We start from the raw sequence: 115,343 nt of genomic DNA, 5'->3' as shown, positions 1-115,343 counted from the left end.
TGCGCTAACGCAGATTAGTTTAAGCTGAGTCAGTTGACTAATCGTGTCGCGATTTAAAACTGCTTTATTAGTGATTAATACATTAGCATCTTGGCAATGTTCAATAACTTGCTCTGGGCTAGTAAGTTCATAAGTCGTTAATTTACCAAGTTGTTCAATACAAGTAAGAGATGTTTTAGCTAATGTAGCGTTATCAAGAATAGTAATGTTCATTATGAGCCCTAAAATAAGTGGATCTGAAAGAGTTAAAATCGTAAAAAAGAGGCTTACGATCCATCAAAAATCTAAAATATGGGCTTAAGGTACTACGAAAGAAAGGCTTTGTTAATGGTATTACTACCAAATGATTAGAGGGCTATGTAGTAGTGGTCAGCCCACTAACAGTCTAAGAATATGGTATTTTACTGGATTGGTTAGCTAAATTTGTTGCACTAATACTAGGTTTCATGGTCGAACTTTATGTAAAGTAAAGAGCATGATCCACTTAAGTAATAAAAGCCGTTTATTGGTTATTTCGCATTTTAGATTGGCTGAGTTATAATCGAACATAGACATAAACGGTGCGCTTTGGCGTGCCGTTTTTTAACATTATAGATGTAGTAATGAGTGAATTAGAAGACAAATACACAGATATACGCCCATATAATGACGATGAAGTTGCGGCTTCGCTTACGCGTTTAATCAACGATAATGCGTTTATTGATGTAATAGCAAAATACAACTTACCGCGTTTTTTATCGTTTGTACCATTCATTACACGTCCACTGGTAAGAAGCCAGCTGCGTAAAAAATGGGGGCAGGTAAAAACTGTTGAAGACGTACAGAACGAGGTTGCACAATACCTTGATAAGCTAGTAAAACGCACCACGTCAAAAGTTACTTTTTCAGGTCTCGATGAATTAGACCCTAAACAAGCTTATTTATTTATCTCTAACCATCGCGACATAGTACTGGATCCAGCATTAGTCAATTGGGGTTTGTTTCAACACAAAATGAAAACAGTGCGTATTGCCATTGGCGATAATTTATTACAAATACCTTATATCACTGAACTTATGCGCTTAAATAAAAGCTTTATAGTTAAGCGCTCAGCTAAAGCACCTAAAGAAATGTTAAAAGCACTTACTCAACTTTCATCCTATATTTATGATTCGTTGATGAGTGGTAATTCAATTTGGATTGCACAAAAAGAGGGGCGTGCGAAAGATGGATTTGATCAAACGGATCCTGCGCTTCTAAAAATGCTGCAACTTAATGGGCGCAAGCAAAAGAAAGAATTTGGTGATTATATAAAAGAGTTAAAAATAGTCCCTGTTTCTATATCTTATCAATACGAGCCGTGTGCTATTTCTAAAGCTAAAGAGTTATATCATAAGCAACTCCACGGTGAATATATTAAGTCTGCTGGTGAAGATATTGCCAGTATCGTCGAAGGCTTTAGTACCGCCAAGGGACATGTTCATTTAGCGTTTGGACGGCCTATTGAATCCAATTGTGATAGCGCAGAAGCGTTGGCAAAAACGATTGATCAGCAAATAGTGGATTCATTTTATTTACACCCCGGAAATTATATTGCTGGTGGCTGTAAAAAAGCAGTAATTGACTCACCAGATACAGCCACCTTCGAACAGCGAATGGCTAATGTACCTGAAGAGCTTAAACCGCTTGTACTTGCAATGTACGCTAAGCCTTTTCATCGTAAGAGTGAGATTAATATTAAAAGTTGTGAGCACTAAGCGGGGTCTGCTTACCTTTTTAGATTAAACATACGCTGCCCTTTGAGCTCGCTCTTGGGCGACTTACTCTTTGTTGCTCTGTATTTACTTTGCCCATGAGGTTGCAGACCTCGCGCCGTGATTCAATTACGTCTAAATAGAACCTTTATACTGAAAGGTCACAGGTGAGTTTAATAACCTTTGAAAAGTGACTGTTTATTTGTCACTTTTTTTTGCTTAAAAAAACGCTATACTAAAAGTCTGACCTTCTTAAGTGGTATTAATACAATGCAACAAATTGAAATATTTGATATTCCAAGCCCTTGCAAAAGTATTTGTCTAGTGAATAATAGAGGGTATTGCAAGGGATGCTACCGCAGTCGCGATGAGCGTTTTACTTGGAACTCACTAAGTAATACCCAAAAAAGAAAGTGCTTAGTTTATGTCAACAACGCTACAAACGTTACCTGCAAAAAGATCAAAAAAATTCAGTGCTAAATAGTAAAACCAAACAGCAAGGATTTGATTTTTAATTCTTATCTGCCTTTTGGCACATATAATACCAGTACTGCATAGAATTCGAACAATTTAGCGCTGAAAATAGCTGTTTGGGATAGATTTATTATCCAAAGCTTCGATTAATTAGCCAGTCACTAAAGTACTATTTACGGCCACAAAGCTACTGTTACGACTATTAATCTATAATCGATACCATAACTAATTCCATCTAAAGCTTGCTTTTCTATGTGCCAATTGTGTTCTTGGAACACACAAAACGGTTGTTATACCAACCTGCATAAATCTTTGATCAATTTAACGAATTAAATTGCACTATAACGTCGTTAAAAATTTTTTATTTAGAACAACTAGATACAAAAACTTTTGCCTAGTTATAGCGTAATTTTCTTAACGTTAAATAGACCCCATACATAAGCAGATTGGTATTAAAATACGGCGGGATAAAAATAAATTAATCAACAATAATAAGATGCTAAAATGTTGTGGCTGCTATTTTAAATTACTACAGAAGTAAATAAAATACGCGGCGTATAATGCAATATGGCCACCTTATTGGTTGGTTTATAGCATTATTGCTATTTAAGCTGGTAATTTATTGGAATGAATTAGGAAATACTATGAGCTTTAACTTATGTCTGTTACCACGTGAAGAAAAATACCAAATTCAGCTCGATTATGAAGCGTCATTTTGGGCGTATCAAATTAAACGCAATAAAAAAACGCGTGAACAAGTGTATAACACTATTCATAGCCGTCCGATTGCTGAGCAAATGTTTTTAAAACAGCAATTTGAACAGTATTTGTCAATGATGCTAAGTTAGGTATGTATAAGGTTGAAATATTAGAACAAGTTAAAAGTCCACTTGTTAATAAATTTTATAAGCAATACAGCGTAAGGGGGCGTGCTAATAAGCAAGATCAACTTTGGGTTATTTATAATAAAACAGATATTGTTGCTGCGTGCCGCTTACAACATAAAGCCGAATTTTTATTTTTGTCGACCGTTTTTGTCGCTCCTCAGCATAGATCTAAAGGTTTAGCAAAGCTATTAATAACAACACTCCTAGAGAAGCAAAATAAAGTTGTTTATACCTTTGCCTACAAAACACTAGTTGATTTATACCGTACTATTGGTTTTAACCAAGTGTTAACATATACTCTTGCTTTACAAGTACTTTTCGATACTTACAAACACCGCAATGTAGTCGCCTTAAAATACCCATAGCATCAAATAATATGGAATAAGCATGAGCAGATGTGTTAACTGGATCATATGTAGTTTAATAGCTTTTACTGCTATTTTAAGCTCTCAAGTAGGCGCACAAGTGAAGCGTTTATCTCCAAACGAAGGTTTGTCACAGAGCTACGTTAACACTATGCTTATTGATAATAGCGGTTACTTATGGCTTTCGACAGAAGCGGGATTGAATCGCTATGATGGTTATCAGGTTATTCCTATTAATGGCCCTAATGGCGAATTAGAAGAAGCTATTATTGACCGTATTTACCAAGACCCTCAAGGCCATATTTGGATTGCATCATTGCTTGCGGGCTTGTTTAGGTACGACCCTGCAACTAACTCATACAAACAATTTCTAGAAAAACCCACTAGCGAAGAACAAATTATTAACGAGTCTGCTTTTAGCATGCTAGCGATTGATGAAAAAACACTGTGGATTGGACGAGGTAGAGACTTTGCAAAGTTAGACATTGAAAGTGGCATAGTAACTTCTATTTTTGAGCTTTCACATGAATATAAGAACACTTTAGTTAGGGAGCTTTTTCACTACAATGGCTATATTTTTATTGGCACTAGCCACGGTGCTTATGTACTTGATATCGCAACGGAACAAATACGTCCACTACAGCATTTAAAGGGCGAGCCTGAACATATTTACCAAAATAATGTGAAGGCGTTCGCTTTAGACGAAAGTAATCAACTTCTCGTTGGTGCTGTAAAGGGGTTGTATCAAGTAGATATCACTAATTTATCGGAGATGTTTGAGCGCCCCGACCTACCATTTAAAAATAAGGCTTTGTTGGCAGATTTAAATATTTGGCAAATTGTTAACGCCCATGGAAAAGTAGATTTAGCTACAGATAAAGGATTGTTTAAGTTTGACTTAACCAGTGGTGAATTGATTAAAAATACGCGTATAACGCAAAGTAAATATACGCTTGCTGATACTAGTATTATTGATATGGTAAAAGATAAATCAGGCGGCACATGGGTGGCGACCAAAACAGATGGCGCATTTTATTTATCAAACGATAATTATAATTTTAGTAATGTTGATGGCAGTTTATTAGGTGGTGATGGATTGTCGCATCATTCGGTGTGGGGCATTACCGAATACAATGATAAGTTATGGTTAGCCACGCACAATGGCATAACCGAGGTCGATTTAAAAGCCAATACAGGAAAGGTCTACTTAAAAGACTATAAAGTAGATTTACTAACAACCGAATTTACTGTTTATGAAATAATGCCTTATAAAAATAAATTGTGGCTTTACAGTAACCGAGGGCTGTTTGTTTTTGATCCAATTACACATGATGTTAGTAAACCAATAACAAAAAATCCTGCTAACCAAGATAAAATAAAAGGCTGGGTGCATGGTGTTACACTTATGCCAAATGGCGATTTATATTATGTGCACTCAGATCATGGCGTGTTTATTTATAACATTGATACGCAAATAGTGACTCGTTTAGGTGGTGAATTTGCACAATTTCAACCCTTCCTAGCCCATGGTTTTTTACCACCACTTTCTAGTAAACCCGATTCACCATTGTTTTTTAATGCGGGAATTTTATATCAAGTAACCCCTGAAAATTTTGCATTGAAAATGATTTATAAAGTACCCAAACAGCATGAAAATGTTGCTATTAGTGTGTTGTCGTATGTTATAGATAACAACAATATTTTATGGATATCATTGTCTAATTTTGGCCTAATAGGACTTGATGCTTTAACTTATCAGCTAGTACATACAATTGATTTGGAAAAAAATAAATTGGGCACTTTACTCTATGACATGGTGCTAGATGATGACGGCATGATTTGGATGAGTAGCCACAAAGGTATCTGGCGGTTAAACCCAAAAACATTACATTTTCAACAATTTACTGTATCTGAAGGGCTGCTTTCGGCTGAATTTAATAGCAACGCAATGGCACGCCTAAAAGATGGCCGTATTGCATATGGTGGCTTAAAAGGTCTCACCTATTTCCAGCCAATGGAAAATAAAAATACTCAGGTGCTAATTGATCATGTCAATATTACACGAGTCAATTTGATGTCGCGTGATTTATCGTTTGATTTAAAGCAGCCACTAAATGAAGTTATTCTGAACCATGATGACATAGGACTTGAAGTTGCTTTTTCTGCTATGGCATTTAGTAATCAAGAGCGTATTATTTATGAGTATCAATTAGGCAACGGCCAGAAAACGTATACTCGCAATAATAATCGCGTTTTATTCCCTAAACTTAATCCGGGTAACTACCAATTGAAAGTGTGGGCGAAAGATCCACTTACAGGCAAATACACAGCACCTGCAACTTTAAAAATAAGAGTAAAATACCCGCTTTGGCGAGCGCCTTATTTTATGGTGCTATATGCAATGTTACTCGTTGCATTTGTAACAATGTGGGTGATGCGACGCAATAAAATTCAACGGATTCTATTAGCAGCAAATAAAGAGAGCAAAGAAAGTGAAGCCCGCTTAAAAATAGCGTTAGAAGGCAGTGAATCTGGGGTATGGGATTGGCAGTCAAGTAACCCCTCCATTTATCAGCCTCGGTTAAAAAATGAACTTGGCTACGATAATGAAACAGTGAATTTGGATGATTATTTAGCTAAAATTCACCCGCAAGATAAACAATTATTTCGCTTAGAATGGTTAGAATTTTTATCTACTGATAAAGGTTACTTTAACTGTACCTACCGCCTGCGCCACGCAAAAGGCTATTGGCGGTGGTATAAAGATTTTGGCAAAGTTGTAGAGTGGGACGAAAAAAACCCGCAAAAAGTGGCGGGGACCTACACTAATATGACCCGTGAGATGGTATTTGAAGAGCATGCATTGCTGTTTACCGCAGCATTTGAGCAAACCCGTGATTGGGTGCTTATACTCGATAAAAACTTTAATATCCGTGCCTCAAATAAATCACTTCAAACAGCCTTTAACTTCTCTGCTGAGTCGCTTTCTAGTCGCTCTCTAAATTTAGGAATTTCACGCAGCAATCGTTTTGGCTATTTACGGATTATACAAAAACTATTAGTTGGCGAGCATTTCACTTGCGAAGATACTGTAGTGCTTGCAAATGGTGAGTCTCATTATGTATTAGTGAAAATAAGTGCGGTGGCCGATAACGAGCAACGATTAAATAGTTATGTTGTTATATTAACGGATATAAGCGCTCAAAAATCAGCTGAAAATGAACTTCATTTGCTCGCTAATTACGATGTATTAACGGGATTACCAAACCGTACGTTGTTTAACGATCGTGTTGGGCATGCGTTAGAACAAGCAAAAAAGCACAGCTGTAAAGTTGCACTGTTATACATAAATATTAAGCGCTTTAAGTACTTTAATGATTCCTTAGGGCACGAAGCGGGTGATGAATTAATTAAAAAAGTCGCAGAGAGATTAAAATGTGCATTACGCCCATCAGATAGTGTCGCACGTTTTAGTGGTGATGAATTTGTTGCGCTCGTAGAGGATGTTCATAAAATAGAAGAGGTTTTACTTATATGCGTAAAACTAATGGATTGCGTAAACCAAAATATTAGTGTTAGCGGACAGGTCGTTAATATTAATTTAAGTATTGGTGTTGCTATATCTCCTGATGATGCAAAAGAAAGCGCTACATTATTAAAAGCGGCTAACATTGCGCTTTACCATGCTAAAGATTCACTTGAAAGTAGCTATCAATTCTATAAACAAGAAATGAATCAGCATGTACAGAAAACACTTCACCTGGAGTCACAACTTACTAAAGCTTATCAAGAACATGAATTTTGTAATTATTACCAACCCATTGTTAACGCAAAAACTTATATTACAGAAGGGTTTGAAGTGTTATTACGTTGGCCTGAAAATAATCTTATCCAAACTCAAGAATTTTCTTTAGCGGCTGAAGGTATTGGTTTAATAACAAAGATAATGCTGCAAACATTGGCGCGTGCTTTAGAGGATTTGAAAGAATGGCGTAAGGTATCGCCGAAGCTTTATTTATCAATAAATTTATCGGCACTTGATTTTGAGTTTATAGAGTTGGTGCCAGAGATCAGAAAAGCGCTAAGTAATGCCAATATACCGTCAGACGCGATTGTATTTGAAATTACCGAGTCGATACTTATGCGTGATTCAAAACAAGCATTGCACAGTATGGAGAAGCTTAAAAGTTTGGGCTGCAAGCTTTATATGGATGATTTTGGTACTGGTTATGCTTCATTGACTTATCTAAAACGTTTTCCTATCGACGTACTAAAAATTGATAAGAGCTTTGTACAAGACATAGGAATTGACTCTGATGACGAAGCCATTATTCAATCAATACTTGCCCTTGCACACAGTTTAGGTAAAGAATGTGTAGCAGAGGGGTTGAAAGCTCACATCAGCTCGCCTTTTTAAATGAAAGGGGATGTAGCCATTTCCAAGGTTACTTATTTAGTAAGCCTGTACCAAATAACGAAGTACTACCGCTTATTAATCGCGATTGGAGTGATATGTTCAATTGATAATATTGCACTCATTTAAGGCCTTTTACCGCAGTGCCTGCAAAACAAATGGCTATTATGCTCATTTAACTGCGTTTTAATGGCCTTATTAGCTTCTAGTTTACTCAAGCCTAATTTATAGCGTAGTTCTTCTAGGTGTTCTTGTTGAGTATCATTAAGAGTGCCATCTTGAATTTGTTCATGTACGGCATCTTCAAAAAACTGGCGGCGTTTACGTATTTGTTCTGAAAAACTAGACGCCAGTAAACCTGTTGGTATCGCAACCATACCCATGCTCAGTAGTGTGATAACGCCGCCGAAAAACTTACCCAATGGCGTTATAGGTACTACATCACCATAACCAACGGTCGTTAGTGTGGCCATTGCCCACCACATAGCTGCAGGAATAGAGCCAAATTTATCGGGCTGTATGTCGTGCTCAATTAAATAAATTCCGCATGAGGCTAAAATAAGCACCACTGCCATAATAAAAAAAGCGGCCATTAATGAACTACCTTCATCGTTAAAGGCTTTTAAAAGTAGCTGCATGGCACGTGAGTAGCGTGTGAGTTTAAACACTCTTAATAGTCGAAGCACACGTAAAAAACGTAAATCGAGAGGAAATAAAAACATCATTAAGCTCGGCAAAATCGCGATTAAATCAACAATTGCCAAAGGGGAGAAAAAATAACTAAGCCGACGTTTGGTATTAGATCCTTTTATTGCAGCATATTGTGTTTTATCTACGCAAGCCCAAAGTCTGGCTAAGTACTCAATAGCAAAAATAGCGACTGAGACAATTTCTAAAACTAAGAATTCGTTGTAATACTGCTCTACCACACTTGGGATTGATTCAATAACGATGGCTACAACGTTGATCATTATTAAGCTAATGAGTGCAATATCAAGAATATGCCCTGCTCGGCGGTACTGGCCTGTGCATTCAAACAGGCAAGCCAGTTTTTGTCTTAAAGTCTGCGAATTATTCATTATGTAAATTTAAGTACCATGTTAATACAGCCTTCTTCAAAGTCGCGGCTAATTTTAAAACCTAGCTTACGGGCAAGCTCAATCATCCCTGTATTCTCAGGTAAGGTTATGCCTTCAATCGACTCCACACCTTGGCGTTTGCAGTGATTAATTGCAGCACTCATCAGTATGCGACCAAGCCCTAAGCCTTGGCAGTCTGAGCGTACTACAATAGCAAATTCAGCATGTAGGTTATCGGGATCCATAATGACGCGAGACACACCCAGAGTGCGGGTTTTACCTTCAAAGCGTTGGCAAACAATAAACGCCATTTCACGGTCGTAATCAATTTGGGTCATTTTAGCGAGTTGATCGTGGTTAAACTGTGGAAGCTCGCCAAAAAAGCGTTTATATCTGTCTTCTTTGTTAAGTGACTCGTCAAATACTTTATGAGCTTGTTCATCTTCTGGTTTTATCGGCCTGAGCGTAGCTTGGGTGTTGTTCTTAAGTGTTACCACTTCAACAAGTTCAATAGGGTAGGGACGAATAGATAACCGCTTACGATTGCTCTGAGCTTGATAGCGATTAAGTGTCATAGTGGCATCAAGCACTAAAAACTGCCCATTACTGGCAAGAATAGGATTTAGTTCCATTGAGCTAATGTCAGGTTGATCAATTACTAACTGAGAAATGCGTGTTAGCAGTGCACATAAACGATACTTATCAACCTTTTCTGGGAGTATGCGCTCCTTTAATACGCCTTTGTCGTGCGCTGCAGCAATTAAATACTTTGCCAAGTTCATATTTAGTGGAGGCAGTGCAACGGCGGCTTGTGCATATTCAAGGCCAGTGCCTGCTTCACCTAATAATATAACAGGGCCAAAATTAGGCTCTGTTTTGATCGCAATTCGCAGCTCATTTGCTCCTGCTCGTGGCGCCATTTTTTGTAATGAAAACCCTTCAATAACAGCATCCGGATACGTGTTTTTAATACGGATAAGCATTGCAAAAGCAGTTTGTTCAACCTCGTTGGCGTCGTTTAAGTTAAGTACCACACCACCGACTTCAGACTTCGAGGCAATACTTGGACTAATAAGTTTCAACGCGACCGGAAAGCCAAGCTCTATGGCTTGCTCTTTGGCTTCTGTTGGGGTGTAAGCGACCTCAGTTTGAATGCATTTAATACCATAGTGGTTTAATATTTGACTTGCCTGATGAGTAGGTAAGTAGCTTTGTCCGTCATCTAAAAACTCATTAATAAGCGCTTTAGCTGCCACTTTATTTATTTTAGCGTCATCAGTGTTCGACTCAGGTGTTTGCGTTAAATGCTTTTGGTTACGACGATACGTTACCAAGTGCATAAACGCGCCTACAGCACCCTCTGGTGTTCTATAAGTTGGTATTGCGTTGTTTGAGCACACTCTTCTGGCGGCGTAAGATGCGTCTTCACCCATAAAGTTAGTTATAACGTAAGGGCGCGCCATTTTGGGTAATGTTTGTAAGGTTTCTACAATAATGTTGGCGTAGTCTTCGCTGGGCGCAAGCGCTGAGGGAGTATGGATAATCAGTAAGTTTTTAACTTCTTTTGCGTGCAGTAAAATTTCTAATGCTTGCTTATAACGCGCAGGTGCTGAGTCGCCAAAAATATCCACAGGGTTTGAGGTGGTTTCTGATTGCGGAATGACTTTATTTAGCGCATTTCGGGTTTCAATGCTTAGTTCTGCTAATTTACCGGAGCTTTGAATAAGTTCATCAACGGCCATAACACCTGGGCCGCCACCATTAGTTAAAATTGTCAGTTGTTCTACTTTTAATAATTTTGGATGCATGGCGAGTGTTTGTGTCGCTGCAAATAGCTCTCGTAAATCATTTACACGCAGCATACCCGCTCGTTGGAATAACGCATCATAAACAGCATCAGAGCTTTGCTTTGCGCCGGTGTGAATTTCGGCTGCAAGTGCGCCCGCAGTTGTTTTACCTGTTTTAATCGCAATTACAGGCTTACTAAAGGCCGCTGCTCTTGCTGCTGATATAAAGCCACGAATATCTTCAATGTTATCTATGTAGAGTAAAATAGCTTTAGTTTTAGCATCACGACCTAAAAAATCGAGTAGTTCATTAAAGTTTATATCAAGGCAATCACCTACCGAGACAAAATATGAAAAGCCAATTTCTTTGTTTTTAGCCCAATCTAAAATGGTTGAGCATACTGCTGCTGATTGCGATACAAATGCAATTTTACCTGGGCTTGCCACAGTATGTGAAAAGCTCGCATTTAAACCAATATGAGGGATCAGCAAGCCTAAACAATTGGGTCCAAGCAAAGTCACTTGCTGGGTTTGAGCACATGCTTTAAGCGCGCTTTTTTGCTCTCCAGAAAGTCCATCTGCAATAACAATAGCCGTTTTACAGCCAAGCTCTCCAAGCTGCTCAATAACATCAATTAAGGTATTTTTATTAGTACAAATAACAGCAAGATCGGGGACTTTTGGTAAATCAGCAATAGAGGGGTAAGCAAGTACGCCATGTACTGCGCTATGGCTTGGAGTAACTGGCATTATCGGCCCTTTAAAGCCACCTTGGAGTAAGTTGCGCATAACTACAAAACCAGCACGAGTTGATGTATTAGAGGCGCCAATAACAGCCACTGAGCTTGGGTTAAAAAACTGGGTAATACGCTTAAGGCTCATGGCTTTTCCTAGGTTGATTAAATTTTGCGTTATTTATAGTCTCAATGTACCCTGTTTACTGTGTTATTTCGAGCGTCTCGATGCTTATTATTGATATCAATCAAGGAGATTATTGTGAATAAACAACCCGGTTTTTACATTGTTATAGCGGCTATTTGTTTAAGTATAGGCTTAATTAGCTTAGGGTTTATTTTAAAAAGTACCGCTCTGGGTGTGAAAGGAATGGAACGTACTGTGCAGGTTAAGGGATTGGCCGAGCGAGAAGTAATAGCTGATACGGTAATTTGGCCTCTGCAATTTAGTGATGCCGACAATGATCTTGAAGAATTAGTCAGCCGAGTTGAGAAAAAAATGATGCGGTAACTGCTTTTTTAAAACTCCATGGTTTTGACGACGATGAAATAACTATAGGTAGCCAGTCAGTTATTGATAAACAATCACGTGAATACAGTAATGAAAATCAAAAGTTTAGATACATAATACGCTCAAATATTATTGTTTATTCTGCTGCGCCAGATAAAGTACAAAACGCCCTGAGTAAAGTAAGCCAGCTTGCTAAACAAAATATCGCAATAGTGCAGGATAGTTACGAAACAAAAGTTGAATACATTTTTACAGGCCTCAATGATGTAAAACCTGCGATGGTGCAAGGAGCAACTGAAAAAGCGCGTGAAGTCGCTAATAAATTTGCTAAAGACTCTAATTCAAAATTAGGCAAAATAAAAACAGCTCGCCAAGGGCAATTTAGTATCAGTAATCGCGATTCAAACACTCCACAAATCAAAAAAATACGCGTTGTTACTAGTGTTGAATATTATTTAGATGACTAAATTGCTCTAATTAAATGCGCCACCTGTGCGGTTGAACGCTGCAAGTAAGCAGCACTAAGTAAAATGCTAGTTTCGTTAAGGCCTGCGCCTTTTAGTGTATTTGCCAGTTGCTGTTTAGCCATTGGGTTTTGTTTTTGCTCTATTTCCATGAGTGCTAATAACGCTGAAAACTCATGTTTAACCGGCGTGCTTGGCTTATTCGCATACGCAATGTAACAAGCTACGGGTGTTAGGCCGCGATCGTTTGGCTGGGCAAGCGCTTTTACTAAATCATCGTTAGATTCAAACAGCATTAAAGAGCGCACATAATTAAAAGGTAATTTTTGATCGTCGGCGTGTTTAAATACATTATGCAGCGCGTTATTGCCCCGCACGTCTTGCGCTAAAAAGCCTTTATTAACTTTAAGTGCTGGGGTAAAAAAGGTTAGCGTATCTGTTGTTGTCAATTGGTTTATAAACGCGGCTGGAGGTGCATTGGTAGTTAAAATACGCGTTGCCACATTTTGCATAAAGTCGTATTTAATGCTCATACGCTGAGTGCTTTCATATAAATGATTTAGCTGCAATGTCTGTTGGGCTGGGCTTAACTGTTTAAAGTCGTTATCAAGCTCATCTAGCTGATGCTTTGAAATACGTGCGTTAAGTAGTTGTATGCTTAAATCCATTATTATTTCCAAAGTCTTTTTTGCTACTATAAAACAAAAAAGGTCGCAAATGCGACCTTTCATCTTTAAAGCAATTGTTTAAATTGGTTTTAAGCTTTTTGCTTGCTACCCATTCATTAACAAAGTTTTCTAGTACATTAAGTGGTACAGGACCATTTTTAAGGACAACGTCGTGGAACTGGCGAATATCAAACTTATCACCCAGTTGCTTTTTAGCGTCTTCACGAAGTTCTAAAATCTTAAGCATACCTACTTTATAAGCCGTTGCTTGTGAAGGCATTACAATGTGACGCTCAACCATTTTAACACCGTCAGATGTTGCATTAGGCGTGTTATTTACGTAGTAATCAATACCTTCTTGGCGAGTCCACTTCATTGCGTGAATACCCGTATCAACCACTAGACGACATGCGCGCCACAGCTCCATTGAAAGGCGACCAAAATCTGAGTAAGGGTCTGAGTACATGCCCATTTCTTTAGGAATGAATTCTGAGTATAAACCCCAACCTTCAATATACGCAGTGTAGCCACCAAATTTACGAAACTTAGGCACGCCTTCTAGTTCTTGCGAAATAGCTATTTGCATGTGGTGACCCGGAATACCTTCGTGGTATGCCAGCGCTTCCATTTGATACGTTGGCATAGCTTCCATATCGTAAAGATTCGCGTAGTAAATACCTGGGCGTGAGCCATCAGGAGCTGGCTGTTGGTAAAATGCTTTGCCCGCTGCTTTTTCACGGAATGCTTCAACTGCTTTTACTTTTAAATCAGCTTTTGGTTTAACAATGAATAGCTCATCTAAACGTGTTTTCATTGTATCGATAAGCCCTGTTGCTTCATCAAGGTAGCGTTGTTTACCTTGTGCATCATTAGGGTAGTAAAATTGTTTGTCAGTTTTCATAAACTGCATAAAGGCTTTTAAGTCGCCTTTAAAGCCAACTTTATCTTTAATTTCACGCATTTCATCATGAATACGTGTTACTTCAGACAGGCCAATTGCATGAATTTCTTTAGCCGTTAAATCTGTAGTTGTAGTGCGCTTAAGTGCGTTGTTATAAAACGCTTCGCCATCAGGTAATTTCCATGCGCCATCACGGTTATCTGCACGTTTTTCTAACTGTGCTAGGTAGTTAATTAGCTTAGAGTAAGATGGTTTAACAGCCGATTTTAATGCATCTGATGCATCGCTGATTAACGAGTCTTTTTCGTTTTGGCTAATTTCAAGCACTGCTACTTTACGTTTAAAATCAGCAAGCAATGTAGAATCATCGCCTTTTTCGAATGGGGCACCGTGAATAATGTTTTTACTTGAATCAATAACATGCGGGAACACAAATTTAGGGGCGATAATGCCTTTTTCTGCACGTACATTTAAATCAGTAATAAGCTGATCAATAACCTCAGTAACACCATTTAAACGTGAAATGTAGTCTTTAGCTTCTTTTGCATTACTAATTGAGTGCTGATTAATTAAAAACGCAGGGATCATAGAATGCGTACCAAACATTTGGTTCACAGGGTAATTATGGTAACGCCATTTAAAGTCGGCAATTGAACTTTCAAGATCTTGTTTTTTTAAGTCGTAACTTACTTTTGTTGCATCATCTAATAAATCACGATTAATTGCTTTTAATGCAACTAGGTCAGCTTTTGTTTGTGCTAAATCTTTAAGCTTTCTTTCTTCGCTGCCATCGTCCCACTTATCGTAATCTTGCTTAATACCCATATATGTTTGATATACAGGACTGCTCATTACATCGCGATTAAATGTATCTTCAAAAAATGCATTCGCTTTGTCGATTTCACTTTGTTGTGATTGAACTGCTTGTGCAACAGAGGCTGGAGTTGATTGTTGTGTTGTTTGCTGGCAACCAGCAAGCAGTGCAACGCTTACAGCCGCTGCAATAAAAGTAAGTTTACGCATTGTTTTCCCTTTTGTTGTTAGAAACCCATTAGGGTGTTTTATATTTATTCGCTTTATATTGTCGTGTAGTGCCTTAGCGCTACACGAACAATTCTAGTAGGTCATTTAAAAAGCGATGACCTTTTAAGGTTACCTGCCAATGACTGTCTGTTTGAGTCAATAAACCTTTATTAAGTGCTTGGTTTAGTGCGCTTTGTTGACTTTGCAGTGGCAGTGTTGTTAGTTTATTAAAATCATTAATTGGGCAAGGCTCAACAAGGCGAAAGCGATTCATAAAAAATTCAAATGCTAAATCGTCTTGCTCTACATGCCAGCTTTTGTACATATACGGTTTAATTAAATCCATATAACCGCGCGGGTGCTTAACCTTTTCGGTGCGCGTTATAAGCCCTGTATTTTCATCAGTAACCTTACCATGTGCGCCGCAGCCAATACCAAGATAATCGCCAAAACGCCAATAATTCAAGTTATGTTGGCATTGATAGCCCGGTTTTGCATAACCCGATATTTCGTATTGTACGTAACCGGCTTGTTTGAGTAATTCTATTCCTTGTTCTTGAATGTCCCACAGTGTTTCGTCTTGTGGCAAGGTAGGGGGTTTTGAAGCAAACTGCGTATTGGGTTCAATAGTTAGTTGATACCAAGATATATGTGGTGGATCGAGCGCTATAATTTGCTTTAAATCACTCAGTGCATCGTCAAGAGTTTGCCCTGGTAAGCCGTGCATTAAATCAAGGTTAAAGCTATTTAAACCGGCTTCTTTAGCCTGCTGCGCAGCATAATTAGCCTCGTCGCTGCCATGAATCCGACCAAGTGCTTTTAACTTGTCGTTTTGCATGCTTTGTACACCAATAGAAATACGGTTAATGCCTGCTTTTACATAATCTTTAAAGCGACCTGTTTCTACTGTACCTGGGTTGGCTTCAAGGGTTATTTCGCAATTGTCTTCAAGCCCAATTAGGTTGTCGACTTCATTTAATAATCGGGTATAAGCTGCACCAGTTAATAAGCTTGGCGTGCCGCCACCAATAAAAATACTGTGAATTTTACGCCCTTGTACTAGGTGCAAATCCGCTTTTAAGTCATCAATTAAGTGTTGAACATATTCAGCTTCAGGTATTTCACCTTTTTGTCCGTGGCTATTAAAATCGCAGTACGGGCATTTTTGCACGCACCAAGGCACATGCACATATAAGCTCAGTGGTGGAAGGTTCACAGGCCGCCTTTTTGCTGTAGTTCTAGTAATAATTTTTGCAGCGCTTGTCCGCGATGACTCACTGCATTTTTTTGCTCTTTAGTTAGCTCAGCACTGGTGCAATTTTGTTCTGCTACAAAAAATACTGGATCGTAACCAAAACCACCATTGCCATTTTGAGTGAGCGTAATTTCGCCCTCCCAACTAGCACTACAAATAAGCGGAGTCGGGTCGTCTGCGTGGCGCATTAACACCAGTACACACCAAAAACGTGCACTACGGATAGGGTTATTACCCAAGTCTACGAGTAACTTATCAATGTTATCTTGATCGCTGGCACCTGGGCCTGCAAAGCGAGCAGAATACACACCGGGTGCACCATTTAGGCCATCAACTTCTAAACCTGAGTCATCGGCAATAGCAGGCATGCCAGTAATTTTAGCGGCATGACGCGCTTTAATAATGGCATTTTCAACAAAGGTAGTACCGGTTTCGGCAACTTCACTTACGTTAAAGTCGCTCTGTGGAACTACATTAATATTCAGAGAGCTTAGCATATTAGCTAGCTCTTTTACTTTGCCAGGGTTACCTGTAGCAAGTACTAAAGTTTTGGTCATGTTATTAATCTACGTAAAATTTTTGCTGAAACTGTAATTTTTGAAATTGATTACTTTGCTGTATTTCAATCTCAAAGCGTAAAATCTCTTCGTTGGTGTAATCAACTTGGGCAAGGTAATAAATTGAATCACCTTCTTTTACTTCTTTAAAAGTAAGCGTTTGTTTGTTGCCAAGTAGGTTTCTAGCTGTGCCAGTAAGCTTTGCTGTTTGGGCTGTATTTTCGGCATCATTTTTTAAAACAGAAATATTCACAATGCCTTTGTATCCGCTTCGCTCAAGGCCATACGCTTTTGCTATTTTTGGCTGAATAAAAGTAGAAGGAAAAGCAATGTAATGCACTTGCCATGGGCTAAGCTCTTTGTATTGTGCGCCTTGCATTTCTTCGCTTTGCGCGTTAAATGCAAATGCTAAACAAGCAATAAAACAAAACTTAATTAAACGGTTCATTATGTATTCCTCAAAACATATAAAAAAGAGGCCTTTGGGCCTCTAATTAAAAAATCCATATTAGACTAAAAAATCCATAAGCAGCATTTGCAAAAACTGAATACCAATAATAAGTACTAAAACTGATAAATCTAAGCCACCCATTGATGGCAATATTTTACGAATTGGTTTTAGCATTGGTTCAGTAAGCTGATGGAAAACCGCTTCTATAGGGTTATAACCTTGGCTAACCCAACTTAAAATAGCGCGAATAATAAGTACCCAAAATACTAAATTAAGGCCTTCTTTTAGTACCGTTATAAGTGCTTGAATAAGTACAGGCTGTATTGCCCACGCATTATATATAACAAGCATTAAAGTACTGATTTTGGCTACAGCGACTATAAATGCCAGCAACAGAGAAGCTAAATCAAGCCCACCAAATCCAGGAATGATTTTACGCAGTGGTTTTACTGCAAACGAAGTGGCTTTAACCACAAACTGGCTCATTGGGTTGTAAAAGTCGGCTTTTGCCCACTGCAGCCAAAAGCGCAGTAATACCACCATTAAAAACAAATCAAACAAGGTACTGATTAAAAATTGCATGGCATTCATAGTGTAACCTTCAATAAAAAGTAGTTTTAAAGTTCTTTTTCCATTTGCTCTGCACGCGCAATACACGCATCCATTGCATCGCCAACGGTTTTAGTTAAGCCTTCATCTTTTAAGTGCTCAACAGCTGCGTGAGTAGTACCGCCTTTAGATGTTACGTTCGAACGTAGTTGCGAAATACTAATATCAGGCTGGCTAAGTGCCATTTCGGCGGCGCCAAGAGCTGTTTGTTGCACTAAACGACGAGCGTCTTCGTCGTTAAAGCCCAGTGCTTTGGCTTTTTCTTCAATGGCTTCCATAAACAAGAAAAAGTAAGCAGGTGATGAGCCGGTCACAGCAATAATATCGTTTATTTGTGACTCTTCTTCAACCCATACCACAATGCCAGTGCATTCAAAAACTTGTTGTACAAATTCGTGTTCGCTTTGTGTTTCGCCCGCACCATATAAACCTGATACTCCGCGACCTAATAAAGACGGTGTATTTGGCATGCAACGTACCATTTTAACGTCTTTACCTAGCATTTCGCGCAAACGTTTTACGGTTAAGCCCGCAGCAACAGAAATAAACAGTTTATTGCTAAAGTCTATGCCTGACTCTTGAAACGATTTACATAAATCGCCCATCATTTGTGGTTTAACAGACAAAACAATTACATCAGCATCGCGCAGGGCTTCGTTATTGTCACTGGTGGTTTGCACCTTGAAATCAAATGCTACCTTTGCAAGCTTTTCTTGGTTGCGGTTAGTTGCAATAATATTACTTGCGTTAAAACCGTTTTTTACCATGCCACCAATAATGGCGTAACTCATATTACCTGTGCCTATAAATGCGATTTTTTTATCTGACATAAATCTGTTATCACCTTTTAAGTTCGTGTTCCAAAAATGTCTGTGCCGATCCTCACCATGGTTGAACCTGCACTAATGGCAGCTTCAACATCGTTACTCATACCCATCGACAAAGTATCTACTTGAGGATATTGGGTCTTTAGTTTATCAAAGCAAGTTTGCAATTGCTCAAAAGATTGAATTTGTGTATCCAGTTTGTCGCTTTTAGCAGGAATTGCCATTAAACCTCGAAGTGTTAGGTGCTCACATTGGTTTATATAATCGGCAAGTTCATCTATTTCATCGCGGTGGCAACCTGACTTTGCTTCCTCATTACTTATATTTACTTGAATAAGTACATTTAGAGGCGCTTTATCGCCTGGGCGCTGGGAGTTTAATCGTTTCGCTATTTTTAGGCGATCAACGCTTTGCACCCAGTCAAAATTGGCAGCCACTAAGGCACTTTTATTGGATTGAATAGGGCCAATGAAATGCCAAATGATGTCGCTATATGACTGTAGTTGAGCTATTTTATCTATAGCCTCTTGAACATAAGATTCACCAAATTCGCGCTGGCCGTGTTTGTAAGCTGCAATTATATCTTCGCTTGGTTTCGTTTTAGACACTGCCAGCAAGGTTATTTCGTTGTTATTTCGCTGTGCATTTTTTGCAGCCATTGCAATTCTAGCGTAGGCGGATGTGAGTCGTTCTGCTATTGTAACCATATATTTATCAGTTAGTTGTGGAGTCATAAATGGATATTACCGAATTATTAGCGTTTAGTGTGCAACATAAAGCATCCGATTTACACCTATCGTCGGGTGTTTCACCTATGATACGCGTAGACGGTGATGTTCGTCGCATTAATATACCTGCATTAGAAGATAAAGACGTAAACAGTCTGGTTTACGATATTATGAACGATAATCAACGCAAGGACTACGAACAAAACCTCGAAGTGGATTTTTCGTTTGAAGTACCTAATTTAGCACGCTTTCGTGTGAATGCGTTTAATTCTAATCGCGGACCAGCAGCAGTGTTTCGTACCATACCAAGTGAAGTGTTAACGCTTGATGATTTAGGTGCGCCAGAAATTTTTAAAAAAATATCTGATACTCCTCGAGGACTAGTTCTGGTTACAGGGCCTACGGGCTCGGGTAAATCAACGACACTTGCCGCGATGGTTGATTATATAAATCAAAATAAACATCATCATATTTTAACAATTGAAGATCCAATTGAATTTGTTCACGATAATAAATTAAGTCTGATTAACCAGCGAGAAGTGCATCGCGATACACATAGTTTCTCAAATGCGCTACGTAGTGCTCTGCGTGAAGACCCTGATGTGATATTAGTCGGTGAGCTACGTGATTTAGAAACAATTCGTCTTGCAATGACCGCAGCCGAAACCGGGCACTTGGTATTTGGTACGCTACATACCACTTCAGCACCAAAAACGATTGACCGTATTATCGATGTATTTCCTGGTGAAGAAAAAGCAATGATCCGTTCAATGTTGTCTGAATCATTACGCGCAGTAATTTCACAAACATTACTTAAAAAAGTGGGTGGTGGGCGAGTCGCTGCACATGAAATTATGATTGCAGTGCCTGCTATTCGTAACTTAATTCGTGAAGATAAAGTAGCGCAAATGTATTCATCTATCCAAACTGGCGCATCCGTGGGTATGCAAACAATGGATCAGTGTTTAACAAACTTAGTTAATCACGGTATTGTTAGTAACGTTGCAGCTAAAGAAAAAGCACAAGACAAAACACAATTTGGCGGTTAAGGAACTATTATGACGTTATCTTTAAATCATTTTTTACTGTTAATGATTGAGAAAAAAGGCTCTGATTTATTTGTATCAAGTAGGTTACCTGTAAGCGCTAAAATAAATGGCGAACTTATCCACTTAGGTGATGAAAAGTTAACTGATGAAGAAGCGCTCGAGCTTGTTGAGTCTGCTATGAGCGAAAAGCAAAAAGCGGAGTATCACGCAACTAAAGAATGCAACTTTGCGATTGCAACTGATGAAGGGCGTTTTCGTATTTCTGCCTTTTGGCAGCGTGATAGAGCCGGTATGGTTATTCGTCGAATAGTTACGCAAATACCTGATGTAGAAGAGTTAGGTCTGCCTTCTACGCTAACGGATGTAATTATGTCTAAGCGTGGGCTTGTGTTATTTGTGGGTGGTACAGGGACGGGTAAATCAACGTCTTTAGCGGCGCTTATTGGTTATAGAAATCGTCATCAACGTGGTCACATTTTAACAATTGAAGATCCTATTGAGTTTGTTCACGAACATCGTAAAAGTATTATTACTCAGCGCGAAGTAGGGCTTGATACAGAAAGTTTTGAATCAGCACTCAAAAGCTCATTGCGCCAAGCACCCGATGTAATTTTGATTGGTGAAATACGCTCACAAGAAACCATGGAATATGCACTTAGCTTTGCTGAAACAGGTCATTTATGTGTTGCTACACTACACGCTAATAATGCTAACCAAGCTATTGATCGAATAATGCATTTAGTACCTAAAGAAAAGCACGATAAGCTTAAATACGATTTAGCGCTAAATTTGCGCGCTATTATTGCTCAACAGTTATTACCTACTTCTGATGGTGAAGGTCGTGTTGCAGCAATCGAAATACTACTTAACTCGCCGATGATTGCAGAGCTCATTAAAAATGGTGATATTGGTGGTATTAAAGAGGCGATGGCAAAATCGAAAGAAATGGGCATGCAAACTTTTGATCAAGCATTATTTGAACTTTATAAACAACAATCAATTAACTATGCTGATGCGCTGCACCATGCTGACTCGCCGAATGATTTACGTTTGATGATTAAACTACGTAATAATGAACAACAAGGAGCTGGTTTTTTACAAGGTGTAACGATAGATGGTTTAGATGGAAAAGACAGTAATTACTAAATGCTAAATGCTAAATGAAAAATATAAAAGCGCCAAGTTGGCGCTTTTATATTTTATACGGCCTTATTATTCACCGTAACTAGATTCAAAAAAACTTTCTAAAATAATAACCGCAGACATATTATCTACATTACCTTTACCCAAGTTTTTATAGCCGCCTTGCTCGAATAAACGAGCTTTAGCATCGGCTGTTGTTAAGCGCTCGTCTTGCGTTTGCACAGGAATGCCGTAATGGTTATGCAGCCTGTTAGCAAACTTTTTAGCTTTAAAGGTTACTTCTTGTGAAGTCCCATCCATATTTAGCGGCAAACCAACAACCATTAAGTCGGGCTGCCACTGCGACACTTGTACTGCAATATGATCCCAATTTGGAATACCATCTTGCGCTTTTACAGCCTTTAGGCTCGATGCACTACCAGTGAGCTCTTGACCAATAGCAATGCCAATATTTTTGGTGCCAAAGTCAAAGCCCATTACGGTTCGCTCGCCTTGCGGTTTAAGCGTTTTTTTGTCATGTTTGTCTTGTTTAAGTTTTAAATAATTAAAATTACTATGCGTGACCGGCTTCAGGGCTTAGTTGGCTTATATCAAAGCCCAGCATTGAAACCGCTTTTTCCCATCGTTTTTCAACGGGCGTATTAAAAATGATCTTCGGATCAGCTTCTATAATTAACCAACTATTATCAAGCAGTTCTTGCTCTAGTTGACCTTGCTCCCAACCTGAATAACCTAAGGTAATGATAAACTGCTCGGGTGCTTGTGCGGTTGTTAAACTTGCGAGTACATCTTTAGATGTAGTGATCATAATGTCACTACTGAGCTTTTGACTTGAGGTGTAACCCAGTTTTGGAGAATGCAGTACAAAGCCTCGATCGGTTTTAACCGGGCCACCTGCATATACAGCAACTTGTGCAGCTTGCTGGGTTTTATCATTATCTATTTCTATTTTGTCCAGTAGTTCGCCAACGGTAACATTAATAGGTTGGTTGATCACCAAGCCCATAGCCCCATCTTCATTGTGCTCACAAATATAGGTAACGGCACGTTTAAAAAAGGGTCTTGCATCGACGGCATCGCGATTAAAAAATGATTTTCTAATGACTGCATAGATTTCACCCTTTTAAGTTAGTGGACTTTGAGTATGGCATATACCTATGTTTTTAAAACTAAATAAGCTTATGTATATCATTAAAAATTAATGCAGCAGTTACTGCATTAATTTTTAATGCGAAAAAGCTATAAGTAACGATTAGGTATGTGCTTATTTACCTAGTTTTTTCTCAATTGCGTCAAATAAAATACCCGTAATTGAAATATCATAAGCAGCTTCAATTTCGCGCACGCACGTTGGTGCAGTGACGTTAATTTCAGTTAATTTATCGCCAATAATATCTAAGCCTACAAATATTAAGCCTTTTTCTTTAAGCGTTGGTGCAACAGCTTGCGCTATTTTTAAATCTGATTCGCTAAGAGGACGCGCTTCGCCTCGACCGCCTACAGCTAAGTTACCGCGTGTTTCACCATTTTGTGGAATGCGCGCTAAACAATACGGAATGACTTCGCCATCAATAACCAATACGCGCTTGTCGCCTTGTTTGATCTCAGGAATATAATTTTGCACCATAGCAAAGCGACTGCCGTGTTCGGTTAACGTTTCACAAATTACACCTATATTAGCGTCGTCTTCTCTAATGCGGAAAATAGATGCGCCACCCATGCCATCAAGTGGTTTTAAAATAATGTCTTTATGCTCGGCTAAAAACTCACGAATTTGTTTTTGACTACGTGTAACCAGGGTATCTGGCGTATGTTCGCTAAACCATGCTGTAAATAGCTTTTCATTAGCATCGCGAAGGCTTTGTGGCTTGTTAATTATTAACGTACCTTCTTGTTCTGCACGCTCTAAAATATACGTCGCGTAAATGTATTCAGTATCAAAAGGAGGGTCTTTACGCATTAAAATTACATCAAGGTCGGCAAGTGCTATAGTGGCTTTTTCTTCAAGCTCGTACCATTTTTCTGCATTGTTGAATACTTGCGCTTTAGACGCCGTAGCGTAAGATTTACCTTTACGAAGAGATAAATCATCCATCTCCATATAATAAATTTCGTAGCCGCGTTCTTGCGCTTGCATAATCATTGCAAAACCGGTGTCTTTTTTGATGTTAAATCCACTAATAGGATCTGAAATAATACCTAACTTAATTGCCATGCGCTGTGCCTTACTATAAATGTTACTGTTTATATGAGGGTGCTTTTAGTTATTTCAATTAGCTAAATCGCCAAATTGAAGCTGTAATGCACTTAAGACCGTTAAAGCGGCCGTTTCCGTTCGTAAAACACGCGGGCCTAAACGAATATCTACAAAATCTAGTTGCTTAGTTAGTGCCATTTCATCATCGGTAAAACCACCTTCAGGACCGACTAAAAAGCGCACGCCATCTTTAGGTACTGTAATAGTTTTAATGCTGTGCTCAGCACGAGGGTGGAGTGTGAGCTTAATTGCATTGGTTTGTTGTGCAAGCCATTGTTTTAAATCAATCGGTGGATTAATGATTGGTATAAAGTTACGTCCTGACTGCTCAGCTGCTGCAATTGCGATTTTTTGCCATTGTTGGTGTTTTTTCTCAAGGCGATCACCCATTAGTTTTACGCCACAGCGCTGACTAAAAATAGGCGTAATTTCGGTAATCCCTAGTTCAACTGATTTTTGAATCGTAAAATCCATTTTATCGCCACGTGAAACACACTGACCTAAATGAATTTTTAAGGGGATTCAACATCATGAGCATTAAATTCATATGGCATTACTACAACTGTTTTTTTAGTTACTTCAATTATTTCACTAAGGTATTCGCCGCCTTCGCCATTAAAAATAGACACATTTTCGCCTACTTTCATACGAAGTACACGGCCAACGTGGCCTGCAGCGTCTTCATCTAACGAAACGGGGGTATTTAAGATAATGTTAGATTTTTGATAAATATGAGGAACTCGCATGTAATGTCACTTATAGGTTAGCGCATAAAAGTTATATACCGCTATGGTAAGTAAGCAGTGAGCTTGGTGCAATTATTTATTTTCTATTAAGTTGTTCTGTTAACTCAACTAGGTTCAAAGGAGTTTCCGCTATATCGGTGTGGCAAGATAGATGATTTGAGTGGCTTTGGTCTGTTAGTGGGCAAAAGTTAAAACCATTTTCATCTTGGCTAACTAAAATGCGATTTTTATGCAAAGAGTTATAGATAAATCGCTGTGCATCATCGGCCAGCAAGTAGTCGACTTTATTTAGTAAAATACCTTCGATACTGTGATGCTCATGCAAGTAGCTGGCAAGTTCAGAAACGCTTATTTCGTTTTCAAAATCGCAATAGCAATAGTCTTTTATAAGCTCATCAAACATCATTTTTACTAATTGGCGCATATTAGAACCCGCGATGACTAAGGGGCTCGATGTATTTCGTCGTTCACTATTAAAATAATGCTCAGCAAATGATCGGCTAAACTCTTTATCTATGTCTATTAATAAATAGTTAGTCACTTGGAATGGCATAAGTCCCCATCGTATTTAGGTCAGTGTATACAAACTTAATTAAAAGTAGATCGTTTATAGCTGTTTAATTTAAAGAACTCACTGAAAAATAACTTGAGCCAAAAATGGTCAATTTATCTTACACAGCTGAATTCAACATTAACGATGTTGAATTCACGTGCAGTAAGCCCACTATTGATGTGTAAATTCACCTTATTTTTCCAAGCGCTAAATAAATTTTAATATCATAGCAATCTAGTACGCTGGCCAACCTTTTCAGTCAAAGGGAGGCTAAATAGAAAACATGCTAATTAGCAAGTAGCCAATAGCACAAAAAACAGCAAATTCAATACAAGCAATCCCTATGTTATCTTGATGATCAACCTCAAGCGCTGTATCAATATTAGGTAATGATATAACTTTTATTACAAAAGTAAGCGCATACAGTAATATCCACATTACACCGCAGTGCATGACGAGAGTGAATAAATTTTCTACCATTTTACCATTTTGAAATTCAGCACTGGATAAACCAGCATACACAGCGAGTGCTAAACCAATCGATTTACCAGCATAGCGTATCCCTATCGAGGTGTTTTCTAAATTAAAGTTGCTCTGCAATGAAGCTCCTTGATTCGCTTTTGCAAAGCGGTACTCGCGGATTTTACTATCAAAAGCGAACATACCTTGCAGAACAAAAAACTAACAAAAGCAATTAGCAAGTTACTTAGACCTTGTGTATGGGTCCATGTATAAAGCCCTAAAGTCATAATGCAGTTAGCGATTAACATACCTGAATCGACTAATGCAGCACATACGTTTTGTTTTAATATAGCGGCTTCTTCATTAAAACGATGGAGAATCCATTTTCGATGAATTAAGTGTCCCGCTTTGATAAAAATAAACAGTAGAATAATTAATACAATCACTTTTAAAGGGTTGGATTGCGCAGTACTTACGCTAATTTCATCAAACAAAAAAGCCATAGTTGCAATAACAACTGATATTTCAGAGGCAAAACTAATCCCCATTGCAAAGTTATCATGCTGCGCAAGTTCATCTTTAAGCGCTTGTTTTGCTTTAATTTGAGTTACGACTCGTAGGCAAAATATAGTTATGCAAATAACCGCAAAACTAATAGCAATCGCAACAAAACTAGTGTTAGATAATGACAAATAAGACATGGTATTCCTAAGTAGAGTTAACCTTTCTAGGTTTTAATCATTCTAGTACGGTTACTGATGATATAAAAGAGAGTATTGATGAGTAACGTAAAGCAACTTCCTATTCAATTACAAAAACTTGGCTTAATGCGCTTTGAGCAGTTGTACCCAGAGCAAAATAAAGAGCCCATTATTGTAAAGTTACTCGGATTAAGTGACTTTGCGTGGCGTAGTTTAAGATCCCAGCCAGACTTAAAAGAGTGGCTAACATGCAAAGACGAAATACAAAGCCGAATTATTAATTCTCCTTTTGAAAATAGAAATTTAGCTGAGATAGATGAAAATGAATGTTATAAGATACTTCGTCAGTTTCGAGAGAAGTACTGGCTTAAGGTCGCATTTTTAGATCTATGCTGTAATCACCCAATTGCTGATAGCATAAAATACATTAGCCAGCTTGCTGATATGTTGATAGAAAGTGCGAATCAATGGGCGCATACGCACGTTGCTAAAATTAATGGCGAACCTTTAGATGAGGGTAACCGAGCAATGCCATTAATGGTACTTGGTATGGGTAAGCTAGGGGGCAAGAACTTAATTACTCATCAGACATAGATCTTATTTTTGCTTATCCCCGCAGTGTTAAAACACAAGGTGGACGTCGAAACTTAGAGGCGCAAATATTTTATACAAAGGTGGCACAAAAGCTAATTGCAGCGCTAAATCAAACGACCGGTGACGGGCAAGTATTTAGGGTTGATATGCGACTTCGCCCGTTTGGTGAAAGTGGCCCACTTGTTATGAGCTTTAACGCAATTGAAGACTATTACCAAGAGCAAGGACGAGATTGGGAACGTTATGCCATGTTAAAAGGGCGTTTAATTGGCACACCTAATCAGTATTGGGATGAATTTAATCAGCTTTTAAAGCCATTTGTATATCGTCGCTATATTGATTTCTCAGTGATTGAATCACTACGAAAAATGAAGTTAATGATTGCCCAAGAAGTGCGGCGAAAAGGTTTAACTAATAATATCAAACTAGGTGGTGGTGGTATTCGAGAGGTTGAGTTTATTGTTCAAGCGTTGCAAATGGTAAGAGGTGGACGAGAAGCTAACTTACAAACGCAATCATTACTTAAAGCGTTAAAGGAGTTAACGGTTAACCAAGTTATTAATGAGCTTGAAGCGCAAGGTCTTGAGAAAAATTATCTTTATTTACGTAAAGTTGAACAGTACTTGCAAATATTCGACGATCAGCAAACACAAACATTGCCGGATGATGAGTTAAACCAGCAACGCCTAAATACTTTATTAGAACAGGATGATTTTGGCGCAACATTGGTTGAAATAGATCACGTCATGCAGCAAATACATAACGAATTTACACAGGTGATTGGTGAAGAAACTGAGCCTTTAGATACAAGTGAAGGGGCATTTGTGAGTGCATGGGATCATGGTGATATTAGTTTTTTAAATGAGCCAAAAGATGATTGGCAATTACCATTAAAAGATTTTAAACAACGTATATCAAAGGCAAAAATAGGTAATCGGGGGCGCGATATTCTCGATAAATTAATGCCAGCTTTACTAAAACAGTTAAATAATTTTAACGCCAGTGGTGCAGCATTTTCTATGGTTTGCCAAATACTAAATAAAATTATTTCGCGTACTGCGTACTTGGAATTATTATACGAAAATCCAGGAACATTAAAGCAGCTGGTACTATTGTGTTGCCATAGCAAATGGATAGGAGAACATATATCTCGCTATCCTATCTTACTTGACGAGCTTATTGATCCTGCAGTTTTGTATAAGCCGACCCCTTTAACTGCTTATAAATATGAAATAAGGCAATATTTCTTACGCATTGAACATGATGATTTAGAACTACAAATGGAATCTCTAAGGCAGTTCAAACAAACACATCAATTACGTATCGCAGCAGCTGATGCTACTGGAGTAATTGATGTTATGAAAGTAAGCGATCACTTAACAGCACTGGCCGAAGCGATTGTTGATCAAGCTGTTAATATTGCATGGCATAATACGGTTAAGCGTTTTGGCATGCCGCCGGGCACTGACGATGAAAATAAAGGGTTTGCCGTAATTGCTTACGGTAAAACAGGGGGATTTGAAGTGGGTTACGATTCAGATCTTGATTTAGTTTTTGTACATAACCACGACGGTTCTAGTCAAACTGATGGCGATAAGCCAATTGATTCAAGGCAGTTTTATCTAAAACTCGCACAACGCCTAATGCATTTATTTAATACACGTACCGCATCGGGGATTTTATATGAGCTTGATACACGCTTACGACCTGAAGGTGCATCAGGGTTGCTAGCGATCAACCTTGAAAGCTTTAATCATTATCAGCAAACTCAAGCATGGACGTGGGAACATCAAGCACTTGTTCGTGCTCGCTTAATTTTAGGTCAAGATGAGCTAGTTGAACGCTTTCTAGAAATTAGAAAAAATATACTGAGTCAACAACGCGATGCTACAACACTAAAAGATGATGTTATAAAAATGCGTGAAAAAATGCGTGATCATCTAGCAAAAGGAAATACTGATCAATTTGACTTAAAGCAAGATATTGGTGGTATGGCTGATATTGAATTTATTACGCAATATATAGTGCTCAAACATGCTCATAAATTTGAAAAGCTAATAGTTTATTCTGACAACGTAAGAATTTTAACTGAGGCTGCTAAAATTGGTTGTATTACTGAAGAGCAAAAGCAGCAGTTGGTCAAAGCATATATTGATTATCGTTCTTGCTACCATGTACTGAGCTTAGATCAGCAAGGTAAATTAGTATCACGAGAAGCATTCCAGAATGATATTACTCATGTAACACATATTTGGAATAGCATTTTTGCGTTAAGTTAAATTTAAAAACCCAAGCTAAAGCTTGGGTTTTTATTTTAAGTGGTTAAATGTTTAATTTTAAGCAGTTAGCACGTACAAATTCAGACGGTTTTTCAGTAATTATTGCGGCACGTTGCTTGTGGCAAAAATAAGTGTAGACCTCATATTCAAAGTCATCATTAATAGCTCTGCCTACTTGATATAATGCAGAGGTGAAATTACTGTCGACTCTAAAATGATCTTTTACTACGTAGTCTTTACTTAAATACCAATAAAGCGCAAGACCCTCATTATCAGCATATTGAGAAAGTGCTTTTTTTAACGTTGTTCCACTTTCAAAACGTCTGGGCTCAATTCCGCCCGTCCAGCTAGTTGGCATAGGATCAACCGTTCGGCCTCGTTCCGCTAACACGCGATCAAGAGTCTGATCTGGCTTTTTTAGTTGGAGTACAAATTGATCTCGCTCTTTATTGCTTTTAACTTGATTACGGATGGATGAATAAAAGCGAGATAGCCCTTCAGCTGCCGCATTTTTAGAATCTCTAATATCAAATGTTGGCCCATCACTGAATAAAAAATAGATAGCCAGTATAATTAATACTGCAGCAAATGATAAATGTTTAACCCAAAACCACATAATCTCTACTCACTTTTTGTATTTAGTGTTATTCCACTGCTACTTCTTATAAAAAGAAGGGGTATTTTTGTCTGGTCTCGTTTTAAAACGGCGATGGAGCCACATATATTGCTCAGGCGCCGCGTTAATTGAACGCTCCATACGTTGATTTACACGTATTACATCCGCTTTATCGTCACCACTTGGGAAATCTTCAAGCTCAGGTAGTATTTCTAAGTGATACTTACCATTGTCGTCACGACGCGTGATTAAGCTCATTGTTTCGCAGTTTTTACTACCAGCAAACATCAGTGTGCCTGTTGTGGTTGCTGTATCGGGTACTGCATAAAAAGGAACAAACTCACAACGGTTACGACCGTAATCTTGATCAGGCAAGTAATAACAAACTTTTTTATTTTTTAATGCTTTTAATAGACCTTTTACGTCCTTACGACCAATTAAATATTCGTTAGAGCGGAGGCGTCCATTGGTTGTAAAGTATTCCATCAATGGGTTGTTATGAGGACGATAAAACCCAACTCCTTGGCACGCTAATCCCATTATGCGACTAGCCATTTCAAGATGCAAAACATGAGGAATAAGTAATAATACGCCTTTGCCAGAAGCTTGCACCCGCTCAAAGTGTTCAAGCCCTTTAAAAGACCCTAATGCTTTTTGAGCACGCCATTGCGGCCACCACCAAGCCATACCGGTCTCGACCATCGCAATTCCTGTATTTTCCATATTTTTGAGTACTAGGTCTTTTTGATCTGCTTCGCTCATATCAGGAAAGCATAGTTTAATGTTTACTTGTGCAATATGGCGACGGCGTTTCATGAATTTATAAACTAAACGCCCCAGCTGTTTACCCATGGCTAATTGTAGTTTTTGTGGCAACCAAGAGAGTAAATATAAGAATAAAACGCCAATCCACGTTAGCCAGTATCGAGGACCTAAAAAAGATGCTTTAAAAGGAGATGAGGTGACCACAAAAAACTCTCTATAAATAAAAATGCTAGTTTAACGCTAAGCGCTATAAAATACAAAAAGCCAGCAATGTCGCTGGCTTTTCTAGTTTTACATTACAAAAAGTGTAATTTAAGCGGCTTTTAACCCTTGGTTTATTGCCACTAAATCTTCACTTGTTAATGTTCCTGCTGCTTGTTTTAAGCGAAGGGTAGAGAGTACATACCTATAACGCACATCAGCAAGGTTACGCTTTGCATTGTATAAGTTTTGTGTACTAACCAGTACGTCAACAATAGTTCGTGTGCCTACTTCAAAACCTGCTTCAGTTGCTTTAAGCGCACTTTGGGCCGAAACAACCGCTTGCTCTAGTGCTTTGTAAGTTGCAATGTCCGAAACAACTTGGTTGTAAGATGTAATAACAGTGCGTGTTATAGCACGGTAATTTGTTTCATAATCTTGACTTGCAGCTACGTAAAATGCACGGGCTTGATTAGTTGCAGCAACCGTTGCGCCACCTGAATATAAAGGTACGCTAAAGTTAAGCCCTACAGAACTTGAATCTGAACGCGGTTGGTCATCAAAATTAACGCCATTTCTTTGAGTGTCTGTAAGAGAATCACCATAATTTGCACTTAGAGTTAGTTTTGGATAATGACCTGCTTTTGCTAATTCAATTTGATCTTTTGCAATATCAACGGTTACTTTGGATACTTGTAAACTAATATTTTTGTTTTCAGCGACTTTAATAAAATCGGAAGAAAGTTTAGCTGGCTTAGTTGTAGAGAAAGTATCGGTATTTAAAAAATCTAATTTTGCATGGTACTTACCCGTGATTTCACGAAGTTGCTCACGGGCTGTTTCTACTGCATTGCTTGCAATAATCTCTTGAGCTACTGAATTATCAAACTGTGCTTGTGCTTCGTGTACGTCTGTAATAGCTGTTAAGCCTACCGCATAGCGTTGTTTTGTTTGTTCAAGTTGGCGTTCAATAGCACGTTTTTCGGCTTCTATAAACTCAAGGTTGTCAACCGCACTTAATACGTTAAAATAACCTTCAGCAACGCGTACAATTAAGTTTTGCTTAGCTGCATCGTACTGACCGCTTGCTTGCAGAGCTTGTTTGTCAGCAATACCTAAAGAATTCCAAGCGCCTAAGTCGAATAATGTTTGGCTTAAGCTAACACCACGTGTGAATTGGTCAGTGTCACTTTCAACTTGTACTTGGCTAGCTAAATCACCAACACTTTGGTAAGACGTAACATCACTTTTGTCATACCCCATAGTTAAATTAATTTGAGGCAATAATACACTCATAGCACGATCACTTTCGTAAGATTGTGCATCTGCTTGGGCTTTTGCCTTTAAAACGGTAGGATCATTAGCTGTCGCTATTTCAAAAACGTTTAGTAAATCTTCAGCATTAGCTGCTGTTGAGCCTAGTGCACATGATAAACTAATCAGTGCCGCAAGAATGTTCTTTTTCATATGGGTTCAGTCCTTAGACAATTTTTATACTAAAAGCATGTTAACCTGTTTTACTTAATAAAAAAAATTTGTAAAACCGCATGTTCAAATGTAACAGAATATATTAACGCATTTTAATCGTTTAGATATACAGGAAGTCGATGCATGGTAAATAAAAGTTTGGTTAAATTTACACATAAAGATGTGAAAATAAAACCTGTAATAAATCTCTATAAAGGTTTTTTCCAGGTGAACTTATATCAGTTCGAACACGCATTATTTGCAGGTGGAAAATCAAAAACTATTCGTCGCGAAATATTAGAGCGCGGTGATGCTATTGCTGTATTGCCGTACGACCCAGTATCAGACACTATCCTTTTAATTGAGCAAATACGTATTGGCGCAATTAAAAGCAAGGACTCGCCATGGCTGCTAGAATGTATTGCTGGCATGACCGATGGTAGTGATGATTATGAAGCTGTCGTTAAAAAAGAAGCATTTGAAGAGGCTGGGCTTGAGTTAGATGAGTTGGAGTTTATGCTTTCATACTTATCAAGCCCCGGTGGCACAACTGAACGCCTACATTTGTATTTAGCACGCGCTGATTTAAGCCAAATAGAGTCGGGTGTTTATGGGCTGGAAACGGAAGGTGAAGACATAAAAACCCATATATTAACGGTTGATGATGCCTTAATTCGCCTCAATAACGGTGAAATGGATAATGCAGCAACGGTTATCTGTATGCAATGGCTTGCACTTAATCGCGAAAAGATGGCAAGTAAATGGGCATAAATTCTTACTAATATTATGGTGGTACTTTGACAGCACGATTAGCAACAAAACGATATATTCAAAGCCTCCCAAAGTATCTAACGCTTTGCGAGCATAATTATGTGCGACTATTAAAATTACTGCCTAGCGAGCGCAATATAGGAAGCATTCGTGAAGTAAAACTTGGCAACAGTGAGTTTGCTACAAAAATTGATGGTAGTGCAAAATACACCATGGATATTTCAATTAAGCAGTTAACAGGAATGGTTAAAGGCATAGCGCCGCTTTACTTAACGGTGAGATTGTATCATGACGCTAAAGTAGCTGAGATTATTCATCACGATTATCATCAAAGGATAAAGCCATCTTATGGGTATCCTAACCCTAAAATGCATCAAAAAGATGAAAAATACCAACTTAACGCTTTTTTATATGACTGGCTTGTTGCCTGTGTTGAACACGGACAAGCGACCCTTAATTGGGATGTAAATAATGGCTTGGTTTGATGATAAACATACATTTAATAAATCGGTGCTGCGCATAGCGCATGTAACCGATTGCCATTTATTTGCCGATAAAGACGGTGAGTACTTTGGAGTAAACACTGCATCGCATTTTGAACAAGCACTAGCACACATGGCTCAAAAACCACTTGATTGTGTGATATTTGGTGGTGATTTAACACAAGATCACAGCTTTGAGTCTTATCTATTGTTTAGTGAACTGATACATAAAAGTGCATTAACATGTCCCGTATTCTGGTTGCCAGGTAATCACGATGAGATAACAATGCTTAACCGTATAAGTGGTGGGCAAATAAATAGTGCCAAACACATAGCGGCAAGCGGCATTGAGTTACTACTTATTAATTCGAAAGGTCCTACACCTGCTGGGTGGGTGACTGGCGCGCATTTAGATGAAACAACGGAGTGTTTGGTTCAATCAAGCAGTAAAAAGATCATATTTTGTCATCATAATCCGTTACCAATAAATGGCTACCTTGATAAGCACATGCTCGAAAATGGGCCTCAATTATTAAATGTACTGGTAAATAGTGGTAATATTATTGGGGTTTTCCATGGTCACGTTCATAATGAATATGAGCAAAGTTATAGAGAGTTAAGCGTGTTTGCAACACCGGCGAGTTCTACGCAGTTTAAAAAATACAGTGCCCAGTGGCAACAGCAAAACTGCGGCCCAGCTTATAGAATGCTTTATATAGATACAGAAAAAGATAAAATAGGCATGAAAACGGAAGTAGTATGGCTAAACGTGTAATTTATGTTCATGGTTTTAATAGCTCACATAAGTCATATAAAGCTGTGCGCTTTGGCGAGCTTATGGCACACTATGACGTTGATTATTGTGTACCGTGCCTAAACCATGAGCCTATACAAGCTATCATTAAGCTTGAGCAATTACTAACACCTAATACAGTATTATTAGGGAGCTCGTTAGGTGGTTTTTTTGCCACATATTTATCGCAGCGTTATCAAATTCCTGCAGTGGTTATTAATCCAGCGGTAGCACCATACAATTTATTACAAGCGTTACTTGGGCCAAACTATAATCCTTACCAAGATTATCATTATGATTTAAATAGCAGTCATATAAATGCCTTAAAAATACTGTCTGTAGATAAGCTAAAATACCCTGAGTTGCTGTATTTATTACAGCAAACCGGCGATGAAGTGCTTAATTTTCAACACGCAGTAAACTATTATTCACAATGCAAACAACGGGTAGAGTTTGGTGGCGATCATAGCTATACAGGTTTTGATAACACCTTTACCAGTATTGTAGATTTTCTTAAAATCACGTAAAACTAGCTAAGCATAGCCTTAGCGCATATAAAGATAAAAACTATGAGTGATCAAAATTATAACGCCGAAGCCATTGAAGTACTTAATGGATTAGATCCGGTAAAAAGACGCCCAGGGATGTACACCGATACCGTACGCCCGAATCATTTAGGCCAAGAGGTTATCGATAACAGTGTCGATGAAGCTATGGCTGGTCATGCCACACGTATCGACGTAATACTCCACGAAGATAACTCACTTGAAGTGAGCGATGACGGTCGTGGTATGCCTATTGATATCCACCCTGAGGAAGGTATTCCTGGGGTTGAGTTAATTTTCACTAAATTACACGCAGGTGGTAAGTTTTCTAATAAAAACTACCAATTTTCGGGTGGTTTACATGGTGTGGGTATTTCTGTAGTGAATGCGCTATCTACGCGCGTAGAAGTAACTGTACGACGAGACGCCCAGCAATACAGAATGGCATTTGAAAATGGCGATAAAGTAGAAGACTTGAGTGTCATAGGCACCGTCGGTAAACGCAATACGGGTACTACAGTGCGTTTTTGGGCTGATGTTAGCTACTTTGATTCACCAAACTATTCAATTACCAAGCTTAATCATTTATTAAAAGCCAAAGCGGTTTTATGCCCAGGTCTGCGTATTAAGTTTGTTAATAAGCAAACGAAAGAAACTCAAGAATGGTTTTACGAAACGGGTTTAAAAGATTACCTAATTGAAGCCGTTAAAGGTTTTGAAACATTACCACAAGACCCGTTTGTAGGTGAGTTTAAAAGCTCTATTGAAGGCGCTGATTGGGCTGTTGTATGGCTACCTGAGGGTGGAGAATCAATAGCTGAAAGTTACGTAAATCTTATTCCTACCGCGCAAGGTGGTACACATGTAAATGGTCTGCGCCAAGGTTTACTTGAAGCAATGCGTGAATTTTGTGAGTTTAGAAACTTACTCCCGCGTGGTGTAAAGCTAACGCCTGACGACATTTGGGAACGTTGTAGTTATGTATTGTCAGTTAAAATGCAAGATCCACAATTTGCAGGGCAAACCAAAGAAAAACTTTCATCACGTTCATGTGCCGCATTTGTATCGGGTGTTGTAAAAGATTCGTTTAGTTTATGGCTAAATGAACATACCGATACTGCAGAATTATTAGCTGAACTATGTATTTCAAACGCGCAAAGCCGTTTGCGTGCAGCTAAAAAAGTGGTACGTAAACGAGTTACTGCAGGCCCTGCATTACCAGGTAAACTAACCGATTGTAGTGCTGCCGATAACGATCGTACCGAATTGTTTTTAGTGGAAGGTGATTCTGCTGGTGGTTCTGCTAAACAAGCGCGAGACCGTGAGTTTCAGGCAATTATGCCGCTACGTGGTAAAATTTTGAATACGTGGGAAGTCGAATCAGGCCAAATATTAGCATCACAAGAAGTACACGATATTTCAGTGGCACTGGGAATTGATCCAGAATCAACCGATATGTCGGGACTGCGCTACAATAAAATTTGTATATTGGCCGATGCAGACTCGGATGGACTACACATTGCAACACTATTGTGTGCATTGTTTGTTCGCCATTTTCCAGAGTTAGTAAAAACAGGGCATGTGTATGTTGCAATGCCGCCATTATTTAGAATAGATATTGGTAAAGAAGTTTATTACGCACTAGATGAAGGTGAAAAAACCGCTATTTTAGCGCGTATAGAAGCAGAGAAGAAACGCGGAAAAGTAAACGTGCAACGATTCAAAGGTCTGGGTGAAATGAACCCACTGCAATTGCGCGAAACAACCATGGATCCTAATACGCGACGCTTAGTACAGCTTACGCTTGATGAAGAAATAGAAACCATGGAAATGATGGATATGCTGCTTGCTAAAAAACGATCGCCGGATCGTCGTCAATGGTTAGAAGATCATGGTAACAAGGCGCAAGTTTGATCGCCTGTGTTTAATACTGGGAGATATGAATGAATAAACTACTAGGAAGTTTGCTATTACTTGGGCTAACTACAGCTCCTGCAATGGCTAAAAATATACTCGATAAGCTCACCGTAGCACCGGGATTTGAAATAAGTTTATTTGCAAATGATGTAGAAAATGCGCGTCAAATAGCTGTTTCAAAAAAAGGTATTGTGTATGTTGGCTCTCGTAAAGCGGGCAATGTATACGCGCTTATTGATCATAATAGCGATGGCGTAGCAGATAAAAAAATTGTTGTTGCTAAAGGCTTAAACATGCCCTCTGGCATAGCGATTAAAGATGGCGATTTATATGTAGGCGAAGTGCATCGTATAATTCGCTTTAAAAATATTGATACCCAATTAAAAGAGCCAAAGTTTGATGTGGTTTATGGCGCATTACCGAGTGAGCGTCATCATGGTTGGAAATTTTTACGTTTTGCACCAACGGGAGAATTAATCATTCCAGTGGGTGTGCCGTGTAATATTTGTGCTGAAGATGAGCGTTTTGGCCGTATTTTTGCGCTTAATGTAGAAACAAAACAAATAAAAACAATAGCCAAGGGCGTTAGAAACACAGTGGGTTTTGATTTTCATCCAGCGACTCAAGCCTTATGGTTTAGTGATAACGGTCGCGACATGATGGGCGATGATATTCCACCTGATGAATTAAACCGCGCAACGCAAGAAGGTGAGCATTTTGGTTTTCCGTATGTTCATGCCGGTGCGATTATTGACCCTGAGTTTGGTGAAGGTAAAAACATTGCCGATTACACGTCGCCAGCACTTGCGCTTCCTGCGCATGTAGCGCCACTAGGTATTCATTTTTATAACGCTAAGCAATTTCCAGCAAGTTATAAGCACCAATTATTTGTTGCTGAACATGGCTCATGGAACCGTTCTAAAAAGGCAGGTTATAAAGTAGGGCTAGCAACAATTGAAGTAGGTCGCGTAACTAAATATACGCCATTTATTACTGGCTTTATGAAAGACGAAACAACATTTGGACGCCCTGTTGCATTTGCAGAATTAGGTGACGGCAGTCTGTTAGTAAGCGATGATTACGCCAATGTAATCTACCGTGTAAGCTATAAGAAAAACTAGGTAAGCTTTAATGAGTGATACAGATACCTTGCTAATGCAAGGAATTGAGCAACAAACAATGGGGCGTTTTACCGAAGACGCCTATTTAAATTATTCCATGTACGTGATCATGGACCGCGCCTTACCGCATGTAGGTGATGGTTTAAAACCAGTACAGCGTCGTATTATTTATGCGATGAGCGAACTGGGTTTGTCGGCTAATGCCAAGTACAAAAAATCAGCTCGTACCGTGGGTGACGTACTCGGTAAGTACCATCCACACGGCGACAGTGCATGTTACGAAGCGATGGTATTAATGGCGCAGCCGTTTTCTTACCGCTACCCTTTGGTAGATGGACAAGGAAACTGGGGCGCGGCAGATGACCCTAAATCGTTTGCAGCAATGCGTTATACCGAAGCGCGTTTATCTAAGTTTTCAGAAGTACTATTAAAAGAGCTTGGCCAAGGCACCGTCGATTGGACACCAAACTTTGATGGCACAATGGATGAACCAGTAGTACTGCCTTCTCGCTTACCGCATATTTTACTCAACGGTATAACGGGTATTGCCGTAGGTATGGCAACCGATATTCCGCCACATAACGTACGTGAAGTGGCTAGTGCATGTTGTTTATTACTTGATAAACCAAAAACAGAGCTTGAAGAATTACTTGAGCTTGTACATGCACCAGATTACCCAACAGATGCTGAAATAATTACCCCAAAAGCCGATATTCATAAAATATATAAAACCGGTCGTGGGTCTATCAAAATGCGTGCGGTTTACACCGAAGAGCATGGCGATATCGTTATTACAGCGCTGCCGCATCAATGTTCTGGTGGTAAAGTACTTGAGCAAATTGCAGCGCAAATGAACGCTAAAAAATTACCAATGATTGCTGATTTACGTGACGAGTCAGATCATGAAAATCCAACACGCATTGTAATTATTCCACGCTCAAACCGCATTAAAGCTGAGCCATTGATGGCGCATTTATTTGCAACCACCGATCTTGAAAAAAATTACCGCGTAAACTTAAACATGCTAGGCCTAGATGGTCGCCCGCAAGTTAAAGACTTGCGCTGTATTTTAAGTGAGTGGCTAACATTTAGACGCGAAACAGTGCGCCGTCGTTTGCAGTATCGCTTAGATAAAGTATTAGCGCGTTTGCATATTTTAGAAGGTTTATTAGCCGCCTTTTTAAATATTGATGAAGTGATTGAAATCATCCGCAGTGAAGATAAACCAAAGCCTGTACTAATGGAGCGCTTTGATTTAACTGATACGCAAGCAGAAGCTATTTTAGAATTAAAACTTCGTCATTTAGCAAAACTTGAAGAGTTTAAAATTCGCGGTGAGCAAGATGAACTAGCCAAAGAGCGTGATAAATTAGCGCAAATACTTGGCTCAGAACGTCGTATGTCGACACTGCTGAAAAAAGAAATTCAAGAAGCCGCTGAAATGTACGGTGATGATCGTCGCTCGCCAGTGATTGAGCGTTCAGAAGCGAAAGCACTTAACGAAAAAGATTTAATTCCATCAGAGTCAGTTACTGTCGTGCTATCAGATAAAGGCTGGGCACGCGTTGGTAAAGGCCATGATTTAGATGTACAAGGCTTAAATTATCGTTCAGGTGATGGCTTTAGAGCCTCGGCTCGGGGTAAGAGCAATCAACCGGCTGTATTTTTAGATTCAGCAGGGCGGGCATTTGCAACCGATGCGCACAGTCTGCCTTCGGCGCGTAGCCAAGGCGAACCAATGACAGGTCGTTTTAACTTAACACCAGGTGCTAATTTTGAGCACGTGGTAATGAGTGAAGACGAGCAAGTCTTACTTATGGCGTCAGATGCAGGTTACGGCTTTATTACCGACTTTAAAGATTTAGTGAGTAAAAATAAAAATGGTAAAGCGCTGGTAAGTGTTCCTAAAGGTGGCATATTACTTTCTCCTATTAGGGTGAACGATGTTGCTAGCGATTACTGTATGGCTATTTCTAACGAAGGTCGAATGCTTTTATTCCCACTGCGAGACTTACCAAAATTAGGTAAGGGTAAAGGTAATAAAATCATTTCTATACCAGGTGCTAAAGTACAAGCCCGTGAAGAGTTTGTAAAAGTGCTAGCTGTTGTGCCATTAGGAAGCAGTGTTACGCTTCATGCTGGTAAGCGTAAACTAACACTTAAACCAAGTGATTTAGAGCATTATCATGGTGAGCGAGGTCGTCGTGGTAATAAGTTACCACGTGGCTTACAGCGTGTTGACGAAGCCGTTGTTGAGCTAACTCCTCAAGATGATGAGCCAATAGAAGCCATTAACGAAGAGTAATCAATTACTTTTTGTATAATTAGAAACGGTCTGCATTTGCAGGCCGTTTTTGTTTTAAAATAAAGCACTTAAAGTTTTTCAGCGTACACTTGTGCGCTATTGTCTCGTTTGTGTCACAAAATAACGCTATAATAGTTGTAACTGATTTTTGGAGAAGCCGATTTGCTCGCTGTTATACGTATTTTTATTATGCTGCTATTTATACTATTGAGTTGTTTTTTTGGCTTACTATTGTCGTTAGTAAGGCCATTTCATCCCAATAACGTACACATTATAGCGGGCTGGTTTGGCTCAATGGCTAAAATGATTGGTGTTAAATTAGTTTTAACACGTCATAAAGATGCTGTTGATATTGGTCCTGCCGTTTATGTTGCTAATCATCAAAATAGCTACGATTTATTTACAGTGCCAGCAATGGTGCCCAAAAACTGCGTAAGTTTAGGCAAAAAGAGCTTAAAGTGGATTCCATTTTTTGGTCAGCTTTATTGGCTTTCGGGTAATATTTTAATTGATCGGGCAAATCGTTCAAAAGCAGCAGGTACAATCTCGAAAGCTGCTGAAAAAATAAAGAAAGATGGGTTGTCTGTTTGGGTATTTGCCGAAGGCACACGCAGTTATGGAAGAGGGTTGCTACCGTTCAAAACAGGGGCTTTTCATACTGCTATGAGTGCTGAAGTACCAATAGTCCCAGTGTGTATGAATACAACACATAAAACCATTAAGCTAAATCGTTGGGATAATGGTACAATCTACATTGAAATGTTAGCGCCTATATCACTTGATGAAAGTATTAGCGCGCGCGAGCACGCCCAAAATGTACACAATATTATGGCTGCTAAAATAACTGAATTAGATGCTCAAGTGAGAGATAAATAATGGAAAACTGGCGTGAAATAAGTGAAGACATTGTATCTTCATTACTCGAAGACGGATCTGATCCTGAAATACTTTATGAAGTAGAGCACCACTTTGTGTGTGAAGATTTCCCTAAATTGGAACAAGCAGCCCTTGCTGCGTTCAAATTGGGTTACGATGTTGAAGAGCCTGCAGAGCTTGAGCTTGAAGATGGCAGTAAAATTTGGAGTTTTGACATCGTTGTTGAAGCCGAACTTGATGTAGACGTGATAATGGAAGACGTTGATAAATTAGCGCAATTAGCCGTCGAATGTGAAGTAGAATATGATGGTTGGGGCACTTACTTTCAAGAGTAGTTAGCTGCACAACCATAAATAAAAGGCGAGCATTATAGATGCTTGCCTTTTTTAATGTCTTTTGAAAGTGAGTATTATCGAGGTGTGTGATACCAATCCGCAATAGTGCTTAATCAATTTGAGGGATTAAATCTGACGCTAATTGTGTTAAAAATATCTGATATACGACTACATGGTTGCAGAAGGTAGAGTCATGTAAGAACAATTAGTTATAACAACTAAATAACTAACTTTTTGTTTTGTTATCGACACGGTTTTTACCTCAAAACAGGTCACTTAATTAAGTGAATTGGTATTAGTTCAATGCAGTTAGCGCTGAAAATAACTGCTTGAGATAGATTTATTATCCAGAGTTCAAGGTGACTTAGTAAAAGATCCAGCATTACCCTACTGTCTTACATCTACACAAAATGAGTAGAAGCCGAGCAAAGCTTCTGTGTCCAGAACATTCACCTTAACTATAGTCATATAGACAAAAAACAAAGAATCAATCGGCCTAGGGCGAACTCAAAGGGCTGATAATGTGTGGTATTTATGTTGTGTTATCGCCTATTTAGGGGAAATAACCACACACTATAGGCTCTGCCTAAAAAAATACATTGCTGTAAATTTAACCTCGAAAGATAAATAAGTTTTAATACCTCACTAAAATAGGTGAAATGTATGAAAGTGATAACTGAATTTTTTATTTTCTTAATAAACTTCATGTACAGGTTAAGGCTTGCTTAAGTGTATTAGTATCTATTTTTTAAAGCATTGACCGTTCGAGCCACATGAATAATTCACTTGCTGCGTTAACTCCCCATTTGAACCTGTATTTTTTACCTTGTTATTAAACCATTTACCCATTGCTTAATTTATTAATGCAACGGGTACGAAGTTTCATGTTTAGAGCATTCTCTATGTTGCCATTGTTAAGTGACTTTTTATCTTATATTTACTTTAAGTAAGTTTAATTGGTCAACCAGTGTTGGCGTGGTATTTATAAAAAAGACTAGACCAGTGTTTTTGTTTATGCAAATTTTTAAATTGTATTTTATTGGTATACCAATTTTTTGTGTTTTTGATACTTATTCATTATTTTAAAAAATTTAAATTCTATCATTTTTATATTTTAATTAATGTTAGTTATTGTTTTAAATCATTTTTAGTATGTATTTAATCAAAAATAGAAATGGTATTAATACTTATTACCTATTGAATTAATTATTGCAAATTTATTTCAAGAGATATAACTTGTGTCTCGCCACACTGGCAATATCAATTGGTAATTTATTTTTGTAAGTCCAATTATTGGTTTTTATCTAAAATTAAATTACCAGTTACACAAACACAAGTTGAAACCTGTTTACAGGCGGTGATCTAGGTTCGGTGGAAATGCCACTAAACTGGGCAGTTAGATTATTTTCATGTGCAGGTTCGGAGAAATGAAGATAATGATTAATCAAAAATCCCTATTTATTTTTGCAATAATGACTACAAGCTCAAGTTTTTTGCAAGCAGCAACGATTAATAATGCTGGTTTTGAAGACGGCTGGAGTAATTGGAATGAAGTCGAACCAGCAGCTATTTCGGGAAGTGCTTACAAAGGATCCAAATCCTTAAAAATTCAAGGTAGCCCTGGTCGTGTACATCAAGTTGTTGATATAGAAAGAAACACTCAATACACATTAAGTGCGTACGTACTAGGCAAAGGTGAAATTGGAGTCAATGATCTGAATGGTTTGTTTAAAAGCGAGAAGTTTGATGTTTCTTCGTGGACTAAAGTATCTAAAACCTTTACTTCTGCGAATACGGATTCATTACAAGTTTTTGCTAAACATAATAATAGTTCGAATGATGTACGTTTTGATGATTTTACGCTAAGCAGTGGCGGCTCTGGTGGGGGTGACACTGGCGGCGGTGATACTGGTGGCGGAAGTAATATTCCAAGCAGTATTACAAGTGGTAGTATTTTTGATTTAGAGGGGGATAATCCTAATCCATTGGTTAACGATAGCACATTAGTATTTGTGCCATTAGAAGCGCAACATATTACGCCTAATGGAAATGGTTGGCGTCATGAGTATAAAGTTAAATCTAATTTACGTGTTGCGATGACTGACACTTACGAAGTATTTGAAGCTAATGTTAAAGTTGAAATGTCCGATGGTGGAAAAACTATTGTTGCCCAACACCATGCAAGTGATACAGGCACTATTATGAAAGTGTATGTGTCTGATTCGTCAGAGTCAGGTTTTGATGATAGTACTGCAAATAATGGTGTTTTTGACGTGTATGTACGTTTGCGTAACACCAGTGGTAATGAAGAAAAGTTTGCACTAGGTACTATAACCAGTGGTGGTTCATTTAATTTAAAAGTTGTGAATAATTACGGTGATGTTGATGTAACCGCACTTGGCAGTACTTTTGGTATTCCGGTCGAAGATGATTCCGAATCTTACTTCAAATTTGGTAACTACCTACAATCGCAAGACCCATATACATTAGATAATTGTGGTGAATCGGGTAATTCAAACTCCTTTAAAGAGTGCTTTAAGGATTTAGGTATTACTAAATCTAAAATCACAATGACAAATGTTAGCTATACTCGAGTAACTAAATAATTAAGTATTATTTATAAAGCCACTTTAATTCAAAGTAGAGTGGCTTTTATACTCGTTGATAGTATATGAATTTAATTTATAACCATTTTTTGTTTTTAAAGTAAATGCCAATACTGCCCGTTAATACGATTAAAAAAACCACAAATAACGTAAATGCATATGGACTCTCTGTGCCAGGTATGCCCCCTACGTTCACACCTAATAAGCCAGTTAAAAACCCCAGAGGTAAGAATAAAGCAGCGACAACCGACATCACATACATTCGTTGGTTTAACTGCTCAGAGACTTGGTTGGTGATTGTTTGCTGAATGATTTGCGCCCGTTCAATGGAGCTGTCTAGTTCCTCAAGGTAGCGAATTAGTAAGTTTGTAGTCTCATTTAGTTTTGCTTTATCGTCATCTAACAGCCACGGGTAGTGATTATTGACCATTGAACTAAGGGCTTCTTTTTGCGGTTTTAAATAACGTTTCAAGGCAATTGCTTGACGACGTAATTGTGATAGGCCTTGGTTATCAAACTTTTTACTTGGCTCATCTATTTCTTCTTCAAACTCGTCGAGTGTCTCATCTAGTGAGTCGATAACGCTTTGCATGCGAGAGGTTAGTTTTTGTGTAATAGAACATACTAGCTCAGAAATATTACATGGGCCTGTATTAGTGTGAAATGTCGTGAGAATGTCTTGTATTGACAATAAGCGGCGTTTACGTGTGGTAATCACAATATCTTGGTTAATGAAAAGACGAATTGACACCATGTCTTCTGGGCTTTGTGCTGGGTTTAAATTAATGCCACGCAAAAATAGCATATGACCGTTAGTTGCAGATGTAATACGTGGGCGAGTCTCATCTGCGGTTAACGACTCTAGCTCGTAATCGGTTAAAAACTCACAATTTTTAAGCCATGTAACGACTTCTGTTTGACTGTAATCCATGTGTACCCAAAGCTTACCCTGTCCAGGTTTCCAATTATGTAGTTCATCAGTGTTTGAAATGGGGCGTGCACCACCTCGTTCGTCAAGAACTAGGGCGTGGAGTAAACCATTAATCATATTAGTTTCTCATAATAGTGTATTTTTAATACTGTTAACTATAGTGTATCTACTTAATCAAAATAGACTTATCTTTATTTTTAATAAGTTAGTTTTTAAATTAATAAAGCATAAATTTGGTGTGAATTAAATTGCTAGCAAACCAAGATAGTTAACTGTGCAGTAGAAAAATATAGTGAAGTTTGCGGTCGATATTTATCAATCAAATTCACTTGTCGACGGGATAAATTTATTTTGTTGGTGTTTTTTTACCTGTAGCGTATAAGTCACTTTTTTATTAAGGGCACATTTATGACGACAAAGATCACTATTGGTTGGCGTGAGTGGTTGAGCTTACCTGAACTGGGTATTGAGCGAATAAAAGCTAAAATTGATACAGGCGCTCGTACATCATGTATTCATGCTATTAACATTGAAGAGTACGAAGTTGATGGAGAAAAATGGGTTAAGTTTACAGCCCAGCCATTGCAAGATGATGAACAAACGAAAATCACTTGTAATGCAAAGGTTAAAAAAATAAAAAACGTAACAAGCTCAAGTGGACAAAAAGAATTACGTTATTTTATAGAAACAACATTGCATGCGGGTAAGCATAGCTGGCCTATAGAGATGACTTTAACCAGTCGAGCAACAATGAAGTTTAGAATGTTATTAGGGCGTACAGCCATGGAAAATCGTGTCATTGTTGACACGGCTTTATCTCATTTATTATAAAAGTATTGAATTTTATGTCTGAAAATCAGCCATAAATAATTAATGCATACAATTTAGTTAAGGTTTTAACTATGAAAATCGGTATTTTATCTCGTAACAAAAAATTATATTCAACACGTCGTTTAATCGAAGCGGCAGAAGCGCGTGGCCATGAAGTTAAAGTAATCGACGCACTACGCTGCTATATGAATATAAATTCAGAGCAACCAGAAATTCACTATCGCGGTGAAAATTTAAAAGAATTTGACGCAATCGTCCCGCGTATTGGTGCATCGGTTACATTTTATGGTTGCTCGGTACTTCGTCAGTTTGAAATGATGGGTGTCTACCCTGTAAACGAATCCGTGGCAATTTCTCGTTCGCGCGACAAATTGCGCTCGCTTCAGTTACTTTCGCGCAAAGGCGTTGGTATGCCAGTAACAGGTTTTGCTAGCAAACCAGATGATGTAAAAGACTTACTAGAAATGGTAGGCGGTGCACCTGTTGTAATTAAATTACTTGAAGGTACACAGGGCATTGGTGTTGTACTTGCTGAGACGCGTAAAGCGGCTGAAAGTGTTATTGAAGCATTTATGGGCTTAAAAGCTAATATTATGGTTCAGGAATATATTAAAGAGGCAGGTGGTGCAGATATTCGTTGTTTCGTATTGGGCGATAAAGTAATTGCAGCAATGAAGCGCCAAGCACAAGAAGGTGAGTTCCGTTCTAATCTTCACCGTGGTGGTAGCGCGACATTAGTACGTATTACTCCTGAGGAGCGTAAAACAGCAGTTGCAGCCGCTAAATCAATGGGCTTAAATGTGGCTGGTGTCGATTTACTTCGCTCATCTCGTGGGCCACTTGTGATGGAAGTAAACTCATCACCTGGTCTTGAGGGTATTGAGATCGCAACAGGTAAAGATATTGCAGGTATGGTGATTGACTTCATCGAAAAGAATGCTTCAAGTAAAGGAACAGCAACACGTGGCAAAGGTTAAAATTAACCGTCCTTTTACCTTATTAGGTGAACAGATTGGCGTAGGCGAGCGTAAAACGCTTGCCTTAGAAGCCGCAAAGCTTTACACCCATTCACCACTTAATATTCCTATAGAAGTGGTGAATGGTGTAATGGAAGGGCCGGTGCTAATGGTCTGTGCTGCTATTCATGGTGATGAATTAAATGGCGTTGAAGTTGTACGCCAGTTACTTGCTAAAATAGATCCTAGTCAGTTACGTGGCACGTTAATAGCTGTGCCTATTGTAAATGTGTTTGGCTTTATTCATAAATCGCGTTACTTACCAGATCGACGTGATATGAACCGCAGTTTTCCAGGTTCTGAACGTGGCTCGTTAGCAGGACGTATGGCTTATATGTTTTTTAATCAAGTAGCAGTACATTGTACGCATATCATTGATTTACATACGGGGGCTATTCACCGAACTAATTTGCCACAAATTCGTGCTAATTTAGCAGATGAAGCAACAGCTGAAATGGCTAAAGCATTTGGCACGCCAGCGGTTATAGATGCATCACTGCGTAATGGCTCTCTTCGCAGCGAAGCGGCTAACTTAGGCATACCTGTTATAACCTATGAAGCAGGTGAAGCACTACGATTTGATCCTATTGCAATTGCAGCCGGTGTGCAGGGCGTTGATTATGTTATGCGTCACTTAAAAATGATTCGTGGCAAACGCCCGAAAAAATTACCAGATCCGATTATTGCAGGTTCTACAAGTTGGATACGCGCAGAAGTTGATGGCATTGTTCGTGCTCAAGTATCATTGGGCGAACGTGTAATTAAGGGCCAAATACTTGCTTATATTAGTAGTCCGTTGGGTGACTCTGAACTTGAGCTTTTAGCACCTAAAGGTGGGATTGTTATTGGCCAACAAACGATGCCATTAGTAAATGAGGGCGATGCAGTCTTTCATCTAGCTTACTTTGCGAGTGACAATGGTTTAGTTGAGCAGCAGCTAGAGAGCTTTATAGACGAAATAAATGATTTAGATGACGAACTTAAAACTGCGGAACTAAATAATTAATCGTTAACCTAAGTTCTGTTTAGTTAAGCATTAAAAAGCCGCAGAAGGTAATTACCTTCTGCGGCTTTTTTGTGACTATTATTTTTTAAGTATGTTTTTTAGGGCCAATAATACGCTTTATAACAGGCGTTTTTGTTGGTTTTGGTTCTTTATTTAAAACCATGACAGGGCGCGTCACAAATAAATTGTTAGGATAAATAACACGATGGCCATCAATGTGTTCAAGTACTACATTCATCAAACCCATTTCGACAATGCGACCTTCAACATGATTCGCGCCATCAATAATTCGTACCCAATAACCAACGCGGCAGTCGTTTTGAATAAACATTAATAAGAATGCAGTTAAGTTACTTAATAACGACCATGCGGCAAAAAGTGCAACACCTAGCATGGCAAATAATGAGGAGCCAAGTACAAGTAAGCCACGTAATTCAATGCCCCAAAATACCAGTACTAAGCATATCATTACACAGGCAAGTATTATTTTAAGCAGTAGTTCTGCGCGCGATTTGTGATGTAAATCTACTTTACCCTTAATGGTTTTTTCGAGAAGCTTTTTAGTCAGCTTTAATAGCAACGGATAAAGTAGTAAGGCGATTAGGGTCACAATCAGTTTATATTGTGTACCAAAAAAATCTAAAATCTCTAACGGTTCCAAAATACATTCTCATATGGGGAGTAAGTAATTAATTAGTTTAACGTTTTAAGATGATGCGAAATAGTTATTTAAAAAGATTTTTTCACATTAACTAACCATTGTACTGAGTCTACATCGTCATAACTATCAAGCGGTGCGGCGATGTCAATGTGGATCATAGTACCTGCGTTAGCTCTGCTTGGGGCTAAGCGTAAACCTATGCCAACATTTTTAAGTACGTGATCGTTCTCGCCATTATCTTTGTCGTTAAACCACGCTCGGCCAACGTCAATAAACCCAGCGCCACCTACTTTAAATAGCTGAAGCAAATCGTACTCCCAATAATAGCGTTTTTCTAAACTAACTAAAAAACTGCGATCGCCGTGTTGATAATCCATAGGGTAGCCTCGTAAACCAGTTTCACCACCCAAAGTAAGTTGTTGGTCGGCAGTTAAGTTTTTAGCATATTGCAAACGCCCTTTTACATACCACGATTGATCAACACTGGTGTTTAAGTAGTATTGAATTTGACTAGTGGCCCTAAAGTTTTCTAATTGTTTGTGTTCTTTATTCCAATATCCTTCAATGTCAGTGTTAAAACGCCATAGAGTATTATCGCCAGAAAAATGTGCTTTTTTAAAATTTAATGAATAAATAGCACGACTATCATCATCACTCAAAGATTCATCAGAGTAACCAACAAGGGCTTTAACATTCCAGCCTAGGTTTAAATCTTCAGTGCGGTACATACTGTCGAAATTGCGTACTTTTATAAAGTTATCTTCAAACCAGTGGCCGCTTATAAATGGGTAACTTAAACTTCTGTCATCGGCAAGTGGTGCAAAGGTGGTGTCTATAGCTTCAAAGGTATGCTGCTCGTCGGTATAACCTAAGGTTAAGCGCTGGGTCCAGTTATTATTAAGCGCTTTAGAGTGCCCTATAAATGCACTGGTTAAATCGCTAGTTTGATCAAATTCGCTAAACTCTTCGCCGCGTTTATATAATGACTCTTCGCGCTGTTCTGAATAGCTTAAAATACCGTAACTAAGAGGGGTGTCAATTGCGTAAAATGGATAGGTTAACTCAAGTAAATGGCGCTTGCCATCGCTGTTATCGGCGTACTCTAGACGGCCGCGGTAGCGAGTAGATAAAATATTAGGATCGTCGTAAACAAATAAGTAACCACTGCGGTCGCTATCGGTAGTGCGTGAAAACGATAGGCGTTTACCCCAACCAAAGAGGTTTGATTCTCTAAAGCCAATGCTTGATTTATTTTCACCACCGCTGCGGCTAAAGTTTATTTCAGGTAGAAGCGTCCATAAATCACGAGTCACTACCTTTACATCAATGTCACCATCGCAGTTCTCAGTTGCACTAATTTGGGCGTCATATAAGTAACTTTCTTTGCGTAGGAGGCGTTCTGATTCAGCTAATTTTTTAGCATCATATTTATCGCCGGTGGCAAACAGTAGGAGGTTATTAATTACATCCGGTTCGGTTTGAATATGTGCGCGGTTGGCAAAGCGAAATAATGCATTATTTTCTTCTTCGAGTTCGGTATTAAATACATTGAGTTGCTTAAGTGAAATAGTGGCAATTTTAGCATTGGGTTTAGCGCTTACAATGGAGATATCGTCGTTGAGTTGGCGGCGTAAGTTTTTATTATTAGAGTGGTCTAACTTTTCAACTTGGCAACGAGTATTATCATGAGTTTGTGCTAATGCACTTTGCATGGATAAGGCTAAAATACTTAAGCTAATACAGTACTGTGTGATCCATTTCTTAGTTACCATTCAAACCCTTTACTGCTACGTAGCAAATTACTACCGTAATATCAGCTTACATCATAGTTACTAAAATGTAAGTTAAAAGTATTGAGTTTGAAAATTAAATATAACGACTTTGAACTAAAGCCGCTAACTTAAATAAAAGGTGAGTGCAGCAAGTAGATGATCGGCCTCAGTGCCTTCTCCATTTATCCAAATACTTTGGCTGTAGTGCTCATAGTTTAAATTAAAGGTTTGCTGCTGGTAGCTAAAGCGAACTCGATGACGGTCAGCACCAGCAGAATACTCGTTGAGCGTTATATCGTCTGAATGTAAAAATAATGTACTCCACAGCTCAAAGTCTTCATCATGCGGAGGCTCGATGGGCGTAATTACAATACATTTATGAGTATGGTCGTATTCTATTTTTGTCATAATGCTCTTAATTTGTAGCTAAGTAATTACGAATTGTAGTTAAAAAGGCGCCGCCATATTTATTTAATTTAGTGAAACCAACTCCCGACACTTTTAAAAACTCACTGTCATTTGTTGGCATAAGCTGCGCCATTTCAGCCAAGGTTTTATCATTAAATACTACATACGGTGGTACATCGTCGGCATCAGCAAGTTCTTTACGCAGTGCTCTTAAGCGGGCAAAGAGCTTTTTATCATAATTAAATTGCGCTAATTTATCTTGGTACACGTGCTTGGCTTGCAGGCGAGGTTCAGCCAATTGCAAAGCATATTCACTTTTTAAAATTGCACGCGCGGCTTCTGTTAATCTAAGAGACGCACCTTGTGTTATATCTTGGCTTAGTAAACCCTGATGAATAAGTTGACGTAAAATACTAAGCCAAAATTCACTGCTTTTATCTTTACCGATACCGTAAGTACTTAACTCATGATGGTTGTTATCGCGTATGCGGCTCGTGTTTGCACCGCGAAGTAATTCTACAATATAACCTAGGCCAAAACGTTGCTCAGCTCTATATACGCACGAAAGCGCTTGCTGTGCGACTAACGTACCATCAAAGCTTTTAGGTGGGTTTAAGCAGATATCACAGTTGCCACAAGGTTCGCGCTGGTATTCACTAAAGTAGTTTAGCAATATTTGGCGGCGACACGTTTGTGCTTCAGCAAAGCTAGCCATGGCGTTAAAGCGTTGTTCTTCTACACGGCGACGTTGTTCGTCATCAATGTCTTCAAAAAAGCGCCTTACACGGCCAATATCAGCCGGATCAAAATACATGATGGCTTCTGCGGCAAGGCCATCTCGCCCAGCTCGTCCTGTTTCTTGATAGTACGACTCTATACTTTTTGGAATATCGTAATGCAATACAAAGCGTACGTTAGGTTTATTAATCCCCATACCAAAAGCAACAGTTGCTACTACAATTTGAATGTCGTCGCGGGCAAACCCAGTTTGCACAAATTGTCGTTGTTCGTTACTCATACCCGCATGGTAAGCGGCAGCGTTTAGCCCTGCGTCTGCAAGTTTTTCAGCAATGTCGTCTACGCGCTTACGACTGGTGCAATAAATAATACCGCTTTGGTTTTTTTGCTCTTTTAAGTAGCGAAGCAGTTGCACCATAGGTTTAAATTTTTCTTCTATGGTGTAACGAATATTGGGACGATCGAAGCTACCAGTATGAATATAAGGCTGCTGTAGTTTGAGTTGCTCAACGATATCAAACCGGGTCGCTTTATCAGCCGTGGCGGTAAGCGCCATCATAGGAACATGTGCAAAACGTTGCTTTAATTCGTTTAAGCGAAAGTAATGAGGTCTAAAATCGTGACCCCAATGCGACACACAGTGCGCTTCGTCAATGGCAAATAAGCTCACATTTAAATGCGATAAACGCTCTAAAAAGTCACGCTGCAATACTTTTTCAGGCGCAACATATAATAGTTTAATTAAACCTTGGTGAAGTTGTTGATACACCAATTGCTGTTCTTCTCGCGCTAAGCTGTTATTAACGTAAGCGGCTTTTACGCCAAGTGCTTGGAGTTGCGTTACCTGATCTTGCATTAGCGATATAAGCGGAGATATAACAATGGTTACGCCTTCAAGCACTAAAGCGGGTATTTGATAACACACAGATTTTCCACCACCTGTGGGTAGCAATACAAGCGAGTCATGCCCATTTATAGCTGCATCAATAACTGCTTTTTGACCGTCGCGAAATTCGCTGTAGCCAAACACTTGTTTGAGGACAGTTTCTGGTTTACGCACAAGCGTACTAGAAGGTGGTGTTAATGTATTCATTGGCGGGTATTTTAGTGGTTTTTTAACGAGAAGTCTTTAGCTGAGTTACTTGATGAATTATTTAAGTGGAGTCTCGTAGTTTTACACTATGTATGTTTTACTCATCTTACCAGTTTTGGCATAGAGAATAATAATGAATAAAGAAATGTTAATTGAACAAGTTGGGGCGTTGTTTGTAAATGGCATGCCGTTTAATCAGTTTTTACAAATATCGGTAGAATCACTGAGTCCTGAACAAGCAAAAATTACCTTTCCTTGGCAGGATGTATTTATTGGTAATCCAGCGCAAAAAATATTACACGGAGGCGTTATTTCAGCCGTGCTTGATAATGTGGGAGGAATGCTTGCTGCAGCAAGTGTGATTGATAAATTAACAGACTTAGATATTGGTAGTGTGCAAGCGAGGCTAGCTACGCTTGGAACCATCGATTTACGCACCGATTATTTACGCCCAGGCAAAGGCGAAGTGTTCACCGCGAGTGCAACGCTTATTCGTTCAGGCAACAAAGTGTGTGTATGTCGAATGGAGTTACATAATGAAAAAGCTATTCAAATTGCGTTTGGTACTGGTACGTATTTAGTTGGATAAACAATCCATGGAGAGTAAACTAGCGACCTTTTAGTATCACTAAGTGTTTTTATTATGTCGATTGATACAGAGCAGCGTAAAGGCGCTGTTTTTGCTTGCCTAGCATTTGTGATGTGGGGGTTAGCACCTATATACTTTAAATTTATCCAGCATGTGTCAGCTTTTGAAATATTAATGCATCGCGTTGTTTGGTCTGTCGTTTTTTTAGTACTTGTGGTAAGTATTCTTAAATATTGGCACAAAATAAAGCGTATTATTGTTCAGCCCAAACTAGTGTTAATGCTTGTTATTACTTCAGCGTTACTGGGATTTAATTGGGGGCTTTTCATATGGGCGATAAATAATAACCATATGCTGGATGCAAGCTTGGGGTATTACATAAACCCATTGTTAAATGTATTGCTGGGTATGCTTTTTTAGGCGAGCGTTTACGTAAGTTTCAGGGCGTTGCCGTTGCACTCGCGTTTTCGGGAGTATTATTGCAACTCGTTAGCTTTGGCTCGTTTCCGGTAGTTGCTTTTTCATTGGCAATATCATTTGCACTTTATGGCTTATTACGTAAAAAACTCCCCGTTGAAGCTCTACCAGGGATATTGCTTGAGGCACTTATATTATTACCTGTAGCGCTTGTTTATTGGTGGTTAATGGCGCCTTCTGACACATCAAGCCTTCCCGCTAACGATTGGCATACTAATGCGTTACTAATTAGCGCGGGCATTATAACTACATTACCGTTATTGTGTTTTACTGGCGCAGCTAAACGTTTGCAATACACTACATTGGGCTTTTTTCAGTACATTGGGCCAAGCTTAATGTTTATGCTCGCAGTGGTGTTTTACGGTGAGGTATTTGATGCAGAAAGGTTAGTTACATTTGCATGTATTTGGAGTGCGCTTGCTATATTTAGTTGGGATTCTTACTATCAATCACGCAAACGAAAAAAAGCGGCAGTGGCGACAGCACAAGTGGCTAGTTAACTATTTTAGCTAATAATTTTGTTACGGCCAGTTTCTTTTGCATCATAAAGTTTTAAGTCGGCCTGTTTTAATAGTTCATCAATTTGATAAACAGGCCCTGACGAAAAACCAATAGAAATAGTGAATCTAATGTTGGCTTTACTAAATTGTTGGCTATTAGCTTCTATAAAATACCTAAATCCTTCAAGTTTTTTGAGCGCTTCTTGTTTATCGGTATCGGCAAAATAAACAGCAAACTCTTCGCCCCCAAGCGTGCTACTAAATACTTTTTAAAGTATTTGCTAAAACAAATAGATAAACCTTTTAATACTTCGTCGCCTGCATCGTGGCCATAGGTATCATTAATTGCTTTAAAGTGATCGATATCAAGCATAGCTAATGCGCCATTACCGTTATCAAGTTCAATTTTTTTAAGGGATTTTCTAGCCTCTTCAAAAAAGTAACGACGATTGGGGATTTTTGTGAGGTAGTCTGTATTAGCTTGGTTTTTTATGGTTGCTAAAAGCGTTAACATATCGACATTTTGGCTTAATCGACAATAAAACTCCTCACTATTGAAAGGTTTATGTAGGTAATCATTTGCCCCATTTTTTAAGAATAAGGTAGATAAATCTGAAGAGTCAGCGCCTGAAATGCCAATTATTGCTTTTTCATCGTTATCATATAAACGCCTGATTTCTGTGCATAGTTCATCGCCGTTCATATTAGGCATTTCATTATCAGTGATAATAACGGAGATATCAGGTGATGCTTCAAGCATAACAAGTGCTTGTTTACCATCTTCAGCTTGTAAAGTTTGATATTTATGACGGGTTAACAAGCTACATATATACTGTCGTGTGGATAAAGAGTCGTCAACAACGAGTACTTTTACATTTTCGTTTCGAGGTAGTCGTAATAGCTGTTTTTCGAGATACTGATACGCTTGTTTATTTTCTTTGATGATGTAGTCAATTATAGGGTATTTTTCTACTGTATCGCGTGTTTTTTTATCAATATTACCCGTCATTACAATCGTTGGAATTTCAGCAGCGATAGCACAAGGAATTGCTTCGCCATTAGGCGCATCAGGTAAAATAAAGTCAACTACAGCACAAAAGTAGCTATTTTTACTGATAAGCTCTTTTGTTTGAGTTAGAGATTCAGCTATATCTACTTCATAACCCGCTTTAAGCGCGATGTGTTTTTGCACCCGCGCTATTGTAGGCGTATCTTCAACTATTAGTATTCTTCGCGTCACGTCACAACCTTGTTTATATTTTTGCAAAAGTATTTGCTTATACAAGTTGTAACTGCTAAAACGCAAAAAGCAAATAAGTGAAGAGCTTATAGGTTATCTGCTTCAGAATAATACTCTTGGCTTATAGGAGCTGGCCCTGATATTTTTGAGCGCCCAAATAGGGTATGAAACTTACTCTTACATGTTGTAAGTTTAAGGTATTTAATCCAAGCACGCTCAATCGGATTTGTTGGCTCTAAAGTCCCCATTGCTACGGCTAAAAATTGTTCTTGGTGTTCGTTTTGTGGCTCAATAGTTTTATTGTGTAAGCCTTTTAAAACAACGCCATGTTGGTCTAATATGCTGGCTTCTAATAAGGTGAAGTTTCCACTACGGCTAAAACCGCGTGGGAAGTTGTGATCATCATAAAACTGACGTTGGCTAACAAATGCTTGACGAAGTAGTGAAATATCATTGCTCATAGCTTTATCCTCATGCCTTAGTAATTAGCTGGAGTATGATGCAAGTTTGGCAATTTATTAAACAAGTTATTTTTATCGTGAGGATAAAAAATTGGATATAGATTTATTAAAAACATTTGTTGAAGTTGTGCGTACACGTCACTTTGGTAAAGCGGCCGAAAACCTTTATATCACCCAATCTGCGGTGAGCTTTAGGATTCGTCAGCTAGAGCAGGGACTTGGGGTTAATTTATTTATACGCCAGCGTAATAATATTCAACTTACAGCGCCGGGTGAGCGTTTGTTGCCACATGCTCAAATGATTATTACGGGTATGCAACGCGCCAAAGTAGATGTTGCGCTTGCCGATAATATGCATAAGCAAATTAGCTTAGCAGGAACGCCTAATATTTGGGATGCTTTTTTACAGTTTGGTATAACAAATATTGTATCGGCGATGCCGGGCGTGTCATTAGTCGCAGAAGTTAAAGCACAACAAGAAAGCACTCGGTTGCTATTAGAGCGAACTCTCGATTTAGCCATTTTATTTGATCCGCCTAAAGTAGATGAATTAGTAGTAGAGCGAATTTGTGAACTGCCTATTATTCCAGTGAGTGGCTATGATACTGCAACTAACGAAAACTTTTTTGATAACCAATATGTATATGTTGATTGGGGAACAACTTTTTCACTTTGGCATGCGCGTCAGTTTACAGGTAAAACGCCGCCTTACTTCAGAACAAGTACTGGTCGTATAGCACTTGATTTAATATTACAGTGCGGCGGGAGTGCGTTTATTCCTCAAGTACTTGTAGAGCATCATTTAAATAAAGGTGATTTATTTCATGTTAAAGATGTAAAAAATACGTCACGAGATGTATTTATTGCCTATCATAGAGATAATGAACAGAAAGAATTAATAGAAACGTTGGTAAATTTGTTATCACAAATGACACCTAGCTTGACGCTGGAGCCTAATTTATAGGTACAAATGAGTTGCTGAGTATCGATGTTATTTTGATTTCATATTTAATGCACTTTTATTAATTTAAAATTACAGAAATATTTCGATTGTAATATTTCTGTAATTTTACAGTGACAAACTGCTGCTGTTTTAAAATTAGTCTTTTGTGATTATCCAAGGAAATAACATGAAATTTGTAAAATCGAGCTTATGTTTAGCGCTATTAAGTGGCTTATCTTTTAATGTTCTTGCTGATGTAGACGTTTATGGCAAAGCTAATGTAACTATTCAATCATCTGATGACGGTGAAGGGTCGTTCACTGAAATTAAAAGTAATAATTCTCGCTTTGGTCTTAAAGGTTCTGAAAAAATAACAGAGGGCTTAGAGGCTGTTTATAAATTTGAGTTTCAAGTTGACGTATCTGATGCGGACTCAAAGGGTGATAATGATGACAATATTTCTGCGCGTAACCAATATATAGGATTAAAAGGTGCATTTGGCCAAGTTGTTGTTGGTCGACACGATACTGCACTTAAGTTATCTCAAGGTAAAGTTGATTTATTTAGCGACCTTGAAGGCGATATTAAAAGTATATTTAAAGGCGAAAACCGTTTAGGTGATTCTGTTACTTATTCATCAAATACTTACGAAGATTTTAGAATACTTGCTACTTTTATTGCAGAAGATGATGAAGATGCAAAAAATGGCTATTCACTAGGACTTACTTATGGCGATTCTTCACTTAAAAAGAGTAAAGTATATGCATCAATTGGTGTTGATAGTGAAGTAAATGGCTACGATGTAGTTCGTGCAACTGTTCAAGGTAAAATTAATGATTTTAAAGTAGGCGCAATGTACCAAACACAAGAAAAAGTAGACGGCAGCGCAGAGGCTGACGGGTACTTATTAAGTGCAGCTTACATAATGGGAAACAATACATTTAAAGTGCAATACCAAACTATGGATTTTGACGACAGCGATGATAAGTCAGCAATCTCAGTAGGTGTTGATCACAAGTTAAATAAAAATATTAAAGTATTTGGTTTTTACTCGGGCTTCGACATGGACAACAACGTTGACCAAGATTACTTAGGCTTAGGTATGGAATACAAGTTTTAACTATTCGCTAAATTAGTTAAAACACTCCTTTTAACCGCACTCTTTTGAGTGCGGTTTTTTTTGCTTTAAATTATTTACTTAGCCGCCCATAATAGAGCTTAATTTGGAATGAGGTGCGAGTCCTCGACTGTTCCCGCAACTGTAATTAGCGCAAAGCTTTAAGTCAGATACAAATGGTATAGTACCAATTTTATTAAAAACATGATCTTTTTAGTGAATTAAATAACTTACTAACTTCGTTAAAAATTATTCATATAGAACAACTATATGTCATAATTTCCGCCTTGTTATTAAGCTGTTTATTTGTCGCTATAATAAATCACTAATTTAATGCAATTGGTATGAATTCTTTTAACGAGCGGGTTTACTCATTTTTCTTGTAGTGCATTAGTATTTTTATCGCATTTTTAGTGAGTTTAACCTAGGGTCTGTTGAACTTTGCGGATTAAAATTTGTTCAAACTAGGGGCTATTTAATCGCGGCGCGAGGTTTGTAACCTAGTGGGCTAAGTAAAAACCGAGCAACAAAGAGTAAATAGCCCCTAGGAAGAACCCTTTGGGCAGCGCCTGTTTGGCATTAATGCTACGTTATCGCCCATTTATGGGGAATAACCACACTACATAGGCTCTGCCTTGCCTAAATACCAAACAGACTGTTGCAAATTTAACCTTGAAAGATCAACAGACCCTAGCCTAGGACTGACTATTGCACACTCAAACGCCATTAAATACACCATTACTAAACGTTAAAAACGTATCGTGGGGTATTGGCAATAAAACGATTCTCAAAAAAATAGACCTTAAAATAACTACAGGTAAATTTGTTGGTTTGATTGGCCCCAATGGCGCTGGTAAATCGAGCTTATTGCGTTGTTTATATCGTTTTAGTAAACCCAGTGATGGCGTTGTAGAATTTAACAACACCGATATTTGGCAATTAAAAAGCGATGAGTACGCAAAAAAAGTAGCGGTTGTTTTACAAGAAACTCCGTCGCAATTTAACTTAAGTGTATTTGACGTTATTGCGCTTGGGCTAACGCCTCATAAATCGCTATTTAGCTCAGTAACTAACATTGATAAACAAAAAATCACCCAAGCTATCAACACTGTAGGGTTGGCAGATCATAGCGAACAAAGCTTTGAGTCACTTTCGGGTGGTGAAAAGCAACGTGCCTTGATAGCCCGTGCGATAGTCCAGCAACCTCAGCTGTTAATAATGGACGAACCAACTAGCCATTTAGATGTTAAATATCAAATACAGGTAATGGAGCTTGCTAAATCGTTGGGTGTAACGGTGTTTGCATCGTTTCATGATTTAAACTTAGCCTCTGCAATGTGCGATGAACTAGTGGTTATTAAAAACGGTGAAATTACGCATACAGGCGCGCCAAGTGAGGTATTAACCGAAAACATGCTAGGCAACGTTTTTGGTGTCTGCGCCCAAGTAAATAACCACCCGCAATTATCGAAGTCGGGAAATAGCATTCCTCATATTACTTACTTTTATGGCTACAAATAACATGAGCACTGTTAATACTCGCCAATCACTAGCGCTATTTATAATTGCTTCAGCTGCTTTATTTAGCTTATTTGCAGCACTTAGTTTTGGCGCAGCAGATACCTCACTTCAAGACGTACTTAATAGTTTTTTACTCTCAAATGAGGCGTCTTTTAATATGCGTATTATTTTTGAACTAAGAATGCCACGCACATTACTCGCCTTTTTAGCAGGCTCTGGCTTAGCAATTGCGGGGCTTATTTTACAAACGGTAACGCGCAACCCTTTAGCCGATCCTTACTTATTTGGTATATCGTCGGGTGCCTCATTTGGCGTGGTGTTACTTATGGCGCTAGCAGGTATTAGCGCAGGCTTTATGTTATCGGTAGCAGCATTGCTGGGCAGCTTACTCGCTATGAGTTTATTAATACTTATTGCAGGTAGGCAGCAAAGTGCACAGGTAGAATCAATGCTATTAGCTGGCGTTGCTCTGTCGTTTTTATTTAGTGCTTTTACTAGTTTGTTGCTTTATTGGAGCGATCCTCAGGCAGTAGCGGCTATTTTATTTTGGACGCTGGGCAGCTTTGCGCGTGCGCAGTGGGCTACGCTTTGGTTACCTTTATTGGTAATTACATTGTGTACGTTTGTAATGCTGAGCTTTAGAAGGCAACTCAATGCTATGTTACTTGGCGATGAAAGCGCAATTACATTAGGTGTGAGGGTTCAGCGCTTTAGAATACTTATGCTGGTTTTGAGCTCATTAATTACCGCTGTGCTGGTGGCTATGTGTGGCGGTATTGGGTTTGTAGGATTAATGATACCGCATATTGTGCGCTTTTTTATATCCCAAGGCACCATCGCTGGCTTACTGGTAACCAGCTTGGTGGGCGGTACATTTATGGTGTGGGTTGATGTACTTTCGCGCTCATTGCTTAAAAACCAAGAGCTGCCCGTAGGCGTTATTACTGCAGCTATTGGCAGCGTATTCTTTTTGAGTTTATTGTTTTTAGAAAGCGAAAGGTGTAATTCCATGAAAACCTTAATGGTGCAAGGCACTACATCAGATGCTGGTAAAAGCACTTTAGTTGCTGCCCTTTGCAGGGTGTTTGCTAAGCGAGGGGTAAAGGTTGCGCCTTTTAAACCACAAAATATGGCACTTAATAGCGCAGTAACAAAAGATGGCGGCGAAATAGGTCGTGCGCAAGCTTTGCAAGCAATAGCAGCTAAAGTAGAGCCCGAAATAGACTTTAATCCTATTTTGCTTAAACCTAATAGCGACACGGGCGCACAAGTGATTATTCACGGAAAAGCCATTAGTAATATGGAAGCGGGCAAATATCACGACTATAAAAAAGTGGCGATGGATGCGGTAATTACTTCACATAACCGCTTAGCTAAACGCTTTGAATTACTCCTTGTTGAAGGAGCAGGTAGCCCTGCTGAAATAAACCTGCGTGAAAATGACATTGCTAATATGGGGTACGCCGAAGAGGTAGATTGCCCTGTCATTATTATTGCCGATATAGATAAAGGCGGTGTGTTTGCCCATTTAGTGGGCACGCTTGCGTTGTTAAGCGAGTCAGAAAAAGCGCGTGTAAAAGGCTTTGTTATAAACCGCTTTAGAGGCGATATCAGTTTACTGCAAGGCGGGCTTGATTGGCTTGAAGAATACACAAACAAACCCGTACTTGGCGTATTACCTTATTTGCACGACCTCGCGCTTGATGCTGAGGACGCTGTCGCAATTGATAATAATGTAACCAACGCCACAATTAATATTGCAGTGCTGCTTGTGCCACACATTAGTAACCATACCGATTTTGATGCACTGCGTTTGCACCCAAACATTAATATAAATTATGTGCGCCATACGCAAACGCTCCCAGACGTTGATCTGATAATTCTCCCAGGCAGTAAAAATGTGCTGGGTGATTTAAGTTTTTTGAAAAATGAAGGCTGGGACACTCAAATTAAGCGCCACTTACGCTATGGTGGCAAAGTACTTGGTATTTGTGGCGGCATGCAAATGCTGGGCAATACAATCAACGATCCCGAGGGTATTGAATCGTCATTAAAGCAAGTAAATGGGCTTGCTCTGTGCGATTTTGAAACCACGCTGACAGCACAAAAAGTATTAACTAAAATAACCGCTACACTGCTTTTAAATAACCAATCAACACTCTGTAGTGGTTACGAAATACATGCAGGAATTAGCCAAGGTACAGCGCTTGACAAGCCATTTTTAACCTTTGATGAAAACCACCCAAATGGTTTTACGTTTGATGGCTTTATTAGCGATGATAACGCCATTGCGGGTACGTATTTACATGGCTTATTTGATGAAGCCGATGCGACATCGCAAATTTTAAAATGGGTAAAACCAAGCGCCTCAATTAACCCAATTAGTATTGCCACTCATCGCGAGCAGCAGTTAGAACGATTAGCAACCATGTGCGAAACGCATTTAAATATACAGCAAATTATCTCGATTTATGAAGGGCACAATAATGACTGAACAAAATAACGATAAGCACAAGCAGCGCCAACAAAAAGTAAAAGAACAAGTGGATGCGCGCGTTGCCGCCGCGCAAGATGTAAAAGGTATTTTTCAGGTAATTACCGGTAATGGTAAAGGTAAATCAACCTCAGGCTTTGGCGTTGTAGCACGTTGCGTAGGGCATGGAAAAAAGCAGCCGTTTGCCAATATATTAAAGGTACGTGGGAATGTGGCGAGCGTAATTTATTACAAGGTGCAGGCGTTGAGTTTGTTGTAATGAACACCGGTTTTACTTGGGATACGCAAAATAAAGAAGCCGATACCGCAGCTGCCCAAGCAACATGGCAAGAGTCAAAACGTATGCTTGCTGATAGCAGTATTGATTTAGTATTACTCGATGAGCTTACGTATATGGTGACATACGGCTACGTAGATTTAGATGAAGTAGTAACAGCGCTTAATAACCGCCCGCCAATGCAGTCAGTTATTATTACAGGGCGTGCAGCACACCGCACTTTAACCGACCTTGCCGATACAGTAAGTGAAGTGCGTAATGTAAAACATGCATTCGACTCAGGTATAAAAGCGCTAGAAGGGTTTGATTACTAATGCTTAAAGCGTTTTTTATTGGGCTACTGCTTTTTAGTGTATCGGGCAGTGCACTTGCAGAGCAGGCTAATGATTCTAAAAAGCTGAGAATAATCGCGCTTGCACCGCACATTGTCGAAAACCTATTTGCCATAGGAGCGGGCGATAATATTGTGGGCACGGTTGATTACGCCGACTACCCAGGTGAAGCCCAAAGTATTGAGCGCATAGGGGGTTATTACGGCATCTCGCTTGAAAAAGTATTGGCGCTTAAACCCGACTTAGTTATTGCGTGGAAAAGCGGAAATCAAAGCGAAGATTTAGCCCAAATAGAGCGTTTAGGTATAAAAGTATATTTGAGTAATCCCACCACAATCGCTGGTGTAGCCGACGAGTTACTTACTTTTGGTGAATTTACAGGGAATATTGAGCAAAGCCAGCAAGCGGCAAATGCATTTAAACAAAAGCTAAACGCGATTGTTAAAAGCCAGCAAGATAAAAAAATATTACCGGATTTTATCAGTTATGGGCTGAGCCCATGATGACAGTAAGTAAAAATACATGGATAAGCCAACTGATTGAAACATGCCATGTAAGTAATGTATTTGCACAGAGCGTTACAGATTACCCGCAAATTAGTATCGAAAATGTTATTGTTACTAAGCCACAAGTTATTATTATCCCTGATGAAAAATCAAAAACGCCACAGCCGGTTGTTAATTGGCAAAAGTGGCCAGAAGTACCTGCTGTTAAAAATGATCAATTTATTAGCGTAAATGCCGATTTATTACATCGTTTTACTGTGCGCATGCTAGATGGACTTGCGGATATGTGTGATAAAATAGACGCATCACGTAAACAGATTAAGAGTACACAATGAGCAATTGGGCTACATTTTTAGAAAGTGAATTACAACAACCTTACATGCAGCAAACGTTAGAGTATGTGGCTAATCGCCGCAATGAAGGTGTTGCTGTTTATCCGCCTGAAGCTCAAGTATTTAGTGCTTTTGATGCCACCGCACTTAATGACATCCGCGTTGTAATTTTAGGACAAGACCCATACCACGGAGAAGGGCAAGCGCATGGCTTGTGTTTTTCGGTATTGCCTGATGTAAAAAAGTTGCCACCGTCGCTTAAAAATATGTACAAAGAGTTAGCTGTCGATATCAGCGGATTTATTATTCCTGAGCATGGTGACCTGCAAAGCTGGGCAGATCAGGGCGTGTTTTTACTCAATACAGTATTGACCGTTGAGCAAGGGCAAGCGCATTCACATAAGCATTTAGGATGGGAGCTATTTACCGATAATGTAATTGCCCATATTAATAAGCACTGCGAAGGTGTGGTATTTATTTTATGGGGTGCACATGCACAAAAAAAGGTAAAGGCATAGATAGCACTCGCCATCATGTTTTAAAAGGGCCGCACCCATCGCCGCTTTCGGCGCATAGAGGCTTTTTTGGTTGTAGGCATTTCTCACAAACGAATGAGCTATTGCAAGCCCAAAGAGATAAGCCAATTAACTGGCAAATCTAATTTATTCCAAAGAACTCAAATTGTTTAAACCATTAAAAAAGGCTTCCAGATTCTGGAAGCCTTTTTGTTTAGTTGGGGCGTATTGAATTAAAAATCGAGCTCATCAATTGCAATACTGTCTGTAAAATAATCTAGTTCTTGTAGTTCTTTGCGTAGGCGCTGTTTGTCTTTTATTGCTTCTATTTCACGCCACTTCCTTTTTTTATTCTTTTGAGAGGTTTTTCTAGTTGTATCAGGACCTTCTAATATCTCTAATATATCGTTTAGGCTATCCATGAATTTCTCCTATTGATTTATGACCTCAAGAATACCTATACCACAGGCCTAGATAAAATAGAACAAAAAAGTGACATTTATGTTACGTAAGTGTGATTAATTGATGAAGGTTTATAATACCAATCTGCTTATGTATGGGGTCTATTTAACGTTAAGAAAATTACGCTAGAACTAGGCAAAAGTTTTTGTATCTAGTTGTTCTAAATAAAAAAATTTTAACGACGTTATAGTGCAATTTAATTCGTTAAATTGATCAAAGATTTATGCAGGTTGGTATAAGAAGAGTGTATAGAGAAATAGCGTATTTTAGGCATAAAAAAACGCCGCTATTGCGACGTTTTCTAAAACACGATTATAGCAAATTACATTGCTTTAAAGCGCGCCTCTAGTTGTTCTTGTGCATCAGCAAAAGAGCGAATACCTTCAGCTAGTTTTTCAGTAGCCATAGCATCTTGGTTATGTAACCAACGGAACTGCGCTTCTGTAAGTGGCTCTGGTTTTGGCTCTTGTGGAACATCGCTTTGCAGCAAGTATTCTTGTGCACCTTCAAGGTTACCTAAATCTTCTAAAAGATTAGGGCTAATAGTTAGCTTGTCACAACCAGTAAGAGCAATAATTTCGCCTGTATTACGGAAGCTTGCACCCATCACAACTGTTTTGTAGTCATGGCGTTTGTAAAATTCAAAAATACTGCGTACAGACTGAACACCTGGATCTTGTAGCGGATCGGTCGGTTTTTCCATACCGTTAGCAACGTGCCAATCTAAAATACGGCCAACAAATGGCGAAATTAGAAATACGTTTGCATCGGCACACGCACGGGCTTGGGCATCGCTAAATAATAAAGTAAGGTTACATTTAGTGCCTTCTTTTTCTAGCTGCTCAGCGGCTTTAATACCTTCCCATGTAGACGCTACTTTAATTAAAATTTTGTCTTTGCTTACACCTTCTTTTTCGTAAAGGCTAAGTAGGGTATGTGCTTTATCAATCGTAGCTTGCGTATTAAACGAAAGGCGTGCATCTACTTCTGTAGAAATATAACCAGGTACAATAGCGCTAATTTCTTTACCTAGTAATACGGCAAAGTAATCGCATGCTAGTTCAAGTTGTTTAGCAGGCTCTTGCTCGGTTTCTTTTGCGTAGCTCCAAGCTTTATCTAGGTAAGGCTTATATGCTTCAATCTCGCTCGCTTTTAATAAAAGCGACGGGTTTGTAGTTGCATCTTCTGGTTGATGCTTTTTAATAGCTTCAATATCACCAGTGTCGGCTACGATAGATGAATGTTGTTTTAGCCTTTGTAGAGCTGAAGTCATTTGCTTTCCTCATTCCAAGCAAGTTAAAAGAAAAATCTAATCACTCTTAATATATACAATCCATACTGCAACAGTGTGACAATGCTTGATAGGTCTTATGTCCTGATCAATAAAAAAACGGTAATGCATGGGTTATTAAGAGAGGATTTATTTAAACAAAACGTGCTTTTCGTTTCATTTAATGTTGAAATTGACACTAAATAAATTACAAGTCAATAGCTAACTATGATCACTGTTATTTCACCTGCAAAAAATCTTGATTACGAAACGCCACCCGCAACAGACAAGTTCACTCAGCCTGAATTACTAGAGCACAGCGAAGAGCTCATGAAAGTATGCCGTGAACTAACACCAGCGCAAATTGGCAGTTTAATGAAAATTAGCGATAAGCTATCTGGGCTTAACGCTGCACGCTTTAGCGAGTGGGCGCAGCCGTTTACGCAAAGTAATGCTAAACAAGCCGCACTTGCCTTTAATGGCGATGTATACGGCGGTTTAGATGCAAGCACGCTTAAAGCTAGCGAGCTTGATTACGCACAAAACCATTTACGTATCCTTTCTGGCTTATACGGCTTATTAAAACCACTTGATTTAATGCAAGCTTATCGCCTTGAAATGGGCACCAAGCTTGAAAACTCGCGTGGCAAAAACTTATACGAGTTTTGGGGCAGCGTAATAGCGAACAAACTAAACGAAGTATTAAAAGCACAAGACGCGCAATACTTAGTTAACCTTGCTTCAAACGAATACTTTAAAGCGGTAGATAAAAAAGCATTAAATGCACAAATTATTACCCCACACTTTAAAGACTGTAAAAACGGTCAATACAAGGTAATTAGCTTTTACGCTAAAAAAGCACGCGGCATGATGGCGCGCTACATTATCGAAAATAAAGTAACGCAATTAAGCCAACTTAAAGAGTTTACTGTAGCGGGTTATTACTTTAGCCCTGAGGCAACGGTTAAAGAGCTTGAGCCGGTATTTATGCGCGACGAACAAAATTAGGTCATAAGCTTAAATAAACAATTGAAAAGCCATGCATTGCATGGCTTTTTTGATGTTGGCGTTATATTTGCAACCTCATCTAATATTAATGAGAACACTAACTAAATAGGTGCAAATAAAATGATCAGCATTCCGTCAGTTGGCGAAGCCGAAAAACTAATAGAAGAAAAGCTCGGAGGGTGGTTTGATGTTGTAATAAGCCATATTCCTAATTTTATAGTGGCAATTGTTATTGCTATTGTTTTTTCAATTTTGGCGCGCTTTGCTGGCAAACTGGTGAAAAACGTACTGCGCCGCTCTCTCGACTCAACACAAATTGCCGATTTAATGGCATCAATTTTTAAAGTTATTGTGTTGTGTATAGGTTTATTTATAGCGCTTGATTTTGTTGGGCTAAAAGGTACTGTTACTTCGCTACTTGCTGGTGCAGGTATTGTGGGTTTAGCAATTGGTTTTGCGTTTCAAGACATGACCGAAAACCTAATTGCTGGTATAGCAATGGGTGTACGTAAGCCATTTAAAACAGGTGATGTAATAGAAACCGATGATGTGTTTGGTTCAATACATTCAATAAACCTACGTAACACGCTAATAGAGAGCTTTTACGGGCAACTAATACTTGTACCAAACAAAGTCTTATTTAGAAATGTACTAAAAAACTACACCACGCTAGGTATAAGACGTATAGAAGTACCCGTAGGTATTTCGTATGGCGACGACATAGAAAAAGCATCTCAAGTTATTACCGATAAAATAAATGAATTTGACTTCGTAATACGCAAAGACGAAACCGCAGTATACGCCGAAGGTTTTGGTGACAGCAGCATTAACTTACTGGTATGGTTTTGGATTAAATACCCAGGCGAGCCTGACTTTATGACGGTACGCCACAAAGGGGTTGTTGCCGTTAAGCAGGCACTCGACGAAGCTGATATTAGTATTCCATTCCCAATTCGTACTTTAGATTTTGGTATTAAAGGCGGCGAAAAACTCGATGCCATGATAAGCGATAAAATAAGCCAGCAGTCATCAACTAAAAATAGTAGCGGCGGTGCTAGCTCTGGCCAAAGTGAGTGATTTAGTTAAAGCGCATTAGGTAAAGCATTGGGAAATAGTTACTTACCAACAGCGCGTTTTTACAGAGTAAAACGCGCTTTTTAATGCCCTGTAGGCTGAATTAAGTCATTGTTATTGCTTGCTCTACATTAAGGGATTAATGTATCTTTATTAGCTAGATCGTCAGGGTTTAAATTATTAATATGGATATTTAAATGATAAAAGAAGTAACTAACTCTATCAAAGCCGCTCTTTACCAAAGAATAAGCAGCCCGCTTTATGGAACATATATATTTTCATGGATTATTTATAATTGGGAGCTAGTACTACAGTTACTTTTTGGTACAAAACAGTTTGACGAGCGACTAGCAACTTTTAAACTTGGTTTAACTGTTGATGATGGAGGGTTTAATTACTGTACTGTAATTATTCCTTTTATTATTACAGTGGTGATCTTGCTTATCCAACCTCTGGCTCAAAGGTTTATTTATATATATACAGAATGGAATAATAGCGAAGGGCTTAAAAAAAGAGATCAATATGCAAACGAGACTTTGCTTACACTAGAACAAAGCAACGAGTTAAGGTCATCTGTACAAAAAGTTCAGCAGTTCCATCAGGAAGTTTTAAAGAATAAAGATGATGAGATTAGTGAATATAAAAAGCAAGCTGAATTTAAAGATACTAGTTTAGGGAAAATTAATGAGGATAACCTTAGGCTTCAAACAAATTCTTCAGAGCTAGAAAGTGAAAAGTCCAAATTATCTACCGAAATCACCTCATTGAATGGTGAAATAACAAAAATAAAATCTAACTATGACCGTTTAGGTAAACTGTTTTTAAAATCCCGCAGAGCAAAACAGAGACTTGTTGAATTTACAAATCATAATAAATGGCTAATAAGCGAAGAGGCTTGTTTAGATATTTCAAAGGTAATAATTCTTGATACTGAATATAATTTATCCGAAAATGTAAGAATTTTTTCAGAAATGCTTTCTATATCGGACTCTGAGCGTTGGAAGCAATCTTGCCATGAATTAATGATTGCAGGTTTTTCAAAAAGCTGGAGTTACAATATGGCCGATCATTACTTTAGTGAAATAATAAAGCCTAATCTGATAGATTTTAATAATGATCACATCAGATTACTTATCAAAGTAATGGACTCGAATAACCAAATTAGTGAAAGAAATAAAGCTAACAGCGATATGCAGTTAGTACAAAAGTATTTGTAGTTATCTAACTGTTATGAAGTTAGAAGTTATATAAAAAAGCGCAGCTTGTGTTGGAGTAACAAGCCGCGCTTATGAATTAGTTATACAAATAAGTTTATGTGGTGCGTATTAAATAACGCTAATTTTATTACGAATGATTTTTACGCCATCCATATTTTCTAAAAACTTTTGAGCTAGTGCGCGCTGAAAACCAGTTTGTGCTTCACCATATAAATCTACTTCACCATTTTTTACCTGCACACGAATATCACTTAACGCTAGGTTAGGATTAGTTCGTAGGGTGTTAGTGATAGCTTGTTGTAAGTTAGGTTGAGTGGCTACACTGCTTACTACGGCCATGTTGGTTGCTGCACTTACTTTTGTAGCGCAAGCTAATAAAAATAAACAACAAAATGATACTAAAGCGATAGTTAACTTGAAGCGGTTCATAACTTAATCCTTACATTACGGTGAATAGTGCAGCCACAATATGGAAATTCCATCGGCTAGGTTATCTTTGTAGTTACAATTTCGGTGCCAATATTAACGCTATGAAATATAAGGGAATTTTATTAAGTGGGAATTCAGGTGGGCAAAAATTACATTTAAATGAGTATGAGTTACATGCTTGGGTTACATATGTAACAGGTACAAATAGCAGAGCCTGCAAGGCTTGCATTAAAAAGCCGACAAAAGTCGGCTTAGTATAAAAATGTTTTAGGTTACTTCTTCTTTTTAACCTTGGCCTTTTTCTTGGCTTTCATTTTTACTGGATCTTTACGCTTTTTAGCCGGTGGCTTAGCTTCTTTATGCTGTGGCTCAACACCTCTAATTACACGGCGTTTTAACTTTTGCTCAACGTAGCGCTCTACTTTATATAAAATACCAATATCGTGTGCTTCAACTAGTGATATTGCTATGCCTTTTTTACCAGCACGGCCAGTACGACCAATACGGTGTACATATACGTCGGCAGTGCGCGGCATATCAAAGTTAATAACGTGACTGATGTCAGATACGTCAATACCACGTGCAGCTACGTCGGTAGCAACTAATATGCTTGTTTTACCACTGTGGAAGTTTTCCATGGCTTTCATACGTTTGTCTTGTGGCATTTCGCCGCGTAACCACGCTGCTTTTACATCATTAGTTGTAAGTTCACCAATCAATGTTTCTAAGCGTTCGCGAGTTTTAACAAACACAATTGCTTTAGTCACGTCAGGATTTTTTAGCGTGTTAACTAACAATTCAAGCTTATGATGGTAATCGTCGGCTAAATGTACCCACTGATGAATTTTTGCTTTTTCTTTACGTGACGATTCGGCTTCTAATAGAGCTGGGTCGTTTAATGTTTTTTCAGCAAACCTTTCTACGCTGTCACCTTCAAGTGTTGCTGAGAATAAAAAACATTGGCGACGATTTTTAGCTTCGTCACAAATACGGCTCATTTCTTTTTTGAAACCCATATCTAACATGCGATCTGCTTCATCAATAATAAGCATTTCTACATGTTCAGCATGAAAGTTTTCGGTTTCTAGGTATTCCATTAATCGACCTGGTGTGGCGATTAAAATATCGTTATTTTTTTCGAAAATTTCTTTATGCGTGCCGTAGTTAATACCGCCTGTTACTACACCAATTTTTAGGTGTGTGCGTTTAGCTAGCAGTTCACATTGTTCATGAATTTGATAAGCCAACTCACGAGTCGGGGTCATAACGAGTACGCGCGCAAAACCAGGGTCACGACGTGGGAAATCCAGTAAGTACTGAATAGCCGGAATTAAAAATGCCGCTGTTTTACCTGTACCAGTAGGCGCAGATGCTAAAATATCGCGCCCCTGTAGTGCTTCAGGAATAGCTTGTTGTTGAATGCTGGTTGGCGTCTCGTAGCCCATTTTATTAATGGCATCGAGTAGCTTGTTATCAAGATCAAATTCAGAAAATTGCATAGAGTGTCTAAAATAAGGGACAATTACCCTGATTATACGCGCTATGCTGCGCTTGGTGAATGAAAAGGTGAAAAAATGTCTGGTTTTGTATTTAAACAATTTAAAGTTGAACACGACCACTGTGCAATGAAAGTTTCTACCGATGGCATTTTGCTTGGCGCATGGGCTAATTTAAGTGGTGCAAGGTCGCTACTTGATATAGGCACAGGTACCGGCTTATTAGCGTTAATGTGTAAGCAACGTGGTCATGAGCTTGATATAACTGCGGTAGAAATTGACGAAAGCGCCCATAACCAAGCATTAAAAAATATAGCTAATAGCCCGTGGCCAACAATAAGTATTAAGCACCAAACTATTCAAAGCTTTAGTAGTGAAATTAAATTTGACGTGGTTATCTCTAATCCGCCGTATTTTAATCACAGTTTAAAAGGCGAGAATGCTGCGCGTAATACCGCGCGCCATACCGACGGCTTAAGCTTTGAAGAGTTAATAAATGCGTTTAAACGTTTAAGCCATAGTCGCTCTCGCTTTAACTTAATACTCCCAAGCGTTGAAGGCGCATTATTTATTGAGCTTGCTACTCAAAATGGGCTTTATTTAAATACTCACTGCCAAGTAAAAGCGACTCCCAATAAAGATATTAGCCGCAGTTTAATGACATTTAGCTACGTAAAAAGCGATTTAGAATCATCAACCCTGTGTATTAGAAACTTAGATAATACCTACACTGCTGATTATATAGCTTTGTGCAAAACATTTTATTTAAAAATGTAAGTTACTTAGTAATGAAGGTTATTTAGTAATAAAGGATAGTTTACCCGTTATGCATACGTATTCAGTTTTTATTTCATCGACTATAAGCCTAGTGTTAACCACTTGTAAATAACATCGAGTAGTTGTTTTGCTCGCTCAACAATTGGATCACACACTATGAAACTCAATAAAATAATCACCACCGCAGGTTTAAGCCTAGGGTTGCTCTTACCGAGTATTGCCACAGCTACGCCCACCACATTTGTGCATTTGTTTGAATGGAATTGGCAAGATGTAGCGCAAGAATGTGAGCAATACTTAGGCCCAAAAGGCTATGCTGCAGTGCAGGTATCGCCACCTAATGAACACATTACAGGAGGCCAATGGTGGACACGCTATCAGCCTGTAAGTTATGAACTGCAAAGTCGTGGCGGTAACCGCGCACAGTTTATTGATATGGTAAATCGCTGTAGTGCAGCTGGGGTTGATATTTATGTTGATACGCTTATTAACCATATGGCAGCAGGAAGTGGCACAGGCACAGCGGGTAATAGTTTTGGTAATAAAAGCTTTCCTATTTATAGCCCACAAGATTTTCATGAAAGTTGTACCATTAATAGCTCTGATTATGGCAACGATCGCTACCGAGTACAAAATTGTGAACTCGTTGGACTTGCCGATTTAGATACCGCTTCAAACTATGTGCAAAATACCATTGCAGCATATATTAACGACTTACAAGCTATTGGCGTAAAAGGTTTTCGGTTTGATGCTTCTAAACATGTTGCCGCAAGCGATATCCAAAGTTTAATGGCCAAAGTAAATGGCTCGCCAGTGGTTTTTCAAGAAGTGATTGATCAAGGTGGAGAGGCTGTTGGCGCTTCTGAATATTTAAGCACTGGTTTAGTAACTGAATTTAAATATAGCACTGAGCTTGGTAATACTTTTAGAAACGGCTCGCTTGCATGGCTAAGTAATTTTGGCGAAGGGTGGGGCTTTATGCCTAGCTCTTCTGCGGTGGTTTTTGTAGATAATCACGATAATCAACGTGGTCATGGCGGCGCTGGTAATGTAATTACCTTTGAGGATGGCCGCTTATATGACTTAGCTAATGTATTTATGTTGGCTTATCCGTACGGTTATCCAAAAGTAATGTCGAGTTATGATTTTCATGGTGATACAGATGCTGGTGGGCCAAACGTACCGGTACATAATAATGGTAACTTAGAGTGTTTTGCTAGTAATTGGAAGTGTGAGCATCGCTGGTCATATATTTCAGGCGGGGTCGATTTTAGAAATAACACCGCCGACAATTGGGCAGTAACAAATTGGTGGGATAACACGAATAATCAAATATCATTTGGCCGAGGTAGCTCGGGTCATATGGCTATTAACAAAGAAGACTCAACACTCATTGCAACGGTGCAAACAGAAATGGCGCCTGGGCAATACTGTAATGTGCTAAAAGGCGAGTTGTCGGCTGATGCTAAAAGTTGCAGTGGCGAGGTTATAACGGTTAATTCCGACGGTACTATTAATCTCAATATTGGTGCTTGGGATGCAATGGCAATTCATAAAAATGCCAAGTTAAATACAAGCTCTGTGCCAAATACAGGGAGTGACTGGCAACGCACGGTTATTTTTATTAATGCACAAACGCAAAGTGGACAAGATATGTTTTTGCGCGGTGGTGTAGATCACGCTTATGCAAACGCAAATCTGGGTCGAAATTGCCAAACAAGTAATTTTGAGTGTGCAATGCCTATTCGTCATAATAATTTAAAAAACGTGACAACAAGCCCTTGGAAAGCAAATGATAACTACCTTGATTGGTATGGCATAGAAAATGGGCAAAGTAGCGAAGCAGAAGGTTCTGCGACCGACTGGACAACGAATGTTTGGCCAGCAGGTTGGGGCGCTGAAAAAACGGTAAACACAGATGGTTTTGGTGTGACATCTTTAAATATATGGGGCGAACACTATTGGATGCTTGATGTAGATATGGATTGCAGTAAAGCGGTTAATGGATGGTTTGAACTAAAAGCATTCATTAAAAACGGCCAAGGATGGGAGACTGCTATTGCTCAAAACAATACACCTTATACAAGCACTAATCATATGGCGCAATGCGGAAAAATTAATAAATTTGAGTTTAATAACTCAAGTGTAGCCATTCGTAGTTTTTAAAAAATAAATAAAAAGCCTATATTTGAACCTAAGCCTAAGCTAATGATTATTAGTTTAGGTTTTTTAGGTACTGTTCTTTCATAGTGTGTTTATAAATCACCTGTTATGATTCACTCATTAGTTACATTGAATTAAGACAACACAATGAAAAAATTAAATAAAATAATACTACTAAGTACATTCTCTGCGGTTGTTTTGGCAAGCCAAAGTGCACTGGCAGCCATGACCCCAGTTGGGCTTTGGAAAACGATTGACGAGGATACAAACCAAGCTAAGTCGTATGTACGTATTACCCAAAGCAACGGTACTTTAAGCGGTAAAGTTGAAACTATTTTAGACCCTACAAAACAAAATGATATATGCAATAAATGTGATGATGAGCTAAAAGATCAGCCTATTTTAGGAATGACTATTATTACTGATGTAAAAGCTGAGGATGATGACGTTTGGGGAGATGGCGAAATACTTGACCCAACAAATGGTAAAACCTACACCTTACAGCTCACAGTGCAAGATGAAGGTCAAAAACTTGAAGTACGTGGTTACATTGGCTTTTTTTTCCGTAACCAATATTGGCTAAGGGTTGAGTAATTACTTTGTAGCGTAGCAATAATGGCTACGCAATTTTAATTAAAGCGTTTCGCCGTATTCAGTCATTACTTGTTCAACCCAAGTCGCAATACGCTCATCACTTAGCTCGTATTGGCTGTCTTCGTCCAGTGCGAGCCCTACAAATTGTTTGCCATCGGGAGTTAGCGCTTTTGAAGCTTCAAACTCGTAACTACTGTCGTTGGACCAAAAACCAAGTTGGGTAAATGTTTGCGTATTTATTTCGTCGTGCAGCATCCCTAGCGCATCTTGAAACCACTGCCCGTAACCTTGCTGATCGCCCATGCCAAATAAAGCAATGGTTTTACCGCTTAGGTTTACGTCGGCTATGTCGTCCCATTTTGACTCCCAGTCTTCTTGTATTTCACCAAAATCCCATGTTGAAATACCAAAGATGATAAAGTCGTACTGCTGCGCATTTTTTAGTGGCTCGTCTTTAATATTGTGCAGGGTAACTATATCGGCACCAATAATGTCGCGAATCTTTTCTGCTGCCATTTCGGTGTAGCACGTAGTAGAACCAAAAAATAAACCAATTTGCATCGTATTTATCACTGTGTAATTGCCTGATATGATAGGCTCAAGTTTACCGTAAGGTATTTTTAATTGATACCTTAGCAAAGCATGAGAGCATAATGTGACAACGCTATCTGACGATTCTTTTGAAAATGACAGCAGTATGAGCAGTAATAGCGACTACCTAGAAACCTTTTTAGATAGCCTGTACTTAGAGCAAGGCGTAAGCGAAAACACATTAAGTGCTTATCGCAGCGATTTAGATAAGTTTTGCCTATTCTTAAAGGGCGAAAACTTAATGACGGTAACCGGGCTTGATATAGAGGGTTACTTAGCTCACAGAGTTGATTTAGGATTAAAACCACGTAGTACGGCACGCAGTATTAGTGCGCTAAAGCGTTTTTATCAGTACTTTGTGCGCGAAAAAATAATTAGTGATTCGCCCATGCTAAATATTGCTCAACCAAAAGCAGGGCAGTCGTTACCTAAAACACTCTCAGAAGCTGAAGTTGAGGCATTGTTAAATGCGCCCAATACAGAAGAAGCGATGGGACTGCGCGATAAAGCGATGCTTGAACTACTTTATGCAACGGGTTTGCGTGTAAGTGAGCTTGTTGGGTTGCGTATGGAGCAAATTAATTTGCGCCAAGCTGTGGTGTTTGTAAAAGGTAAAGGTAATAAAGAGCGCTTAGTGCCACTTGGCGAGGAAGCCATGTACTGGCTTGAGCAATTTTTAAAGGTCGGGCGTGCGCAAATGATAAAACACGCCACCGATTTTGTGTTTCCGTCTAAGCGCGGTGTTGGCATGACGCGACAAACCTTTTGGCATAGAATTAAACACTATGCTATTTTGGCAGCAGTTGAGTCTCCAATATCGCCCCATACAATGCGCCATGCTTTTGCTACGCATTTATTAAACCATGGGGCAGATTTACGTGTGGTACAAATGATGTTGGGCCACAGTGATTTATCAACCACACAAATTTATACCCATGTTGCTAATGAACGTTTAAAATCGGTGCATGCGCAGCATCACCCGCGTGCTTAATTTGAAATTAAATAGCACTAAGCCGGTCAATTTATAAGTACTTTTGGAATAGAGAAAATTATGAAAAAATTAATGTTAGCAGGTGCCATGTTGTGCACAAGTATTAGTGCATTTGCAAATAGCGTTGCTGTAGCTCCTGATGCTAATGATCCTATAGTTACTAAATTTGCGACTTTAGGCGTAACGGTTAAGCAAATTAACCCAAGTCCAGTTGCAGGGTTAAAAGAGCTCATTACCAACAAAGGCGTGCTTTACGCAAGTCCAGATGGTCAATTTTTAATGCAAGGTACGTTAATCGATTTGAATAATCGTAATAACCTAACTGAGCAAGCATTAAACGGCGTGCGCGTTGAAGGCATTAAAGAATACGAAGATTCGATGATTGTGTATAAAGCACCAAACGAAAAGCACAGCATTACCGTATTTACTGATATTAGCTGTGGCTACTGTCGTAAGTTGCACCGTGAGCTAGATGATTTACTCGATGAAGGTATTACCGTTAAGTATCTTGCATTTCCGCGTGGTGGGCTACAAGGTTCTGGTTATGCTGATTTAATGAATGTGTGGTGTGCTAAAGATCAGCAAGAAGCACTGACTGAGGCTAAATCGGGCGCAGACACTAAAGTAATTGCAGGGTGTAATGCACCGGTTGCTGAGCATTACCAGCTAGGTCAAAGCTTTGGTATTAGCGGCACGCCGGCTATTGTTTTAGAAGATGGTACGATGATCCCAGGTTACCAGCCCGCAGCAGCATTAAAAGCAGCATTAGATGCTAACAAAGCGTCGTAATACGTTTTATAGTTAATAAAAAGGCCTTAATGGCCTTTTTTTGTCTTTTTAGTACGACTCAATAAGTTAAAACTCTGCATGAAAAAACTAATCATTGCGCGTGAAAACGTTAACGACTCGCATTTACCGAGTAATTTACACCCTGTAATTAAACAAATTTATGCTAACCGCAATGTATTCAATGCCGAAGAGCTAAATAACAGCGTAGCTACGCTTCACGACTTTAAATTGTTCAAAGACATCGACAAAGCCAGCGATTTATTAATTGAAGCATTAAAAGCGCAAAGCCAAATATTAATAGTCGGCGATTTTGATGCTGATGGCGCAACGAGTACGGCCACTTTAATGCAAGGCCTTGAGATGTTTGGTTTTAAGCATTTAGATTACTTAATTCCGGACCGGTTTAGCTTAGGTTATGGCTTGAGCCCCGCACTTGCAGAGCAAATAGTACAAATTAAGCCTGATTTAGTGATCACCGTAGATAACGGCATATCGTGTATTGCCGGTATTAATATTTTAAAAGCGGTTGGCATAAAAGTGCTGGTAACAGATCACCATTTACAAGGTGAGCAGCTGCCAAATGCCGATGCAATAGTAAATCCAAATAGGCACGAATGTAACTTCCCGTCTAAATCTATAGCAGGCGTTGGCGTTGCTTTTTACTTACTGATAGCACTGAGAAGCGTAATGCGAGACCTTGGTTATTTTGAGCAGCAACCGCCGCCTAATTTAGCTAACTTGCTCGATATTGTAGCGCTTGGTACGGTTGCTGACGTGGTCGCACTTGATGCAAATAACCGCACCTTAGTACATCAAGGTTTAGCACGTATTCGCAGTGGTAAAACACGCCCTGGCATCACCGCGCTTATTGAAGTGGCTAACCGCAATGCAGCGCGCTTAAGCGCAAGCGACTTTGGCTTTTCACTTGCGCCGCGTTTAAATGCAGCAGGGCGATTAGACGACATGAGTTTGGGTATAGCGTGCTTGCTCAGCACCGACATAAACCAAGCGCGCAGTATAGCGAGCGAGCTCGATAGCTTAAACTTTGCAAGGCGCGAAATAGAACAAGGCATGCAAGTGGAGGCACAAGCTGTGCTTGATAGGCTCGCATTTAGCGACGATAGCATCCCTGATGCTATTTGTTTGTTTCAAGATGATTGGCATCAAGGTGTTATTGGTATTTTGGCTGGTCGCTTGAAAGAAAAATACCACCGTCCAACCGTTATTTTTGCTGGTGGCGAAAACGGTGAAATTAAAGGCTCGTGCCGCTCTATTGAAGGGCTACACATGCGCGATTTACTCGAAGGACTCAATACAGCCGACCCACACTTAATTAATAAATTTGGTGGCCACGCAATGGCCGCTGGTTTAAGTATTAACGAGCAGCACTTTAACGACTTTAAAAAAGCGTTTGATGCCGCAGTTAGCGCGCAACTGAGTGAAGAAAGTAAGCGCTGCATTGTATTTACTGACGGTGAGCTGCCAAACGACTGCTTTACTATGGAGTTTGCTCAACTATTAAAGCAATCGGGCCCGTGGGGGCAGCAATTTCCTGAGCCAGTGTTTGAGCACACCTTTGAAGTAATACAGCAGCGCATAGTCGGCGAAAAGCATTTAAAGCTCGTTTTAAAGCATCAATCAGGGAGATTAGTAGACGCCATTGCCTTTGGTATTGATGTAAAAGAATGGCCCGACACAGAAGCGAAGTTTGTAAAAGTAGCGTACCAACTCGATATAAATGAGTTTAGAGGTAAATTTACACTGCAATTAATAGCCAGAGAACTTGAAAAAGTGTACTAAAAAATATGCACAAAGCATGCATAAAAGGCTAATAAAGCGCGCGGTTTTTTGTTAAAATCGGGCGTTTTTATCATTTGACGATAATTTATTGCGAAAATCCCATGTAAAGGGGCGCAATTACCTAGCCATTTTGGAGTAATGACCATGTTTGAAGTGAATCCTGTGATTAACCAAATCAAGGAAATTCGCGAACGTACTGAATTGCTTCGGGGTACCTTTGACTACGCTCTTAAACAAGAACGCTTAGAAGAAGTTAACGCCGAACTTGAAGATTCAGCCGTATGGAATGAGCCTGAACGCGCACAAGCGCTTGGCCGTGAAAAATCAGCATTAGAAGCCGTTGTTGAAACAATCGACAACCTTGTAGCCGGTACTGATGACGTTGAAGGTTTACTTGAACTTGCAGTAGAAGCTGAAGATCAAGATACCTTTGATGAAGCACAAAGCGAGCTTGCCGATCTAAACGGACAGTTAGAAGGTTTAGAGTTTCGTCGTATGTTTTCAGGTCCTCATGACTCAAACGATGCTTACCTTGATTTACAATCAGGTTCTGGCGGTACTGAAGCACAAGACTGGTGTAATATTTTACTTCGTATGTATTTACGTTGGGGCGAGGCTAAAGGCTTTAAAGTTGAGCTAGTTGAAGCGACCGACGGTGATGTGGCCGGTATTAAAGGCGCAACTGTCCGCTTTGTTGGCGAATACGCTTACGGTTGGCTACGTACCGAAACTGGTGTGCACCGTTTAGTACGTAAAAGCCCATTTGACTCAAGTGGCCGTCGTCATACTTCATTTGCTTCTGCGTTTGTATACCCAGAAGTTGACGATAACATTGAAATTGATATGAATCCGTCAGACCTGCGTATAGACGTTTACCGCGCATCGGGCGCGGGTGGTCAGCACGTTAACACCACCGAATCGGCGGTTCGTATTACTCACGTACCAACAAATACCGTAGTGCAGTGTCAAAACGAGCGTTCACAGCATAAAAATAAAGCCCAAGCGATGAAGCAGTTAAAAGCTAAATTATTTGAGCTTGAGCTACAACAGCAAAATGCTGAAAAACAAACGCAAGAAGATGCTAAATCTGATATTGGTTGGGGTAGTCAAATTCGTTCATACGTACTTGATGACGCACGCATTAAAGATTTACGTACCGGCGTTGAAAACCGCAATACCCAATCGGTACTTGACGGTAACTTAGATAAATTTATTGAAGCCAGCCTTAAATCTGGCCTATAACCACCAAGCTAATAAAGAGCTAAAAAATGACTGATAAAATCCAAGACGAAAACAAGTTAATCGCTGAGCGTCGCGGCAAGTTAGACGCGATACGCGAAAATTGCCCAGCCAACGGTCATCCAAACCAATTCCGTCGTGAGCATTACACGGCTGATTTGCAAGCCCAGTTTGGTGATAAGAGCAAAGAAGAATTAGTAGAGATGCAAGAAGTTGTGTCTATCGCAGGCCGTATTTTAGCAAAGCGTGGACCGTTTTTTGTAATTCAAGACATGAAAGGTCGCGTACAAGCGTATGCATCTAAAGATGTTCAAAAAGATCTTAAAGAAAAATATGGTCAGCTAGACACTGGCGATATTATTGGCGTTAAAGGCGCGCTAAATAAATCAGGTAAAGGCGATTTATACGTAGAAATGACTGAGTACCAGTTATTAACTAAGTCACTTCGTCCGTTACCTGAAAAATTCCATGGCTTATCAGATCAAGAAACAAAGTACCGCCAACGTTACGTTGATTTAATTACTAACGAAGCAACGCGCGAAACATTCCGTATTCGTTCACAAGTGGTTGAAGGCATTCGTCGCTTTTTAGCAGACCGTGACTTTATGGAAGTAGAAACACCAATGCTACAGGTTATACCTGGTGGTGCATCTGCGCGTCCGTTTGTAACACACCATAACGCGCTTGATATCGACATGTACTTACGTATAGCGCCAGAGCTTTACTTAAAGCGCTTAGTGGTAGGTGGTTTTGACCGTGTATTCGAAATTAACCGTAACTTCCGTAACGAAGGGTTATCTACGCGTCACAATCCAGAATTCACAATGATTGAATTTTACCAAGCATACGCTGATTACATCGACCTGATGAACATCACCGAGGACATGCTACGTACAGTTGCAACTAACGTATTGGGTAGCCCAATTGTTATAAATACAACCAAAGACGAAAACGGCGAAGTAACTGACTCAGTTGAGTATGACTTTGGCCAACCGTTTACACGTTTAAGCATGAGCGATGCAATCTTAAAATATAACCCTGAGTTTGATGCTGCGGTATTTAATGACCCAGAAAACCACTTTGACGAATTAAAAGCGTACGCTAAACAAGTGCACGTTAAAATTCCTGAAAACTGTGTTTGGGGCCCAGGTAAGTTTTTGTGTGAAATATTTGAAGAAACAGCAGAGCACATGCTTATTCAACCTACGTTTATTACTGGCTACCCGTGGGAAGTATCACCACTTGCACGTCGTAACGACGAAAACTCATTTGTTACAGACCGTTTTGAGTTTTTTGTTGGCGGTCGTGAACTTGCAAATGGTTTCTCTGAGCTTAATGATGCACAAGACCAAGCTGAGCGCTTTACTCGCCAAGTTGAAGAGAAAGACGCAGGCGATGATGAAGCAATGCATTACGATGAAGACTACATACGCGCACTTGAGTACGGCTTACCGCCAACTGCAGGTGAAGGTATTGGTATTGACCGTTTAGTAATGTTATTTACTGACTCATCTACAATTAAAGACGTTATTTTGTTCCCGCATATGCGTCCACAAGCTGACTAAGCTTTGGGTAAAACAAAGTAAGTTAATAAACGCCGCCTAATCGCGGCGTTTTTGTGTTTAAAGCCTAGACAATAAAGGTATGCTTTTAATACCAACCAGCATAAATCTTTGATCAATTTAACGAATTAAATTGCACTATACGTCGTTAAAAATTTTTTATTTAGAACAACTAGATACAAAAATTTTGCCTAGTTCTAGCGTAATTTTCTTAACGTTAAATAGTCCTATATATAAGCAGATTGGTATAACAAGGTACTTCGTAAATAAAAAATGTAATTTGTTAATTGTTTTTGATTAGGGTGGCGCTATTTTTATAAACTTAAGTATTTGATATTGTTTGTTTTGATTCTTTTAAACAAATTTGGTTAGTATTATAACTTTTTATTATGACTATTTTTTAAACATTTCGTTGTATTTATGTAACTTTCTTAGCTACACTATGGCGAAAATTTAAGCGGCCTAGGTTGTACGCTTTAACTAAGAATAATCAAACGGACTTATAGAATAATAAAATGAAAAATAAACGCGTTGAAGAGTCGTCAGAACTCTGTACGACAGAGCAAGAACGACAAGCCTACTATAGAGCCTGTATTGCTGAGTTTCAGCAATTGGGGTATCAAGAGCAGTACCTTGCAAACCTAACAGATGAGTTAGTACCAGTTGAAGGTATTAATCCTCACTCTGAGGACTCATAAGTCGCTTAATTTTCAAACTAATTACACTTTAAAACCAAGCATATGTGCAATCTATAACCATATAGTCGTTTTTGGTAGAAAAGTGTTTGACATATTTTCTGAAATCTTTATTATACGCCCCACAAGACGGAGAGGTGTCCGAGTGGCCGAAGGAGCTCCCCTGCTAAGGGAGTATAGAGTTTGTAGCTCTATCGAGGGTTCGAATCCCTCCCTCTCCACCATTTCTTTTAATGGCGTGTTTTGTAAAATTTTAAAGTATGGGTGCATAGCTCAGCTGGATAGAGTACTCGGCTACGAACCGAGCGGTCGGAGGTTCGAATCCTCCTGCGCCCACCATACTTTAATAACTCTGCTTAGAGTCTAAATAAGTAAACTATAAAGTGGGTGCATAGCTCAGCTGGATAGAGTACTCGGCTACGAACCGAGCGGTCGGAGGTTCGAATCCTCCTGCGCCCACCACTTTATAGACTCTGCTTAGAGTATAAATAAGCTAAACTCTCACTTAGAGTCAAAATAAGTAATAGTAAAAATGAAAGTGGGTGCATAGCTCAGCTGGATAGAGTACTCGGCTACGAACCGAGCGGTCGGAGGTTCGAATCCTCCTGCGCCCACCACTTTCATGTTTTCATACACTTTTAAGTGTAAGAAAAATAAACCGATGGAAATCGGTTTTTTTATGCCTGAATTTATACGCTCTGCTTAGAGTTTAAATAAGCAATCTATGAAAGTGGGTGCATAGCTCAGCTGGATAGAGTACTCGGCTACGAACCGAGCGGTCGGAGGTTCGAATCCTCCTGCGCCCACCACTTTCATAACAAGCCGACATTAAGTCGGTTTTTTTGTGCCTAAAATAAAGTGAAGTGTAAACTACCTCTCCTGTAGCCGCAGAGCTTGCTCGCGTGAGAAGCGCCAGCTTCTAATCTATAAAATTCACAGAAAGTTTACGATCGTTGTTCGTCGCGTCAGCAAGCTGCACGCCGACAAGTAAAACCAACCCAATCTTTAAATCCAAACTCCGAGCTTATTCATCCGTTGTAGACGCAGAGCTTGCTCGCGTGAGAAGTGACAGCTTCTAATTGAATAAACTCACAGCAAAACATTTACGAGCTTCGCTCGTCGCGTCAGCAAGCTGCACGGCTACAAGCAAAGCCATCCCTAATCTTTAAATCTAGACTCCGAGTTTATTTATCCGCTTCGCTCGTCGCGTCAGCAAGCTGCACGCCGACAAGTAAAACCAACCTAATCTTTAAATCCAAACTCCGAGCTTATTTATCCGTTGTAGACGCTGAGCTTGCTCGCGTGAGAAGCGCCAGCTTCTAATCACTATATCTAAGCCCACTTAACCCCTTTCTAAAGCTGCTCTTTAATATTACCTATGTTATTTTAAACACCTTGTTTAAAAGGATATTGCAGTATGTTTAAAACCCTATTTATTACGTTATTTTTTATTTTTAGCGCCATTTTTATTGCAAGCGTGCAAGCCAACGAAGCTAACAACTCACTTGTAGTAGGTGCGCAGCAATATGCTAAATATTTACCGCAGTTAAAAAATAAACGTGTAGGGCTAGTAGTCAATCAAACATCAACAGTAGGGCAAACTCACTTAGTCGATGCGCTGCTGACTAAAAATATTAATATAACTAAAATTTTTGCACCTGAGCATGGCTTTCGCGGCGATCACGATGCGGGCGCCCATGTAAAAAATGCCGTTGATGGTAAAACTGGTATTCCGCTTATTTCTATTTATGGTAAAAATAAAAAACCAAGCCAAGCTGCTTTAGTCGATGTTGATGTGATTATTTTTGATATTCAAGATGTGGGAGTGCGTTTTTATACCTACATAAGCTCTATGCACTACATGATGGAAGCCGCTGCAGAGCAGGGGATAGAATTTTTAGTACTCGACAGACCCAACCCAAATATTGCCTACGTTGATGGGCCAATATTAGAGCCACAATTTAAATCGTTTGTAGGCATGCACCCAATTCCTGTGTTACACGGTATGACCGTTGGCGAACTTGCCAAAATGATCAAGGGTGAGGGCTGGATCAATAAAGCGCCCGCTTTAAAACTAACCGTGATCCCTGTTGATCATTACACTCGCAAAAGTACTTACAGCTTGCCTATAAAACCCAGCCCTAATTTACCTAACGATCAAGCCATTGCGCTTTATCCGTCGCTTTGCTTTTTTGAAGCAACGCCTATCAGCATTGGTAGAGGTACCGACTTTGCATTTCAAGTAATTGGCTATTCGCCAGTTGCATTAGGTGATTTTAATTTTACACCGCGCGCAATTAAAGGCGCTGCTTTAAACCCTAAATTTAAAAACCAAACCGTGCAGGGGCTCGATTTAAGACAAGCAAATATTTCAGGCCTAAATTTAACTTACTTAATAAATGCGTACACGGAACTTAGTAAAAACAACATCTCGTTTTTTGAGCGCGCTGACTTTATGGATAAGCTAGCGGGTACTAATAAATTGCGCTTAGCTATTGAAGCAGGGCAATCAGAAGCGCAAATAAAACAAAGCTGGCAGGCGGGGCTTGCGCAATTTAAAGCGCAAAGAGCGCCTTACTTGTTATATAAATAAGGGCTAAGCATGTTTATTGCTGTAAAAAATCAAAGGTGTGGTTATATCAAACAAGCTTTTATAGCGGCATTGAGCTTTATTATTGTGGGTTGTAGTACACCACCTGAGCCTATTAGCTCGGTGCTACCACTTACAAAGAGCCAACTTGTAGAGCTGCCTAATGCACAAGTGGTTGTAACGTTTCCTGAGGTAAATCCAAGTAGCCGGTTTTATGTAAATAACCGAGGAACGTTTAAAGCTTACAAAGGGCGGGGGCAATTATTAATACAAAACCACAACGCACAAAGCGCCGATATTTACATTAATAATAAAAAGCTCGACGTTAACCAACTAAGCGCCAACACCTTATACAATTACAGTTTGGCAAAAAATACTCACAACGGTGTTAATACCTTTAAAGTTGAAAATATTCTCCCTGCTGGCGCAAGTTTAACGCTGCGCTTTGCATTTCCTACTTTAAGCGACGATCCAATAAAACACGTAGATTTTAGCGAAGTGGATGCGTTAATAAATCGCGATGTAAAAGCGGGTTTTCCTGGGGCTGTGTTGGCCGTTGTTAAAAATGGTGAGCTAATAAAATTAACCGCTTATGGCGATGCAAAGCAATACCAGCAAAGTGATTTAATGTTACTACGCCCAGAGCCAATGCAGACTAATACCTTGTTTGATCTTGCCTCAAACACCAAAATATTCGCCACCAACTTTGCGCTTATGAAATTAGTAAGCGAAGGGTTGTTGAATATTAATAAACCCGTACAAAGCTACCTAAGCGAATATAAAGGCGAAGGGCGAGTACAACGTACAGTGAAAGATTTACTCACACACAGCGCCGGATACCCGCCAGTATTTGACTTTCATCGTAAAGATGGCAGCTATGGTGACGCGTTTTATTCGCAAAACAGTAAAACCACCAAACAGCTATTACTTACCAGCGTCCCTTTTAGCAGTGAATCATCTGGGCAGCATGTTTACTCTGATATTGATTACATGATTTTAGGTGTGCTCATTGAGCGTATTACAGGGCAGCCCCTTGACGAATATCTAGAGCAGCAAGTGTACGCGCCACTAAAATTAACTAACACGTTATTTAATCCACTTAAAAAAGGCTTTAAGCCGCAGCAATTTGCAGCCACTGAGCTTAGCGGCAACACACGAGACGGGCGCATTAAGTTTGATAATGTTCGCACCAGTGTTTTACAAGGCCAAGTGCACGACGAGCGCGCTTACTACTCACTTGATGGCGTAGCAGGGCATGCAGGATTATTTAGTAACGCTCACGACTTAGCGGTGCTTTGCCAGCTATTACTAAATAATGGTGGCTACGGCGACCAACAATTATTTAGTGCAAGCGCCTTAGCGCAATTTTTAACGCCGCAATCAAGCGATGAAACCTACGGGCTTGGCTTTAGGCTAGCTGGTAACAACCAAGCAAGGCGCTGGCACTTTGGCCCTTATGCAAGCGCGCAGGCTTATGGCCACACAGGTTGGACGGGGACAGTGACCGTAATTGACCCCGCTTACGACTTGGCTATTGTTTTACTTACCAATGCTCGCCATAGTGCCATTAAAGGCTCGCAAAAACGTTACGAATTTACAGGCAAACAATTTGAAACCGCACAGTACGGATCGGTAGTGTCGCTTATTTATGAAGCGCTACTAAATCAATAAGCTATCGTATAGGTTAAAACGTACTAACTGTGCCACCTTAAGTGATTTATTTACAGGTGACTTGAGTAAGCCAATCCATTAAGCTAAGCGGTCTATAAAACTAAGCCGGTTTATGTTGTTAGGCTTAACAAATAAGCGTTAAAACGCGTACAAAGCGAGGTTTACTCGCTAATAATTAAGGTTAACTTTTTATGCATTGGTATTCTATTTTACCGCCGCTAATTGCGATTGCTATCGTGTTTTGGCGAAAAGAAGTGATTATGGCGCTACTTGTTGCTGTTGCTTCTTCTGAGTTTTTACTCGCCTTTCAGGGCGAAGGTAATAGCTTGTTTGACACTTTTTTAAATACCATTGAACGTATTATTTCGGTTGCCAGTTCGCCAGGTAATACACGCATATTAATATTTAGTATTTTAATAGGTGCCTTGCTTGCCTACATTCGCGAATCTGGCGGCGTTGCAGCAACCGTTAATATGCTAATGAACAAAGGTATTGCAAAAAGTAAGCGCCAAGTGGGCTTTTTAACCATGTTTACCGGCATTGCGGTGTTTATAGAATCTAACCTGAGCGTACTTACCTCGGGTATTTTATCGCGTGGCTTATTCGACAAATTTAAAATGAGCCGAGCGCGTCTAGCGTACATTATTGACAGCACCAGTGCGCCAGTGTGTATTTTAATACTACTTAACGGCTGGGGCGCATTTGTACTTGGTTTGTTAGGTAACTATGAGCTAGGTGAGTCGGCTGTATCAGTGTTATGGGGCAGCGTAGGGTATAACTTTTACGCCATAATTACCCTTGCCATTGTTTTTTACACTATCGCGTTCGATAAAGTGCACGGCCCAATGAAAGAAGCCGAACAAAAACTAGAGCTTCAAACAACTGACTTAAAAGAAGAAGTAAAAGGCTCTAAAGCGCGTTACATGTTAATCCCGCTTATTACGCTTATTACCAGCATGGTTGGCTTTATGTATTACACCGGTAATGGTGTACTAGCCGAGGGCAGCGGTTCTAAATCAGTATTATATGCAACGGTTTTAGCCATTGTTGTCGCTTACTTTTTAATGATTGGCTCACGTAAATTTACGCATCATCAATTAGTTGATACCGGTTTTAAAGGTATGGGCGAATTAATGCCACTGGTCGCCATTGTACTGCTTTCGCTTACACTTGGCGCAAGCCTAAAAGAATTGGGTACTGGCGTATTTGTAGCATCGCTTGTTGGCGACTACCTACCTATTTATTTAATCGTACCTGTGCTTTTTTAACCGGCGCGGTAATGTCGTTTACTACGGGTACATCGTGGGGCACGTTTGCTATATTAATCCCAATTGGTGTGCCACTTATTCAAGCGCTTGGTTTACCGCCATCGCTTGTTGTAGGTGCTATTTTGGGTGGTGGTATATTTGGCGATCATTGCTCGCCTATATCCGACACCAGCGCTGTATCGGCTATTGCATCAGGGTGTGACTTACTCACCCACGTTAAAACGCAGCTACCGTACGCCTTATTTGGCGGCGCACTCACGTTTATAGCGTACTTAGTAACAAGCATACTTGTGTTATAAAAACGTGTTATAAAAGTGTGTTGTAAATACTGAGTTTTAATTATTTATAAAATGCCTTGAAAGCCTGCAAATATGCAGGCTTTTTTAGGGCACAAAACAAGGATTGTTTAAATGAAAAATAAAGCTTTTGTCCTTTTTAGTTTTTTATTGTTTTTGAACGCATGCTCTTACCTAGAAAGTGAAACGGAGCAAGCAGAACGATTGGCAAAAACATACCAGCTCGATATAAAGACAGATAATCCAAAGCAATCTTATCCGAAAGATTTTACCGAAGAAGAGGGGACTTTAGCTAATGTTGAAGTGACTATAACCTCTTTAGATAGTGCACCTGAAACTCTTGATGGGATTGAGTCTGCCTTGGGAGTTTACCCAGAAGGATTTATTTCTGAAGTAATTGATACTATTTATATTGTAGGCGCTATAACTATTGAAGGAGCTGCTGCTGGCGGAACTTATGGTTCTAGATGGATAGCTTTATCTAATGTTGCACAATGGAATGGAACAAAAGCTAACTATGAAAATGCGTATCGTGGAGTACATCATGAACTTAGTTCACTCATATTTAATAACTCACCATTTAGCGTAATGACATGGCAAAGTTTATTAAATAGAGATTGGAAGGCTGCGGCATCAAATTTTGAGGCACTTACAAAAGATGAGTTAGCGCCAGATTATAGCGCGGGCTTTTTATCTGATTATGGTAAAACATCTATGGGTAATGATTTTAATACTTACGCCGAATTTGCCTTTGTTGAACCTGAAAAATTGCGGGAACTTGCCGCAACCTACCCAATAATAGCTAAAAAACTGAGTTTGTTTATTACTGCGTATACGCAGTTTTCGGCTAAATATCAGCAAAACTTTGAAGAATATTTTACTAGAACAGGTTTAAGTGATGTTGCGGTAGAACCTGAAAATGTAGAAATGACGATTCATTTAGACGTGAGTAGCGTTAAGCCGAAAATTATCAGATAACGCTATTTGATTACGATCTTACGTTTTTAGCGTACTTAGTAACAAGTATGTTTGTATTAAAAAATACGATTTTTACATAGTTAAAAGCCTGCTTAACCGTAGGTTTTTTTGTTTAAAAAAAGCGTACATAGGTTGGGTTGAGTGACACGAAACCGAACTGTTCTACAATGCGGTTTGCACCTATAAAGCTAAGTATATGTATATCTTTTGTAGGCGCATAGCTTGCTAGCGCGTCGGGCGTTAGCCCGAAAAGTTAGATTTAGTATTTACGCACTAGGTTACGCATCAACTACTGATTTCAGAATCATAGTATTAAGCATGACATCTGTGTTTTAGTTTTGTATAAAACAAAATCCGCCCTATGCCTTCTTAAAAAGGACTATTCATTTTGATTTGAGGGACTTTAAGTCACAAGCAAACTAATAAAAAGTGTATTTTTGTTATTGTGAGCTTAAAAATTATTTTTAACAATTCTTTACTCTTTTAATTCATGCAGTAAGCAAGTAATGCTGAAACTGATATCGAGTTGTATTATGATTAATTTAAAAAATAATAAGGCTAATAATGAAAATGGATCTAGATTCTAAACAGAGTGCACTTCAAAAAATATCAAAACAAAATGCACTTTCAGCTGCTTTAGGTGCTGCATTCTGGAGTGTTCCTATTTTAGTTCTATGGGCATTTCTGTTTGAGTTAAAACCAGCTGCAGGTCCTGTGATGTTACTCATTAGTGGTGCGTTAGTTGGTGCAGCTGTACGGTTTCATGGTCGAGGATACGAGCGTTTATTTTCGCTAATAGGTTTAATTGCTCATGCTTGTATTGTATTTGTAGCGTGGGATTTGCAGATTATTCTTGTTGGTGGCGTTTTAGCGGTTATTTTAGTTGGGGTTTATATTTTTGGCGCATGGGGAGCTGCTTACATATCACGCATTAATGTATCAATGCACGACCATAAAGAATTTGATAAATTATTTGAATCTGGCGATTATCAAAAACAAAAAAAGCTAAAAAATAGATGGTTCATTGTACTTCCTGTCGTTAGTGTTTTAACGCTTGTTGCAGGTTTTATTACGGCAATAGGTATCGTTATTTTTCAGCAACAGCAGCATATTGATATTGAGGTACAACAACATCAGCAGCGTGCCGCTGAATTTCGCCGTAAGCATATTGAAACAAGTAATGAAAACCTCGCCTCTATGAGTACCAAAAAAGCATTAACATATGCTTATGCGTATCAGTCAGGAAGACACTTCGATGAGCGAGGATATTATAAAGGTGCCTACCCGCAAGATAGCTTCCAAGCTTTAGTAATATTACGTTACCTAGCTAATGAAAAGAAAAACCCGCGCGCACAATTTATTTTAGGAAAAATACTTAATAACGAAAAAGGCCAGGCTTTATTATTACAAGCCGAAAAAGCAGGTGATGAATTTGCTATGCTTTATAGTATTTATGAATTTGGCTGTCGAATTGATGCGAAGAGAGGCAAACAGCTTCTAATGAGCTTTGCTAAAAATATAGAAGAGCAATCGGTTATTATTGACATACAGAGTATGAACAGCGACGACTTTAATGATCATTGTACAGTATTAGATAGTACTGAATTTGATTATCGTTATATACGAGATTATTAGTGAGTATTGAATTGAGAAGTATTGAGTTTCAATTCAAATCACTGCTCTAAGGTTTAGTTTTTTACTTTGAGTATTTAAAAACTTTATTTTAGATTTTGTGACGTATAGAGCTGCAGCCAATAGGTGTTGCCATGGATCCCTTTTTGCGATCTCATCTATTAGCGGCGACGTGTTTTCTATTGCATCGGGAGGCCTTACTTACCGGTGTTAAAACACGGCTATCGCCAGCTTATTTGATGACGGCCTGATACTTTTAACATACGTAGATTGAGCAGCACGAAACCCAACGAATCTCCAATGCAATGAGCACACCTAAAGCTAGTTATATGTAGTGTTTATTGTAGGAGAACAGCTTGAGAGAGAAAGGTTGACTCCGAGGAATATGAAAATCGCAAAAACTTACTTCAGAAGCTAATCATAAGTATAAACTTTATGGTAGATTAGATTTTAGACAAGCAGATAGTTTAAAACTTCAATAGAGTACTGAGACAAGGAATTTAAATGCCAAATAATTATGGTAATAAGTCAACATCATTAATTTCGTATACGGGTAAAGACGGCGTAGATATGGGGGTACTTAATGATGGAACTCCATATTTAGGAACTCGTGGTTTAGCACTTTTATGCGGTACTACAGAAGCTGATATAACTAATTTAATCAAAAATTGGGATGAACAAAAACATACAACGAAGGGAAAATTTATTAGGGAGTTAATTGAATCCCAAGGTCAAAGCTCGGTGGGGTTATATATTCCAACTCCGATAAATGGAGTTATGTACGACGTCATAAATGATATTAACTGTATGGCTATACTTGAATATTACGCATTTGAGGCTCCTTCGCTAGTAGAGCAAGCTAAAGCTAATTATAGAAACTTAGCAAGGTTAAGTCTTCGCACTTATATTTATCAACGTACGGGTTACTCACAAAATGATGGGGTTCCTGATTACTGGCAAACATTTCACGAGCGCATAACTTTAAATGAATTACCTTCCGGTTATTTTAGTGTTTTTTCCGAAATCGCGAATATTCTAATAACAAGCATTAGGAAAGGTATGCCATTGGATTCCAAAACAATGCCAGACATTAGTGTCGGACAGGCTTGGAGTAAAGAATGGATTGCCCAAAGTTATGATGAAAAGTTTGATATAAGGATTAAGTTTCAGCATAAGTTTCCCGACGATTTCCCTCAAAAAAATCCAGATACTTGGATATATCCTGTTGACTCTTTGGGTGAATTTAGGAGGTGGTTGGATGATACCTATTTACGAACTAAATTCCTAAATATCTCGCGGGAAAAATCAAGAGAGGGCAACTTCCTAATTTAGATCTCAAAAGCTTAATTGAAGAAATTCAACCTATAAGAATAGAAACCAAAAGGTAAGATCTTGTTTATATTAAGTTGATTAACTAAATCATCATTATTTTAATGGAATAAATATGAAGCTAATAAATAAAATTAATAAATTGAGGCCTACAAGTGAACAACCTTCATTAGCTAGCAGTCTTGAGAGTGATCGTGGTCGAATTATTAATAGTGCCGCATTAAGAAGATTACAACAGAAAACTCAGGTTTTTCCACTTGAGCGTAATGCCGCAGTTCGCTCTCGTTTGACTCATTCACTCGAAGTGCAGCAAAATGGACGCTTTATTTCTAAAACAATCATCAAACTACTTAAAGAAAAGGGTTTGGGCGACATATTAAATTACGAAGAAAATAAAATTATAGAATCCTTAGCTGAGCCGCTTGTTACGTTAGTTGAAATGGCTTGCTTGATGCATGATATTGGTAACCCAGCGTTTGGTCACTTTGGTGAAGCTGCTATAAATGACTGGTTTACAAAGTATTTACTGAATCATAAAGACTATAAATATGTAACGAAAACCTTTTGTGAAAATGAAAAACTTACTTTAATTACATTAGAAGAAAAATTACTATTTGATTTGTGTAACTTTGAAGGGAATGCACAAGCAATTCGAATAATACATAATCTATCAGCTTTAAATTTAACTTACTGCCAAACCGCCAGTATTTTAAAATATACTCGGTGTGCGACAGAGGTGAGACCCGAAAGCACAGACTCAAGAAGTTATCTAAAAAAGAAAGTTGGTTATTATTACAGCGAACAAGCTTTTGTTATGGAATTATACGATAAGTTACAGATTCAAGTTGGAAACAGGCATATAGCTTCTTATATTATGGAAGCTGCTGATGATATTGCTTACTGTTTAGCTGACATGGAAGATGCTGTTGAGAAAGGTTTTATTAAAATTGAAGTACTTAAAGAGCTATTGGTTAAAGAATATTCGAGCATTATTGATGGGTATAAATTAACTAGCCAACAAGATGAAACTTTTATGGAAAAAAAGTGCGAATATGCGTACAAAAAGGCCAAAGAGAACCCCACTAATCTCGAAAGCGAATTTTTTATATGGCTTCGAGTTGGTTTAATACATCCTTTAGTTAATCACGCATCAACACGTTTTGTTGACAACCTTAATGAAATCTATAATGGTAGTTTTAATCAATCTCTTCTTGAAGATGGTGGATACCAACATGCTATAACGAAGTCACTGAAAAATGTTGCTTCTAAACATGTTTTTTGCCACCCCGAAGTAGAAAAGCTCGAGCTCCAAGGGTATAAAATTACATCAGGAATTCTAAATGAATATCAAAGATTACTAGATTTGAAAGCGGAAAGTTTTAGAAAAATTATTAATAAAGAAAAGATCCTACCTGTAGAGACACGGTTGCTAAATCGTATATCAGACAAGTTCATAGAAGTTTATAAGCATACCGTTGATAGCCTGAATGATGAAGAAAAAGCTCAGCCAATATACGAGTTTTATTTTAGATGCCGTTTATTGCAAGACTTTGTTAGTGGTATGACAGATCAATTTGCTTACGACACATATAAAATACTCACGGTCTCTGAATAATGATTAAATAGGCTATCTAAGATCACGCAAATTTAAAGGTGACTCTATTCGATAGTCTTCATTCATGAGTAACGCAATTAGTGGTGAAGTTTTTAACTCCTACATAATTTCACCCCTGCGCCCGCATGTTTAAGCGCAATAATCTGCCCTTTACCATTATGTGCCATAGCCAGCATATCACCCGTATTTAGACCACTTTCCACTGCATGCTTCCCTTTTAAATCACTGAGCAGCGAATGCTTAATTTGCACGAGTACTTCATCATTACAGCTGGCTATGTACCAGTCGTTATCTACCTTCACTAGAGTGCCGTATTCTATATGGCGCTGTTGGTGACGGCGTAAATCGTTAACTAATTGACTATCAAGCGCGTGTTTTTGCTCGTTTATAGAGCTTGCGTAGCTGCCTGCTTGATTTATTTCGTGTGTTTTTATAAATGAATAGTCGTGAATGTCTATGGTGTTAAATACGGTTTTAGGCGCGTGGTTAAAGCCATCGTTATTATCAAACACAATAAAGGCGAACACACCCAGTGCGCAGGCTAGGCTGGTTAGTTGTAGCGTAAAACTAAGCCTTGTGGGCTTTTTAGGCTTTGTGTGCGTGGCTTTATTAAGTAGCGCTTTTTGCTGGTCACTTGTAAGTGTAGTGCGCGCTTTTCGCTCTTTAAAGTGTTGTGTGAGCTTTTGATCGAACGGCTCATCAGGCTTGTTCATTGTTTGCTCCTAATAAACGTTTAAGGTTTTGCTTGGCATAGCGCAGCCTTGTTTTAATGGTCTCGAGGCTGCTTTGCGTTATAAGTTCTATGTCAGTGAGCGAAAAGCCTTCTTGTTGTAATGTTATGGCTTCACGCTGTACAAAGCTGAGTTGTTTTAGCGCGGCGTCAAACGCGTCATAGCTTATGTTTGAGCTGCCTATATGCGAGTCTCCACTAGTTAAGTCACCACCATCTAAGTCGCTTTCGCTTTTATCATTTTGTGCTGCTAAATGCGTGTTTTCGTCAAGCTCTACAAAGTGCTGTTGCCTGCGGTATTCGTCAATGAGTGTGTTGCGGGCAAGTTTAAATAACCACGCTTTAGGTGTGGTTTGTGCTTGGTAAAGGTGGCGTTTTTCGATTACTTTTAGCCATGTTTGTTGGCTTACGTCGTATGCTAAATGCGTATTAGATTGCGTAACAAGGTAGTGGTATAAGTCGTTACTGTAGAGGGCAATAAGCTGCTCTAAGTAACGATTGTCGCCACTTTTTGCATAACTTGCCATGCAGTCCTTGCTTGGCGTTTCAAATAACCATGACTTAATACTTAGTAGCATAGGCGTTTAGTCCATTAAATAGAGTTATCTAATTTAAAATCGAGCTGTACGGTTTGACCTGTTTGTAATTGTGCCACACCTTCAATCACTTTGGGGCGATATTTCCAGCGTTTAATGGCTCTTATTGCTTCGCGGTCAAAGGTACGTTTTGGCTCGGCGTTAATAACTACTGGGTCGATTACTTCCCCCGTTGGCGAAATACTAAAGCTTAGTTGCACCCAACCTTCAATACCATCGCGCGCGGCTGTGGTTGGGTATTTAGGGTTTATGCGCACTATGGGTGTTGCATCCCCTGTAGGGCGATTAATGGTGTTGTTAATGTCGTCACCAAAATCATCAATTGTAACTGGCGTAAAGTCGCTAATTGCCAACACAGGATCGGCTGATGTATCAAGCGGTGGTGCTTTTGGCGGCACTTTAGGCATTGGCGGTGGCGGCTGTATTTTTTGTATATGCCTGACTTTTGAATCCTCAGGTGCCTGAAAAATCTCTACTATAATATCGCCCCTTGGTTTAACCGGTGCGCGTTGCTCGCCACTTATTAAATATTGCATAAACGCAAAAGCTGCAAAGGTCATTGCGGCGCCGCCAATAACGGCGGTCGATGTTTTAATAAATACTGGGTTGTTAGGTACTTCAAGTGTGTGCATAAGCCGCTCCAAATTAATGCATTAGGGTATTTTCAAAGCTATAACGGATGGCAAATCAAAAAGGGGTGAAATAATTTTATAAAAAATGTGGGGTTTAGTTACAATAGCTATTCGCAAATATTAAAACTTAACTTTTTAGGCTGTTATGCAACTCATTGAAATAAATAAAGCGCGTTATCGTAAACATTTAAACCGTGTTATTGCAGGATGTGGTATTGGTTTGGCTGTAGGCAGCTTGGCTATATCGCAAACGCTGATTGCTTTATTTCCTGATGAAAGTGGTAGCCACTTTCATTGGAACTTAATAGGTGTTGCTATTACAAGCGTTGGGCTTGCGTGGTTACTTCATAAATACCGTACACATAGCTTTATGACTGAAGTTGTTTATGTGTGGGAACTTAAAAAAGCACTTAATAAAATAACCCGTAAAATGGCTAAGTTAAAAGCCGCTGGCCGTGAAGGCAATGCCGATGCGTTATTAGCGATTCATTATAGCTACGCGGGCTCTCGGTTATTGTGGCAGCTAGACGATAATCTAATCACCATGGACGATTTAGCCATTAAACAAGCTGAGCTTGAATCTGTTGCAGCGCAACATAACGTAACGCTAAATGCTGATGAGTATGATGCGAGCATTTTAAAACAGTTTTAGTTTTTAATGTTTAAAGGAGTGTCTAATGAAAAAAATATTAGTTGTTTGTTTAGGTAATATTTGCCGCTCGCCAACCGCAGAGGCGGTATTAAAAGCCCGCGCTAAAAAGCTAGGTGTTGATGTTAAAGTTGATTCGGCTGGCACTATTGGTTATCACGAAGGTAAAACGCCTGATAGCCGCTCAATGGCTGCAGGCGAAAAACGTGGTTATAGTTTTAAAGGTATTTATTCGCGTAAAGTACGCACAAGTGACTTTACTGAATTTGATTTAATTTTAGCGGCCGATACACAAAATTTAGCTGATTTAAAAGCCCAGTGCCCTGCGCATTTACAGTACAAATTAGCGTTGTTTTTAGAGTTTGGTGAACAGAGCGTTAGTGCGATTCCCGATCCTTATTACGGCGGTGATGATGGCTTTGAAAATGTGCTTGATTTAATTGAAGCCGCAAGCGACAAAATACTGTCAAAAATTTAAAAGGTATGGTTAAGTTATAGTTAATGAATGACTGTTAATATGCCATTGGTAATTTAGGTATGAATACTGGGCTTATTGCAATTCACTCTATTGTAATTGGTACACCTTTTTGGAGAACGATATGAATTCAGTTAAGAAAATAGCAATGACAATGTGTATAGCACTCCCTGTATTTGCTCATGCTGGGGAGTCTATTGTTAAATGGCATGACTTTAACGATTATCGTGATGTACGAGCGTCGAATCAAGCCAGAGGGTCGTATCATAAACACATTGCAAGTAGCTTTGAAAAACATATGGCTAAGCTTGCTGAGCAGCTACCAAAAGGTTATAAATTAAACGTAGAGTTCACTGATTTAGATTTAGCCGGTGATGTGCGATACGGCGGTATGGATGAAATACGTGTAGTAAAACCAATCTATTTTCCGCGCATTAAGCTCAATTATTCGTTAACAGATAAAGATGGCAACGTACTTAATAAAGGCAGTGATGTAGAGCTTAAAGATATGGGCTTTATGGATAAAATTAAAATGGGCCGCGAAGAATCATTTTATTACGAAAAACGCTTATTAACGCAGTGGTTTGGTGAACAAATATTACCAAGTTTAGATTAACTGAAAATAAAAATGCCGCTAAATAGCGGCATTTTTATTTTTAAGCTTTACTTAAAAGTAGCTAACAACGTGAGTATTTGTTGTAACTTAATAACGGTAGTTTTAAGTTTTTCTTCATCAAAACCATCGTTAGATAAGCTTTCAACGTCAGCGGCTACGTCGAGTACGTAAGGCTTAAAACGTTTAGCTTCAAAGCTAAATCCAGCATCTTGTGCAAATAAGGCTTTAAATTTGCCATGGCCCTGTTGCTGTAATTCATCGAGTTTTTTGTCGGCATCAAGCGCCTGACGATAAACAATTTTTAAATTAGTATTGAGTTGTTCAATAATTGAATCCATGGTTTTCCTAAAGCTTTATACTGCATGGCCGACATAATACTTGGATTACATTTAAAAGTCAGGTTTGTTATATGAATATATCAGGCACAAGTTTACCCGCTGTTTCTGGCTCAGGCCAAGGCAGTGAGCTTTATAGCGCTGCTTTATCTAAAAAGCAGCAACTAGCAGATGGCGCAGCAGCACTTGCACTTATTGAAGGTGCAGCACAATCAATAAGTGCACAAACACCGGCTAAGTCGGTAACTGCATCATTGGGTAATAACGTAAATATATACGTTTAAATTAGCTTAAGATCGATAGGTGTTTTGCTTTTTTGACCACCTATTTCTCTAACTAACTTAGGCACTAAAAATCCAGGCAGAGCTTTTAAAAGCTCTGCCATTATTTCAATTGCTTGCGCTTCATTAATATCAAAGTGGCTCGCCCCTTCAACTTTATCTAGCAAATACAAATAATACGGCAATACGTCTGCGTCAAATAACGCTTCACTTAAATTTATTTGCGCATCGAGCGTATCATTCACATCTTTTAAAATTACAGCTTGGTTTAAAAGCGTTACGTTTGCTTGTTTAAGCTTTTGCATAGCTGCTTTAAAATCGGAATCTATTTCGTTTGCGTGGTTTATGTGATTAATAAAAATGATTTTTAATGGCGATTTTGCTAATCGCTCACATAACTCATTGGTAACTCGCGCCGGTATAACTACTGGCAAGCGGCTATGAATTCGCATTCGTTTAATTTGTGGTAATTGCTCAAGCTCATCTAAAAACCAACTTATGGCATCGTCTTTGGCCATGAGCGGATCGCCACCACTTAAAATCACTTCGTTTATATCAGCATCTGATTTTATGTAGCTTAGTGTTTCAAGCAGACTTTTTTTATTAAGTTGGTTTTCTTGATACGGAAAATGCCTTCTAAAGCAATAACGACAATTGACTGCACAACCGGTTTTAAACATTACTAAAACACGCGATTTATACTTATGTAAAAGGCCGGGTTGTTCATTATCTTGCTCAAGTAGGGGATCTTTATTAAAACCCGACTTAGTTAAAAATTCTTGATGGCGTGGCATTACTTGTAGCAAAAGAGGATCGTTTGGATCGCCTTTGCGTATTTTTTTATAAAAGGGATAGGCACGCGTACCGCAAATAAACTGCGGGCTTTTAGGTCGTTTTCATGGACTTGGCTCGATAAACCGACCATTTCAAGCAAGGTTTTTGGGCAGGTAACTACATTTGCTAATTCTTTTTGCCAGTTTTTATGCAAATTTGCTTCATTTCTTTGTATCATTGGCATGTAGATTACTCGAAAAAATATAAATAGAGGAAACGATGGCGAATTATAGCACCAACGAGTTCAAGGGCGGCCTAAAAATTATGATGGACGGCGAGCCTTGCAGTATCTTAGAAAATGAAATGGTAAAACCTGGTAAAGGCCAGGCGTTCAACCGTGTTCGTATCCGTAAACTTATCTCTGGTAAGGTGCTTGAAAAAACCTTTAAATCGGGTGAATCAGTTGAAGGTGCTGATGTAATGGATACCGATTTAGCGTATCTATACACAGACGGCGAATTTTGGCATTTCATGAACAACGAAACATTTGAGCAAATTGCCGCTGACGAAAAAGCACTAGGCGATGCTGTTAAATGGTTAGTTGAAAATGATTTATGTACAATCACATTATGGAACGGCAGCCCTATTGCTGTTACACCACCTAACTTTGTTGAGCTTGAGATCACTGAAACAGATCCTGGCCTTAAGGGCGATACAGCGGGCACTGGTGGTAAACCAGCAACGCTTAGTACAGGCGCTGTAGTACGAGTTCCATTATTCGTACAAATTGGCGAAGTAATTAAAGTAGACACTCGTAACGGTGAATACGTAAGCCGTGTTAAGTAAGCTTTAACATTGTTTATAAAATCCCAGCTTAAGCTGGGATTTTTTTGGAGAAAATATGTCAGCAGATCTTTGGGCCCCAAGCGCAAGCATTGAAACACTAAAACAACGTGCAGCGATATTACGTAGCATTCGTGAGTTTTTTTATACGCGTGATGTAATGGAAGTCGAAACACCAAGTTTGAGTAGTGCCAGTGTAACCGATGTACACTTAGCCAGTTTTAATACTAAATTTGTAGGCCCAGGGCACGCAGGTGGGCTTCCTCTATTTTTACAAACATCTCCAGAGTTTGCTATGAAACGCTTGTTAGCGGCAGGCTCAGGCGCTATTTTTCAGCTTTGTAAAGCATTTAGAAATGAAGAAGCAGGTAGCCATCACAATCCTGAATTTACAATGCTTGAATGGTATCGCCCAGGCTTTGATGAATTTGCACTTATGGATGAAATGGATGAACTAATGCGGCTTGTTTTAGATGTTGAGCCGGCAACAAGGCTTACTTATCAGCAAGCGTTTGAACAAGCACTTGGGCTCGATCCGTTAACAGCGAACATAGAGCAATTAAAGCAACTAGCGTGTGAGCATGGATTTGCTGATATAGCTCAAAATGAAACGCATAAAGATACCTTACTGCAATTATTATTTTGTATGAAAGTAGAGCCCACAATAGGGCAAGATAAGCCATGTTTTGTGTATCACTTTCCAGCTTCTCAAGCGGCACTGGCACAAATTTGTGAACACGATACACGTGTAGCAGGGCGCTTTGAGCTTTATTATAAAAATATGGAATTGGCTAACGGCTTTAACGAACTCACAAATGCTAGTGAGCAAGCTAAACGTTTTAATGAAGATAACGCATACCGCGCTGTAAACGGTTTAAAACAAGTACCAATGGATACGCGTTTAATTAAAGCGCTGGAGCATGGATTACCACAGTGCGCAGGGGTGGCTTTGGGGATTGATAGATTGGTAATGCTCGCAACAAATAAAGAAAAAATTAAAGACGTAATCGCGTTTGATGTTCAAAGGGCGTAATGCTGGACTTGTAGGCGCACAGCTTGCTGGCGCGTTAAAGCGAAGCTTTAAGGTCTTTTTATTTGGTTAGTTTAAAGTAATAAGAAGCTTCGCTTCTCACGTGAGCAAGCTCTACGTCTACAACACATTTTATTATTACTTATTTGATATGCAAAGAGCGTGATGCTTGGCTTGTAGGCGTAGGTGGAATACCTGTAGGTGCGAATTTATTTTGCGCTCATGTAATTTAACTTTATAAATAAGCGAGGTATAAAACCTCACCTACAATAAACATCAAGCCTGTAGGTGTGAATTTATTTTGCGCTCATGTAATTTAATTTTATAAAAAGCGAGGTATAAAACCTCACTTACAATAAACATCAAATCCAACAACCTACGCCCAACCTGTAGGTGTGAATTTATTTCGCGCTCATGTAATTTAACTTTATAAATAAGCGAGGTATAAAACCTCACCTACAATAAACATCAACCCCAACAACCTACGCCAAACCTGTAGGTGCGAATTTATTTCGCGCTCATGTAATTTAACTTTATAAAAAAAGCGAGGTATGAAACCTCACCTACAATAAACATCAAACCCAACAACATACGCCAAACCTGTAGGTGCGAATTTATTTCGCGCTCATGTAATTTAACTTTATAAATAAGCGAGGTATAAAACCTCACCTACAATAAACATCAAACCCAACAACCTACGCCCAACCTTTAGGTGCGAATTTATTTCGCGCTCATGTAATTTAACTTTATAAAAAGCGAGGTATAAAACCTCACCTACAAATAAACATCAAGCCTGTAGGACCTCACCTACAAATAAACATTAAGCCTGTAGGTGCGAATTTATTTCGCGCTCATGTAATTTAACTTTATAAAAAGCGAGGTATAAAACCTCACCTACAAATAAAAACACCGCGTTTAATTTAAACGCGGTGTTTTTATTGCTTGCTGTAGCTTTCATTTGAAAGCCAACGGCTATGCTTTACAGATTAAGTGTAAACGTAACACCTGCTACGCGAGGCTCACCTAATTGTGTGTAGGTATGCGTTGCGTAACCATCTTGTGGGTCATTACCAAATTCAAAGCCACGTGTAGGGACGGTTTCGTCAAATACATTACGAGCCCATGCGCGTACTGCCCACATGTCAGTTTCGTAGCCAAAGCTTAAATTAACTAAGTTGCTGCTTGGTGCTTGTGAGTTGTGGCTATCAGAGAAGTAATAATTATCCTTACCTTCAATACCAACCATACCGTAAAGCTCATTAGTAAAGTTATAACGAGCAGTAAACGCATATTGGTATTTAGGTGACTGTGCCTGTTCACGACCGTCTTGATTTAAGCCTGATTGTGTTACAAAGTCGTCTATTTCAGTGTTTAAGTAACCAGCACTACCTGTTAAAAACAGATTATCAGTTAGTTGGTAACTACCTTCAACTTCTAGTCCGTAATTGCTGCCAGAACTTGCGTTATCAACATAACCGGTAAATTGCTGACCTTCTACTTGCCATGCTTTTAACTGAATATCATCGCGGTGCATGTAAAATGCAGCTAAGCGAAGTGTAAATTTGTCATCAAGTGATGAGCCTTTAACGCCGAATTCGCCACTCCATAAATATTCAGGGTCGAAACTGGTGTGCTGCTGGAAAAAATCAGCGCTTAGGTTTAAGCCTTCATCTTTCGCTTTAGCAAGCGCTTCTGAATTAATACCACCGGCTTTGTAGCCACGCGTAATACTTGTGTAGATCATAGTGCGGTCAATTACTTGATACTCTAGCGCAATTTTACCGCCAACCATTACATCGTCAGTATCTTCTATAAAGCCATTGCTATCGGTGTAGTCACCTTGGTATTGCTCTACGCGTAAACCAGTAATTAATGTGGTTTTAGAACCAATTGGAGTCGCTACTTGACCATATACTGCAACGTTACTGGTTTCGTAAGTTGAAGAAAACGGGCTTGCTAACCATGTGTATTGGCGCTCTAAATCAACATCACGGTTTTGGTAATAAATACCCACAACCCAGTTACCTGTTTTAGAATTAAATTGTAAATCTACAGATTGGTCATCGCGATCGCGGCTGTAAAGATCGGTTGAGCTGTATCCATCAGGATGTAAGCCAGCAGCACATAAATTTGGCTCACTTGTATCGTTACAACCCCAGTCTTCGTCAAAGCTGTAAAGTAATTCGGTATCAATAGCCGATAGGTTTAGATTTACATCAAAAGCGTCAAAGCCCGTGTAAGTATTATTAATACCTATTGCGTAGCTTTCTTGATTATCTTGCCCTGGTTCATCGGCTACACTATTGCGGCTGTTATCAAGCGTAAACGCATCGTAGCCATTGTTTATATCAATATAGTGAAGGTTTAGCTCAGTATTTAAATGCTTTGTAAGCTGGCTGTTTAATTTAAAACGCGCTACTTGCTCGTCTTGATTTTGTGTTTCGTCATTTAAGTACAGGTTATCTACGTAACCGTCTGACTTTCTGCGAAAGTAGCTAACGCGTGCGCTAGTGTCATCTGTTAAGCCTGTGCTTGCTGCAATGCCTGCTTCGCGTGTGTTGTATGTGCCAGCACCTACTTGTAATTTTAAACTTGGATCGCTTGTGGCTTTAGCTGAACCCATTTGGATCATGCCGGCCATACCGTCTGCGCCAAAGCGAGTGCCTTGTGGGCCGCGATAAATTTCTACTTGGTCTATATCAAATAATAATGAGCTGCCACCAAGGCCAGAATAGTTAATACCATCAATAACTAAACCAACTGATGGATTAATCGGGTCTACAAATTGTGAGCGAAGCCCCACGCCACGGATTTGGATATAGCGTCCGCGCGACGCGCCAGAAGTAAAGTTTACATTGGCGGTACTGCCTAATATTTCGTCTAAGTAACTTGCACCACGTAGATTAATTTCTTCTTCGCTGAATAAGCTTGCGCTTGCGCTTAAGGTTTGAATGCTTTCGCGTTGAAAATCGCCAGTTACAACAATTCTTTCTAGGTTGCTATCGTCAGCGTTAGCTGCAAGTGGTGCACCAAGCAGCGGTAAAAGTGCTGCGGTAATTAAAGACAAACGTAAGTTCATTAGGTTACTTAACTCCATTTTAGGGACTCGTATGGTAGCAATTATTTGAGCACATGTGCTATAAACTCGGCAATTATACGTTAAATAATCAGGATTACTAATATGACCTTTAAAGTTGACTTTAAAGTGCGTGATTACGAATGTGACTTACAAGGCATTGTAAATAACAGTGTGTATTTTAATTATTTGGAGCACGCTCGCCACGAATTTTTATACGCAAATGGTATTGATTTTGCTCAGTTAGCAAAAGATAAAATTAATCTAGTCGTGATGAGCAGCGAAATGGATTATAAGCATTCGCTCTTACCGGGTGATGAGTTTTATGTGGCTGTAGAGCCGCAGCGCATAAGCCGCCTTAAATTTGCTTTTAAGCAAACGGTTGTTCGTAAATACGATGAAAAAGTAATGCTCAATGCACTAATAATAGGAACGTCGGTTAATGAAAAAGGCCGCCCATTTTTGCCTGAGCAAATAGATAATGTATTCAAAACTACAACTTAGTGCGTAGTAGCGTAACTTTTGAACTATCATAGAACAAAAATTTACATTTTAAACATGCATTTTTAACGGATAAATCGCATAAATATTGTTATTATTACAGTAATTAGACAATTAGTTAGTAGTAGCATGAAATTAGCAGCAATACCGATGCTTATAGTCGGTTTATGTGTTGGTTGCGCATCAACAGGGACGGTTACCAGTGAGCAGCTTAAATACACCCAATGGCAATTATCACGTGTTGATGGTTTAGCAATTCCACCTTCGTTTAATGCATCAATGAGCTTTATTGAAGCACTGCAAGTAAACGGTTTTGCTGGCTGTAACAAATTTTTTGGTGAAGGCTCGCTTGAAGAAAGTAACCTTACCGTAAGTAGATTAGGAATGACGCGCAAGTCGTGCGGCGAAGACCTTGATGAGTTTGAGCAGCAGTTATTGCAAGCCTTAAAGCAAGGTGCCGAGCTTAAAATGCAAGACCAGCAATTAGTCATGCAAGGCGAGCAAACATTTGTGTTTATCCCTAAATAATTTTAAGTTTTTGAAAAACAGCCCCTTGCGGGCAGTTTTTAACTGACGTACACTCAGCGCAGATTTGTTGAATAATATCTTCGAATCGACGAACAAAATTTATATATCAATACTTGTCGGAGTGCCAAAGCTAAGTAATTAGTTTTTGGCTGAGATCGCGAAAGCGGGATCCGTGAACCTGATCAGGCTAATACCTGCGTAGGGAACAAGCTGCCTAAAATAGGACGCTTGTGCGTCTTTTTTTATGCGCACAATAAAGTGATTTTGTTTATTTTAGGCTGCAAAGTAGCATGTACGCTACTTTACGATCTTTCTCTATTCCTCGGAATATCTGACAAGACAACCCTTAAGCAATGAGGCAAGTCATGTCAAACACTACAAATAAATCGTCGCGCCGAGAAACTCGCGCTGCCGCGTCTGAATATATTTATAACTTAACGGGTCAACCGTTCCCAAATTCTCATAAAGTATACGTTGAAGGTACTCAACCAGGCGTGCGCGTTGGTATGCGTGAAATCACGTTAAGTGATACGTTTATTGGCGGTACAGATGAAAACCCTGTTTATGAGTCAAACGATCCGCTTCGCGTTTACGATACGTCGGGCCCGTATACCGATCCTAATTTTAAACTAGACGTGCGTAAGGGCTTACCAAAATTTCGTGAACAATGGATTGAAAACCGTGATGACACTGAAATTTTAGAATCAGTGACGTCGCAGTTTTCGCAGCAGCGCATGGCAGATGAAGGGCTGGATCATATTCGCTTTGATCACTTGCCAAAAATTCGCCGTGGTGTCGCTGGTAAAAACGTAACGCAAATGCACTACGCACGCCAAGGGATTATTACTCCTGAAATGGAATACGTAGCCGTTCGCGAAAATATGGGACGTGCAGAAATTCGTAAAGAATTACTAGCCGCGCAGCATAAAGGCGAGTCGTTTGGTGCGAGTATTCCTGAATTTATTACCCCAGAGTTTGTACGCGACGAAATAGCCCGTGGTCGCGCTATTTTACCAAATAATATAAACCATCCAGAAACAGAGCCTATGATTGTCGGTCGTAACTTTTTAGTTAAAGTTAACGCCAACATTGGTAACTCGTCGGTCAGCTCATCTATTGAAGAAGAAGTAGAAAAAATGGTGTGGTCTACCCGCTGGGGGGCAGACACCGTGATGGACTTATCAACGGGTCGTTACATTCACGAAACCCGCGAATGGGTTGTGCGTAATTCGCCTGTACCTATTGGCACAGTACCGATTTATCAAGCGCTTGAAAAAGTAAACGGTGTGGCTGAGGATTTAACGTGGGAAATTTTTCGCGATACGCTAATTGAGCAAGCCGAGCAGGGTGTTGATTACTTTACTATTCATGCGGGTGTATTACTGCGTTATGTACCAATGACGGCTAAACGTGTAACCGGTATTGTGTCACGCGGTGGCTCAATTATGGCTAAGTGGTGTTTAGCGCATCACAAAGAAAACTTTTTATACACGCACTTTGAAGACATTTGTGAAATTTTAAAACAATACGATGTGTGTTTTTCACTTGGTGATGGACTTCGCCCTGGTTCGATTGCTGATGCTAACGATGAAGCGCAGTTTAGTGAGCTACGCACATTAGGTGAACTGACTAAAATTGCGTGGAAGCACGATGTACAGGTATTTATTGAAGGCCCTGGTCATGTACCAATGCACATGATTAAAGCCAATATGGATGAGCAATTAAAGCATTGCGACGAAGCGCCATTTTATACTTTAGGTCCGTTAACCACCGATATTGCACCAGGGTATGACCATATTACCTCAGGTATTGGGGCGGCTCAAATAGCATGGTACGGCTGTGCAATGCTGTGTTATGTAACACCTAAAGAGCATTTAGGTCTGCCAAATAAAGAAGATGTTAAAGAAGGCTTAATTACCTACAAAATTGCAGCGCATGCCGCTGATTTAGCAAAAGGGCACCCAGGCGCGCAAGAGCGCGATAACGCCTTATCAAAAGCACGCTTTGAGTTTAGATGGCATGACCAATTTAATATTGGTTTAGACCCTGTCCGTGCTCGTGAATATCACGATGAAACCTTGCCGCAAGAATCAGGCAAAGTAGCTCACTTTTGCTCTATGTGTGGCCCTAAATTTTGCTCTATGAAAATTAGCCAAGAAGTACGCGATTACGCTAAAGATTTAGAAACACGCGGTATTGATCCAAATGACGCTGGCGACGCTATTGAAATAAAAATGATTGATGTAGAAGCCGAAATGAAAGCTAAATCTGCCCAGTTTAAGCAAACAGGCTCAGAAATTTACCACAAAGCGGTATAGCAAGAAGTTAGATACAGATGTAGGTGAGATTTTATACCTCGCTTCTTTAAAAATTAAAAAAGCGCGAAGTGAATTCGCACCTACTTGTGTACTACTAATAACTGCTTTTGGAGGCCTTTATGTTTTATAACATTGCGGTGGTAGGGTTTGGTTTAGCCGGTAGGTTAGCTGCACTTGAATTAAGTAAGCAGCACCAAGTCACTGTATTTGAAGCGGACGATGAGCATACACAAAATAGCGCCGGTAAAATAGCTGCGGCAATGCTTGCCCCGCTTGCAGAATCAGTGTTATGCGAGGCTGACTTAGCATTAATGGGCCTTGATTCAATGAAGCGCTGGCCCAGCATTATTGCTGAACTTGAAAGTGAGGTTTTTTTCAGCAGCAAGGTACGTTAGTAATTGCGCACCAGCAGGACAAAGGCGATTTGCAAAGCTTTGCACAACGTATAAAACCGCTAGCTGATCACACTGCTGAGTATGTGAACGCTCAGCAAATTATAATGCTTGAACCTGAACTTGCAGGGCGCTTTAATCAGGGCTTATTTTTACCCTGCAGAAGGGCAAATAGATAACCAAGCATTTTATAAAGCCAGCTTTACACAGCTCAACAAGCGCAAAGTAAAGTTTGTGTTTAACCAGCGAGTAACCATTAAAAACGGCGAAATAAACAATCGACCATTTGACTACATTATAGATTGCCGTGGGCTTGGTGCTAAAGGCGATAAACCGCTTAGAGGTGTGCGTGGCGAAGTAGCAAGGTTATACGCACCAGAGGTAAGTTTAACGCGACCCGTACGTTTAATGCACCCGCGTTACCCAATTTATATAGCGCCTAAACCTAACAGTGAATATGTAATTGGTGCGACTGAAATAGAGTCACAAGACAATGGCGCCGCAACAGTGCGATCAACCCTTGAGTTACTTTCAGCGGCTTATACCGTACACAGCGGTTTTGCCGAAGCACGACTACTTAATATTCAAGCCGGATTACGCCCCGCATTTAGCGATAACCGCCCAGAAGTATCACAAGTTGGCAATGTAATTAGCATTAACGGTTTATATCGACATGGCTATATGCTGGCACCGGCATTAGTGGCGCAAGCAGTTTCTCGAATAGAGTGAGAATAAAATGAACATTACAATTAATGGCGAGCTACTTAATGTTAATAGCAAAGCACTCGTTGAGGTACTTCAAAGTTTTGGTGCAGTTGCGCCTTTTGCTGTGGCTGTTAATGGCGAATTTATTGCGCAAAGTCAGCACGGTAACTATGTACTTAATGAAGGCGACAGTGTTGAGTTGCTATCACCCATTCAAGGCGGATAAAGCTCATGCAAACTAAAGACTGTTTAACTATTTATGGAGAGCAAATAAAGAGTCGTTTATTAATAGGCTCTGCGCTTTATCCGTCGCCCGACATTATGACCCAATCGATAGTCGCCTCTGGAGCTGAAATTGTAACCGTGTCGCTTAGGCGCCAACAAAGTGCAGCGGCAGGTGATGATTTTTGGCAGTTAATAAAAAATACCGGTTTAAAAATACTCCCTAATACTGCAGGGTGCCACAGTGTCAAAGAGGCAATTACACTTGCAAAAATGTGCCGAGAGGTATTTTCCACTGATTGGATAAAGTTAGAACTGATTGGCGATGATTACAATTTACAGCCTGACCCTTTTGCGCTACTTGAAGCCACAAAAATATTAATTAATGATGGCTTTAAAGTATTGCCTTATTGCACCGACGACTTAGTACTTTGTCAGCGCTTAAATGAGCTAGGGTGTGAGGTGCTTATGCCGTGGGGGCGCCAATAGGCACCGGTAAAGGCTTGTTAAATAGTTATAATTTAAAAACTATCCGAGAGCGTTTACCCGATACTACATTAATAGTAGATGCAGGTTTAGGTTTGCCATCGCATGCCTGCCAAGCACTCGAAATGGGGTATGATGCGGTATTATTAAATTCAGCCATTGCAGGGGCGGGTTGCCCAATTACTATGAGCCGCGCATTTAAAGGCGCAGTTGAAGCAGGGCGCTTTGCATATCAAGCAAAAGCAATGCCTGAAAAAGACGTTGCAGCCCCATCAACCCCAACAATGGGTATGCCATTTTGGCATCAGCAGTGAAGGAAAGAATATGAATAATGTAGTGTGGACAATTGCCGGTTCTGATTCGGGCGGCGGTGCAGGTATTCAAGCTGACATAAAAGCAATGCAAAGTTTTGGTGTACATGGTTGCACGGCAATTACGGCGCTTACTGCGCAAAATAGTTTAGGCGTAGAGGCTATTAATGCAGTGTCTACCGATATTATTGAATCGCAGTTACTAGCGCTTGAAAAAGACATGAAAGCCAAAGTGATAAAAATTGGCATGTTAGCCAATGTGCAGCAAATTCAGTTGATCAGCGAACATATAAGCCACTATAAAGCTAAGTGGCCTGCGCCTCCCGTTATTGTATATGACCCTGTTGCTATTGCCTCAAGCGGTGACTTACTAACAGAAGAAGACACGGTAAGTGCAATAAAAGAATGTTTACTGCCGCTGGTGGATGTAATAACCCCAAACACCCACGAAACACAGTTATTAACCGGTGTGTATTTAATTGGCCCGGCTGCAATAAAAGAAGCGGCTAATAAGCTATTAAGCTGGGGTGCAAAAGCCGTTGTTATTAAAGGCGGACATTGGGATTACCCAAGTGGCTACTGCATTGATTATTGTATTGATAGTAATACACAAAATGGCGAAGAATATTGGTTAGGTAATCAAAAAATACAAACCCCGCATAACCACGGCACCGGATGTAGCATGGCTTCGGTAATTGCAGCATGTTTAGCTAAAGACTACCCATTAAAAGATGCCTTTATTTTAGCTAAAGCATATATAAACCAAGGGCTAAAACAGTCTGTTCGATACGGCGAGGGGATTGGACCGGTTGCTCAGACCTCGTTCCCCACTAATTTAGCTGACTACCCACAAGTAATTGAGCCAGGCAGCTGGCTGGGTGATGAGCTTGATTTTGATGTGCCGCTTGATTTTAATATGGCGGCAGATTTTGCGCTTTGTGAAAGTAAATCGCTGGGCTTATATGCGGTTGTAGATAGCACAGATTGGTTAGAAAAATGCTTACAACAAGGCATTAAAACAGCGCAGTTACGCGTTAAAAATAAAACGCAAGATGAGCTTGATGGGCTCATTAAGCATGCTGTTGAGCTGGGCAAGCAATACAACGTACAGGTATTTATAAACGACTACTGGCAGCTAGCTATTAAATATGGTGCGTATGGTGTGCATTTAGGGCAAGAGGATTTAGACATTGCTAATTTAGCCGCTATTAAAGACGCTGGGCTAAGGCTTGGGCTTTCTACTCATGGTTTTTATGAAATGCTGCGTGCGCATAATTATCGCCCTAGTTATATGGCATTTGGTGCTATTTACCCAACCACCACCAAAGACATGACAGGGCAAATACAAGGCCTTGAAAAGCTGATTAAATTTGTGCCGCTTATGCAAAGCTACCCAACAGTAGCAATAGGTGGGATTGATTTAAGCCGTGCTGAGCAGGTAGCTAAAACAGGCGTAGGCAGTGTTGCCGTAGTGCGTGCGATTACCGAGGCTGATAATTACGTAGAGGCTATAAGCGCTCTGCAAGTGGCCATAAGCAGTGCCAATTAAAACTAACAAGGGTAATACTAATAAGGCTGATAAACGTGAGTGAGCTAAGCGATAAAGAAACCCTGCGTTACAGCCGCCATTTATTGCTTGAAGAAGTTGGGCTTGAAGGGCAGTTAGCACTTAAATCCTCAACGGTTGCAGTAGTTGGGGCTGGTGGTTTAGGTAGCCCAGCACTTTTATATTTGGCCGCTGCGGGTATTGGAACGCTTATTTTAATTGACGATGATGAGGTTGAGCTTTCAAACTTACAGCGCCAAGTGCTTTATAAAATAAACCACTTAGGGCAAAGCAAGGTCGCCGCAGCGGGTAAAGTATTAGCGAGTCTTAATAATCAAATAAACATAGTAACGCATTGCCAAAAGTTAGATGAGAAGAATGCAGCTAACATGCTAAAAGGTGCTGACATAGTACTTGATTGCTCTGATAACTTTAGCACTCGCTATTGCGTTAATCGTTATTGTATTGCTAATAAAACACCGTTAATTTCTGGTGCTGCATTGGCAACTAAAGGGCAGTTAATGGGCTTTGATTTTAGGCAAAGTGATAGCCCATGTTATGGCTGTGTTTTTCCACAAAGCGAAGCTACACCAGTTATAAATTGCAGTAACGCAGGAGTAATTAGCCCGTTACTTGGTGTAATAGGCTCTATGCAGGCGCAACTTACGCTCAATTTATTGCTGGGGCATGCAGAGGGATGTATGTTTATAACCTTTGATGCGCTTACTTTAAAGCAGCAGTATTTCAAAGTGATTAAAGATTCAGAGTGTAAAGAGTGTGGTAAATAGGTTTTTGAGGGGCTTGTGTCTGTTATTACATGTGGCGTTAAGAAACTAAAAGCTGCGCTTTTCACGTGAGCAAGCTCTACGTCTACAACACATCAAAACTTCTGCACCAAGCTTGTAGACGCACAGCTTGCTGGCGTGATGGGCGAAGCCCATAAAGATATAAACGCTATAAGCCTGCAATTACATATAAACCAAAAGCTGACGCTTTTAACGTGAGCAAGCTCTACGTCTACAACATATCAAAACTTCTGCGCCAGACTTGTAGACGCACAGCTTGCTGGCGTGATGGGCGAAGTCCATAAAGATATAAACGGTGCAGCCCGCAATTACATATAAACCAAAAGCTGACGCTTTTAACGTGAGCAAGCTCTACGTCTACAAAATAAAAAACCGCGTTTAATTAAACGCGGTTTTTTTAATTTCGAATTAACGATTGATTTTAGTCGTTAATTTTTGCAAACGCAGTACCTAAGCGAGTAACCACTTCTGGTAGTTGGTCATCCAGTATTTCAGCTTTATCAGCACCCCATGCAAGTACCACAGTAGAGCCTAATTTAAAGCGACCCATTTCTTCACCCTTTTTAAGCGTGATAGCGTTATCGCCAGTGGTTGGGTATTTCCAACTAAATACATCGCTACCAGCTGGTGGCGTGACAGTACCTGCCCAAATAGTTTCTATGCTGGCTACAATTGTTGCGCCAACAAGTACCATAGCAAGCGGACCAATCTCAGTTTCAAAAATTGCGACTACTCGTTCATTACGTGCAAACAAGTTAGGCACGTTTTGCGCTGTAAGTGGGTTTACTGAAAATAAATCACCTGGCACGTAAATCATTTTGCTTAGTGTGCCATCAATTGGCATATGAATACGGTGGTAATCTTTAGGTGCTAAATAAATGGTGGCAAACTTACCGCCTAAAAATGGTGTTGTATCATCTTGTGAGCCGCCTAGTAGCGCTTGTAAGCTGTAATCGTGACCTTTAGCTTGTATTAGCTGTCCGTCAACAATATCGCCTAGCTGGCTGATTGCGCCATCCACTGGATGAGTGATGATATTGCTATCTTCTACCATTGGGCGCATGCCGTCTTTTAGAGGGCGAGTAAAAAATTCATTAAAGCTTTTATAATGAGCCGGATCTGGGTATTGGGCTTCGCTCATATCTACTTTATATTGCTTAATAAATAGTTTAATTAAAGTCGTTGTTAAAGCACCTGCTTTAGCTGCGGCTAATTTTCCCACTACGCGTGAAATAAAATGTTTTGGCATTGCGTACTGCATTGCGATTTTAAATTTGTCTAAACTCACAGTATTTATCCTAAATTATACGCGAGGCGCACGGGCGCCTGCACGGCCATCGGCCATTGTTTCTAAAATTCGGTGGTAGCTGTCAAAGCGCAATTGAGAAATTCTTCCATCGGCTACAGCTTCTTTAACTATACAGCCAGGATCGTTTAAATGTTTACAGTCTCTAAAGCGGCACCCGCCTATAAATTCTCTAAACTCTTTAAAACACCACGTTACACGCTCAACATCTAAATGCCATAAACCAAATTCACGAATTCCTGGTGAATCGATTAGGTTACCGCCACTTGGTAAATGGTGAAGGCGTGAAACAGTTGTTGTATGCTGGCCTAGGCCGCTGTTTTCAGATACTTCTTTAGTTAATATTTCAGCGTTAGGCAATACAGTATTAACGAGGGTTGATTTACCTACACCACTTTGGCCAACAAAAATATTATTTTTATCAACAAGTACTTCTTTTAATTTATCAATACCATCGCCGGATATATTACTAACAAGGAGTACTTGATAATCAAGTTTACGATAGATATCGAGAACTTTTTGTATTTCACTAAGACCAGCATCATCAATTAAATCTATTTTATTGAGTACTAAAATTGGCTCAATACCCATATCTTCACAGGCTATTAAATAGCGGTCGATAATACTTGGGGTAAACTCAGGTAGTACCGCCGATACCATGAGTATTTGATCAATGTTAGCTGCAATAACTTTTACACCATCGTAAAAGTCAGGGCGGGTAAGTTGTGAGCGACGCTCTTGCGTGGCTTCAATTACTCCGGCTAAATCACCTTCACTTACTTTGGCACGGCGAAACAATACCTCATCACCACACACTAAATTTGACACGGTACGGCGTATATTACAACGCAGTACATCGCCGTTCTGTGTTTCGACATCGGCGTGTTGGCCAAAACGACTGATCACAATTGCGCTCTCGACCTGACCTAAATTATCGGTTTGCCATTCTTGCGCGCCTTTTTTAGCTGGTTTTGAGTCTGCGCTATTAATGCGCTTTTGGTGGTTGGCCTTGATCTGACGAGATTGGCCTTTACTTAATTTTTTCTGTTTTGCCACTGGAGGCCTATAACCTTAGTTAAATGTCGCTTTTCCTAAAAAAAGCTTTAGCTCGACGGTTGATGCTAATATGATATATCGAAATGCGTTGGATCTAAAGGAAAGCACCGCTTAGGTATTATGACTATTAATAAATCAAATTTAATTTGGCTCGATCTTGAAATGACCGGACTCGAACCAGAGACCGATAAAATACTCGAAATTGCGACGGTTGTCACTGACGCAGACCTGAATATATTAGCTGAAGGGCCAACCATAGCTATTCATCAAAGTGATGAATTACTAAATGGTATGGACGAGTGGTGTACTACGCAGCATGGTAAGTCGGGTTTAACAGCGCGCTGCAAAGCAAGTACATTCGATGAAGAGTATGCAGTGGCACAAACGTTAGATTTTTTAAAACAGTGGGTGCCTGCCGGTGTATCACCAATGTGTGGTAATTCAATTGGGCAAGACCGCCGCTTTATGAATAAATATATGCGTGAACTTGAAGATTTTTTTCATTACCGCAATCTCGACGTAAGTACTATTAAAGAATTAGCACGTCGCTGGAAACCTGAAGTGCTTGCTAAAGTGAACAAAAAAGGCTCACACCTTGCTTTGGACGATATTAAAGATTCGATTATGGAATTAAAAATCTATAGAGAAAATTTCTTTAATTTGTAAAAAACACTTGCAAACACATCGGATTATTGTAGAATCCTGCCCCGCTCAAGACGATAACCCACGCGGGGTTAGTGTGTTTGAGTTGTTTTTATTGTGGTCGTTTTACATCCACAATTAAAATGCAGTACTAGCTCAGTTGCTAGAATGTTGAATGCGACCTGTCGCGCTTAAGCGTAAAATAACTGAAGAAATAAAAAATGCGGTACTAGCTCAGTTGGTAGAGCGCGACCTTGCCAAGGTCGAGGTCACGAGTTCGAGCCTCGTGTACCGCTCCAATTTCTAACCAAAAGAAATTGTAGTGTTGAGTGAAAATATAATGCGGTACTAGCTCAGTTGGTAGAGCGCGACCTTGCCAAGGTCGAGGTCACGAGTTCGAGCCTCGTGTACCGCTCCAATTTCTAACCAAAAGAAATTGTAGTGATCAAAAGAAGTAAAATGCGGTACTAGCTCAGTTGGTAGAGCGCGACCTTGCCAAGGTCGAGGTCACGAGTTCGAGCCTCGTGTACCGCTCCAATCTTTTTATATCCTTTCAAAATTTCCTATATTAAAAATAATAAATAAAATTATAATTTAAAATCTCTCTTATCTACTTTATTCTTTGTGTAATATTCAGCATTGAAGTTTTGGTTGTTAAAAGCTATCGCTTCTCGGGCGAGCTCTGCGCCTACAATAAAGGTATTGTACTTTGAAGTTATGAGGTATGAGTGAGATAGGAGGAGTCAATAATTTAAAACCTGAAGCTTTTATTAAAGCCGCTCCCCCTGAATCGTTGCTATAATACGCCTAGCGCCACCAGAGTTGCGATGTTCACCTAAGTAAATACCTTGCCATGTACCTAGTGCTAAATACCCATTAGAAATAGGAATAGTTAACTCACAGCCCAATGTGCTGGTTTTAATATGTGCGGGCATGTCGTCATCGCCTTCATAATCATGGCGGTAATAAGGCTGGCATTCAGGAACGAATTTATTGAAATGGCTTTCCATATCCATACGCACCGTAGGATCGGCATTTTCGTTTATAGTAAGGCTAGCGGAGGTATGTTGGATGAATAGGTGTAACAAGCCTACTGTGTAAGTAGTAAGTTCAGGGAGTTGAGACAATATTTCGTCGTCA

Annotated in this window: 92 protein-coding genes, 8 tRNA genes, 17 pseudogenes and 2 riboswitches (2 of these 119 running past the window's edge); of the genes and pseudogenes, 75 read left to right on the top strand and 42 right to left on the bottom strand. The window is 39.4% G+C overall.

Annotated features, from left to right (window positions below; genetic code table 11):
* Positions 1–213: the 5' portion of a D-2-hydroxyacid dehydrogenase gene (locus tag P4S71_RS06020; protein WP_337150284.1), read on the bottom strand. 732 nt of this gene lie to the left of the window's left edge; the window shows 213 of its 945 coding nt (coding positions 1–213); its start codon is at positions 211–213; its stop codon lies beyond the left edge, outside the window.
* A gap of 389 nt (positions 214–602) precedes the next feature.
* On the opposite strand from P4S71_RS06020, the gene P4S71_RS06015 reads away from it, so the two are divergent.
* The 5 genes and pseudogenes from P4S71_RS06015 (at position 603) to P4S71_RS05995 (ending at position 7,983) form a co-directional block, all read left to right on the top strand.
* Positions 603–1,736: a 1-acyl-sn-glycerol-3-phosphate acyltransferase gene (locus tag P4S71_RS06015; protein ID WP_033028361.1), complete on the top strand. Its 1,134-nt coding sequence runs from the start codon at positions 603–605 to the stop codon at positions 1,734–1,736.
* 267 nt (positions 1,737–2,003) lie between these two features.
* Positions 2,004–2,248: pseudogene (locus P4S71_RS06010) on the top strand (DUF1289 domain-containing protein).
* 603 nt (positions 2,249–2,851) lie between these two features.
* The gene (locus P4S71_RS06005) at positions 2,852–3,055 is read left to right on the top strand and encodes a DUF3283 family protein (RefSeq protein ID WP_008136617.1); all 204 of its coding nucleotides are present in this window, start codon (positions 2,852–2,854) and stop codon (positions 3,053–3,055) included.
* A gap of 2 nt (positions 3,056–3,057) precedes the next feature.
* Positions 3,058–3,459, top strand: coding sequence for a GNAT family N-acetyltransferase (locus P4S71_RS06000; protein WP_007376535.1), 402 nt, complete (start codon positions 3,058–3,060; stop codon positions 3,457–3,459).
* 22 nt (positions 3,460–3,481) lie between these two features.
* Positions 3,482–7,983 (top strand): annotated as a pseudogene (locus P4S71_RS05995) (EAL domain-containing protein).
* 15 nt (positions 7,984–7,998) lie between these two features.
* Here the strand turns inward: P4S71_RS05995 and P4S71_RS05990 are convergent.
* Entirely contained in the window at positions 7,999–8,952 is a 954-nt protein-coding gene (locus tag P4S71_RS05990; RefSeq protein ID WP_096793781.1) for an ion transporter, read from the bottom strand.
* Complete coding sequence (locus P4S71_RS05985; protein WP_337150283.1) at positions 8,952–11,621, bottom strand: bifunctional acetate--CoA ligase family protein/GNAT family N-acetyltransferase; 2,670 nt, start codon at positions 11,619–11,621, stop codon at positions 8,952–8,954. Before P4S71_RS05985 ends, P4S71_RS05990 begins: the two co-directional genes overlap by 1 nt.
* A gap of 114 nt (positions 11,622–11,735) precedes the next feature.
* On the opposite strand from P4S71_RS05985, the pseudogene P4S71_RS05980 reads away from it, so the two are divergent.
* Positions 11,736–12,451: pseudogene (locus P4S71_RS05980) on the top strand (SIMPL domain-containing protein).
* Here the strand turns inward: P4S71_RS05980 and P4S71_RS05975 are convergent.
* The 8 genes and pseudogenes from P4S71_RS05975 to P4S71_RS05940 all read right to left on the bottom strand — a co-directional run bounded on the left by P4S71_RS05975 (position 12,448) and on the right by P4S71_RS05940 (position 19,473).
* On the bottom strand, positions 12,448–13,116 hold the full coding sequence (locus tag P4S71_RS05975; protein WP_007376530.1) for a hypothetical protein: 669 nt from the start codon (positions 13,114–13,116) through the stop codon (positions 12,448–12,450). The pseudogene P4S71_RS05980 and the gene P4S71_RS05975 overlap by 4 nt on opposite strands.
* Positions 13,117–13,210: 94 nt before the next feature.
* A pseudogene (locus P4S71_RS05970) lies at positions 13,211–15,040 on the bottom strand (DUF885 domain-containing protein); the annotation flags it as partial.
* A 79-nt stretch (positions 15,041–15,119) separates the two neighbouring features.
* Complete coding sequence (gene hemW, locus P4S71_RS05965; RefSeq protein ID WP_337150282.1) at positions 15,120–16,256, bottom strand: radical SAM family heme chaperone HemW; 1,137 nt, start codon at positions 16,254–16,256, stop codon at positions 15,120–15,122.
* Entirely contained in the window at positions 16,253–16,852 is a 600-nt protein-coding gene (locus P4S71_RS05960) for an XTP/dITP diphosphatase (protein WP_337150281.1), read from the bottom strand. Before P4S71_RS05960 ends, hemW begins: the two co-directional genes overlap by 4 nt.
* 4 nt (positions 16,853–16,856) lie before the next feature.
* Positions 16,857–17,300, bottom strand: a complete 444-nt coding sequence (locus tag P4S71_RS05955; protein ID WP_337150280.1) for a DUF4426 domain-containing protein — start codon at positions 17,298–17,300, stop codon at positions 16,857–16,859.
* 60 nt (positions 17,301–17,360) lie between these two features.
* Positions 17,361–17,894 carry a YggT family protein gene (locus tag P4S71_RS05950; protein WP_002962568.1) on the bottom strand — a complete coding sequence of 178 codons (534 nt, stop codon included), beginning with the start codon at positions 17,892–17,894 and terminating at the stop codon, positions 17,361–17,363.
* Positions 17,895–17,920: 26 nt separating this feature from the next.
* Positions 17,921–18,742 (bottom strand): pyrroline-5-carboxylate reductase, encoded by an 822-nt coding sequence (gene proC, locus P4S71_RS05945; protein ID WP_033040506.1) that lies wholly within the window; start codon positions 18,740–18,742, stop codon positions 17,921–17,923.
* A gap of 17 nt (positions 18,743–18,759) precedes the next feature.
* The gene (locus tag P4S71_RS05940) at positions 18,760–19,473 is read right to left on the bottom strand and encodes a YggS family pyridoxal phosphate-dependent enzyme (protein ID WP_149614638.1); all 714 of its coding nucleotides are present in this window, start codon (positions 19,471–19,473) and stop codon (positions 18,760–18,762) included.
* A 2-nt stretch (positions 19,474–19,475) separates the two neighbouring features.
* On the opposite strand from P4S71_RS05940, the gene P4S71_RS05935 reads away from it, so the two are divergent.
* Both P4S71_RS05935 and P4S71_RS05930 read left to right on the top strand, forming a co-directional pair.
* Positions 19,476–20,516 (top strand): type IV pilus twitching motility protein PilT, encoded by a 1,041-nt coding sequence (locus P4S71_RS05935; protein WP_008136622.1) that lies wholly within the window; start codon positions 19,476–19,478, stop codon positions 20,514–20,516.
* Positions 20,517–20,525: 9 nt separating this feature from the next.
* The gene (locus P4S71_RS05930; protein ID WP_033040501.1) at positions 20,526–21,662 is read left to right on the top strand and encodes a PilT/PilU family type 4a pilus ATPase; all 1,137 of its coding nucleotides are present in this window, start codon (positions 20,526–20,528) and stop codon (positions 21,660–21,662) included.
* Positions 21,663–21,728: 66 nt separating this feature from the next.
* On the opposite strand, the gene ruvX is transcribed toward P4S71_RS05930, so the two are convergent.
* The 6 genes and pseudogenes from ruvX to P4S71_RS05900 all read right to left on the bottom strand — a co-directional run bounded on the left by ruvX (position 21,729) and on the right by P4S71_RS05900 (position 26,378).
* On the bottom strand, positions 21,729–22,136 hold the full coding sequence (gene ruvX / locus P4S71_RS05925; RefSeq protein WP_337150279.1) for a Holliday junction resolvase RuvX: 408 nt from the start codon (positions 22,134–22,136) through the stop codon (positions 21,729–21,731).
* Between the two features lie 76 nt (positions 22,137–22,212).
* A pseudogene (locus P4S71_RS05920) lies at positions 22,213–22,769 on the bottom strand (YqgE/AlgH family protein).
* Between the two features lie 154 nt (positions 22,770–22,923).
* Positions 22,924–23,874 carry a glutathione synthase gene (gene gshB / locus P4S71_RS05915; RefSeq protein ID WP_337150278.1) on the bottom strand — a complete coding sequence of 317 codons (951 nt, stop codon included), beginning with the start codon at positions 23,872–23,874 and terminating at the stop codon, positions 22,924–22,926.
* A gap of 54 nt (positions 23,875–23,928) precedes the next feature.
* Positions 23,929–24,662: pseudogene (gene rsmE / locus P4S71_RS05910) on the bottom strand (16S rRNA (uracil(1498)-N(3))-methyltransferase).
* A gap of 76 nt (positions 24,663–24,738) precedes the next feature.
* Entirely contained in the window at positions 24,739–25,215 is a 477-nt protein-coding gene (locus tag P4S71_RS05905; RefSeq protein WP_007376517.1) for a hypothetical protein, read from the bottom strand.
* 270 nt (positions 25,216–25,485) lie between these two features.
* Positions 25,486–26,378 (bottom strand): annotated as a pseudogene (locus P4S71_RS05900) (DUF350 domain-containing protein).
* Between the two features lie 78 nt (positions 26,379–26,456).
* Here P4S71_RS05900 and glnE point away from each other — a divergent pair.
* Positions 26,457–29,251, top strand: a pseudogene (glnE, locus tag P4S71_RS05895) (bifunctional [glutamate--ammonia ligase]-adenylyl-L-tyrosine phosphorylase/[glutamate--ammonia-ligase] adenylyltransferase).
* A gap of 43 nt (positions 29,252–29,294) precedes the next feature.
* Here the strand turns inward: glnE and P4S71_RS05890 are convergent.
* From P4S71_RS05890 to tolC, 3 genes are all read right to left on the bottom strand, one after another.
* Complete coding sequence (locus P4S71_RS05890; RefSeq protein WP_337150277.1) at positions 29,295–29,867, bottom strand: toxin co-regulated pilus biosynthesis Q family protein; 573 nt, start codon at positions 29,865–29,867, stop codon at positions 29,295–29,297.
* Between the two features lie 39 nt (positions 29,868–29,906).
* Positions 29,907–30,836 (bottom strand): LpxL/LpxP family Kdo(2)-lipid IV(A) lauroyl/palmitoleoyl acyltransferase, encoded by a 930-nt coding sequence (lpxL, locus tag P4S71_RS05885; protein WP_007376513.1) that lies wholly within the window; start codon positions 30,834–30,836, stop codon positions 29,907–29,909.
* 108 nt (positions 30,837–30,944) lie between these two features.
* Complete coding sequence (gene tolC / locus P4S71_RS05880; protein WP_337150276.1) at positions 30,945–32,300, bottom strand: outer membrane channel protein TolC; 1,356 nt, start codon at positions 32,298–32,300, stop codon at positions 30,945–30,947.
* Between the two features lie 144 nt (positions 32,301–32,444).
* On the opposite strand from tolC, the gene P4S71_RS05875 reads away from it, so the two are divergent.
* The 10 genes from P4S71_RS05875 (at position 32,445) to P4S71_RS05830 (ending at position 44,051) form a co-directional block, all read left to right on the top strand.
* Positions 32,445–33,071 (top strand): NUDIX domain-containing protein, encoded by a 627-nt coding sequence (locus P4S71_RS05875; protein WP_033031393.1) that lies wholly within the window; start codon positions 32,445–32,447, stop codon positions 33,069–33,071.
* A 26-nt stretch (positions 33,072–33,097) separates the two neighbouring features.
* Positions 33,098–33,556, top strand: coding sequence for a DUF1249 domain-containing protein (locus P4S71_RS05870; RefSeq protein WP_007376510.1), 459 nt, complete (start codon positions 33,098–33,100; stop codon positions 33,554–33,556).
* Positions 33,543–34,328: a metallophosphoesterase gene (locus P4S71_RS05865; protein WP_096793765.1), complete on the top strand. Its 786-nt coding sequence runs from the start codon at positions 33,543–33,545 to the stop codon at positions 34,326–34,328. Before P4S71_RS05870 ends, P4S71_RS05865 begins: the two co-directional genes overlap by 14 nt.
* Entirely contained in the window at positions 34,313–34,873 is a 561-nt protein-coding gene (locus tag P4S71_RS05860) for a YqiA/YcfP family alpha/beta fold hydrolase (protein WP_096793764.1), read from the top strand. Before P4S71_RS05865 ends, P4S71_RS05860 begins: the two co-directional genes overlap by 16 nt.
* Before the next feature lie 42 nt (positions 34,874–34,915).
* On the top strand, positions 34,916–36,805 hold the full coding sequence (parE, locus tag P4S71_RS05855) for a DNA topoisomerase IV subunit B (protein WP_008136372.1): 1,890 nt from the start codon (positions 34,916–34,918) through the stop codon (positions 36,803–36,805).
* 29 nt (positions 36,806–36,834) lie between these two features.
* On the top strand, positions 36,835–37,929 hold the full coding sequence (locus P4S71_RS05850) for a PQQ-dependent sugar dehydrogenase (protein ID WP_008136373.1): 1,095 nt from the start codon (positions 36,835–36,837) through the stop codon (positions 37,927–37,929).
* 10 nt (positions 37,930–37,939) lie between these two features.
* Positions 37,940–40,234 carry a DNA topoisomerase IV subunit A gene (gene parC, locus P4S71_RS05845; RefSeq protein ID WP_007376505.1) on the top strand — a complete coding sequence of 765 codons (2,295 nt, stop codon included), beginning with the start codon at positions 37,940–37,942 and terminating at the stop codon, positions 40,232–40,234.
* Between the two features lie 162 nt (positions 40,235–40,396).
* On the top strand, positions 40,397–41,110 hold the full coding sequence (locus P4S71_RS05840; RefSeq protein WP_007376504.1) for a 1-acylglycerol-3-phosphate O-acyltransferase: 714 nt from the start codon (positions 40,397–40,399) through the stop codon (positions 41,108–41,110).
* Positions 41,110–41,445, top strand: a complete 336-nt coding sequence (rraB, locus tag P4S71_RS05835) for a ribonuclease E inhibitor RraB (protein ID WP_007376503.1) — start codon at positions 41,110–41,112, stop codon at positions 41,443–41,445. The genes P4S71_RS05840 and rraB overlap by 1 nt, the downstream gene beginning before the upstream one ends.
* 1,436 nt (positions 41,446–42,881) lie before the next feature.
* The gene (locus tag P4S71_RS05830; RefSeq protein WP_007376502.1) at positions 42,882–44,051 is read left to right on the top strand and encodes a polysaccharide lyase family 7 protein; all 1,170 of its coding nucleotides are present in this window, start codon (positions 42,882–42,884) and stop codon (positions 44,049–44,051) included.
* Positions 44,052–44,127: 76 nt separating this feature from the next.
* On the opposite strand, the gene P4S71_RS05825 is transcribed toward P4S71_RS05830, so the two are convergent.
* Positions 44,128–45,099 carry a zinc transporter ZntB gene (locus P4S71_RS05825; RefSeq protein ID WP_337150275.1) on the bottom strand — a complete coding sequence of 324 codons (972 nt, stop codon included), beginning with the start codon at positions 45,097–45,099 and terminating at the stop codon, positions 44,128–44,130.
* 291 nt (positions 45,100–45,390) lie between these two features.
* Between P4S71_RS05825 and P4S71_RS05820 the strand changes: the two genes are divergently transcribed.
* From P4S71_RS05820 to P4S71_RS05810, 3 genes are all read left to right on the top strand, one after another.
* Positions 45,391–45,813: an ATP-dependent zinc protease family protein gene (locus P4S71_RS05820; RefSeq protein WP_007376500.1), complete on the top strand. Its 423-nt coding sequence runs from the start codon at positions 45,391–45,393 to the stop codon at positions 45,811–45,813.
* 71 nt (positions 45,814–45,884) lie between these two features.
* The gene (gene rimK / locus P4S71_RS05815; RefSeq protein ID WP_007376499.1) at positions 45,885–46,790 is read left to right on the top strand and encodes a 30S ribosomal protein S6--L-glutamate ligase; all 906 of its coding nucleotides are present in this window, start codon (positions 45,885–45,887) and stop codon (positions 46,788–46,790) included.
* Positions 46,777–47,835 carry a succinylglutamate desuccinylase/aspartoacylase family protein gene (locus P4S71_RS05810; RefSeq protein WP_007376498.1) on the top strand — a complete coding sequence of 353 codons (1,059 nt, stop codon included), beginning with the start codon at positions 46,777–46,779 and terminating at the stop codon, positions 47,833–47,835. The genes rimK and P4S71_RS05810 overlap by 14 nt, the downstream gene beginning before the upstream one ends.
* Positions 47,836–47,920: 85 nt before the next feature.
* On the opposite strand, the gene P4S71_RS05805 is transcribed toward P4S71_RS05810, so the two are convergent.
* From P4S71_RS05805 to recQ, 4 genes are all read right to left on the bottom strand, one after another.
* Positions 47,921–48,496 (bottom strand): mechanosensitive ion channel domain-containing protein, encoded by a 576-nt coding sequence (locus P4S71_RS05805; protein ID WP_096793762.1) that lies wholly within the window; start codon positions 48,494–48,496, stop codon positions 47,921–47,923.
* 68 nt (positions 48,497–48,564) lie between these two features.
* The gene (locus P4S71_RS05800; protein WP_096793761.1) at positions 48,565–50,268 is read right to left on the bottom strand and encodes a BamA/TamA family outer membrane protein; all 1,704 of its coding nucleotides are present in this window, start codon (positions 50,266–50,268) and stop codon (positions 48,565–48,567) included.
* 123 nt (positions 50,269–50,391) lie between these two features.
* Positions 50,392–50,676: a DUF3630 family protein gene (locus P4S71_RS05795; protein ID WP_096793760.1), complete on the bottom strand. Its 285-nt coding sequence runs from the start codon at positions 50,674–50,676 to the stop codon at positions 50,392–50,394.
* Positions 50,677–50,683: 7 nt separating this feature from the next.
* On the bottom strand, positions 50,684–52,507 hold the full coding sequence (recQ, locus tag P4S71_RS05790) for a DNA helicase RecQ (RefSeq protein ID WP_337150274.1): 1,824 nt from the start codon (positions 52,505–52,507) through the stop codon (positions 50,684–50,686).
* 133 nt (positions 52,508–52,640) lie between these two features.
* Here recQ and P4S71_RS05785 point away from each other — a divergent pair, with 133 nt between their 5' ends.
* Both P4S71_RS05785 and rarD read left to right on the top strand, forming a co-directional pair.
* Positions 52,641–53,096, top strand: a complete 456-nt coding sequence (locus P4S71_RS05785) for a thioesterase family protein (protein WP_007376493.1) — start codon at positions 52,641–52,643, stop codon at positions 53,094–53,096.
* A gap of 54 nt (positions 53,097–53,150) precedes the next feature.
* Positions 53,151–54,073, top strand: a pseudogene (gene rarD / locus P4S71_RS05780) (EamA family transporter RarD).
* Positions 54,074–54,078: 5 nt separating this feature from the next.
* Here the strand turns inward: rarD and P4S71_RS05775 are convergent.
* A pseudogene (locus P4S71_RS05775) lies at positions 54,079–55,313 on the bottom strand (diguanylate cyclase).
* An 86-nt stretch (positions 55,314–55,399) separates the two neighbouring features.
* On the bottom strand, positions 55,400–55,774 hold the full coding sequence (locus P4S71_RS05770) for a DUF413 domain-containing protein (protein ID WP_008136380.1): 375 nt from the start codon (positions 55,772–55,774) through the stop codon (positions 55,400–55,402).
* 91 nt (positions 55,775–55,865) lie between these two features.
* Here P4S71_RS05770 and P4S71_RS05765 point away from each other — a divergent pair, with 91 nt between their 5' ends.
* The 8 genes and pseudogenes from P4S71_RS05765 (at position 55,866) to ung (ending at position 63,957) form a co-directional block, all read left to right on the top strand.
* A complete protein-coding gene (locus P4S71_RS05765; protein WP_033031370.1) occupies positions 55,866–56,738 on the top strand; it encodes a LysR family transcriptional regulator in 873 nt (290 codons plus the stop codon).
* Between the two features lie 166 nt (positions 56,739–56,904).
* Positions 56,905–57,837, top strand: coding sequence for a porin (locus P4S71_RS05760; protein WP_337150273.1), 933 nt, complete (start codon positions 56,905–56,907; stop codon positions 57,835–57,837).
* Positions 57,838–57,878: 41 nt separating this feature from the next.
* A riboswitch (cobalamin riboswitch) is annotated at positions 57,879–58,030 on the top strand.
* Positions 58,031–58,542: 512 nt separating this feature from the next.
* Positions 58,543–59,355 carry an ABC transporter ATP-binding protein gene (locus P4S71_RS05755; protein ID WP_337150272.1) on the top strand — a complete coding sequence of 271 codons (813 nt, stop codon included), beginning with the start codon at positions 58,543–58,545 and terminating at the stop codon, positions 59,353–59,355.
* A pseudogene (locus P4S71_RS05750) lies at positions 59,342–60,277 on the top strand (FecCD family ABC transporter permease); the annotation flags it as partial. The gene P4S71_RS05755 and the pseudogene P4S71_RS05750, both read left to right, overlap by 14 nt.
* A gap of 87 nt (positions 60,278–60,364) precedes the next feature.
* Positions 60,365–61,849 carry a cobyric acid synthase gene (locus tag P4S71_RS05745; protein ID WP_337151598.1) on the top strand — a complete coding sequence of 495 codons (1,485 nt, stop codon included), beginning with the start codon at positions 60,365–60,367 and terminating at the stop codon, positions 61,847–61,849.
* Positions 61,827–62,440: pseudogene (gene cobO / locus P4S71_RS05740) on the top strand (cob(I)yrinic acid a,c-diamide adenosyltransferase). The gene P4S71_RS05745 and the pseudogene cobO overlap by 23 nt, the downstream one beginning before the upstream one ends.
* Positions 62,440–63,299, top strand: a pseudogene (locus P4S71_RS05735) (cobalamin-binding protein). Before cobO ends, P4S71_RS05735 begins: the two co-directional pseudogenes overlap by 1 nt.
* A pseudogene (ung, locus tag P4S71_RS05730) lies at positions 63,296–63,957 on the top strand (uracil-DNA glycosylase). Before P4S71_RS05735 ends, ung begins: the two co-directional pseudogenes overlap by 4 nt.
* An 87-nt stretch (positions 63,958–64,044) precedes the next feature.
* Here ung and P4S71_RS05725 read toward each other — a convergent pair.
* Positions 64,045–64,233 (bottom strand): DUF3545 family protein, encoded by a 189-nt coding sequence (locus P4S71_RS05725; protein WP_002961395.1) that lies wholly within the window; start codon positions 64,231–64,233, stop codon positions 64,045–64,047.
* Between the two features lie 362 nt (positions 64,234–64,595).
* Entirely contained in the window at positions 64,596–65,546 is a 951-nt protein-coding gene (gene tal / locus P4S71_RS05720; RefSeq protein WP_008136388.1) for a transaldolase, read from the bottom strand.
* A 225-nt stretch (positions 65,547–65,771) separates the two neighbouring features.
* Here tal and yaaA point away from each other — a divergent pair, with 225 nt between their 5' ends.
* The 3 genes from yaaA (at position 65,772) to P4S71_RS05705 (ending at position 68,842) form a co-directional block, all read left to right on the top strand.
* A complete protein-coding gene (gene yaaA, locus P4S71_RS05715; RefSeq protein WP_007376480.1) occupies positions 65,772–66,551 on the top strand; it encodes a peroxide stress protein YaaA in 780 nt (259 codons plus the stop codon).
* Between the two features lie 120 nt (positions 66,552–66,671).
* A complete protein-coding gene (locus tag P4S71_RS05710) occupies positions 66,672–67,628 on the top strand; it encodes a mechanosensitive ion channel family protein (protein WP_337150271.1) in 957 nt (318 codons plus the stop codon).
* A 194-nt stretch (positions 67,629–67,822) separates the two neighbouring features.
* Positions 67,823–68,842, top strand: a complete 1,020-nt coding sequence (locus P4S71_RS05705; protein ID WP_337150270.1) for a hypothetical protein — start codon at positions 67,823–67,825, stop codon at positions 68,840–68,842.
* A 108-nt stretch (positions 68,843–68,950) separates the two neighbouring features.
* Here P4S71_RS05705 and P4S71_RS05700 read toward each other — a convergent pair whose 3' ends face one another.
* A complete protein-coding gene (locus P4S71_RS05700) occupies positions 68,951–69,271 on the bottom strand; it encodes a BON domain-containing protein (RefSeq protein ID WP_010553266.1) in 321 nt (106 codons plus the stop codon).
* 272 nt (positions 69,272–69,543) lie between these two features.
* Entirely contained in the window at positions 69,544–70,770 is a 1,227-nt protein-coding gene (gene srmB, locus P4S71_RS05695) for an ATP-dependent RNA helicase SrmB (protein WP_007376476.1), read from the bottom strand.
* Positions 70,771–70,845: 75 nt separating this feature from the next.
* Between srmB and P4S71_RS05690 the strand changes: the two genes are divergently transcribed.
* The 3 genes from P4S71_RS05690 to P4S71_RS05680 all read left to right on the top strand — a co-directional run bounded on the left by P4S71_RS05690 (position 70,846) and on the right by P4S71_RS05680 (position 74,301).
* A complete protein-coding gene (locus tag P4S71_RS05690; protein ID WP_008136393.1) occupies positions 70,846–71,544 on the top strand; it encodes a tRNA1(Val) (adenine(37)-N6)-methyltransferase in 699 nt (232 codons plus the stop codon).
* A gap of 156 nt (positions 71,545–71,700) precedes the next feature.
* Positions 71,701–73,710, top strand: coding sequence for an alpha-amylase (locus tag P4S71_RS05685; protein ID WP_337150269.1), 2,010 nt, complete (start codon positions 71,701–71,703; stop codon positions 73,708–73,710).
* A 144-nt stretch (positions 73,711–73,854) separates the two neighbouring features.
* Positions 73,855–74,301: a DUF2147 domain-containing protein gene (locus tag P4S71_RS05680; protein ID WP_337150268.1), complete on the top strand. Its 447-nt coding sequence runs from the start codon at positions 73,855–73,857 to the stop codon at positions 74,299–74,301.
* Positions 74,302–74,340: 39 nt separating this feature from the next.
* Here the strand turns inward: P4S71_RS05680 and fldB are convergent, their stop codons facing one another.
* Positions 74,341–74,862 carry a flavodoxin FldB gene (gene fldB, locus P4S71_RS05675; protein WP_337151597.1) on the bottom strand — a complete coding sequence of 174 codons (522 nt, stop codon included), beginning with the start codon at positions 74,860–74,862 and terminating at the stop codon, positions 74,341–74,343.
* A 94-nt stretch (positions 74,863–74,956) separates the two neighbouring features.
* On the opposite strand from fldB, the gene xerD reads away from it, so the two are divergent.
* The 18 genes and pseudogenes from xerD (at position 74,957) to dgt (ending at position 93,347) form a co-directional block, all read left to right on the top strand.
* The gene (gene xerD, locus P4S71_RS05670; protein ID WP_008136396.1) at positions 74,957–75,883 is read left to right on the top strand and encodes a site-specific tyrosine recombinase XerD; all 927 of its coding nucleotides are present in this window, start codon (positions 74,957–74,959) and stop codon (positions 75,881–75,883) included.
* Between the two features lie 60 nt (positions 75,884–75,943).
* Positions 75,944–76,672, top strand: a complete 729-nt coding sequence (gene dsbC, locus P4S71_RS05665) for a bifunctional protein-disulfide isomerase/oxidoreductase DsbC (RefSeq protein WP_008136397.1) — start codon at positions 75,944–75,946, stop codon at positions 76,670–76,672.
* Positions 76,673–76,750: 78 nt separating this feature from the next.
* Positions 76,751–78,472, top strand: a complete 1,722-nt coding sequence (gene recJ / locus P4S71_RS05660; RefSeq protein ID WP_337150267.1) for a single-stranded-DNA-specific exonuclease RecJ — start codon at positions 76,751–76,753, stop codon at positions 78,470–78,472.
* 144 nt (positions 78,473–78,616) lie between these two features.
* Positions 78,617–79,714, top strand: coding sequence for a peptide chain release factor 2 (prfB, locus tag P4S71_RS05655; protein ID WP_337150266.1), 1,098 nt, complete (start codon positions 78,617–78,619; stop codon positions 79,712–79,714).
* Between the two features lie 26 nt (positions 79,715–79,740).
* Positions 79,741–81,276 carry a lysine--tRNA ligase gene (gene lysS, locus P4S71_RS05650; RefSeq protein ID WP_337150265.1) on the top strand — a complete coding sequence of 512 codons (1,536 nt, stop codon included), beginning with the start codon at positions 79,741–79,743 and terminating at the stop codon, positions 81,274–81,276.
* A 512-nt stretch (positions 81,277–81,788) separates the two neighbouring features.
* Positions 81,789–81,971 carry a hypothetical protein gene (locus P4S71_RS05645; RefSeq protein WP_007376465.1) on the top strand — a complete coding sequence of 61 codons (183 nt, stop codon included), beginning with the start codon at positions 81,789–81,791 and terminating at the stop codon, positions 81,969–81,971.
* A 128-nt stretch (positions 81,972–82,099) separates the two neighbouring features.
* A tRNA-Ser gene (locus P4S71_RS05640) sits at positions 82,100–82,192 on the top strand.
* 38 nt (positions 82,193–82,230) lie between these two features.
* Positions 82,231–82,307: transfer RNA gene (locus tag P4S71_RS05635), tRNA-Arg, on the top strand.
* A 46-nt stretch (positions 82,308–82,353) separates the two neighbouring features.
* Positions 82,354–82,430, top strand: a tRNA-Arg gene (locus P4S71_RS05630).
* A gap of 78 nt (positions 82,431–82,508) precedes the next feature.
* Positions 82,509–82,585 (top strand) — tRNA-Arg (locus P4S71_RS05625).
* A 115-nt stretch (positions 82,586–82,700) separates the two neighbouring features.
* Positions 82,701–82,777 (top strand) — tRNA-Arg (locus P4S71_RS05620).
* Between the two features lie 608 nt (positions 82,778–83,385).
* Entirely contained in the window at positions 83,386–84,561 is a 1,176-nt protein-coding gene (locus tag P4S71_RS05615) for an exo-beta-N-acetylmuramidase NamZ family protein (RefSeq protein WP_337150264.1), read from the top strand.
* A 9-nt stretch (positions 84,562–84,570) separates the two neighbouring features.
* Positions 84,571–86,229 carry a penicillin binding protein PBP4B gene (gene pbp4b, locus P4S71_RS05610; protein WP_337150263.1) on the top strand — a complete coding sequence of 553 codons (1,659 nt, stop codon included), beginning with the start codon at positions 84,571–84,573 and terminating at the stop codon, positions 86,227–86,229.
* 191 nt (positions 86,230–86,420) lie between these two features.
* Positions 86,421–87,796, top strand: a pseudogene (locus P4S71_RS05605) (Na+/H+ antiporter NhaC family protein).
* Between the two features lie 111 nt (positions 87,797–87,907).
* Positions 87,908–88,771: a hypothetical protein gene (locus tag P4S71_RS05600; RefSeq protein WP_337150262.1), complete on the top strand. Its 864-nt coding sequence runs from the start codon at positions 87,908–87,910 to the stop codon at positions 88,769–88,771.
* A gap of 564 nt (positions 88,772–89,335) precedes the next feature.
* On the top strand, positions 89,336–90,406 hold the full coding sequence (locus P4S71_RS05595; protein ID WP_337150261.1) for a hypothetical protein: 1,071 nt from the start codon (positions 89,336–89,338) through the stop codon (positions 90,404–90,406).
* Between the two features lie 501 nt (positions 90,407–90,907).
* Positions 90,908–91,735, top strand: coding sequence for a hypothetical protein (locus P4S71_RS05590; protein WP_337150260.1), 828 nt, complete (start codon positions 90,908–90,910; stop codon positions 91,733–91,735).
* Between the two features lie 112 nt (positions 91,736–91,847).
* Positions 91,848–93,347 (top strand): dGTPase, encoded by a 1,500-nt coding sequence (gene dgt / locus P4S71_RS05585; protein ID WP_337150259.1) that lies wholly within the window; start codon positions 91,848–91,850, stop codon positions 93,345–93,347.
* Positions 93,348–93,439: 92 nt separating this feature from the next.
* Here the strand turns inward: dgt and P4S71_RS05580 are convergent, their stop codons facing one another.
* From P4S71_RS05580 to P4S71_RS05570, 3 genes are read right to left on the bottom strand one after another with little or no spacing between them, the layout of a single operon-like run.
* A complete protein-coding gene (locus P4S71_RS05580) occupies positions 93,440–94,060 on the bottom strand; it encodes a hypothetical protein (protein WP_337150258.1) in 621 nt (206 codons plus the stop codon).
* Positions 94,047–94,655: a sigma-70 family RNA polymerase sigma factor gene (locus P4S71_RS05575; RefSeq protein WP_337119415.1), complete on the bottom strand. Its 609-nt coding sequence runs from the start codon at positions 94,653–94,655 to the stop codon at positions 94,047–94,049. Before P4S71_RS05575 ends, P4S71_RS05580 begins: the two co-directional genes overlap by 14 nt.
* Positions 94,656–94,669: 14 nt before the next feature.
* On the bottom strand, positions 94,670–95,305 hold the full coding sequence (locus tag P4S71_RS05570; protein ID WP_337150257.1) for an energy transducer TonB: 636 nt from the start codon (positions 95,303–95,305) through the stop codon (positions 94,670–94,672).
* 145 nt (positions 95,306–95,450) lie between these two features.
* On the opposite strand from P4S71_RS05570, the gene P4S71_RS05565 reads away from it, so the two are divergent.
* From P4S71_RS05565 to P4S71_RS05555, 3 genes are all read left to right on the top strand, one after another.
* Entirely contained in the window at positions 95,451–95,957 is a 507-nt protein-coding gene (locus tag P4S71_RS05565) for a DUF3087 domain-containing protein (protein ID WP_007378817.1), read from the top strand.
* A 25-nt stretch (positions 95,958–95,982) separates the two neighbouring features.
* Positions 95,983–96,432, top strand: a complete 450-nt coding sequence (locus tag P4S71_RS05560; protein WP_008137282.1) for a low molecular weight protein-tyrosine-phosphatase — start codon at positions 95,983–95,985, stop codon at positions 96,430–96,432.
* Positions 96,433–96,553: 121 nt separating this feature from the next.
* Positions 96,554–97,045, top strand: a complete 492-nt coding sequence (locus P4S71_RS05555) for a DUF3016 domain-containing protein (RefSeq protein WP_096793739.1) — start codon at positions 96,554–96,556, stop codon at positions 97,043–97,045.
* 47 nt (positions 97,046–97,092) lie between these two features.
* Here P4S71_RS05555 and P4S71_RS05550 read toward each other — a convergent pair whose 3' ends face one another.
* A complete protein-coding gene (locus tag P4S71_RS05550; RefSeq protein ID WP_002960798.1) occupies positions 97,093–97,383 on the bottom strand; it encodes a hypothetical protein in 291 nt (96 codons plus the stop codon).
* A 71-nt stretch (positions 97,384–97,454) separates the two neighbouring features.
* Between P4S71_RS05550 and P4S71_RS05545 the strand changes: the two genes are divergently transcribed.
* A complete protein-coding gene (locus tag P4S71_RS05545; RefSeq protein WP_337150256.1) occupies positions 97,455–97,664 on the top strand; it encodes a hypothetical protein in 210 nt (69 codons plus the stop codon).
* On the opposite strand, the pseudogene epmB reads toward P4S71_RS05545, so the two are convergent.
* Positions 97,661–98,673, bottom strand: a pseudogene (gene epmB / locus P4S71_RS05540) (EF-P beta-lysylation protein EpmB). The gene P4S71_RS05545 and the pseudogene epmB overlap by 4 nt on opposite strands.
* A gap of 41 nt (positions 98,674–98,714) precedes the next feature.
* Between epmB and efp the strand changes: the two are divergent.
* On the top strand, positions 98,715–99,281 hold the full coding sequence (efp, locus tag P4S71_RS05535) for an elongation factor P (RefSeq protein ID WP_024596699.1): 567 nt from the start codon (positions 98,715–98,717) through the stop codon (positions 99,279–99,281).
* A 55-nt stretch (positions 99,282–99,336) separates the two neighbouring features.
* A complete protein-coding gene (gene epmA, locus P4S71_RS05530; RefSeq protein WP_337119413.1) occupies positions 99,337–100,311 on the top strand; it encodes an elongation factor P--(R)-beta-lysine ligase in 975 nt (324 codons plus the stop codon).
* Positions 100,312–101,128: 817 nt separating this feature from the next.
* On the opposite strand, the gene P4S71_RS05525 is transcribed toward epmA, so the two are convergent.
* Positions 101,129–101,266, bottom strand: coding sequence for a hypothetical protein (locus P4S71_RS05525; RefSeq protein WP_337150255.1), 138 nt, complete (start codon positions 101,264–101,266; stop codon positions 101,129–101,131).
* A gap of 21 nt (positions 101,267–101,287) precedes the next feature.
* Positions 101,288–103,405, bottom strand: a complete 2,118-nt coding sequence (locus tag P4S71_RS05520) for a TonB-dependent receptor (RefSeq protein WP_337150254.1) — start codon at positions 103,403–103,405, stop codon at positions 101,288–101,290.
* A gap of 84 nt (positions 103,406–103,489) precedes the next feature.
* Here P4S71_RS05520 and P4S71_RS05515 point away from each other — a divergent pair, with 84 nt between their 5' ends.
* The 9 genes and pseudogenes from P4S71_RS05515 to P4S71_RS05475 all read left to right on the top strand — a co-directional run bounded on the left by P4S71_RS05515 (position 103,490) and on the right by P4S71_RS05475 (position 111,181).
* Positions 103,490–103,888 (top strand): acyl-CoA thioesterase, encoded by a 399-nt coding sequence (locus P4S71_RS05515; RefSeq protein ID WP_337150253.1) that lies wholly within the window; start codon positions 103,490–103,492, stop codon positions 103,886–103,888.
* 126 nt (positions 103,889–104,014) lie between these two features.
* A complete protein-coding gene (locus tag P4S71_RS05510; protein WP_335682222.1) occupies positions 104,015–104,413 on the top strand; it encodes an META domain-containing protein in 399 nt (132 codons plus the stop codon).
* Between the two features lie 107 nt (positions 104,414–104,520).
* Positions 104,521–104,635: riboswitch (TPP riboswitch) on the top strand.
* Positions 104,636–104,778: 143 nt separating this feature from the next.
* Complete coding sequence (gene thiC, locus P4S71_RS05505) at positions 104,779–106,731, top strand: phosphomethylpyrimidine synthase ThiC (protein ID WP_337150252.1); 1,953 nt, start codon at positions 104,779–104,781, stop codon at positions 106,729–106,731.
* A gap of 119 nt (positions 106,732–106,850) precedes the next feature.
* Positions 106,851–107,126, top strand: coding sequence for an FAD-dependent oxidoreductase (locus P4S71_RS05500; RefSeq protein ID WP_337150251.1), 276 nt, complete (start codon positions 106,851–106,853; stop codon positions 107,124–107,126).
* Between the two features lie 120 nt (positions 107,127–107,246).
* Positions 107,247–107,852: an FAD-dependent oxidoreductase gene (locus tag P4S71_RS05495; RefSeq protein WP_337150250.1), complete on the top strand. Its 606-nt coding sequence runs from the start codon at positions 107,247–107,249 to the stop codon at positions 107,850–107,852.
* Positions 107,853–107,859: 7 nt separating this feature from the next.
* Positions 107,860–108,054 (top strand): sulfur carrier protein ThiS, encoded by a 195-nt coding sequence (gene thiS / locus P4S71_RS05490; protein WP_337150249.1) that lies wholly within the window; start codon positions 107,860–107,862, stop codon positions 108,052–108,054.
* Positions 108,055–108,059: 5 nt separating this feature from the next.
* A pseudogene (locus P4S71_RS05485) lies at positions 108,060–108,850 on the top strand (thiazole synthase).
* 10 nt (positions 108,851–108,860) lie between these two features.
* The gene (gene thiE / locus P4S71_RS05480) at positions 108,861–110,396 is read left to right on the top strand and encodes a thiamine phosphate synthase (RefSeq protein ID WP_337150248.1); all 1,536 of its coding nucleotides are present in this window, start codon (positions 108,861–108,863) and stop codon (positions 110,394–110,396) included.
* Positions 110,397–110,431: 35 nt separating this feature from the next.
* On the top strand, positions 110,432–111,181 hold the full coding sequence (locus P4S71_RS05475; RefSeq protein ID WP_337150247.1) for a HesA/MoeB/ThiF family protein: 750 nt from the start codon (positions 110,432–110,434) through the stop codon (positions 111,179–111,181).
* Between the two features lie 439 nt (positions 111,182–111,620).
* On the opposite strand, the gene asd is transcribed toward P4S71_RS05475, so the two are convergent.
* Both asd and rsgA read right to left on the bottom strand, forming a co-directional pair.
* Positions 111,621–112,487, bottom strand: coding sequence for an archaetidylserine decarboxylase (gene asd, locus P4S71_RS05470; protein WP_007378748.1), 867 nt, complete (start codon positions 112,485–112,487; stop codon positions 111,621–111,623).
* Positions 112,488–112,502: 15 nt separating this feature from the next.
* Positions 112,503–113,561, bottom strand: coding sequence for a small ribosomal subunit biogenesis GTPase RsgA (rsgA, locus tag P4S71_RS05465; protein WP_337150246.1), 1,059 nt, complete (start codon positions 113,559–113,561; stop codon positions 112,503–112,505).
* A 120-nt stretch (positions 113,562–113,681) separates the two neighbouring features.
* Between rsgA and orn the strand changes: the two genes are divergently transcribed.
* From orn to P4S71_RS05445, 4 genes are all read left to right on the top strand, one after another.
* Positions 113,682–114,227, top strand: coding sequence for an oligoribonuclease (orn, locus tag P4S71_RS05460; RefSeq protein ID WP_337119404.1), 546 nt, complete (start codon positions 113,682–113,684; stop codon positions 114,225–114,227).
* Positions 114,228–114,426: 199 nt separating this feature from the next.
* Positions 114,427–114,502: transfer RNA gene (locus P4S71_RS05455), tRNA-Gly, on the top strand.
* A gap of 43 nt (positions 114,503–114,545) precedes the next feature.
* Positions 114,546–114,621, top strand: a tRNA-Gly gene (locus P4S71_RS05450).
* A gap of 43 nt (positions 114,622–114,664) precedes the next feature.
* Positions 114,665–114,740 (top strand) — tRNA-Gly (locus tag P4S71_RS05445).
* 233 nt (positions 114,741–114,973) lie between these two features.
* On the opposite strand, the gene P4S71_RS05440 is transcribed toward P4S71_RS05445, so the two are convergent.
* Positions 114,974–115,343, bottom strand: partial view of a secondary thiamine-phosphate synthase enzyme YjbQ gene (locus P4S71_RS05440; protein ID WP_008135799.1) — the 3' portion only. Its footprint extends 59 nt past the window's final position; 370 of the gene's 429 nt are visible here — the last part of the coding sequence; its start codon lies off the right edge, out of view; the stop codon is at positions 114,974–114,976.

It is taken from the genome of Pseudoalteromonas sp. B62 (assembly GCF_037162565.1).
Classification (GTDB): Bacteria; Pseudomonadota; Gammaproteobacteria; order Enterobacterales; family Alteromonadaceae; genus Pseudoalteromonas; species Pseudoalteromonas fuliginea.
This window is presented reverse-complemented; position numbering and strand designations above follow the sequence as displayed.

Coding starts and splice junctions, on each gene's coding strand:
- P4S71_RS06015 (WP_033028361.1), top strand. CDS start 603: ATGAGTGAATTAGAAGACAAATACACAGATATACGCCCATATAATGAC.
- P4S71_RS06005 (WP_008136617.1), top strand. CDS start 2,852: ATGAGCTTTAACTTATGTCTGTTACCACGTGAAGAAAAATACCAAATT.
- P4S71_RS06000 (WP_007376535.1), top strand. CDS start 3,058: ATGTATAAGGTTGAAATATTAGAACAAGTTAAAAGTCCACTTGTTAAT.
- P4S71_RS05990 (WP_096793781.1), bottom strand. CDS start 8,952: ATGAATAATTCGCAGACTTTAAGACAAAAACTGGCTTGCCTGTTTGAA.
- P4S71_RS05985 (WP_337150283.1), bottom strand. CDS start 11,621: ATGAGCCTTAAGCGTATTACCCAGTTTTTTAACCCAAGCTCAGTGGCT.
- P4S71_RS05975 (WP_007376530.1), bottom strand. CDS start 13,116: ATGGATTTAAGCATACAACTACTTAACGCACGTATTTCAAAGCATCAG.
- P4S71_RS05960 (WP_337150281.1), bottom strand. CDS start 16,852: ATGACCAAAACTTTAGTACTTGCTACAGGTAACCCTGGCAAAGTAAAA.
- P4S71_RS05955 (WP_337150280.1), bottom strand. CDS start 17,300: ATGAACCGTTTAATTAAGTTTTGTTTTATTGCTTGTTTAGCATTTGCA.
- P4S71_RS05950 (WP_002962568.1), bottom strand. CDS start 17,894: ATGAATGCCATGCAATTTTTAATCAGTACCTTGTTTGATTTGTTTTTA.
- proC (WP_033040506.1), bottom strand. CDS start 18,742: ATGTCAGATAAAAAAATCGCATTTATAGGCACAGGTAATATGAGTTAC.
- P4S71_RS05940 (WP_149614638.1), bottom strand. CDS start 19,473: ATGACTCCACAACTAACTGATAAATATATGGTTACAATAGCAGAACGA.
- P4S71_RS05935 (WP_008136622.1), top strand. CDS start 19,476: ATGGATATTACCGAATTATTAGCGTTTAGTGTGCAACATAAAGCATCC.
- P4S71_RS05930 (WP_033040501.1), top strand. CDS start 20,526: ATGACGTTATCTTTAAATCATTTTTTACTGTTAATGATTGAGAAAAAA.
- ruvX (WP_337150279.1), bottom strand. CDS start 22,136: ATGGGCTTTGACTTTGGCACCAAAAATATTGGCATTGCTATTGGTCAA.
- gshB (WP_337150278.1), bottom strand. CDS start 23,874: ATGGCAATTAAGTTAGGTATTATTTCAGATCCTATTAGTGGATTTAAC.
- P4S71_RS05905 (WP_007376517.1), bottom strand. CDS start 25,215: ATGCCATTCCAAGTGACTAACTATTTATTAATAGACATAGATAAAGAG.
- P4S71_RS05890 (WP_337150277.1), bottom strand. CDS start 29,867: ATGTGGTTTTGGGTTAAACATTTATCATTTGCTGCAGTATTAATTATA.
- tolC (WP_337150276.1), bottom strand. CDS start 32,300: ATGAAAAAGAACATTCTTGCGGCACTGATTAGTTTATCATGTGCACTA.
- P4S71_RS05875 (WP_033031393.1), top strand. CDS start 32,445: ATGGTAAATAAAAGTTTGGTTAAATTTACACATAAAGATGTGAAAATA.
- P4S71_RS05865 (WP_096793765.1), top strand. CDS start 33,543: ATGGCTTGGTTTGATGATAAACATACATTTAATAAATCGGTGCTGCGC.
- P4S71_RS05860 (WP_096793764.1), top strand. CDS start 34,313: ATGGCTAAACGTGTAATTTATGTTCATGGTTTTAATAGCTCACATAAG.
- parE (WP_008136372.1), top strand. CDS start 34,916: ATGAGTGATCAAAATTATAACGCCGAAGCCATTGAAGTACTTAATGGA.
- P4S71_RS05850 (WP_008136373.1), top strand. CDS start 36,835: ATGAATAAACTACTAGGAAGTTTGCTATTACTTGGGCTAACTACAGCT.
- parC (WP_007376505.1), top strand. CDS start 37,940: ATGAGTGATACAGATACCTTGCTAATGCAAGGAATTGAGCAACAAACA.
- rraB (WP_007376503.1), top strand. CDS start 41,110: ATGGAAAACTGGCGTGAAATAAGTGAAGACATTGTATCTTCATTACTC.
- P4S71_RS05830 (WP_007376502.1), top strand. CDS start 42,882: ATGATTAATCAAAAATCCCTATTTATTTTTGCAATAATGACTACAAGC.
- P4S71_RS05825 (WP_337150275.1), bottom strand. CDS start 45,099: ATGATTAATGGTTTACTCCACGCCCTAGTTCTTGACGAACGAGGTGGT.
- P4S71_RS05820 (WP_007376500.1), top strand. CDS start 45,391: ATGACGACAAAGATCACTATTGGTTGGCGTGAGTGGTTGAGCTTACCT.
- rimK (WP_007376499.1), top strand. CDS start 45,885: ATGAAAATCGGTATTTTATCTCGTAACAAAAAATTATATTCAACACGT.
- P4S71_RS05800 (WP_096793761.1), bottom strand. CDS start 50,268: ATGGTAACTAAGAAATGGATCACACAGTACTGTATTAGCTTAAGTATT.
- P4S71_RS05795 (WP_096793760.1), bottom strand. CDS start 50,676: ATGACAAAAATAGAATACGACCATACTCATAAATGTATTGTAATTACG.
- recQ (WP_337150274.1), bottom strand. CDS start 52,507: ATGAATACATTAACACCACCTTCTAGTACGCTTGTGCGTAAACCAGAA.
- P4S71_RS05785 (WP_007376493.1), top strand. CDS start 52,641: ATGAATAAAGAAATGTTAATTGAACAAGTTGGGGCGTTGTTTGTAAAT.
- P4S71_RS05770 (WP_008136380.1), bottom strand. CDS start 55,774: ATGAGCAATGATATTTCACTACTTCGTCAAGCATTTGTTAGCCAACGT.
- P4S71_RS05760 (WP_337150273.1), top strand. CDS start 56,905: ATGAAATTTGTAAAATCGAGCTTATGTTTAGCGCTATTAAGTGGCTTA.
- P4S71_RS05745 (WP_337151598.1), top strand. CDS start 60,365: ATGAAAACCTTAATGGTGCAAGGCACTACATCAGATGCTGGTAAAAGC.
- P4S71_RS05725 (WP_002961395.1), bottom strand. CDS start 64,233: ATGGATAGCCTAAACGATATATTAGAGATATTAGAAGGTCCTGATACA.
- tal (WP_008136388.1), bottom strand. CDS start 65,546: ATGACTTCAGCTCTACAAAGGCTAAAACAACATTCATCTATCGTAGCC.
- yaaA (WP_007376480.1), top strand. CDS start 65,772: ATGATCACTGTTATTTCACCTGCAAAAAATCTTGATTACGAAACGCCA.
- P4S71_RS05710 (WP_337150271.1), top strand. CDS start 66,672: ATGATCAGCATTCCGTCAGTTGGCGAAGCCGAAAAACTAATAGAAGAA.
- P4S71_RS05705 (WP_337150270.1), top strand. CDS start 67,823: ATGATAAAAGAAGTAACTAACTCTATCAAAGCCGCTCTTTACCAAAGA.
- P4S71_RS05700 (WP_010553266.1), bottom strand. CDS start 69,271: ATGAACCGCTTCAAGTTAACTATCGCTTTAGTATCATTTTGTTGTTTA.
- srmB (WP_007376476.1), bottom strand. CDS start 70,770: ATGCAATTTTCTGAATTTGATCTTGATAACAAGCTACTCGATGCCATT.
- P4S71_RS05690 (WP_008136393.1), top strand. CDS start 70,846: ATGTCTGGTTTTGTATTTAAACAATTTAAAGTTGAACACGACCACTGT.
- P4S71_RS05685 (WP_337150269.1), top strand. CDS start 71,701: ATGAAACTCAATAAAATAATCACCACCGCAGGTTTAAGCCTAGGGTTG.
- P4S71_RS05680 (WP_337150268.1), top strand. CDS start 73,855: ATGAAAAAATTAAATAAAATAATACTACTAAGTACATTCTCTGCGGTT.
- fldB (WP_337151597.1), bottom strand. CDS start 74,862: ATGCAAATTGGTTTATTTTTTGGTTCTACTACGTGCTACACCGAAATG.
- dsbC (WP_008136397.1), top strand. CDS start 75,944: ATGAAAAAATTAATGTTAGCAGGTGCCATGTTGTGCACAAGTATTAGT.
- recJ (WP_337150267.1), top strand. CDS start 76,751: ATGAAAAAACTAATCATTGCGCGTGAAAACGTTAACGACTCGCATTTA.
- prfB (WP_337150266.1), top strand. CDS start 78,617: ATGTTTGAAGTGAATCCTGTGATTAACCAAATCAAGGAAATTCGCGAA.
- lysS (WP_337150265.1), top strand. CDS start 79,741: ATGACTGATAAAATCCAAGACGAAAACAAGTTAATCGCTGAGCGTCGC.
- P4S71_RS05645 (WP_007376465.1), top strand. CDS start 81,789: ATGAAAAATAAACGCGTTGAAGAGTCGTCAGAACTCTGTACGACAGAG.
- P4S71_RS05615 (WP_337150264.1), top strand. CDS start 83,386: ATGTTTAAAACCCTATTTATTACGTTATTTTTTATTTTTAGCGCCATT.
- pbp4b (WP_337150263.1), top strand. CDS start 84,571: ATGTTTATTGCTGTAAAAAATCAAAGGTGTGGTTATATCAAACAAGCT.
- P4S71_RS05600 (WP_337150262.1), top strand. CDS start 87,908: ATGAAAAATAAAGCTTTTGTCCTTTTTAGTTTTTTATTGTTTTTGAAC.
- P4S71_RS05595 (WP_337150261.1), top strand. CDS start 89,336: ATGAAAATGGATCTAGATTCTAAACAGAGTGCACTTCAAAAAATATCA.
- P4S71_RS05590 (WP_337150260.1), top strand. CDS start 90,908: ATGCCAAATAATTATGGTAATAAGTCAACATCATTAATTTCGTATACG.
- dgt (WP_337150259.1), top strand. CDS start 91,848: ATGAAGCTAATAAATAAAATTAATAAATTGAGGCCTACAAGTGAACAA.
- P4S71_RS05580 (WP_337150258.1), bottom strand. CDS start 94,060: ATGAACAAGCCTGATGAGCCGTTCGATCAAAAGCTCACACAACACTTT.
- P4S71_RS05575 (WP_337119415.1), bottom strand. CDS start 94,655: ATGCTACTAAGTATTAAGTCATGGTTATTTGAAACGCCAAGCAAGGAC.
- P4S71_RS05570 (WP_337150257.1), bottom strand. CDS start 95,305: ATGCACACACTTGAAGTACCTAACAACCCAGTATTTATTAAAACATCG.
- P4S71_RS05565 (WP_007378817.1), top strand. CDS start 95,451: ATGCAACTCATTGAAATAAATAAAGCGCGTTATCGTAAACATTTAAAC.
- P4S71_RS05560 (WP_008137282.1), top strand. CDS start 95,983: ATGAAAAAAATATTAGTTGTTTGTTTAGGTAATATTTGCCGCTCGCCA.
- P4S71_RS05555 (WP_096793739.1), top strand. CDS start 96,554: ATGAATTCAGTTAAGAAAATAGCAATGACAATGTGTATAGCACTCCCT.
- P4S71_RS05550 (WP_002960798.1), bottom strand. CDS start 97,383: ATGGATTCAATTATTGAACAACTCAATACTAATTTAAAAATTGTTTAT.
- P4S71_RS05545 (WP_337150256.1), top strand. CDS start 97,455: ATGAATATATCAGGCACAAGTTTACCCGCTGTTTCTGGCTCAGGCCAA.
- efp (WP_024596699.1), top strand. CDS start 98,715: ATGGCGAATTATAGCACCAACGAGTTCAAGGGCGGCCTAAAAATTATG.
- epmA (WP_337119413.1), top strand. CDS start 99,337: ATGTCAGCAGATCTTTGGGCCCCAAGCGCAAGCATTGAAACACTAAAA.
- P4S71_RS05525 (WP_337150255.1), bottom strand. CDS start 101,266: ATGAAAGCTACAGCAAGCAATAAAAACACCGCGTTTAAATTAAACGCG.
- P4S71_RS05520 (WP_337150254.1), bottom strand. CDS start 103,405: ATGGAGTTAAGTAACCTAATGAACTTACGTTTGTCTTTAATTACCGCA.
- P4S71_RS05515 (WP_337150253.1), top strand. CDS start 103,490: ATGACCTTTAAAGTTGACTTTAAAGTGCGTGATTACGAATGTGACTTA.
- P4S71_RS05510 (WP_335682222.1), top strand. CDS start 104,015: ATGAAATTAGCAGCAATACCGATGCTTATAGTCGGTTTATGTGTTGGT.
- thiC (WP_337150252.1), top strand. CDS start 104,779: ATGTCAAACACTACAAATAAATCGTCGCGCCGAGAAACTCGCGCTGCC.
- P4S71_RS05500 (WP_337150251.1), top strand. CDS start 106,851: ATGTTTTATAACATTGCGGTGGTAGGGTTTGGTTTAGCCGGTAGGTTA.
- thiS (WP_337150249.1), top strand. CDS start 107,860: ATGAACATTACAATTAATGGCGAGCTACTTAATGTTAATAGCAAAGCA.
- thiE (WP_337150248.1), top strand. CDS start 108,861: ATGAATAATGTAGTGTGGACAATTGCCGGTTCTGATTCGGGCGGCGGT.
- orn (WP_337119404.1), top strand. CDS start 113,682: ATGACTATTAATAAATCAAATTTAATTTGGCTCGATCTTGAAATGACC.